The sequence below is a fragment of the Cupriavidus sp. KK10 genome (assembly GCF_018223725.1).
In the GTDB taxonomy this organism is placed as follows: Bacteria; Pseudomonadota; Gammaproteobacteria; order Burkholderiales; family Burkholderiaceae; genus Cupriavidus; species Cupriavidus necator.
The window spans coordinates 3,095,588-3,210,664 of record NZ_CP073677.1; the positions used below are offsets into that span (position 1 = coordinate 3,095,588).

At 66.1% G+C, this 115,077-nt stretch carries 97 protein-coding genes and 4 pseudogenes (2 of these 101 only partly in view); 45 read left to right on the plus strand and 56 right to left on the minus strand.

Going from position 1 to position 115,077, the window contains the following annotated elements; translation table 11 throughout:
- From KB879_RS14640 to KB879_RS14650, 3 genes are all read left to right on the plus strand, one after another.
- Positions 1-1,080 carry the 3' portion of a 3,4-dehydroadipyl-CoA semialdehyde dehydrogenase gene (locus KB879_RS14640; RefSeq protein ID WP_041228688.1) on the plus strand. The gene continues 468 nt to the left of window position 1, outside the view, so 1,080 of the gene's 1,548 nt are visible here — the last part of the coding sequence; its start codon lies beyond the left edge, outside the window; its stop codon occupies positions 1,078-1,080.
- 83 nt (positions 1,081-1,163) lie between these two features.
- Entirely contained in the window at positions 1,164-2,768 is a 1,605-nt protein-coding gene (locus KB879_RS14645) for a benzoate-CoA ligase family protein (protein ID WP_013953519.1), read from the plus strand.
- 47 nt (positions 2,769-2,815) lie between these two features.
- On the plus strand, positions 2,816-4,174 hold the full coding sequence (locus KB879_RS14650) for an MFS transporter (RefSeq protein ID WP_211981897.1): 1,359 nt from the start codon (positions 2,816-2,818) through the stop codon (positions 4,172-4,174).
- An 83-nt stretch (positions 4,175-4,257) separates the two neighbouring features.
- Here the strand turns inward: KB879_RS14650 and ycaC are convergent, their stop codons facing one another.
- Positions 4,258-4,884 (minus strand): isochorismate family cysteine hydrolase YcaC, encoded by a 627-nt coding sequence (gene ycaC, locus KB879_RS14655; protein WP_013953521.1) that lies wholly within the window; start codon positions 4,882-4,884, stop codon positions 4,258-4,260.
- 87 nt (positions 4,885-4,971) lie between these two features.
- On the minus strand, positions 4,972-5,649 hold the full coding sequence (locus KB879_RS14660) for an isochorismatase family protein (RefSeq protein WP_013953523.1): 678 nt from the start codon (positions 5,647-5,649) through the stop codon (positions 4,972-4,974).
- 151 nt (positions 5,650-5,800) lie between these two features.
- On the opposite strand from KB879_RS14660, the gene KB879_RS14665 reads away from it, so the two are divergent.
- The 4 genes from KB879_RS14665 to KB879_RS14680 all read left to right on the plus strand — a co-directional run bounded on the left by KB879_RS14665 (position 5,801) and on the right by KB879_RS14680 (position 8,020).
- A complete protein-coding gene (locus KB879_RS14665) occupies positions 5,801-6,709 on the plus strand; it encodes a LysR family transcriptional regulator (protein ID WP_211981898.1) in 909 nt (302 codons plus the stop codon).
- A gap of 425 nt (positions 6,710-7,134) precedes the next feature.
- On the plus strand, positions 7,135-7,359 hold the full coding sequence (locus KB879_RS14670) for a hypothetical protein (RefSeq protein WP_013953524.1): 225 nt from the start codon (positions 7,135-7,137) through the stop codon (positions 7,357-7,359).
- Positions 7,360-7,457: 98 nt separating this feature from the next.
- Positions 7,458-7,679, plus strand: a complete 222-nt coding sequence (infA, locus tag KB879_RS14675; protein ID WP_008646230.1) for a translation initiation factor IF-1 — start codon at positions 7,458-7,460, stop codon at positions 7,677-7,679.
- Positions 7,680-7,765: 86 nt separating this feature from the next.
- A complete protein-coding gene (locus KB879_RS14680; RefSeq protein WP_013953525.1) occupies positions 7,766-8,020 on the plus strand; it encodes a hypothetical protein in 255 nt (84 codons plus the stop codon).
- A 29-nt stretch (positions 8,021-8,049) separates the two neighbouring features.
- Here the strand turns inward: KB879_RS14680 and KB879_RS14685 are convergent, their stop codons facing one another.
- The 4 genes from KB879_RS14685 to KB879_RS14700 all read right to left on the minus strand — a co-directional run bounded on the left by KB879_RS14685 (position 8,050) and on the right by KB879_RS14700 (position 9,671).
- Entirely contained in the window at positions 8,050-8,424 is a 375-nt protein-coding gene (locus tag KB879_RS14685; RefSeq protein ID WP_013953526.1) for a hypothetical protein, read from the minus strand.
- A 93-nt stretch (positions 8,425-8,517) separates the two neighbouring features.
- Complete coding sequence (locus tag KB879_RS14690; RefSeq protein ID WP_041228690.1) at positions 8,518-8,844, minus strand: hypothetical protein; 327 nt, start codon at positions 8,842-8,844, stop codon at positions 8,518-8,520.
- A 142-nt stretch (positions 8,845-8,986) separates the two neighbouring features.
- Positions 8,987-9,289: a hypothetical protein gene (locus tag KB879_RS14695; RefSeq protein WP_013953528.1), complete on the minus strand. Its 303-nt coding sequence runs from the start codon at positions 9,287-9,289 to the stop codon at positions 8,987-8,989.
- Positions 9,290-9,467: 178 nt separating this feature from the next.
- Complete coding sequence (locus KB879_RS14700) at positions 9,468-9,671, minus strand: cold-shock protein (RefSeq protein ID WP_010812830.1); 204 nt, start codon at positions 9,669-9,671, stop codon at positions 9,468-9,470.
- A 325-nt stretch (positions 9,672-9,996) separates the two neighbouring features.
- Between KB879_RS14700 and KB879_RS14705 the strand changes: the two genes are divergently transcribed.
- Positions 9,997-10,224 (plus strand): hypothetical protein, encoded by a 228-nt coding sequence (locus KB879_RS14705; protein ID WP_018308943.1) that lies wholly within the window; start codon positions 9,997-9,999, stop codon positions 10,222-10,224.
- A gap of 84 nt (positions 10,225-10,308) precedes the next feature.
- Here the strand turns inward: KB879_RS14705 and KB879_RS14710 are convergent, their stop codons facing one another.
- On the minus strand, positions 10,309-12,546 hold the full coding sequence (locus KB879_RS14710; RefSeq protein WP_041228691.1) for an NADP-dependent isocitrate dehydrogenase: 2,238 nt from the start codon (positions 12,544-12,546) through the stop codon (positions 10,309-10,311).
- 338 nt (positions 12,547-12,884) lie between these two features.
- On the opposite strand from KB879_RS14710, the gene KB879_RS14715 reads away from it, so the two are divergent.
- The gene (locus KB879_RS14715; RefSeq protein WP_013953532.1) at positions 12,885-14,246 is read left to right on the plus strand and encodes an esterase-like activity of phytase family protein; all 1,362 of its coding nucleotides are present in this window, start codon (positions 12,885-12,887) and stop codon (positions 14,244-14,246) included.
- A gap of 70 nt (positions 14,247-14,316) precedes the next feature.
- Here KB879_RS14715 and KB879_RS14720 read toward each other — a convergent pair whose 3' ends face one another.
- Positions 14,317-15,858: a methyl-accepting chemotaxis protein gene (locus tag KB879_RS14720; protein WP_211981899.1), complete on the minus strand. Its 1,542-nt coding sequence runs from the start codon at positions 15,856-15,858 to the stop codon at positions 14,317-14,319.
- Between the two features lie 280 nt (positions 15,859-16,138).
- On the opposite strand from KB879_RS14720, the gene KB879_RS14725 reads away from it, so the two are divergent.
- A complete protein-coding gene (locus KB879_RS14725; protein ID WP_013953534.1) occupies positions 16,139-16,567 on the plus strand; it encodes a phasin family protein in 429 nt (142 codons plus the stop codon).
- Between the two features lie 245 nt (positions 16,568-16,812).
- Here the strand turns inward: KB879_RS14725 and KB879_RS14730 are convergent, their stop codons facing one another.
- Positions 16,813-17,742: a LysR family transcriptional regulator gene (locus tag KB879_RS14730; RefSeq protein WP_041228923.1), complete on the minus strand. Its 930-nt coding sequence runs from the start codon at positions 17,740-17,742 to the stop codon at positions 16,813-16,815.
- 187 nt (positions 17,743-17,929) lie between these two features.
- Between KB879_RS14730 and KB879_RS14735 the strand changes: the two are divergent.
- Positions 17,930-18,903 (plus strand): annotated as a pseudogene (locus KB879_RS14735) (tripartite tricarboxylate transporter substrate-binding protein).
- An 8-nt stretch (positions 18,904-18,911) separates the two neighbouring features.
- Here the strand turns inward: KB879_RS14735 and KB879_RS14740 are convergent.
- The 7 genes from KB879_RS14740 to gdhA all read right to left on the minus strand — a co-directional run bounded on the left by KB879_RS14740 (position 18,912) and on the right by gdhA (position 26,490).
- Complete coding sequence (locus KB879_RS14740) at positions 18,912-19,199, minus strand: XapX domain-containing protein (protein ID WP_013953538.1); 288 nt, start codon at positions 19,197-19,199, stop codon at positions 18,912-18,914.
- A 39-nt stretch (positions 19,200-19,238) separates the two neighbouring features.
- The gene (locus tag KB879_RS14745) at positions 19,239-20,699 is read right to left on the minus strand and encodes an aldehyde dehydrogenase family protein (protein ID WP_013953539.1); all 1,461 of its coding nucleotides are present in this window, start codon (positions 20,697-20,699) and stop codon (positions 19,239-19,241) included.
- Positions 20,700-20,817: 118 nt separating this feature from the next.
- Positions 20,818-21,258 carry a DoxX family protein gene (locus KB879_RS14750; RefSeq protein WP_013953540.1) on the minus strand — a complete coding sequence of 147 codons (441 nt, stop codon included), beginning with the start codon at positions 21,256-21,258 and terminating at the stop codon, positions 20,818-20,820.
- Positions 21,259-21,292: 34 nt separating this feature from the next.
- Positions 21,293-23,233 (minus strand): amidohydrolase, encoded by a 1,941-nt coding sequence (locus KB879_RS14755; RefSeq protein WP_013953541.1) that lies wholly within the window; start codon positions 23,231-23,233, stop codon positions 21,293-21,295.
- A 5-nt stretch (positions 23,234-23,238) separates the two neighbouring features.
- Positions 23,239-24,060, minus strand: a complete 822-nt coding sequence (locus tag KB879_RS14760; protein ID WP_211981900.1) for an alpha/beta fold hydrolase — start codon at positions 24,058-24,060, stop codon at positions 23,239-23,241.
- A gap of 59 nt (positions 24,061-24,119) precedes the next feature.
- Positions 24,120-24,806 carry a hydrolase gene (locus KB879_RS14765; protein WP_013953543.1) on the minus strand — a complete coding sequence of 229 codons (687 nt, stop codon included), beginning with the start codon at positions 24,804-24,806 and terminating at the stop codon, positions 24,120-24,122.
- A 340-nt stretch (positions 24,807-25,146) separates the two neighbouring features.
- A complete protein-coding gene (gdhA, locus tag KB879_RS14770) occupies positions 25,147-26,490 on the minus strand; it encodes an NADP-specific glutamate dehydrogenase (protein WP_041228692.1) in 1,344 nt (447 codons plus the stop codon).
- Positions 26,491-26,885: 395 nt separating this feature from the next.
- Between gdhA and KB879_RS14775 the strand changes: the two genes are divergently transcribed.
- The 3 genes from KB879_RS14775 (at position 26,886) to KB879_RS14785 (ending at position 28,697) form a co-directional block, all read left to right on the plus strand.
- The gene (locus KB879_RS14775; protein WP_249221310.1) at positions 26,886-27,650 is read left to right on the plus strand and encodes a PLP-dependent aminotransferase family protein; all 765 of its coding nucleotides are present in this window, start codon (positions 26,886-26,888) and stop codon (positions 27,648-27,650) included.
- 197 nt (positions 27,651-27,847) lie between these two features.
- On the plus strand, positions 27,848-28,114 hold the full coding sequence (locus KB879_RS40385) for a helix-turn-helix domain-containing protein (protein ID WP_371827406.1): 267 nt from the start codon (positions 27,848-27,850) through the stop codon (positions 28,112-28,114).
- 88 nt (positions 28,115-28,202) lie between these two features.
- Complete coding sequence (locus KB879_RS14785) at positions 28,203-28,697, plus strand: hypothetical protein (RefSeq protein WP_193351075.1); 495 nt, start codon at positions 28,203-28,205, stop codon at positions 28,695-28,697.
- Positions 28,698-28,734: 37 nt separating this feature from the next.
- Here KB879_RS14785 and KB879_RS14790 read toward each other — a convergent pair whose 3' ends face one another.
- From KB879_RS14790 to KB879_RS14805, 4 genes are all read right to left on the minus strand, one after another.
- Positions 28,735-29,490, minus strand: a complete 756-nt coding sequence (locus KB879_RS14790) for a DeoR/GlpR family DNA-binding transcription regulator (protein ID WP_013953548.1) — start codon at positions 29,488-29,490, stop codon at positions 28,735-28,737.
- A gap of 116 nt (positions 29,491-29,606) precedes the next feature.
- Entirely contained in the window at positions 29,607-31,070 is a 1,464-nt protein-coding gene (phnY, locus tag KB879_RS14795) for a phosphonoacetaldehyde dehydrogenase (RefSeq protein WP_013953549.1), read from the minus strand.
- A gap of 42 nt (positions 31,071-31,112) precedes the next feature.
- Complete coding sequence (phnA, locus tag KB879_RS14800; protein ID WP_013953550.1) at positions 31,113-32,375, minus strand: phosphonoacetate hydrolase; 1,263 nt, start codon at positions 32,373-32,375, stop codon at positions 31,113-31,115.
- Between the two features lie 60 nt (positions 32,376-32,435).
- Entirely contained in the window at positions 32,436-33,146 is a 711-nt protein-coding gene (locus KB879_RS14805; RefSeq protein WP_013953551.1) for a phosphonate utilization associated transcriptional regulator, read from the minus strand.
- A 264-nt stretch (positions 33,147-33,410) separates the two neighbouring features.
- Here KB879_RS14805 and KB879_RS14810 point away from each other — a divergent pair, with 264 nt between their 5' ends.
- From KB879_RS14810 to purU (KB879_RS14840), 7 genes are all read left to right on the plus strand, one after another.
- The gene (locus KB879_RS14810; RefSeq protein ID WP_013953552.1) at positions 33,411-34,445 is read left to right on the plus strand and encodes a putative 2-aminoethylphosphonate ABC transporter substrate-binding protein; all 1,035 of its coding nucleotides are present in this window, start codon (positions 33,411-33,413) and stop codon (positions 34,443-34,445) included.
- Between the two features lie 87 nt (positions 34,446-34,532).
- Complete coding sequence (locus KB879_RS14815; protein WP_013953553.1) at positions 34,533-35,645, plus strand: putative 2-aminoethylphosphonate ABC transporter ATP-binding protein; 1,113 nt, start codon at positions 34,533-34,535, stop codon at positions 35,643-35,645.
- Positions 35,636-37,462 (plus strand): putative 2-aminoethylphosphonate ABC transporter permease subunit, encoded by a 1,827-nt coding sequence (locus KB879_RS14820; RefSeq protein WP_013953554.1) that lies wholly within the window; start codon positions 35,636-35,638, stop codon positions 37,460-37,462. The genes KB879_RS14815 and KB879_RS14820 overlap by 10 nt, the downstream gene beginning before the upstream one ends.
- Positions 37,463-37,502: 40 nt before the next feature.
- Complete coding sequence (locus KB879_RS14825; RefSeq protein ID WP_211981901.1) at positions 37,503-38,636, plus strand: 2-aminoethylphosphonate--pyruvate transaminase; 1,134 nt, start codon at positions 37,503-37,505, stop codon at positions 38,634-38,636.
- 113 nt (positions 38,637-38,749) lie between these two features.
- The gene (locus tag KB879_RS14830) at positions 38,750-39,601 is read left to right on the plus strand and encodes an EamA family transporter (RefSeq protein WP_013953556.1); all 852 of its coding nucleotides are present in this window, start codon (positions 38,750-38,752) and stop codon (positions 39,599-39,601) included.
- A gap of 97 nt (positions 39,602-39,698) precedes the next feature.
- Entirely contained in the window at positions 39,699-42,194 is a 2,496-nt protein-coding gene (locus KB879_RS14835; RefSeq protein ID WP_211981902.1) for an FAD-dependent oxidoreductase, read from the plus strand.
- 30 nt (positions 42,195-42,224) lie between these two features.
- Positions 42,225-43,121: a formyltetrahydrofolate deformylase gene (purU, locus tag KB879_RS14840; protein ID WP_211981904.1), complete on the plus strand. Its 897-nt coding sequence runs from the start codon at positions 42,225-42,227 to the stop codon at positions 43,119-43,121.
- A 22-nt stretch (positions 43,122-43,143) separates the two neighbouring features.
- On the opposite strand, the gene KB879_RS14845 is transcribed toward purU (KB879_RS14840), so the two are convergent.
- Positions 43,144-44,469 carry a PLP-dependent aminotransferase family protein gene (locus tag KB879_RS14845; RefSeq protein ID WP_211981906.1) on the minus strand — a complete coding sequence of 442 codons (1,326 nt, stop codon included), beginning with the start codon at positions 44,467-44,469 and terminating at the stop codon, positions 43,144-43,146.
- Between the two features lie 84 nt (positions 44,470-44,553).
- Here KB879_RS14845 and KB879_RS14850 point away from each other — a divergent pair, with 84 nt between their 5' ends.
- The 6 genes and pseudogenes from KB879_RS14850 to KB879_RS14875 all read left to right on the plus strand — a co-directional run bounded on the left by KB879_RS14850 (position 44,554) and on the right by KB879_RS14875 (position 49,641).
- Positions 44,554-45,183 carry a LysE family translocator gene (locus KB879_RS14850; RefSeq protein ID WP_013953560.1) on the plus strand — a complete coding sequence of 210 codons (630 nt, stop codon included), beginning with the start codon at positions 44,554-44,556 and terminating at the stop codon, positions 45,181-45,183.
- Positions 45,184-45,208: 25 nt separating this feature from the next.
- On the plus strand, positions 45,209-45,547 hold the full coding sequence (locus tag KB879_RS14855) for an antibiotic biosynthesis monooxygenase (RefSeq protein ID WP_013953561.1): 339 nt from the start codon (positions 45,209-45,211) through the stop codon (positions 45,545-45,547).
- A gap of 66 nt (positions 45,548-45,613) precedes the next feature.
- Positions 45,614-46,069, plus strand: a pseudogene (locus KB879_RS14860) (cytochrome c); the annotation flags it as partial.
- A gap of 221 nt (positions 46,070-46,290) precedes the next feature.
- Positions 46,291-47,811, plus strand: coding sequence for an aldehyde dehydrogenase (gene adh, locus KB879_RS14865; protein ID WP_013953563.1), 1,521 nt, complete (start codon positions 46,291-46,293; stop codon positions 47,809-47,811).
- 2 nt (positions 47,812-47,813) lie between these two features.
- Positions 47,814-48,215 (plus strand): DUF779 domain-containing protein, encoded by a 402-nt coding sequence (locus KB879_RS14870; RefSeq protein WP_013953564.1) that lies wholly within the window; start codon positions 47,814-47,816, stop codon positions 48,213-48,215.
- 172 nt (positions 48,216-48,387) lie between these two features.
- The gene (locus tag KB879_RS14875) at positions 48,388-49,641 is read left to right on the plus strand and encodes an IS256 family transposase (protein WP_211982161.1); all 1,254 of its coding nucleotides are present in this window, start codon (positions 48,388-48,390) and stop codon (positions 49,639-49,641) included.
- Between the two features lie 54 nt (positions 49,642-49,695).
- Here KB879_RS14875 and KB879_RS14880 read toward each other — a convergent pair whose 3' ends face one another.
- The gene (locus KB879_RS14880; RefSeq protein WP_013953565.1) at positions 49,696-51,648 is read right to left on the minus strand and encodes a sigma-54-dependent Fis family transcriptional regulator; all 1,953 of its coding nucleotides are present in this window, start codon (positions 51,646-51,648) and stop codon (positions 49,696-49,698) included.
- A gap of 170 nt (positions 51,649-51,818) precedes the next feature.
- Positions 51,819-52,061: a hypothetical protein gene (locus KB879_RS14885; protein ID WP_018308883.1), complete on the minus strand. Its 243-nt coding sequence runs from the start codon at positions 52,059-52,061 to the stop codon at positions 51,819-51,821.
- Positions 52,062-52,251: 190 nt separating this feature from the next.
- Here KB879_RS14885 and KB879_RS14890 point away from each other — a divergent pair, with 190 nt between their 5' ends.
- From KB879_RS14890 to KB879_RS14900, 3 genes are read left to right on the plus strand one after another with little or no spacing between them, the layout of a single operon-like run.
- A complete protein-coding gene (locus tag KB879_RS14890; RefSeq protein WP_211981909.1) occupies positions 52,252-53,178 on the plus strand; it encodes an alpha/beta hydrolase in 927 nt (308 codons plus the stop codon).
- 30 nt (positions 53,179-53,208) lie between these two features.
- Positions 53,209-55,320 carry a penicillin-binding protein 1A gene (locus tag KB879_RS14895; protein ID WP_211981911.1) on the plus strand — a complete coding sequence of 704 codons (2,112 nt, stop codon included), beginning with the start codon at positions 53,209-53,211 and terminating at the stop codon, positions 55,318-55,320.
- 29 nt (positions 55,321-55,349) lie between these two features.
- Positions 55,350-56,603: an arsenic transporter gene (locus KB879_RS14900; RefSeq protein WP_211981913.1), complete on the plus strand. Its 1,254-nt coding sequence runs from the start codon at positions 55,350-55,352 to the stop codon at positions 56,601-56,603.
- A gap of 190 nt (positions 56,604-56,793) precedes the next feature.
- Here the strand turns inward: KB879_RS14900 and KB879_RS14905 are convergent, their stop codons facing one another.
- Positions 56,794-56,985: a hypothetical protein gene (locus KB879_RS14905; RefSeq protein ID WP_041228694.1), complete on the minus strand. Its 192-nt coding sequence runs from the start codon at positions 56,983-56,985 to the stop codon at positions 56,794-56,796.
- A gap of 298 nt (positions 56,986-57,283) precedes the next feature.
- Between KB879_RS14905 and folE the strand changes: the two genes are divergently transcribed.
- On the plus strand, positions 57,284-58,033 hold the full coding sequence (gene folE, locus KB879_RS14910) for a GTP cyclohydrolase I (RefSeq protein WP_211981914.1): 750 nt from the start codon (positions 57,284-57,286) through the stop codon (positions 58,031-58,033).
- A gap of 48 nt (positions 58,034-58,081) precedes the next feature.
- Positions 58,082-58,525, plus strand: coding sequence for a BLUF domain-containing protein (locus KB879_RS14915; protein ID WP_013953572.1), 444 nt, complete (start codon positions 58,082-58,084; stop codon positions 58,523-58,525).
- A gap of 41 nt (positions 58,526-58,566) precedes the next feature.
- On the opposite strand, the gene KB879_RS14920 is transcribed toward KB879_RS14915, so the two are convergent.
- A complete protein-coding gene (locus KB879_RS14920; protein ID WP_013953573.1) occupies positions 58,567-58,821 on the minus strand; it encodes a hypothetical protein in 255 nt (84 codons plus the stop codon).
- Positions 58,822-59,004: 183 nt separating this feature from the next.
- Positions 59,005-59,169 (minus strand): zinc ribbon domain-containing protein, encoded by a 165-nt coding sequence (locus tag KB879_RS14925; RefSeq protein WP_010812787.1) that lies wholly within the window; start codon positions 59,167-59,169, stop codon positions 59,005-59,007.
- 468 nt (positions 59,170-59,637) lie between these two features.
- On the opposite strand from KB879_RS14925, the gene KB879_RS14930 reads away from it, so the two are divergent.
- The 4 genes from KB879_RS14930 to KB879_RS14940 all read left to right on the plus strand — a co-directional run bounded on the left by KB879_RS14930 (position 59,638) and on the right by KB879_RS14940 (position 65,267).
- Positions 59,638-60,285, plus strand: coding sequence for a response regulator transcription factor (locus KB879_RS14930; protein WP_211981916.1), 648 nt, complete (start codon positions 59,638-59,640; stop codon positions 60,283-60,285).
- Between the two features lie 17 nt (positions 60,286-60,302).
- Positions 60,303-63,581 carry an ATP-binding protein gene (locus KB879_RS14935; RefSeq protein WP_249221311.1) on the plus strand — a complete coding sequence of 1,093 codons (3,279 nt, stop codon included), beginning with the start codon at positions 60,303-60,305 and terminating at the stop codon, positions 63,579-63,581.
- Complete coding sequence (locus KB879_RS39380; RefSeq protein ID WP_249221312.1) at positions 63,470-63,733, plus strand: Hpt domain-containing protein; 264 nt, start codon at positions 63,470-63,472, stop codon at positions 63,731-63,733. The genes KB879_RS14935 and KB879_RS39380 overlap by 112 nt, the downstream gene beginning before the upstream one ends.
- A gap of 142 nt (positions 63,734-63,875) precedes the next feature.
- Positions 63,876-65,267, plus strand: a complete 1,392-nt coding sequence (locus KB879_RS14940) for an MFS transporter (RefSeq protein ID WP_211981918.1) — start codon at positions 63,876-63,878, stop codon at positions 65,265-65,267.
- Positions 65,268-65,471: 204 nt separating this feature from the next.
- Here the strand turns inward: KB879_RS14940 and KB879_RS14945 are convergent, their stop codons facing one another.
- The 9 genes and pseudogenes from KB879_RS14945 to KB879_RS14985 all read right to left on the minus strand — a co-directional run.
- Positions 65,472-66,446 carry a tripartite tricarboxylate transporter substrate binding protein gene (locus tag KB879_RS14945; RefSeq protein ID WP_211981921.1) on the minus strand — a complete coding sequence of 325 codons (975 nt, stop codon included), beginning with the start codon at positions 66,444-66,446 and terminating at the stop codon, positions 65,472-65,474.
- Between the two features lie 96 nt (positions 66,447-66,542).
- Positions 66,543-67,355 (minus strand): SDR family oxidoreductase, encoded by an 813-nt coding sequence (locus tag KB879_RS14950; protein ID WP_211981923.1) that lies wholly within the window; start codon positions 67,353-67,355, stop codon positions 66,543-66,545.
- Positions 67,356-67,388: 33 nt separating this feature from the next.
- Positions 67,389-68,321, minus strand: coding sequence for an IclR family transcriptional regulator (locus KB879_RS14955; protein WP_211981925.1), 933 nt, complete (start codon positions 68,319-68,321; stop codon positions 67,389-67,391).
- Positions 68,322-68,650: 329 nt separating this feature from the next.
- Positions 68,651-69,799: a branched-chain amino acid ABC transporter substrate-binding protein gene (locus KB879_RS14960; RefSeq protein ID WP_211981927.1), complete on the minus strand. Its 1,149-nt coding sequence runs from the start codon at positions 69,797-69,799 to the stop codon at positions 68,651-68,653.
- A 114-nt stretch (positions 69,800-69,913) separates the two neighbouring features.
- Positions 69,914-70,804: a CoA ester lyase gene (locus KB879_RS14965; protein WP_211981929.1), complete on the minus strand. Its 891-nt coding sequence runs from the start codon at positions 70,802-70,804 to the stop codon at positions 69,914-69,916.
- Complete coding sequence (gcvT, locus tag KB879_RS14970; protein ID WP_211981931.1) at positions 70,797-71,954, minus strand: glycine cleavage system aminomethyltransferase GcvT; 1,158 nt, start codon at positions 71,952-71,954, stop codon at positions 70,797-70,799. Before gcvT ends, KB879_RS14965 begins: the two co-directional genes overlap by 8 nt.
- A 37-nt stretch (positions 71,955-71,991) precedes the next feature.
- Positions 71,992-72,990, minus strand: coding sequence for a GlxA family transcriptional regulator (locus KB879_RS14975; protein ID WP_189374532.1), 999 nt, complete (start codon positions 72,988-72,990; stop codon positions 71,992-71,994).
- Between the two features lie 32 nt (positions 72,991-73,022).
- Positions 73,023-73,919, minus strand: a complete 897-nt coding sequence (gene choW, locus KB879_RS14980; protein ID WP_211981933.1) for a choline ABC transporter permease subunit — start codon at positions 73,917-73,919, stop codon at positions 73,023-73,025.
- Positions 73,912-75,072, minus strand: a pseudogene (locus KB879_RS14985) (glycine betaine/L-proline ABC transporter ATP-binding protein); the annotation flags it as partial. The gene choW and the pseudogene KB879_RS14985, both read right to left, overlap by 8 nt.
- A 479-nt stretch (positions 75,073-75,551) precedes the next feature.
- Here KB879_RS14985 and purU (KB879_RS14990) point away from each other — a divergent pair.
- Positions 75,552-76,424 (plus strand): formyltetrahydrofolate deformylase, encoded by an 873-nt coding sequence (gene purU / locus KB879_RS14990; protein WP_211981935.1) that lies wholly within the window; start codon positions 75,552-75,554, stop codon positions 76,422-76,424.
- Positions 76,425-76,498: 74 nt separating this feature from the next.
- On the opposite strand, the gene KB879_RS14995 is transcribed toward purU (KB879_RS14990), so the two are convergent.
- The 10 genes from KB879_RS14995 to KB879_RS15040 all read right to left on the minus strand — a co-directional run bounded on the left by KB879_RS14995 (position 76,499) and on the right by KB879_RS15040 (position 88,889).
- Complete coding sequence (locus KB879_RS14995; RefSeq protein ID WP_211981937.1) at positions 76,499-77,362, minus strand: glycine betaine ABC transporter substrate-binding protein; 864 nt, start codon at positions 77,360-77,362, stop codon at positions 76,499-76,501.
- Between the two features lie 115 nt (positions 77,363-77,477).
- A complete protein-coding gene (locus tag KB879_RS15000; protein ID WP_211981939.1) occupies positions 77,478-78,620 on the minus strand; it encodes a hybrid-cluster NAD(P)-dependent oxidoreductase in 1,143 nt (380 codons plus the stop codon).
- 19 nt (positions 78,621-78,639) lie between these two features.
- Entirely contained in the window at positions 78,640-79,881 is a 1,242-nt protein-coding gene (locus tag KB879_RS15005) for an SRPBCC family protein (protein ID WP_211981941.1), read from the minus strand.
- A 55-nt stretch (positions 79,882-79,936) separates the two neighbouring features.
- A complete protein-coding gene (locus KB879_RS15010) occupies positions 79,937-80,722 on the minus strand; it encodes an electron transfer flavoprotein subunit beta/FixA family protein (protein ID WP_211981942.1) in 786 nt (261 codons plus the stop codon).
- A complete protein-coding gene (locus tag KB879_RS15015; protein ID WP_211981943.1) occupies positions 80,719-81,885 on the minus strand; it encodes an electron transfer flavoprotein subunit alpha/FixB family protein in 1,167 nt (388 codons plus the stop codon). Before KB879_RS15015 ends, KB879_RS15010 begins: the two co-directional genes overlap by 4 nt.
- Before the next feature lie 4 nt (positions 81,886-81,889).
- Positions 81,890-83,815, minus strand: a complete 1,926-nt coding sequence (locus KB879_RS15020) for a (Fe-S)-binding protein (RefSeq protein ID WP_211982207.1) — start codon at positions 83,813-83,815, stop codon at positions 81,890-81,892.
- A gap of 2 nt (positions 83,816-83,817) precedes the next feature.
- Positions 83,818-85,881, minus strand: a complete 2,064-nt coding sequence (locus tag KB879_RS15025; protein WP_211981944.1) for an NADH:flavin oxidoreductase — start codon at positions 85,879-85,881, stop codon at positions 83,818-83,820.
- 63 nt (positions 85,882-85,944) lie between these two features.
- Positions 85,945-86,478: a DUF5943 domain-containing protein gene (locus KB879_RS15030; protein WP_211981945.1), complete on the minus strand. Its 534-nt coding sequence runs from the start codon at positions 86,476-86,478 to the stop codon at positions 85,945-85,947.
- A 135-nt stretch (positions 86,479-86,613) separates the two neighbouring features.
- Complete coding sequence (locus KB879_RS15035) at positions 86,614-87,585, minus strand: dipeptidase (protein WP_211981946.1); 972 nt, start codon at positions 87,583-87,585, stop codon at positions 86,614-86,616.
- Between the two features lie 29 nt (positions 87,586-87,614).
- A complete protein-coding gene (locus KB879_RS15040) occupies positions 87,615-88,889 on the minus strand; it encodes a serine hydroxymethyltransferase (protein WP_211981947.1) in 1,275 nt (424 codons plus the stop codon).
- Between the two features lie 457 nt (positions 88,890-89,346).
- Between KB879_RS15040 and KB879_RS15045 the strand changes: the two genes are divergently transcribed.
- Positions 89,347-90,372, plus strand: coding sequence for a GlxA family transcriptional regulator (locus KB879_RS15045; protein ID WP_211981949.1), 1,026 nt, complete (start codon positions 89,347-89,349; stop codon positions 90,370-90,372).
- Between the two features lie 97 nt (positions 90,373-90,469).
- Here KB879_RS15045 and fdhA read toward each other — a convergent pair whose 3' ends face one another.
- Positions 90,470-91,669, minus strand: a complete 1,200-nt coding sequence (gene fdhA / locus KB879_RS15050; RefSeq protein WP_211982209.1) for a formaldehyde dehydrogenase, glutathione-independent — start codon at positions 91,667-91,669, stop codon at positions 90,470-90,472.
- Between the two features lie 332 nt (positions 91,670-92,001).
- Between fdhA and KB879_RS15055 the strand changes: the two genes are divergently transcribed.
- Positions 92,002-93,432: an MFS transporter gene (locus KB879_RS15055; RefSeq protein ID WP_211981951.1), complete on the plus strand. Its 1,431-nt coding sequence runs from the start codon at positions 92,002-92,004 to the stop codon at positions 93,430-93,432.
- Between the two features lie 65 nt (positions 93,433-93,497).
- On the opposite strand, the gene KB879_RS15060 is transcribed toward KB879_RS15055, so the two are convergent.
- From KB879_RS15060 to KB879_RS15090, 7 genes are all read right to left on the minus strand, one after another.
- Entirely contained in the window at positions 93,498-94,649 is a 1,152-nt protein-coding gene (locus KB879_RS15060) for a porin (protein ID WP_211981953.1), read from the minus strand.
- Positions 94,650-94,804: 155 nt separating this feature from the next.
- On the minus strand, positions 94,805-95,251 hold the full coding sequence (locus tag KB879_RS15065) for a dihydroneopterin aldolase (protein WP_211981955.1): 447 nt from the start codon (positions 95,249-95,251) through the stop codon (positions 94,805-94,807).
- Positions 95,248-95,901: a sarcosine oxidase subunit gamma gene (locus KB879_RS15070; RefSeq protein WP_211981957.1), complete on the minus strand. Its 654-nt coding sequence runs from the start codon at positions 95,899-95,901 to the stop codon at positions 95,248-95,250. Before KB879_RS15070 ends, KB879_RS15065 begins: the two co-directional genes overlap by 4 nt.
- Positions 95,891-98,902, minus strand: a complete 3,012-nt coding sequence (locus KB879_RS15075) for a sarcosine oxidase subunit alpha family protein (protein WP_211981959.1) — start codon at positions 98,900-98,902, stop codon at positions 95,891-95,893. The genes KB879_RS15070 and KB879_RS15075 overlap by 11 nt, the downstream gene beginning before the upstream one ends.
- On the minus strand, positions 98,899-99,195 hold the full coding sequence (locus KB879_RS15080; protein WP_211981961.1) for a sarcosine oxidase subunit delta: 297 nt from the start codon (positions 99,193-99,195) through the stop codon (positions 98,899-98,901). The genes KB879_RS15075 and KB879_RS15080 overlap by 4 nt, the downstream gene beginning before the upstream one ends.
- Before the next feature lie 19 nt (positions 99,196-99,214).
- Entirely contained in the window at positions 99,215-100,459 is a 1,245-nt protein-coding gene (locus tag KB879_RS15085; RefSeq protein WP_211981963.1) for a sarcosine oxidase subunit beta family protein, read from the minus strand.
- A gap of 16 nt (positions 100,460-100,475) precedes the next feature.
- Positions 100,476-101,864, minus strand: a complete 1,389-nt coding sequence (locus KB879_RS15090) for an L-serine ammonia-lyase (protein ID WP_211981965.1) — start codon at positions 101,862-101,864, stop codon at positions 100,476-100,478.
- 340 nt (positions 101,865-102,204) lie between these two features.
- Here KB879_RS15090 and KB879_RS15095 point away from each other — a divergent pair, with 340 nt between their 5' ends.
- The 3 genes from KB879_RS15095 to KB879_RS15105 all read left to right on the plus strand — a co-directional run bounded on the left by KB879_RS15095 (position 102,205) and on the right by KB879_RS15105 (position 108,196).
- Positions 102,205-103,317 (plus strand): GlxA family transcriptional regulator, encoded by a 1,113-nt coding sequence (locus KB879_RS15095; RefSeq protein ID WP_211981967.1) that lies wholly within the window; start codon positions 102,205-102,207, stop codon positions 103,315-103,317.
- Positions 103,318-103,359: 42 nt separating this feature from the next.
- Positions 103,360-104,466, plus strand: coding sequence for an S-(hydroxymethyl)glutathione dehydrogenase/class III alcohol dehydrogenase (locus KB879_RS15100; RefSeq protein WP_211981969.1), 1,107 nt, complete (start codon positions 103,360-103,362; stop codon positions 104,464-104,466).
- Between the two features lie 292 nt (positions 104,467-104,758).
- A complete protein-coding gene (locus tag KB879_RS15105; RefSeq protein ID WP_211981971.1) occupies positions 104,759-108,196 on the plus strand; it encodes an adenylate/guanylate cyclase domain-containing protein in 3,438 nt (1,145 codons plus the stop codon).
- A gap of 124 nt (positions 108,197-108,320) precedes the next feature.
- On the opposite strand, the gene KB879_RS15110 is transcribed toward KB879_RS15105, so the two are convergent.
- Complete coding sequence (locus KB879_RS15110) at positions 108,321-108,842, minus strand: flavin reductase family protein (protein ID WP_211981973.1); 522 nt, start codon at positions 108,840-108,842, stop codon at positions 108,321-108,323.
- Between the two features lie 103 nt (positions 108,843-108,945).
- Positions 108,946-109,815 (minus strand): annotated as a pseudogene (locus tag KB879_RS15115) (L-serine ammonia-lyase, iron-sulfur-dependent, subunit alpha); the annotation flags it as partial.
- Between the two features lie 254 nt (positions 109,816-110,069).
- Here KB879_RS15115 and KB879_RS15120 point away from each other — a divergent pair.
- Entirely contained in the window at positions 110,070-112,169 is a 2,100-nt protein-coding gene (locus KB879_RS15120) for a TonB-dependent siderophore receptor (protein WP_211981977.1), read from the plus strand.
- A 103-nt stretch (positions 112,170-112,272) separates the two neighbouring features.
- On the opposite strand, the gene KB879_RS15125 is transcribed toward KB879_RS15120, so the two are convergent.
- On the minus strand, positions 112,273-113,811 hold the full coding sequence (locus KB879_RS15125; protein WP_211981980.1) for a PLP-dependent aminotransferase family protein: 1,539 nt from the start codon (positions 113,809-113,811) through the stop codon (positions 112,273-112,275).
- A gap of 83 nt (positions 113,812-113,894) precedes the next feature.
- Between KB879_RS15125 and KB879_RS15130 the strand changes: the two genes are divergently transcribed.
- Positions 113,895-114,518, plus strand: coding sequence for an FMN-binding negative transcriptional regulator (locus KB879_RS15130; protein WP_013953582.1), 624 nt, complete (start codon positions 113,895-113,897; stop codon positions 114,516-114,518).
- Positions 114,519-114,571: 53 nt separating this feature from the next.
- On the plus strand, positions 114,572-115,077 hold the 5' portion of the coding sequence (locus KB879_RS15135) for a LysE family translocator (RefSeq protein ID WP_211981982.1). Its footprint extends 112 nt past the window's final position; 506 of the gene's 618 nt are visible here — the first part of the coding sequence; its start codon is at positions 114,572-114,574; the stop codon falls past the right edge of the window.

Here is a 115,077-nt window from a genome sequence, read left to right on the forward strand (position 1 = left end):
GCCTTCAACTTCCCGGGCTGGGGACTGTGGGAGAAGGCGGCGCCGGCATTGCTGGCCGGCGTGCCGGTGATCGTCAAACCCGCTACCGCCACCGCCTGGCTGACCCAGCGCATGGTGCGCGACGTGGTCGAGGCCGGAGTGCTGCCGGCCGGCGCATTGTCGGTGGTGTGCGGCAGCTCGGCCGGACTGCTCGACCAGTTGCAGCCGTTCGACGTGGTGTCGTTCACCGGTTCGGCCGATACGGCCGCGGTGATCCGTTCGCACCCGGCGATCGCGCAGCGCTCGGTGCGCGTGAATATCGAGGCGGACAGCATCAATTCCGCGGTGCTGTTGCCAGGCGACGGCCCGGACACCGAAGCCTTCGACCTGCTGGTCAAGGAATTGGTGCGGGAGATGACGGTCAAGTCAGGCCAGAAATGCACCGCGATCCGGCGCGTGTTCGTGCCCGGGGCGCTGTTCGCGCAAGCTGCCGAGGCCATCGGTGCGCGCCTGTCGAAAGTCACCGTGGGCAACCCGCGCAACGACGCCGTACGCATGGGCGCGCTGGTCAGCCGCGCACAGTTCAACGCCGTACAGGAAGGCCTTGCAAACCTGCGCAAGCATGCACAGGTGCTGCACGACGGCACGCAGCAGCCACTGGTCGATGCCGATCCCGCCGTAGCCTGCTGCATCGGCCCGATCTTGCTCGGCGTCAACGATGCGGACGCCGCCGCCGCGGTGCATGACACCGAAGTCTTCGGCCCCGTAGCCACCCTGCTGCCCTACCGCGATACCGCCCACGCGCTCACGCTGGTGCGCCGCGGCCAGGGCTCGCTGGTGACATCGCTCTATGGCAATGACGCTGCCGCGCTGGGCGCCGCCGCGGTGGAGCTGGCCGACAGCCACGGCCGCGTGCACGTGATCTCGCCCGACGTCGGGCAACTACACACCGGCCACGGCAACGTGATGCCGCAATCGCTGCACGGCGGCCCCGGCCGCGCCGGCGGCGGCGAGGAACTGGGCGGCCTGCGTGCGCTGAATTTCTACCACCGCCGCAGCGCCATCCAGGCCAGCACCGCGGTGCTCGACACCCTCGCCTGACAGTCAGCCATCCGGCTTTACCGCGCCGCCACGCCCGCGTGGCGGCGCGCAGCACACCGTACACCAGAAACGGGGAGACACGCATGACCGCCATCACAGCAGACGTCCCGGTCCAGCCGCCGGGCACGTCCTTCAACTTTGCGGCGCACCTGCTCGGCTGCAACGCGGGGCGCACCGGCAAGACCGCCTATATCGACGACGACGGCCAGCTTAGCTATGGCGAACTGGCGCAGCAGGTGCGCCGCCTGGCCGCCGCGCTGCTTGATGCCGGCATCCGCCGCGAGGAGCGCGTGCTGCTGCTGATGCACGACTGCACGGACTGGCCGGTGTGCTTCCTGGGCGCGATGTATGCCGGCATCGTGCCGGTTGCCGTCAATACGCTGCTGACCGCCGACGACTACGTCTACATGCTGCAGCACAGCCGCGCGCAGGCGGTACTGGTCTCGGCCGCGCTGCTGCCGCTGCTGCAGGAAGCGCTGGCGCGGCCCGGGCATGAAGTCGGCAAGGTGTTCGTGTCGCGGGCGCGCGGGCCGCTGCCGGACGGCATGGTGGCGCTCGATACCGTGCTCGCCACGCAAGCGCCGTTGTCCGCGCCTGCCGCGACCAGTCCCGACGATCCCGGCTTCTGGCTCTATTCGTCCGGCTCGACCGGGCAGCCCAAGGGCGTGGTGCACAGCCACGGAAATCCGTACTGGACAGTCAGCCTGTATGCGGGCCCCGTGCTCGGCCTGCAGGAACAGGACATCTGCTTCTCCGCGGCCAAGCTCTATTTCGCCTACGGGCTCGGCAATGGCCTCAGCTTCCCGCTCAGCGTGGGCGCGACGGTAGTGCTGATGGCCGAGCGGCCCACGCCCGAAGCCACCTTCCGCCGCTGGCGCGAGCAGAAGCCGACCGTATTCTTCGGCGCGCCCACGGGCTATGCCGGCATGCTCGCATCGCCGGCGCTGCCCGCGCGCGACGAGGTGGCGCTGCGGCTGTGCTCGTCCGCCGGCGAGGCGTTGCCCGCCGACATCGGCCAGCGCTTCACCGCGCATTTTGGCTGCGAGATCATCGACGGCATCGGCTCCACCGAGATGCTGCATATCTTCCTGTCGAACCGGCCCGGCCAGGTGCGCTACGGCACCACCGGGTGGCCGGTGCCGGGCTACACCATCGAACTGCGCGACGAGGAAGGCCGCCCGGTGCCCGACGGCGAAATCGGCGACCTCTATATCCAGGGCCCCAGCGCCGCCATGATGTACTGGGCCAACCGCGAGAAGTCGCGCGAGACCTTCCGCGGCGGCTGGACCAAGAGCGGCGACAAGTACGTGCGCAACCCCGACGGCACCTACAGCTACGCCGGGCGCAGCGACGACATGCTCAAGGTCAGCGGCATCTACGTATCGCCGTTCGAGGTCGAGGCCACGCTGGTGCAGCACCCGGCCGTGCTGGAAGCCGCGGTGATCGGCGTGCCCGACCAGGAAGGGCTGGTCAAGACCAAGGCCTTCGTGGTGCTGAAGGCGGGCGCGCAGCTTGGCGACGGCGAGCTGAAGGCCTTCGTCAAGGAACGGCTGGCCGCCTACAAATACCCGCGTGCGATCGAGTTTGTCGAGGCACTGCCCAAGACCGCCACGGGCAAGATCCAGCGTTTCGTATTGCGCGAGCGCGAACTGAAGGCCGCCGAAGAGCGCGCCGCCGCGGTGGCGTGACCGGCGACGCCGGCCGCCCCGCCATACCACCATACCGGAGACAAACCATGCGTCAGATCGATGTCCACAAGCTGGCCGACGAGGCCCGCTTCAACCGCTTCCACGCGCTTATCCTGTTCTGGTGCGCGATCATCATCATCTTCGACGGCTACGACCTGGCCGTCGCCGGTATCGCGCTGCCATCGATCATGAAGCAGATGGGCGTGACGGCCACCAGCGCGGGCTTCATGGTCAGCTCGGCGCTGTTCGGCATGATGTTCGGCGCGATCTTCCTTGGCACCGTGGCCGACCGCATCGGCCGCAGGCGCGCCATCGCCATCTGTATTGCGCTATTCAGCGTCTTCACCGCGGCGGCTGGCTTTACCAGCGACCCGGTAACGTTCAGCATCACGCGCTTTCTCGCAGGCCTGGGCATCGGCGGCGTGATGCCAAACGTGGTGGCGCAGATGACCGAGTACTCGCCGCGCAAGCTGCGCGGCACACTGGTGACGCTGATGTTTAGCGGCTATTCGGTCGGCGGCATGCTGGCCGCGCTGCTGGGCAAGGGGCTGATCGAGAGCTATGGCTGGCAGTCGGTTTTCCTCGCTGCCGGCCTGCCCGTGCTGCTGGTCCCGCTGGTGCTGCGCTCGCTGCCGGAGTCGATGCCCTACCTGCTCCGCACCGGCCAGACCAACGCTCTGCAATCCGTGGTATCGCGCCTGGTGCCGTCGCATCGCGCGCAAGCCGGCGACGTCTTCACGCTGGCTGCGGACGACAACGCCGGCAGCGCGCCGATCCGCCGCCTGTTCCAGGACGGCCGCGGCTTCAGCACGGTGATGTTCTGGGTGGCGTTCTTCATGTGCCTGTTTATGGTGTACGCGCTCAGCTCGTGGCTGACCAAGCTGATGGCGGGCGCGGGCTACAGCCTGGGCTCGGCGCTGACTTTCGTGCTGGTGCTGAACTTCGGCGCCATGCTCGGCGCGATCGGTGGCGGCTGGCTGGCCGACCGGCTGCCGATCAAGTACGTGCTGATCGCCATGTACTCGCTGGCCGCGGTGTCGATCACGCTGCTGGGCTACCCGATGCCCAGCGCAGCGCTGTTCGTCGTGGTGGGCCTGGCAGGTGCTTCCACCATCGGCACGCAGATCGTCACCTATGCCTATGCGGGCCAGTTCTATCCGATGGCAGTGCGCGGCACCGGCATCGGCTGGGCTTCAGGCGTGGGACGCAGCGGCGCCATCCTGGCACCGATCGTGATCGGCGTGCTGGTGGGGATGTCGTTGCCGCTGCAGCAGAACTTCCTGGCGATGGCGATCCCGGCAGTGATTGCGGTGGGGGCGGTGTCGATGATCAATCACCGGCGCTCGGCGTCGGCGCAGGCGGAAGTCGCTGCGCCGCCGGTGAGGGGGGCTGTGAAGGAAGCCTGAGGGACCTTGCTTGCCACTTGGGTGTTCCCCTCTCCCGCTTGCGGGAGAGGGGAACAAACCAGCGGCTCGCTGAAGGGCGTTGCTTACTTGCTGCCCTTCACTGCCGTGTACGCCGTAATCAAATTCCGATAGTCCGGAATATGGTTCGAGAACAGCGTGCCCAGACCCTCGATGTCGTTGCGCCAGTCGCGATGCAGTTCGCAAGCCACGCCGAACCACGACATCAGCTGCGCGCCAGCGTCAGACATCCGTTGCCAGGCCGAATCGCGCGTGATTTCGTTGAAGGTGCCAGAGGCATCGGTCACGACAAAGACTTCGAAACCCTCTTCGATCGCCGACAACGCCGGGAAGGCCACGCAAACCTCGGTGACCACGCCGGCGATCAGCAGTTGCTTCTTGCCGGTGGCACGCACCGCGGCCACGAAGTCCTCGTTATCCCAGGCGTTGATCTGGCCCGGGCGCGGAATGAACGGTGCGTTCGGGAACATGGCCTTGAGCTCGGGCACCATCGGTCCGTTGGGGCCATCCTCGAAGCTGGTGGTCAGGACGGTCGGCAGCTTGAAGTACTTGGCCAGGTCGGCCAGTGCCAGCACGTTGTTCTTGAACTTGTCGGGCTCGATATCCCGCACCAGCGACAGCAGGCCGGCCTGGTGATCGACCATCAGGACGGCGGCCTGGCTCTTGTCCAGGCGCTTGTAGGGCTTGCTCATGACGTTCTCCTGTGAACAGAAGGTGCGGACCCGCGGCGTTCGCCGAGGGTCCGCACCCGGGGTGTGCAGGCCGTTGCCAGCCTGGCGTCAGCGCTTGGAGTCCAGGACCTCGTGGTTCTTCTCCACGTCCTGGGCCTTGAGATAGCTTTCGATCAGCAGGCGGTAGGCCGGGAAGATCTGCGTGTAGACCTCGGCCCATTGCTGCGCGTCGGGGCGGTTCCAGCTCTGCTGCAGTTCAGAGGCCACGGCGGCGGTATCCATCGGCACCACGCCGGCCTGGACGATGCGCGCCAGGGTGATTTCCTGCGCCATCTTGGAATAGGTGCCCGAGGCATCCACCACGGCGAACACCTTGTAGCCGTCGGCCACCGCGCTGATCGACGGGAACGCCATGCACACGCTGGTGATGGTGCCGGCGATGATCAGGGTCTTCTTGCCCGTCTCACGCACCGCGGCGACAAAGTCGGGGTTGTCCCAGGCGTTGATCTCGCCCTTGCGCGCGACGTATTTGGCATGGGGGGCGTTTTCGTGGATTTCCGGAATCAACGGGCCGTTCGGGCCTTGCGGCACGGATGCCGTGGTGATCACTGGCAGCTTGCACAGCGTCGCCATCTTGGCCAGCGCGGCAGCACGGGCGCGCAGCTCAGGCATCGGCATATCACCAACGGTCTGGAACAGGCCGCTCTGGTGGTCGATCAGCAGCATGGCCGTATCGGCGGGATCCAGTACCGGACGCTTGCCGTTGAAATTCGCGGGTGTGGTCATGTGGCTTTCTCCTATGCGGTTGGCGAAACCGGCGACTCGGGGCAGTCCCAAGCCGACCGTGTGGGCAAAGCATAGGTCTTGGCAGATCGCACCGGTAGGACGGAAAATCTGCCCTCAGCGTCCTACTGGCAGGACGACAGGAGCCGCCCGCTTGCATCCCGACCTGAATGACCTGTATTACTTCGCGCAGGTAGTCGACCACCAGGGCTTTGCGCCCGCCGGGCGCGTGCTCGGCATACCCAAGTCCAAGCTGAGCCGGCGCGTGGCCATGCTGGAAGAGCGCCTCGGCGTGCGCCTGATCCAGCGCTCGACGCGGCGCTTCTCCGTGACAGAACTGGGACAGAGGTACTACACCCACTGCAAGGCCATGCTGGTGGAGGCCGAAGCGGCCGAGAGCGCGATCGTGCAAACCCGCGCCGAACCCAGCGGCCTGGTGCGCATGAGCTGCCCGGTGGCGCTGCTGCACGCGCGCGTGGGCGACATGATTGCGGATTTCATGGCGGCGAACCCCAAGGTCATCGTGCACCTGGAAGCCACCAACCGGCGCGTGGACGTGGTGGCAGAGGGGATCGACCTGGCCATCCGCGTGCGCGTGCCGCCACTGGAAGACAGCGACCTGGTGATGCGCGTGCTGGCCGAGCGCGCCTGGTGCTTCGTGGCCAGCCCGGCGCTGCTGGCCGGCCATGGGCCGCTGCTGGCGCCCGCGGACCTCAACGCGCTGCCAACGCTGGACCTGGGCCCGCCGCGCCCCTCGCACACCTGGTCGCTGTATGGCCCCGATGGCGCCAGCGCCGACCTGCACCACAAGCCCCGGCTGGTCACCGACGACATGATCATGCTGCGCACCGCGGCCGTGGCCGGTGCCGGCATCGTGCAGCTGCCGGTCATGATGATGACCGACGAGCTGCGCGATGGCCGGCTGGTGAAGGTCCTGCCGGACTGGTCGGTCAGGGGCGGCGTGATCCACGCCGTGTTCCCGTCACGGCGCGGGCTGCTGCCTTCGGTGCGTGAACTGATCGACTTCCTGTCGCAGCGCTTCGCGCAGATCAGCGAACACTGAGCACTACAAGGCGGCCGCACCAGGGGCACTGCCCGTCACGCGGGCAGGATTGGCCCGGAAGTGGTATCATTCGGCATTCTATGCACGGATCGGCAACGCCCGACATCCGTGCGCCAGCCGCAAGACAATCTCACAAAAGCATTCAGCGGCGGCATATCGGGCGTACACCCGATGCGTCTTTGGGCCGAACGGCCCACCACCCTTATCCGACCGGCGGCATGTCCGCTCCGCAACGATCGCCCCTGTACCCGGCGCATCGGCTTGCGCAGGCATGGTCCACTTCACGCCAGATTCAACGCCCGTGCTGCCGCGCGGGCCCGACGCTGGCACACAGCAACGGCGAACGGCCGCCACCGCGCGACGCTCAGCATCGGCAATCCGATGCACCGCGCCACCTGCGGCCGCGCCCATGAACAGGCATCACATTGAATCGAATCAACCCTACCCCTTACACCGTTTCCGTCTATCCCATCCAGCAGGAACCCGGCCTCTGGTTCGCGACCTACATGATTGCGGAATACCGCAATGGCGCCGAACGCATCGTCGCCAACGTGGCAATGCGCCACGACACGCACCGCTCTGAAGCCCGCGCGAGGCAGTCAGCCCGCCGTGCCGGCGAACGCGCCGCGGCACGCCTGCGCCAGCAGTAAGCCAGGCATAGCAAGCCCCATCCCATCGGCCAGTTGGTGTCCAGTTGGCCGTCACAACAGCTCGCGCACAAGCGGCGCGGCTACAGCAAGGAGCCTCCTTGGCAAAAGAAGAACTGGTCGAATTTGGCGGCAAGGTGTCGGAAGTCCTGCCCGACAACCGTTTCCGCGTGATCCTGGAAAACGGCTTCGAAGTCTGGGCGTACTCGTCCGGACGGCTGAAGAAGAACCGCATCCGCGTGCTGGCGGGCGACCGCGTCACGCTGGAGATGTCGCCCTACGACCTCACCAAGGGACGCATCAACTACCGGCACAAGTCGTAAAGCCAGCGTCCCCTCGCCATGGCATGCGCCGCGCCGGCGCGTGCCGTCCCGCTAACGATTCATCCCTCAATCAAGGAGAACCGATCATGTCCGTCATCGAAGAATGGGAAGCCGTGCACCTGACGCCCGAAGGCTGGCAGGCAGGCAGTTACCGGCATGCACCGTGGCAGGCGGTTGAAGTCGCACCGCCCGCGTCAGGCGTGCTGACCGTCAGGCGCCATGTGACGGCCACCTATTGCGGGCCGTCGCGCGCGGTGGAAGACCGTACTCCCGAGATCGCCGACATGGCGCTGATCGAGGCGCTGCTGGAGCGCCACGGCGACCCAGTATTCCAGATCTGACTGACCGGGCTTGACGATTGCGTGCGGCCTCAGCCAAGCACGCGCACATGCGGCCGGGCCGTCCTGAGCCCCGCGCCGACCGGCCTCAGCTCGCCGTCCCATGGTGAGGCGGCGAGGTCCAGAACCGAATCGCCCTCGCGTGCCTTGTCGTGCAACTGGTCGCGCACCACCTGGCCGATGGCCAGGCGGCACAGCGCCTCGCCGCTGGCGGCAAGCTGACCCTGCAGGGCCCCTTGCTCGGCCAGCACGCCGAACGACCGCCGCCCCACACCCACGAAGCTGGTGAACAGCACCCCAGTGGGACGCTCCGCATCGATAAAGCAGACTGCTACGTGATAGGTGATGCCTTTGCCCTCACCGGGCAACGTGCACAGAAAACCAGATGATCCCGAACGCATGTCCATGAACGGACTCCTTGCAGTCTGACGGATAGCGCCGCGCCTGTTTCCCCGCTCCGCAAACGGCCTGTATCAGGCCGCTGCGGAACCGGATAATACCTAGATCGACGTCACGGATTCGCCGGCGACCAGGCCATTGATGATATCTTCGCCGAACTGCAGCGCACCGCGGCGCGCCGAGCCGATGTTCTCCCAACGCGATTCACCCATGGGGTACACGCGCGCATGGTCGCTGCCAGGGCGATAGCCCTCGCGGCAAATCACGATCGACGCGAGGAAGCTGTTGTCGGGCTTGATGCGCGGCCAGGCCTGCTCAGGCCGATGGCGATAAACCAGGGGATACAGATCGAAACCCTTGTAGCTGGCAAAGGGCGTACTGCCGGGAACAGTGTTGCCGGGACTGCGGCTGGGACTGCTGTCGCTCACGACATCTCCATGCGGCATCGTGCCGCGCTGATAGGAAGGATTGCTGAACTCATGTGGATCACGCGCACGACATGAGCTATGGCCCTGCGCGGGCGTCAGTGGTAAAGAATGCACCACGGCGCCAGGGCCCGTCGTCGGACCTTCAGGACGCCATCGGCGCGCCGGCCGTTGTTACCGATACCCCCGGCACCGCGCCATTGATGATGGCCTCGGCATAGCGCAACGCACCGCGTCGCGCGCCACCGACGTTATCCCACGGTGCAGCGTCCAGGCGGAACGTGCGCGCCTGCATGCCTTCGGGCGACTCGCCTTCCAGGCAGATCACCACGGCAGCATCGAAGGAACGGTCGGGCCGCGGCTCGGGCCATATGCGCTCGGCGGCGTGCTTGTACACCAGGGGATAGAGGTCGTATCCCTTGTAAGTTGCAGCCGGATAGATATCCATGGCAGCCTCCGCCGTTTGGTGATCCTGCCCCCACTCTACGCTTGTTGCCGCGCCAGCAGTGGCTTTATTTCACCGTTGCGGGGAATAGCGGCAACGGAAATAAAAAAGCTCCGCGTTGGCGGAGCTTTTTTCATTGGACTGGCGCCTCGGCGCTCAGCTCAACTCAGGTCGGTGCGATTCAGATCGGCTCGATCTTGGTCGCGGCCGGGCCCTTTTGGCCGACGCCAGCGACGTAACGCACCTTCTGGCCTTCTTGCAGCGACTTGAAGCCGTTGCCCTGGATTTCGGAGAAGTGCGCGAACAGGTCGTTGCCGCCTGCATCAGGCGTAATGAAGCCAAAACCCTTCGAATCGTTAAACCACTTGACGGTACCGGTTTCCATGTTGGATTCCTCAATAAGTTTTTTCTCACCGGCAAAAGCGCCGGCAAGGCATGACGATCAAGGAAGACACAAGGAGAAAAAGTGGCGCCGTGTGGGCAAGCACCTGGACTTCTAGGTTGCTGCTTGAAAGATCCTGCACTCAACCTTATACAGGCCCCACTCAGGCATGTCAATGAACTTCGCCGGATCGGGTCCAAATCACATGGAAAGTGCCGGGTTGAGGGTCTCGCCGGGCGAAATCCCGTGTGCGCCGCATGTGCACGTCCACTTCCGGCCCCGAAGGCGCCGGCATGCTACAGTGGCCGATCGAACGGAACAGACACGGATGACACTCTGCACTGCCTGCCAGGCCATTGAACGCCACGTGCGCGGCGCCCCCGGGCACGCGGCACTGCGCATCACCGACACCCGACGCATAAAGCCCGCCGGTTCCGCCGCCATCACCATCAGCAGCTTCGTCTGCCAGGACTGCGGCGCGCTCTGGACGTACCGTGACCAGAAGAGCGGTCCGGAACAGGGGTGGGACATCCATATGGAAGCGCAGCAGCCATAGCGCCATCTGCGGCGCAAAAAGAAAAACCCCGGGCCAGGGCCCGGGGTTGCGACACCTGCCGGCCCGCCAGGCGGGCCAGTCCGGTCAGGCCGTCACGGTCGACAGCGCGGCGTTCAGCGTCTGGCTCGGGCGCATTGCGGCGCTGAGCTTGTCGGCTTCCGGCATGTAATAGCCGCCGATATCCACCGGCTTGCCCTGCACGGCGCCCAGTTCGCCAACGATCTTCTGCTCGTTGTCGGTCAGCGTCTTGGCCAGCGGCGCAAACTTGGTGGCCAGTTCCGCGTCGTCCGACTGGACGGCGAGTTCCTGCGCCCAGTACATCGCCAGGTAGAACTGGCTGCCGCGGTTGTCCAGCTGGCCGGTCTTGGGCGACGGGCTCTTGTTGTTGTCCAGCAGCTTGCCGGTAGCAGCATCCAGCGTCTTGGCCAGGATCTTGGCGCGCGCGTTGCCGGTCTTGATGCCCACGTCTTCCAGCGACACCGCCAGCGCCAGGAACTCGCCCAGCGAATCCCAGCGCAGGTGATTCTCTTCCACCAGCTGCTTGACGTGCTTCGGTGCCGAACCGCCGGCGCCGGTTTCATACATGCCGCCGCCGGCCATCAGCGGGACGATCGACAGCATCTTGGCGCTGGTGCCCAGTTCCATGATCGGGAACAGGTCGGTCAGGTAGTCGCGCAGGATGTTGCCAGTCACCGAGATGGTGTCCAGGCCGCGGATCACGCGCTCCAGCGTGTAGCGCATGGCGCGCACCTGCGACATGATCTGGATGTCCAGGCCGGTGGTGTCGTAGCCCTTCAGGTAGGCCTCGACCTTCTTGATCAGCTCGGCCTCGTGCGGACGGTACGGGTCCAGCCAGAACACGGCCGGCATGCCCGAGTTGCGCGCGCGCGTGACGGCCAGCTTGACCCAGTCGCGGATCGGCGCATCCTTGACTTGGCACATGCGCCAGATGTCGCCCTGCTCAACGTCCTGCGTCAGCAGCACTTCACCGGTGGCCAGGTCGACGATGTTGGCGACGCCGTCTTCGGCGATCTCGAAGGTCTTGTCGTGCGAGCCGTATTCTTCGGCCTTCTGCGCCATCAGGCCCACGTTGGGCACAGTGCCCATGGTGGTCGGGTCGAAGTTGCCGTTGGTCTTGCAGAAGTTGATGATCTCCTGGTAGATGCGGGCAAAGGTGCTTTCCGGGATCACGGCCTTGGTGTCCTTCGGACGGCCGTCGGCACCCCACATCTTGCCGCCGATGCGGATCATGGCCGGCATCGAGGCATCGACGATCACGTCGTTGGGCGCGTGCAGGTTGGAGATGCCCTTGGCCGAATCCACCATGGCCAGTTCCGGGCGATGCTCGTGGCAGGCGTGCAGGTCGCGGATGATCTCTTCGCGCTTGGAGCTGGGCAGCGCCTCGATCTTCTCGTACAGGTTGACCAGGCCGTTGTTGACGTTCACGCCCAGTTCATCGAACAGCGCGCCGTGCTTGGCAAAGGCTTCCTTGTAGAAGATCTTGACGGCGTGGCCGAACACGATCGGGTGCGACACCTTCATCATGGTCGCCTTGACGTGCAGCGACAGCATCACGCCGGTCTTGCGCGCGTCTTCGAACTGCTCTTCATAGAAGTCGCACAGCGCCTTCTTGCTCATGAACATGCTGTCGATGATCTCGCCATCCAGCAGCGAGACCTTGGGCTTGAGCACGATGGTCTTGCCGCTCTTGGTGACCAGTTCCATCTTGACGTCACGCGCCTTGTCCAGGGTCATGGACTTTTCGCCGTGGTAGAAGTCACCATGCTTCATGTGCGCCACGTGCGTGCGCGAAGCCATGCTCCACTCGCCCATGCTGTGCGGGTGCTTGCGCGCGAAGTTCTTGACCGCTGCCGGTGCGCGGCGGTCGGAGTTGCCCTCGCGCAGGACCGGGTTCACGGCGCTGCCCAGGCACTTGGAGTAGCGCTTCTGGATGGCCTTTTCTTCGTCGGTCTTCGGGTCTTCCGGATAGTCCGGCACCTTGTAGCCCTTGCCCTGCAGTTCACGGATGGCGCTCACCAGCTGGTGCACCGAGGCGCTGATGTTGGGCAGCTTGATGATGTTGGTGTCCGGCAGCTGCGTCAGCTTGCCCAGCTCGGCCAGGTTGTCCGGCACGCGCTGTGCTTCGGTCAGGAATTCGGGGAATTCGCCCAGGATACGGCCGGCCACCGAGATATCGCTGGTGGTCACGTTGATGCCGGCCGGCTTGGTGAAGGTCTGGATGATCGGGAGGAACGCACTGGTCGCCAGCAGCGGAGCTTCGTCGGTCAGCGTGTAGATGATGGTGGGTTGCTGGTTACTCATTGCTTCTCTCAGATCCTCGAACGGGTGGTGGGACATCCGCCTGCTGGGTCACAGCCGGCGGCAAACTAGGCGAAAAATAGAATTTTGCCTCAGTTTGCTTTCAGGGGCCTGAAATCCCACTGCTTTTTGCGCGGCTATCGGCAAAAATCCGGACGCCGGTGCCGCATTGGGCCGCCCGCGCAGCATGATTGTTCGCAGATTGCACCGGCACGGTGCCCGCATGGCGCCTACGCTGCGGCGCAACATGACCGGGCCGTGCGCCCCGCGGATCACAGTCCTGTCAAACTTGGCGTCGACAATGCAGGGTTTTGTCCTCTTCAACGCCAAGGAAAACCACAATGTCTCGTCATTTGCTGCTGGCCCAGGCGGCCATCGCACTGGGCTGCCTGGGGGTGGCGCAGGCCTGGGCGCAGGCCCCTGCTGCCTACCCCGCCACGCTGGCCGGCCACGCGGTGCTGCCGGCCCAGACCCTGCTTGCCGTGCCGAAGGACGCGCCCGCTGACCTGCAGGTCAGCGGCAAGTTCACCACCGCGCAGCGTGTGGACACGCCGGGCACGGTCGAAGGCAAGTCCAATGGCCGCCCCACCGGCGTGTCGCTGCCGTTCCGCGGCCAGCCGGCACAGGGGCATTCCGGCATCAAGCGCATGGCCGACGGCAGTTTCTGGGTGCTGACCGACAACGGCGCCGGCGCCAAGGCCAACTCGCCGGACTTCATGCTGTACCTGAACCACTACAAGGTGGACTTTGGCAGCGGCCGCCTGCAGCGCCTGAAGACCATCTTCCTGCACGACCCCGACAAGAAGGTGCCGTTCCGCATCGTCCACGAGGGCACCAGGCAGCGCTACCTGACGGGGTCGGATTTCGATACGGAGAGCTTCCAGTTCGCCGGCGGCGCGCTGTGGATCGGCGATGAATTCGGCCCGTTCCTGATCAAGGCGGACCTGGACGGCAAGGTACTGGCCGTGTTCGACACCATGGTCGACGGCAAGGTGGTGCGCTCGCCCGACCATCCCGCCGTCACCGCGCCCGGCGCGCCGGACGGCAGCGTGAAGTTCCAGGTGCGGCGCTCCAAGGGTTTCGAGGGCATGGCGTCCTCGCCCGACGGCAGCAAGCTGTACGCGCTGCTGGAAGGCGCGCTGTGGGACGAGGCCGCCAAGGGTTACGAGAACGAAGGCGGCAAGCCCTACCTGCGCGTGCTGGAGTTTGATGTCAGGCAGCAGGCCTGGACCGGCCGCCACTGGAAATACGTGCTGGAAGGCGCCAGCCATGCCATCGGCGACTTCAACATGATCGATGCCACCACCGGCCTTATCATCGAGCGCGACAACGGCGAAGGCACGCCGGACAAGGCCTGCCCGGCCGGGCAGAAGCGCCCGGACTGCTTTGACGACGTGGCCAAGTTCAAGCGCGTGTACAAGGTCGAACTGAGCGATGCCAACGCCGGCGGGCCGCTGCGCAAGATCGGCTATATCGACCTGCTGCGCATTGCCGATCCGGGCAAGCTTGCGCGCAAGCCGTTGACGGATGGCGTGCTGGCGTTCCCCTTTTTCACCATCGAGAACGTCGACGTGGTCGACGCCACGCATATCGTGGTGGGCAACGACAACAACCTGCCCTTCAGCAGCAGCCGCGAGCCGAACCAGGCGGATGACAATGAGCTGGTGTTGCTGGAGGTGGCGGATTTCTTGAAGGCGCGGTGAGCGTCTGCTGTGATGGGGGATTCTCCCCTCTCCCGCTTGCGGGAGAGGGGAGAAAACAAACAGGGTGCGCTTACGCCGCCAGCCTGAACGTCGACACTGCCTCTTTCAGCCGCTGTGCCTGCTCCTCCAGCGAGCCCGCTGCAGCGGCGGCCTCTTCCACCAGCGCCGCGTTCTGCTGCGTCACGGTATCCATTTGCGTCACCGCCTGGTTGACCTGCTCGATCCCCGCGCTCTGCTCGGCCGAGGCCGCGCTGATCTCGCCCATGATGTCGGTCACGCGCTTGACCGCGGCAACGATCTCCACCATGGTCTGGCCGGCCTGCGTCACCTGCATCGAACCCTTCTCGACGCGATCGACCGAATCCCCGATCAGCGCCTTGATTTCCTTGGCGGCAGAGGCGCTGCGCTGCGCGAGCGTGCGCACCTCGCCCGCGACCACGGCGAAGCCGCGGCCCTGTTCGCCGGCACGCGCCGCTTCCACCGCGGCATTGAGCGCCAGGATATTGGTCTGGAAAGCGATGCCTTCAATCACGGCGATGATGTCGACCACCTTCCTCGACGCGCCGTTGATCTCTTCCATGGTCTCGGCAACCTTGCCCGCCGCGTCGCCGCCCTTCTCGGCGATGTCCGAGGCATTGACCGCCAGCGTGCTGGCCTGTCGCGCGTTGTCCGCGTTCTGGCGCACGATGCTGGTCAGCTCTTCCATGCTGGCCGCGGTCTGCTGCAGCGACGAGGCCTGTTCTTCCGTGCGCTGCGACAGGTCGGTGTTGCCGGCCGCGATCTGGCTGGTGCCGGACACGATCGACTCCGTGCCCGCGCGCACCTGGCGCACGATGCGCAGGATATTGGCGTTCATGTCCGCCAGCGCCTGCAGCAGCTGTCCGGTTTCATCGCGGCTGTCGACGTCGATGCGGCTGGTCAGGTCGCCCGACGCCACGGTGCGCGCCACCGCCACGGCGCGATGCAGCGGCCGCGTGATGCCCGCCGTCAGCCATACCGAGAACGCGATGCCGATCGCCAGCACCACCACGCCCAGCCCGATCAGGCTATTGCGGGCGTTGACGTAGATGCCGTTGATATCGCGCGCGGTGGCGTCGATGCTGGCGCGCTGGGTGTCGAGCAGCTTCTGGATCTCGCCCAGGTAGGCGTCGCCGGCGGGAACGAAGTCTTTCTCCAGCACCTGGTTGGCCTCTTCGGTCAGCCCCTCTTGCTTGAGTTTGGTGATCTTGTCGCGGCCGTTGTTGTACGGGTCGCGCACACTCAGGATCTTCTGGAATGCGGCCTTCTCCTCGGCCGAGCTGAGCATCGGCTGGAGCTTGTCGCGCAGCGCGGCGATGCCTTCGATCGACGCCTTGGTCTCGGCCGCGAAGAATGCCCCGAGCGACGGGTCGGCACTGCGCGCCACCGCCGTGGTGCGGCGCACGCTGGTGTGCATGAGGCGGTACCAGTCGCTGACCAGCCGCTCCTTGGTCAGCGGCTGCTGCATCATTGCGTGCGTGCGCTCAGCCACCTGTTGCAGGCGCATCATGCCGAATACCGTCATGAGCGCAGAAAGCAGCAATACCACCCCAAAGCCGATGCCGAGGCGGACCCCGATGCCTAGATTCTTCATGTCTTCTACCTGATTAGCACTGGTTACGGCGAAGTGCCGGTCCGCGCCTGGGACCGGCGCGGCGTTCTTCGCTCTCATCGTCCGCGGACGGGCCCGGTCGGGCCGACGCACTTGCGGGCTATGGATGCCAACGGCATGGGGTCCGGAATCTTTAGGGTCTTCCTCGATTGACGGCCAGAAGTGTGCGGATACCGGCTATAGTGGACAGGAATCCGGCCGAAGGGAGCATGCCAACCCCGCCGCCGGCCACCCTGCCAGTCCTTCCAGAAGGAGACCCAGCATGGCCACGCCTCCCAATCCCTTTGCAGACTTCACCAAGATGATGGAACAGTTCCGCCTGCCGGGCGTGGACATGAGCGCGGTAATCGAAGCGCGCCGCAAGGACATCGAGGCCCTGACCGAGGCCAACAAGCTGGCCTATGAGGGTATCCAGGCCGTCGTGCAGAAGCAGCAGGAGATCTTCGCCCAGACCATGCAGCAGCTGCAGGCGGCCGCTCAGCAGTACAGCACCGCGGGCAATCCTGCCGAGGCCATGGCCAAGCACAGTGAATTCGTGCAGCAGCAGCTGCACCAGGCATTGGAGAACATGCGCGCGCTGGCCGAAACCGCGCAGAAGGCGCAGGCCGAGGCGCTTGCGGTGATCAGCAAGCGCGCCGAGCAGAATGTGAAGGAGGCTGGCGAGTTGCTCAAGCCGAAGACCAAAGGCTAGCGCAGACCACCGCTAGCGCTGCTCGGGCGGGCTGGGGCAATCGCCCCGGCAAAGCGGGCGTGCGCCTCGAGGTCCGCCGGCCGATGCTTCACCCTGGTACTGGCCGGGTCGTTGCCGAGGTAGTTGCTTCCTGTGTGGAGGAACGATTGGGGACCTACGCTATCGTAGCCGCAAGCCGTGCCACCGCCGCGGCAGGCGACGACCCTGGCACTACCGCCGCGGGTCCCGGCTCCCTGAAGGCGGCCTCACCGCACCCATCCCCGCTCCATCAACGGCACATCCCACGGCGGCTCGCCCTGCAGGCTTTCCGCCAGGTAGTCCACCAGCACCCGCACCTTCAGCGCCTGCCGCTGCGTGGCCGGATACACGGCGGCGAACTCGAACGATGACAGCGAATAGTCGTGCAGCACCGGCACCAGCCGGCCGGCCAGCAGGTCTTCGCTGGCGACCAGCGTGGGCAGGCAGACCACGGCGGCGCCGCTGACGGCGTAGTCACGCAACAGGTGGACGGAGTTGGTGCGCATGCGCGGGGCCAGGTCGATCTCGACCGATTCGGCATCGCGCGAGAAGGTCCACTTGTTGCGGGTCGGGTAGGCGGAATACAGCGCCACCTTGCTGCAGATCAGGTCCGCCGGCCGCTCCGGCTTGCCCCAGCGTTCGATGAACGCCGGGGCCACGCAGAAGATGCGGCGCAGCGTGAACAAGCGCCGCGCGATCAGCGAATCGTTCTGGGGCGCAAAGATCTGGAAGGCCACGTCGAAGCCTTCTTCGATCGGGTCGATGACGCGGTCGTTGACGACGATGTCCAGCTCGATATCCGGATACTGCTGGCTGAAGCCGGCCAGGATGTCGGCGAAGTGCCGGATGGCAAACCCGGGCAGCACCTGGATGCGCAGGCGCCCGGCCGGGGTGGCGCGCAGGTCGCGCATCTGGTCGGTCAGGTCGGTCAGGTTGGCGACCACGTCGGCGCATTGACGATAGTAGGTCTCGCCCACTTCCGACAGGCGCACGTGCCGCGTGCTGCGATGGAACAGCGGCGCGTTGATGTACTTCTCGAGCTGCTGCACGCGGTGGCTGACCACGGAATTGGTCACGCCGAGCTGGCGCGCGGCCTCGGCAAAGCTAAGCGTGTCCGCGACCCTGACAAAGGCTTCGATACTTAGAAAACGGTCCATGGCAAACCCGGCGGCGAAGGGATCGATGTTGACACGCGGCAGTGCTACCATCTGGCGCTCGCCGGGCCGATGGGAGCGCCCGGCAACTTGCCGCGCTTGGTTGCACAACGTTGACGCGCGGCGCCATTCCAGCCGCGATCAGAAGGCAGTTCGACGGCAATCATAGCGAACGAGGGGCAGATCCGTCATGCAGATCCGTGCATTGCATCGCCGCCGGCTGGTGCTGGGCGGCGCCGCGGCCGTGCTGCTGGCCGGCCGCGCCGGCGCACAGGCGCGCAGCAACGGCTCGCTGGTGCTGGTCGTGCCGTTTGCGCCAGGCGGCGTGGTCGACAAGACCGCGCGCGAAGTCCATGCGGGCCTCGGACGGCGGCTCGGCCAGAACGTGGTGATCGAGAACCACGACGGCGCCGGCGGCACCATCGGCACCAGCATCGTGGCGCGCAGCAAGGCCGATGGCCACACCATCGGCCTGGTCTATGACTCGTATGCAACCGAGCCGCTGGCCTACCCGAACCTGCCTTACCGCGCCGGGCGCGATCTCACCGGCGTGTCTTACATGGTGCGCGCGCCGATGGCGCTGGTGGTGCCGGCCGCGTCGCCGTGGCGCACGCTGCAGGCTATGTACGGGCGTGCCGGCAGTCGCGCGAGGTGTCTTATGCCTCCGTGGGTGTCGGCAGTTCCAACCACCTGACCGCCGAATGGTTCCACCAGGCCGCCGGCACCCATGGCCTGCACGTGCCGTTCCGCGGCGGCGCCCCGGCACTGAAAGACCTGCTGGGCGGCCATGTCGACTCGATGTTTGCCAGCCTGCCGCTGGTGCTGGCGCAACTGCAGGCCGGCAAGCTGCGGGCGCTGGCGGTCAGCGCTTCTGCGCGCAATCCGCATCTGCCGACGGTGCCCACGCTGGCCGACACCTGGCCGGGCCTGGTCAGCTACTCCTGGGTCGGCATGATCGCGCCGGCCGGTACGCCGGCCGCGCAACTCGACCGCCGGGCCGCCGCAGTCAGCCAGACGCTGCGCGAAACGGCCGTAACGCAGCGCCTTTACGACAATGGCTTCGAAGTCGTGGCCAGCGGACGTGAAGCGATGAATGCGCTAGTCGCTTCCGAAGCGGCGCGCTGGGCGGAGCTGACGCGGCAACGCACGCTGGCGCTGGGCTAGCGCAATGCCTAGTGCGCCTGCGGCTGGTCCCCGGCGTCCTGCGCTGCCGGGCGTGCCGCCGTCGGCGCCGCCGGTGCGCCGGTGATCTTCGGCACGCACTCGCCACGGAACCAGGCCACCGTGACCGGCTCGCCCGCCAGCAGGCGCTTGACGGGCGGCACCACTTGCTCGCCGATCAGCATGCCCAGCAAGCCGATCAGCGCCACCACCGGCGGCGCCGGCGAGCGCACCTGCAACAGTGCATAGATGATGCCGACCAGGATGCCGGCGGCCAGTGATACCAGATAGAGCTTCATTGCTTTTTCCCTGAAATGGTTGGTGGTGCCGCGCGGGCGTCAGCGCGCAAAGTGCGGCGCAATGCCGGCATCCACGTTGATCCACACCGAGCGCGACTCGGTGTAGCCGTGCATCGCCTCGAACCCCATGTCGCGCCCGTAGCCGGATTCGCCCACGCCGCCGAAGGGGCTGCCCGGATGGACGCGCTTGTAGCAGTTGACCCAGCACATGCCGCCGCGGATATCGCGTGCGAGGCGGTGCGCGCGGGCCAGGTCGCGCGTCCATAGCCCGTTGCCCAGCCCGTATTGCGTGGCGTTGGCGATGGCCAGCGCCTGCTCGTCGCTGGCAAAGCGCAGTACCGTGACGACCGGGCCGAAGACCTCTTCCTTGGCGATGCGGTCCTGCGGGCGCGCAGCGACCACGGTGGGATCGACATAGAAGCCCTGGCGCAGGCGGGGGTCGGCGGGCGCCTTGCCGCCGGCCAGCACGGTGCCGCCCTGGGCCCGTGCCATCTCCACAGACTCCAGCACGCGGTCGCGATGGGCGGCCGAGGTCAGCGGCCCCATCTCGGTGGCGGGGTCGGCCGGATCGCCCACGCGGATCGATTGCGCCAGCGCCACGAAGCGCGCGAGGAAGGCATCGGCGATGTCCTCATGCAGCAGCAGGCGTGAGCCGGCAATGCAGGCCTGGCCCTGGTTGTGGAAGCTGGCCCAGGCTGCGCCCGCCACGGCGGCATCCAGGTCGGCATCGGCGAAGACCATATTGGCGCCCTTGCCGCCCAGCTCAAGCTGGATGCGCTTGAGGTTGCCGCGCGAGGCCTCGACGATGCGCCGCCCGGTGGCGGTGGAGCCCGTGAAGGCGATCTTGTCCACGTCGGGATGGTTGGCCAGCCGCTGGCCGGCCACGTTGCCGAAGCCGGGCACGACGTTGATCACGCCCGGCGGGAAGCCAACGTCAGCCGCCAGCGCCGCCACGCGCAGCGCGGACAGCGGCGTCAGCTCCGACGGCTTGAGCACCACCGTGTTGCCCGCCGCCAGTGCCGGCCCCAGCTTCCAGCCGGTGAACATCAGCGGGAAGTTCCACGGCACGATCTGCCCCACCACGCCGACCGGGGCCCGTTGCACGTAGTTGAGAAAACCGGGTTCGACCGGCACCACAGTGCCTTCGATCTTGTCGGCCATGCCCGCGAAATAGCGGAAGCACGCCGCGGTGCGCGGCACGTCAAGGCCGCGCGCATCGCGGATGGGGTGGCCGGTGTCGGCGCTTTCAAGTTCGGCCAGCCCCGTGTCGGCGTCAATGGCGTCGGCCAGCCGCGCCAGCAGCCTGCCCCGTTCGCCGGCGGCGAGGCGCGACCATGCTGGAAAGGCGCGGCGCGCCGCGGCCACGGCGCGGTCGATATCGAGCTGCGCGCCCGCGGCCACGCGCGTGATCAGGCTGCCGTCGTGCGGATTGACGATGTCGAGGGTGTCCCCGTCGAGGGCATCGACGAAGCGGCCGTCGATAAACAGCTGGTTGTGCATGGGGGTCCTTGGGGACGGGGAATGCGTAGCACGGCGAAGGTGCCATGCGCCAGCGGCGCGAAGCTGCCGCCGGCGGGGGCGGCGGCGCCGGGGATCGGCGCGGGCTTGGCGGCCTGGCTCATGCCTGGCCCATGGCCGCGCGGCGTTGCCGCAGGTCTTCCCAGGCCACCAGGCAAAGGCCGCCGGCCAGCGCGATATGCTCGAAAAAAGCGTTGGCCTGCCCGAAGCGCGCATCCGGCGGCGCCTGCCAGAAGCAGTTGGCGACAAAAGTTGCCAGCACGGTGAACACGGCCAGCGCCAGCGCGCCCAGCCACCGCAGCCGCCCGCTCAGCATCAGCGCGGCCGCGCCCAGTTCCAGCACGATCACGGCCGCCGCCAGGAGTGCGGCCGGCGCCAGGCCGAAGTGCTGCATCTCGGCGATGGCGGCACCAAAGTCAGCCGCCTTGACCAGTCCACCCTGCAGGTAGGGCGCGGACAGTGCCAGCAGCGCCAGCCAGCGCAGCCAGGCCGAGGGCGTGGTCGCTGCGCCCGCCGCGGGGGGGAGGGGATGGGCAGTCATGGTCGGGTCTCCTCGCATCGGCAACGCAGCGGCTTCAGAACGCCCAGCATGAGCAACCCAGCGCGCCCCAGAACGTACTCTCGTCCGAGGCGGGCACGCCGGCCGTCCAGGCCCTGGCATGCGCATGGCCGTGCACGCCGCACGAACTGGCACAGCCGCAGGCCGTGTTCAAGGCCAGCTTTTGGGCTTGCGGGCGCGGCTGGTACTGGCTGCCGTGGCGGGCGGGCGACCAGTCCGGCATCGCGGGTGGGATCTGTGGCGAATGCTTGCCGAATTCCCTGTCTCCATAGACGATCTTGCCGCCGAGCACGGTCAGCACCGACGTGATGTCCTGGATGTCGTCGCCCGGCACCGCGAAGTAGTCGGCGGACAACACGGCCAGGTCGGCCAGCTGGCCCGCCTTGATCTGCCCCTTCTTGCCGGTTTCGGACGAGAACCACGTGTTGGCCTCGGTCCACAGGCGCAGCGCCGTTTCGCGATCGAGCAGGTTGGCCTGTGGATACATCGACATGCCGCCCACGGTCTTGCCCGTGGTCAGCCAGTACAGCGAGACCCACGGGTTGTACGAGGCTACGCGCGTGGCATCGGTGCCGGCGCCGACCTTCACGCCCTTCTCCAGCATCTTCTTGATCGGCGGCGTGGCTTCAGCGGCCTTGGCACCGTAGCGCTCGACAAAGTACTCGCCTTGGTAGGCCATGCGGTGCTGCACGGCGATGCCGCCGCCAAGCGCCGCGATGCGGTCGATGTTGCGGTCGGAGATGGTCTCGGCGTGATCGAAGAACCAGTTCAGGCCGTTGAACGGGATGTCCTTGGCGACCTTTTCATAGACGTCGAGCGCGCGCGTGATGGTCTGGTCATAGGTCGCATGCAGGCGCCACGGCCAGCGCTTTTCGGCCAGCAGGCGAATCACTGGCTCCAGGTCGGCTTCCATCGACGGCGCCATGTCGGGGCGCTCGACACGGAAGTCCTCGAAGTCGGCCGCGGTGTACACCAGCATTTCGCCGGCGCCATTGTGGCGATAGAGGTCATCGCCCTGGCCTGGCTTCACGGTCGACGTCCAGGTCTTGAAATCGCTGAGCTCTTCCTTGGGCTTCTGCGTGAACAGGTTGTAGGCCAGGCGCACCGTGAGCTGACCTTCCTTGTGCAGCTCCTCGATGATGCTGTAGTCCTCGGGATAGTTCTGGTAGCCGCCGCCCGCATCGATCACGCCGGTCACGCCCAGGCGGTTCACCTCGCGCATGAAGTGGCACGTCGAGTTCTTCTGGTACTCGGGCGGTAGCTTCGGGCCTTTGGCCAGCGTGGCGTAGAGGATGGTCGCATTGGGCTTGGCCAGCAGCAGCCCGGTGGGATTGCCGCGTGCATCGCGCACGATCTCGCCACCCGGAGGGTTCGGCGTGTCCTTGTTGTAGCCCACTGCGCGCAGCGCGGCGCCGTTCAGAATGGCGCGGTCGTAGAGGTGCAGGATGAATACCGGGGTATCGGGCGCCACGGCATTCAGTTCGTCGATGGTGGGCAGCCGCTTCTCGGCGAACTGGTGCTCGGTGAAGCCGCCCACCACCCGCACCCATTGCGGCGCTGGCGTGCGCGCGACCTGGTCCTTCAGCATGCGCATGGCATCGGCGAGCGAGCGCACGCCGTCCCAGCGCAATTCCATGTTGTAGTTCAGGCCACCGCGGATGATATGCATATGGCTGTCGATCAGCCCGGGAATGGCCCGCCGGCCATTCAGGTCGACCACCTTGGTCTGCGCGCCGGCCAGCTTCATGATGTCCTGGCGCGTGCCGACGGCGACGAAGCGTCCGTCACGGATCGCGACGGCGTCCGCCTGCGGCTTGGACTTGTCGAGCGTAGTGAACTTGCCATTGACGAGGATGAGGCTGGGTTGACTGCCAGGCGACATGGCGAAGGTCTCCGAAAAAGGCGCCGCGCCGAGCGCGGCGGCCGAAGCGATAAATTGCCGGCGGGTGACTGACATCTGGCTCAGGCCTTCAGGAAGGCCAGCAGGTCGGCGTTGACCTGGTCGGCATTGACCACGCACATGCCGTGCGAAGCGCCCGGATACACCTTGAGGGTCGCGCCCTTGACCAGTTCCGCCGACCGCTTCGCCGAAGCGTCGATGGGCACGATCTGGTCGTCATCGCCATGCAGGATCAGCGTGGGCACGTCGAACTTCTTCAGGTCCTCGGTGTAGTCGACTTCCGAGAATTCCCTGATACATGCGTACTGGCCCACGATGCCGCCGGCCATGCCCTGCGCCCAGAAGGCGTCGATGGTGCCTTGCGAGACCTTGGCGCCGGGGCGGTTGAAGCCGAAGAACGGCGTCGCCAGGTCCTGGTAGAACTGCGAGCGGTTGTCGGCCACGCCCTTGCGGATGCCGTCGAACACATCGATCGGCAGCCCGCCGGGGTTGGCCGCGGTCTTGAGCATGATCGGCGGCACCGCGCCGATCAGCACGGCCCTGGCGACACGGCCGGTGCCATGGCGGCCGATGTAGTGCGCCACCTCGCCGCCACCGGTGGAATGGCCCACCAGCGTGGCATCGCGCAGGTCCAGCGCGTCCAGCAGCGCCGCCAGGTCATCGGCATAGGTGTCCATGTCGTTGCCCTGCGCCGGCTGGTCCGAGCGGCCATGGCCGCGGCGGTCATGGGCGATCACCCGGAACCCCTGCCGCACCAGGAACAGCATCTGCGCATCCCACGCATCGGCATTGAGGGGCCAGCCGTGCGAGAAGACCACGGGCTGGCCACTGCCCCAGTCCTTGTAGAAGATCTGCGTGCCGTCCTGCGTCGTGATGATGCTCATGATGGGGCTCCTGGATGCATCAAGGGATCGGGTGAACTTGCGGCGGGTTCAGTGCCGGCTCAGCGGGCAGGCACGGCGGCCAGTGCCTCATGCGGCGTGGCGGTGCGCTGCGCAGCCTTGTGGACCATGGTGTAGGCGTAGTCCACTCCCATACCGTAGGCGCCCGAGTGCTCCTTGACCAGTTTCATCACCGCGTCGTACGTGTCGCGGTGGGCCCAGTCGCGCTGCCATTCCAGCAGCACCTGCTGCCAGGTCACTGGCACCACGCCCGCCTGGACCATGCGCTGCATGGCGTAGTCGTGGGCTTCCTTCGAGGTGCCGCCGGAGGCATCGGCCACCATGTAGATCTCATAGTTGCCTTCGAGCATCGCGCACAGCGCGAAGGTGGTGTTGCAGACCTCGGTCCACAGGCCGGCCACGACCACCTTGTTGCGGCCGTTGGCCTTGAGCGCATCGCGCACCTTCTGGTCGTCCCACGAGTTCATCGAGGTGCGCTCCAGCGTCTTCTGGTCCGGGAACACGTCGAGCAGTTCCGGATAGGTGAAGCCCGAGAACGACTCGCTCTCGACGGTGGTGATCGTCGTCGGGATATTGAAGATCTTTGCCGCCTTGGCCAGGCCGACGACGTTGTTCTTCATCGCCTGGCGGTCCATCGACTGGACGCCGAACGCCATCTGCGGTTGGTGGTCGATGAAGATCAGCTGGCTGTTTTGCGGGGTCAGGACTTCGAGCTTGGGGTTCGTCATGATGATCTCCGGTCAGGGGGCGTTAGGTAGGCTGGCTTGCAAGTTAGTAATTGCTACCGCTGCATTCATTCACCAGTGGCGTTCGCTTGGTGTGTGTGCATAGTAGGCAAGGCGCCATACACTGACTACGGGCCAAACTCCGAGGACAGTGTTCGCGGTTTGCGAATAATCGGGAGATGCAGCCGGGCGGCAGGCCGTGGCGGCGGATGACGGCATGGGGGGCGCTGCCCGGCGCTGCGGGATGGATACTGCCTGGGGAAATCGGGGGGAGATGCGCCAGACGGGTGCGTGCCTGCACCCGCCCGGCAGCGGCCGGCATTGCGCCGGCCGGAACTTCAGGTCAGATCACGCCTTGCGCCAGCATGGCGTCGGCCACCTTGACGAAGCCGGCGATGTTCGCGCCTTCCACGTAGTTGATATAGCCACCCGCCTTCTGGCCGTGGTGGATGCAGTTCTGGTGGATGTCCTTCATGATCGCGTGCAGCTTCTCGTCGACCTCGGCATGGTGCCAGGACAGGCGCATGGCGTTCTGCGACATTTCAAGTCCGGAAGTGGCAACGCCGCCGGCATTGCTGGCCTTGCCCGGGGCGTAGAGGATCTTCGCGTCGACAAAGCGGTCCACGGCTTCCAGCGTCGACGGCATGTTGGCGCCTTCGGCCACGCAGATCACGCCATTGCCGAGCAGGGTCTCGGCGTCGTTGCCGTCCAGCTCGTTCTGGGTGGCGCACGGCAGCGCCACGTCGGCGGGCACGTGCCACGGGGTGCGGCCGGCTTCGAAGGTCATGCCGTGGCGGGCGGCAAAGTCGGACAGGCGGCCGCGCTCTTCATTCTTGAAGGCCATCACTTCGGCCAGCTGCCCGGTGGTCATGCCTTGCGGGTAGTGCAGCACGCCGCCGGAATCGGACAGCGTCAGCACCGTGGCGCCGAGCTCGATCGCCTTCTCTGCTGCGTACTGGGCCACGTTGCCCGAGCCGGAGATCAGCACGCGCAGGCCGTCGAAGGCGCGCCCGCGACGGTGCAGCATCTCCTGCGCAAAGTAGACCGTGCCGTAGCCGGTCGCTTCCGGGCGCATCAGGCTGCCGCCGTAGGCCAGGCCCTTGCCGGTAAAGACACAGGCGGACTGGTTCGACAGCTTCTTCATCATGCCGGCCATAAAGCCGACTTCACGTGCGCCCACGCCGATGTCGCCGGCCGGGATGTCGGTATCCGGGCCCAGGTGGCGGAACAACTCGGTCACCAGCGCCTGGCAGAAGCGCATCACTTCGGCGTCGGACTTGCCCTTGGGATCAAAGTCCGAGCCGCCCTTGCCGCCGCCCATGGGCAGCGTGGTCAGCGCGTTCTTGAAGGTCTGCTCGAAGCCCAGGAACTTCAACACCGACAGGTTCACGGTCGGGTGGAAGCGCATGCCGCCTTTGAACGGGCCGATGGCCGAGCTGTGCTGCACGCGGAAGGCGCGGTTGACCTGCACGCGGTTCTGGTCGTCGGTCCAGGCCACGCGGAACTGGATCACGCGCTCAGGCTCCACCAGCCGCTCAAGCAGGGCCTGGTCGGCGTAGCGCGGATTGCGCTCGACAAAGGGCCAGAGCGTCATCATCACTTCCTTCACGGCCTGGAGGAATTCAGGTTGATTGGGGTCGCGGCGGGCAACCCCCGCCAGGAATGCGTCAAGGGAGGGAGAATTCACGGATGTCTCTGCTGTGCTGGAGTGGCTGGATCCGGCAGCCTTGCCGGCTTGGTACCGGTCTGTGGTGCCGTCTGGCGTTGCGCCGATGGAAGGTGGGTGGCCTCCGGTTGTCAGACATTCACGGCGGGCCGTGAATGTCTGACAACGCAGCACTTTAGCACCAGCGTGGGGCACACAACAGTCAAAACACCTGTGACAGCGGCGTGAAAGCCGCATTTTTGTGCGTGAGGCGGGGATTTCCGTGCGATCAGCGGACAGCCCTAAAGCCATTCTTAATTCTGCTCCCAGAAATAATCAGGGCAATAAAGCACAAAGGTGGTATTTCTGCACGCATGGCATTAGTCGCTGCTCCCTACACTCGTCTTGCCGGACGGCAACACCGAACCAGGGGATAGATGAACCAGACAACGACCGCACTGCAAGGCGGGAAAGAGGCATTTGCTACTCGCGTAGGCCGCGTGCAGAGCTCTGCAGTACGGGACCTGCTGAAGTACAGCAAGGCACCAGGCGTCATCTCGCTTGCCGGTGGCATCCCCGCACCGGATCTGTTCGATTCCGCAGGTCTTCGCGAAGCGCTGGCTGCAGTGCTTGACAGCGGCGATACCGCTGCGTTCCAGTACGGACTGACCGAAGGCGAGCCGGCGCTGCGCGATCAGATCGCGCAATTGCTCCGGCTGCGCGGCATCGTAGCGGATCCGACCAGCATCCTGGTCACGTCGGGTTCACAACAGGGCCTGGATCTGGCCGCGCGCGCTTTGCTCAACCCCGGTGACACGGTGCTCGTGGAACGGCCGTCCTACCTCGCAGCGCTGCAGACCTTCGGCCTCGCCGAGGCCAGTATTATCTCCGTGCCATCCGACGAAGCAGGCATCGATGTGGACTGGATCGAGTCCTACGCTTCGCGTCATCCGGTCAGGGCTATCTACGTCGTCCCGAACTTTGGCAACCCGAGCGGTCGCACGCTCTCCCTGACGCGACGCCGGCAGCTCGTCGACCTTGCCGGTCGCGCCGGCACCTACATCATCGAGGACGATCCCTATGGAGAGCTGCGCCTCTGCGGCAACCCAGTAGCCAGCATCCTGGCGCTCGCCACCGGCAGTGCCGCGCAGTCCCGCGTCCTCTACTTGTCGTCGTTCTCCACACGGCGCGCTGATCGGTGAGACGTATGCACGCCTGGTAGCGGCGCATATCGTGACCTGCTACGGCAAAGGGCCTCGCGGTGGCGGCCGAATGCCGGCGTTGACTGCCGTGCGCATGAAATGGCTGGATGAGTACATAGAAACGCACCTCACGCATCGGATCACGCTGGGGACCGTTGGCGCGGCAGGCGGGTCTCAGCCCCTACTATTTCACTCGCGTGTTCAAGGACGCCACTGGCCTGCCGCCCTCTCGATACGTCCTGCATAAGCGCATCGAATTTGCCTGCGCCGCCTTGCGCCGCGACGAGCTTTCGATTGAAAGTGTGGCGCTGGCCTGCGGCTTCAGCGACAGCGCGCAGTTCTCCAAGCAGTTCAGGAAGGTTGGCACACCGGCAAAGCGTGTAACGCCGAGCTCGTCGGCGACTTCCCGCAGCGTGCAGTCATCCAGCGTCATGAGGCACAGGCTGCCGAGCGGACGCACATAGCGCACGCTGTGGCCGCATCCGTTTGGCACATAAGCGGTGGAGCCGCGACGCTGCACTTCAGTCCTTTGCCCAGGCGCCGGACAACTTCGTGCTCAACGCCTTCGAGGCGCTCGACCGGGAACTGCGCAACGGCAATCCCCTGTGGGCGCGCTTCGCGCCGCAGGTGGATGCCGCGCAGGTGCTGCCGGCCGCGATCAAGGCCGGCGTGACCTTTGTGCCAGGCGCGGCATTCTTTGCCGATAACCCCGAACACAATACGCTGCGCCTGTCCTACTCGACCGTCGACGCCACATCCGCCGAAATGGGCGCCGCGCGGCTGGCCCAGGCGCTGCGCGCCAGCTGCAACGGCGTTCTGCCTTCGGCTACCGATGTACTGTTCCAGACCGGCGAGCACGCCATTGACGGGCACTACCTGATGGTCAAGCTCAATCCGCTCTCGATCGCGGAGCGCCGCATCGACGGCAGGCTACGTACAGATCTGCGGCGTACCGCCATCTGTCTATCGCATGGCGTGCAGGCGAGAGGAAATCGCGGGAATTGCATGAAACATGAGAAGCCCAACTCGCCTTCGCACAAGCGGTGAGGCGTGGATATCTCCAGAGCGCCAAGGCACCTGCGGCTCAAGCAATCAGCAGCTTCGTCCCGCGCTCCTTCAGCGCCGCCGCCAGTTCCGGCTCCGGCGCCATATCCGTAATCAGCCAGGCAGCCAGGTCGAAATGCTTGATGGTCACGCCGGTATTGCGCCCGAACTTGGTATGGTCAGCCACCACGCAGGCCACGTCGGCGGCCAGCAGCATGCGGCTGCGCAGCTCCGCCGCGGCGCGGGAGAAGTCGCAGATCTCGCCGCGCGGCGTGACGCCGCCGATGCCGACAAAGGCAAAGTCGGTGTGGTAGCGCGACAGCTGTTCGATGGTGTCCCAGCCGTGCGTGGCGTCTTCGTTGTCCTGCAGCTCCCCGCCCAGCACGATCACCCGGTTGCCGTTGCGCCGGCCCAGCAGCTGGGCGATGGCAAGGTCGTTGGTGTAGACCAGCAGGTTGTGGTGGCCATGCAGCGCCTGCGCCACCGCGTGGGTGGTGGTGCCGTAGTCGAGGATCAGGGAGGCGCCGTCGCGCACCAGCTCCGCCGCACGCACGCCAATAGCGCGCTTGCCTTCGGCATTGACCGCGGCGCGGGTCTGGGTATCGGGCTCGGTGCGGTCCGAGGCCAGCGCGCCGCCGTGGGTCAGCACCAGCAGGCCGCGCGCGGCCAGCGCGTTGAGGTCGCGCCGAATGGTCTCGCGCGAGACGTCGAGCTCGGTCACCAGTTCGCTGATGGCCAGCGCGCCGGTGGCGGACAGCTGGTCGAGGATGTATTTCTGCCGTTGTTCGGCGAGCACGGTGACTCCGGATTGGGGCGCGATGGGCGGGAAAGTACCTGTTGGGCGCCGATTCTAGCGCAATGCAGGCAAAAGCCGGCGCAGTGGCCGGCTTGCCAGGGATGCGCCGCCTTCCCTCACCCCCACGGCAACGTAATCGTCTTCAGGTTGGTAAAGCTCTTTGCCGCCTCCTGCACGCCTTCCTTGTAGCCCAGCCCCGAATCCTTGATCCCCCCGAACGGCGTCAGTTCAATACGGTAGCCGGGCACCTCCCACAGGTTGACCGTACCCACATGCAGAGAATTGGCGATCCTGGTGAAATCCTCGATGCGGTTGGTACAGACGCCAGAGGACAGCCCGAACGCGGTGCCGTTGGAAATCCGGATGGCATCGCCCACGTCGCGGAAGGTGATGATCGGCGAAACCGGCCCGAAGGTTTCCTCGCGCACCACGGTCATCGACGGGTCCACGCGGTCCAGCACCGTCGGCGAATAGCTGGCGCCGTTGCGCTGGTTGCCCACCAGCAGCCGCGCGCCCTGCGCCACTGCCTCATTGACGCGGGCCTCGAACAGCTGCGCGGCCTGCTCGTCGATCACGGTGCCCATGTCGACGCCGCGGTCCATCGGGTCGCCGTATTTCCACGCGCGGGTCTTCTCCACCACCAGTTCGGTAAAGCGCGCGGCCACGGCTTCATGCACCAGCATGCGCTTGACCGCAGTGCAGCGCTGGCCGGAGTTCTTGTACGAGCCCTGCACCGCCAGGTCCGAGGCGCGGTCCAGGTCGGCGTCGTCCAGCACGATCAGCGGGTCGTTGCCGCCCAGTTCCAGCACCACGCGCTTGTAGCCGGCCTTGCTGGCAATGTACTTGCCGATCGCCACGCCGCCGGTAAAGGTCACCAGGTCCACGGCGGGGTGCGTGATCAGCTCGTCGGCGATCTCGCGCGGGTCGCCGGTGATCACCTGCAGCATCTGCGGCGGCAGGCCGGCTTCATACAGCAGGTCGGCCAGGTAGAACGCCGACAATGGCACCTTTTCCGACGGCTTGAGCACCATGCGGTTGTTGGTGGCGATCGACGGCGCCACCTTGTGCGCCACCTGGTTCATCGGGTGGTTGAACGGCGTGATGGCACAGATCACGCCCAGCAGCGGCTCGCGCTGGGTCATCACGCGGCGCTTCTTGCCGTGCGGAGTCAGGTCGCACGAGAACAACTGGCCATCGTCGCGCAGCGCCTCGGTGGCGGCAAAGCCCAGTACGTCGGCGACACGGCCGATCTCATACAGCGAATCCTTCTTGGACAGGCCGGATTCCAGCGTGATCAGGTCCGACGCTTCCTCAGTGCGCTCGCGCAGCAGCGCGGCGGCGCGGTTCAGGATGGCGGCGCGCTCATAGCGGGTCAGCGTGGAGCGGTAGGCCTGGACCACTTCGAAGGCACGGCGCACATCGTCCAGCGTGGCCTTGGGCACGGTACCGACCAGCGTGCCGTCATACGGATTGCGCACTTCGATCACGCGCTCGCGCACGATCTTCTGGCCGTCGATGCGCAGGGCCTCGGCGCGGAAATGGGGGTTGACGGCACCAGCGGGGAATTGGGGGGCGTTCATGTGTCTCCTCCGGTCAATACAGTTCGGTACGGCTCAATGCACTCAGTGCAGATGGTTCAGCGCGACATCGAAGATGTCGAAGTTGCGCAGCAGGGCCTTGCCGGGAATGCCGGCCGTGGCACGGTTGAATACCAGCGGCACGGTCTGCTCCGACACGCCGCCGTGCGAGCGCAGCGGCGCGTCCAGCCCGGAAAGGTCGTGGCGGCTGCGGCTGGTGCCCAGCACCACATGCTTGTCGCTGGTCACCACCAGGTCGCCGACGCGGTCAGGCGGCAGCTCGAAGCGCGCGCAGGCCTCGGCATTGGTCAGCACGCTTTCCACGCCCTGCAGGTCGGACAGCCGGGCCTGGATCGCGGCCGGGTCCGCATCGTCGGGCAGATAGATGGTGGCGTAGGACCCGAGCGCGCCGTGGTGGACCACGTAGGGATCGGTGATCGGCAGGATCACGCGCGCGCCGCCGTCTTCCACGCCGCGGCCCAGCCATGCGTCCAGCTGGTCCTGCAGGTAGATCACGTTGGGCGCCTTGGTGGCGTCGTCGTGCTTGGCGTTCATGCCGTGGTCGGCGGTCAGCGCGACCACGCAGCCCTGCGCGTCCAGTTGCGCCAGGTATTTGTCCATCATGGCGTAGAAGGCGTTGGCACCGTCCGAGCCGGGTGCGAACTTGTGCTGGATATAGTCGGTGGTGGACAGGTACATCAGGTCCGGGCGGCGCGTTTCCATCAGGCGCACGCCGGCGGCGAAGACGAACTCCGACAACTCCGCGCTGTACACGTCAGGCACCGGCATGCCGACCAGTTCGACCACGCCGTCGATGCCGTTCTCTTCCACCGTGGCCTGGTCGGCCTTCTCCGACGAGAAGCAGATGCCCTGCATGCCGTGGCCCAGCAAGCGGCGCAGCTTGTCCTTGGCGGTCACCACGGCGACGCTGGCCCCGGCGTCGGCAAACGCGGCCAGGATGGTGCCGGCGCGCAGGTACTTGGGGTCGTTCATCATCACTTCCTCGCCGCGCCCGCCGTTGGCGCTGCGGTCAAAGAAGTAGTTGCCGCAGATGCCGTGCACCGCGGGCGGCGCGCCGCAGACGATGGACAGGTTGTTGGGGTTGGTGAAGGTGGGCACCACGCAGGCGCCGCGGAAGGCGGAGCCGGCTTCCAGCAGCTGCTTCAGGTAGGGCGCGCGGCCGCTGGCGGCGGCGGCTTCCAGGTAGTCGAACTCGCAGCCGTCGACGCAGACCACCACGACGGGCTGCTGCATCCAACGATAGGTACGCTGGTTGACGGTAATGGTGCGGGCATTGGTGTCAGGCATGTTGGGGTTCCTGTGCGTGGGCGCGATCGGGGTCGGTACTTTCCGTGGATGCGGTCGGATTCAGGCGGCAGCGCCTTTGTCGGCGCTGGCCGGGTCCACCGCGGCATGCATGCGGGCGCGGCCACGCTCGACGTGCTCGCGCATCAGGCGCGCGGCCAGTTCGCCGTCACGCGCGGCAATCGCCGAGACGATGGCGCGGTGCTCGCGGGTGGAGTCGGGCATGGCGGCGTGGCTGCCGGACAGCGCTTCGCGCCGGAACAGCGTCAGCTCCTTGACCAGGCGCCGGTAGGTATCCAGCAGCTTGCGGTTGCCGGCCAGTTCCACCATCCGGTCGTGGAACGCCAGGTTCAACCGCGTGTACTCATCGACATCGCGCGCCTGGCTGGCGGCGCCCAGTGATTCCACCAGCGCGCGCAGTTCGCGCAGGCTCTCGGGCGTGATGCGGGCGGCCAGCTGCCGGCCGATGAACTCATCCAGCACGGCGCGCAGCTCATAGATCTCATCGGCTTCTTCCACCGAGATGGCGCGCACGAACACGCCGCGGTTCTTCTCGGTGCGCAGCAGGCCGGCCTGCTCCAGCGCCCGGAAGGCTTCCCGCACCGGTCCGCGCGACACATTGAGCTGCCCTGCCACCTCGATCTCATTGAGCTTGGCGCCGGGGGGCAGGTCGCCCGACATGATCCGCAGTTCCAGTTCGCGCTGCACCAAGGTAGCCAGGGACTGGCTCTGCAGGATGGTGATTTCGCTTGCCAGCGGTGCTTGGCGTGACATGAAAACTCCCGTTTGTGACGGATTGCGCGATATCGAAAATCCTTATTGCCATTAAAGCAAGCGGTTTGTATATTGTCAACAATCAAGACATCGGTGTAGCGCAGTTGGTGTCGTACGGAGCGCGGAAAACCAGGTATATGTCTTACAAGTGTTGTAGCACAAGGGTTTCACGGTGATTCAATGTTGTGCGGCATGCCCCGCGGCAATGCAACATATTCACCAAATCGACACATATCTCCACCTACAATGCCAGAAGGAGTCCCCATGCAACCGTCCTTCACATCCACCCTGCGCACCGCCGCCGCCATGCTTGCGCTAGCCGCCTCCGGCACGGCGCTGGCCCAGAAGACCACCCTCACCGTCTACACAGCGTGGGAGATCGAGACCCTCAAGCCGTACGCCGAGGGCTTTGCCAAGGTAGCGCCCGATATCGAACTGAAGTACGTGCGCGACTCCACCGGCGTCATCACCGCCAAGGCGCTGGCCGAAAAAGGCAACCCGCAGGCCGACGTTATCGCCGGGCTGGCGGCGTCGAGCCTGGAACTGCTCAAGCAGGAAGGGATGCTGGCGCCCTACGCGCCCAAGGGCTTCGAGAAACTGACGCGCGACTACAGCGACAAGGCCACGCCGCCGTCGTGGGTGGGGCTGGACGTCTGGGGCGCCACCATCTGCTTCAACACCATCGAAGCCAAGAAGCGCAACCTGCCGCGCCCCGAGACCTGGAAGGACCTGGCCAAGCCCGTCTACAAGGGCACCATCGTGATGCCCAACCCGGCCTCTTCCGGTACCGGCTTCCTGGACGTGACCGCCTGGCTGCAGCTCTATGGCGAGCAGGATGGCTGGAAGTACATGGATGCTCTGCACGAGAACATCGCCCAGTACACCCATTCGGGATCCAAGCCATGCAAGCAGGCCGGCTCGGGTGAGTTCCCGATCGGCATCTCGTTCGAACTGCGCGCGCACAAGACCCTGGCCTCGGGCGCGCCGATCGAGATGATCTTCCCCAAGGAAGGCCTGGGCTACGACATCGAGGCTGCCGGCATCGTCAAGGGCACCAGGAAGATGGAGGCCGCGCAGCGCTATATGGACTGGCTGGCCAGCAAGGAGGCCAACCAGCTGTTTGCCAGGGACTGGGCCATCGTCGCCTACCCGGGCGTGGCGAGAAAGATCGAGACCATCCCGGCCAACTACGAGCAGATGCTGGTCAAGAACGACTTCAGCCATATCGCCAAGAACCGCGAGCGCGTGCTGACAGAGTGGCAGAAGCGCTATGCCAGCAAGTCGGAGAAGCAGCCCTGAGCGCCTGAGCGCCGTCCTGTACCGGCGCCCTCGCCCCGGGGCAGAGGACGCCGGGTCCCCCAACAGAACACACCGGGCCCACACGCCATGCAGACCTCCCCATCCACGGCCGAGACCTACCTCAGCCTGAAAGGCATCCACAAGCGCTTCGGCGGCAGCAGCGGCGCCTTCGTGGCACTCCAACATATCGACCTGGACGTGCGCCAGGGCGAGCTGCTGTGCTTCCTGGGCCCGTCGGGCTGCGGCAAGACCACGCTGCTGCGCATCATCGCCGGGCTGGAATCGCAGAGCGCCGGCACCATCCACCAGGGCGGGCGCGACATCTCCACGCTGCCGCCGATGGAGCGCGACTACGGCATCGTGTTCCAGTCCTACGCGCTGTTCCCCAACCTGACGGTGGCGGACAACGTGGCCTACGGCCTGGTCAACCGCCGCATGCCGCGTGACCAGCGCCGCGCCCGCGTGGATGAGCTGCTGACGCTGGTGGGGCTGCCCGAGCGCGGCAACCAGTACCCGGCGCAGCTTTCCGGCGGCCAGCAGCAGCGCGTGGCAATTGCGCGCGCGCTGGCCACCTCGCCCGGCCTACTGTTGTTGGATGAGCCGCTGTCAGCGCTCGATGCCCGCGTGCGGGTGCGGCTGCGCAGCGAGATCCGCGCGCTGCAGCAGCGGCTGAACATCACCACCATCCTGGTCACGCACGACCAGGAAGAGGCATTGTCGATGGCCGACCGCATCGTGGTGATGAACCAGGGCGCGATCGAGCAAGTAGGCACGCCGGCGCAGATCTACCAGCGCCCGGCCACGCCGTTCGCCGCGGACTTCGTCGGCAAGACCAATATGCTGGGCGCGCGCGTCTGCGGCGACGGCGAGCTGCACCTGGGCGGCGTGCGCATGCGCTGCGCCGCGCCCCAGGGCTGTTGCGCCGACGAGGACGTGCAGGTGTTCTTCCGCCCCGAAGACGTCTGCGTGCGCGGCATCGAACAGCATGGCCCCAACGTGCTGGAGGCCACCGTCGACAAGATCGAGTTCCTCGGCGCGTTCTCGCGGCTGACGCTGCGCCTGCCTGACGCAGCGTCCGGCGCACTGTACGCCGACCTCTCCCTCAATGACCTGCACGAGCTGCGCCCGAACACCGGCGACCTGCTGCGCCTGGCCATTCCCGCTGACCGTATCCGCATTTTCCGCCACGCATGCGCATGAGCCTCACTGCGGCGCCGGCCACCACGTCTGCCACTACGTCTGCCACCATGCCGGCCACCGATACCGTCCCCGCCCCCGCCACCAGCGGGCCGGCCGGGCCTGCCAACCCTGGCGCGCAGCCCGCGCCGCCGGCCCTGGTCGCCACCGCGGTGCGCGCACACTGGACCGACCGCCTCGCCCACGTGCTGCTGGCGCTGGCCGCGCTGGCGCTTGCATGCTTCGTGCTGGCGCCGATCGTGATGATCCTGGCCAAGAGCGTGCAGAACCGCGACGGCAGCCTGGCCGGCATCGCGCACTTCCGCGCGTATTTCGAGTCGCCGGCGCTGCTGCGCTCGGTGTGGAACAGCCTGTGGGTCTCTGCCCTGGCCACCTGCATCACGGTGCCGCTGGCGTTCAGCTTTGCCTATGCGCTGACGCGCAGCCGCATCGCCTGCAAGGGCCTGCTGCGCAACCTGGCGCTGATCCCGCTGCTGGCGCCATCGCTGCTGGCGGCGATCTCCTTCATCTTCTGGTTCGGCAACCAGGGGCTGTTCAAGCCGTGGATGGGCAGCACCCAGATCTACGGGCCGCTGGGCATCGTGGCGTCGCTGGTGTTCGCCACCTTCCCGCATGCGCTGATGATCCTGATCACCGCGCTGTCGCTGACCGACGCGCGGCTGTATGAGGCGGCCGATGCGCTGGGCACCTCGACCGTGCGCAAATTCTTCACCATCACCGTGCCGGGCGCGCGCTACGGCCTGGTCAGCGCGGCCATGGTGGTGTTCACCTATGCGATCTCGGACTTCGGCATCCCCAAGGTGATCGGCGGCAATTTCCATATGCTGGCCACCGACATCTACAAGCTGGTGATCGGCATGCAGGACTTCTCGCAGGGCGCGGTGGTATCGCTGATGCTGCTGGTGCCGGTGGCCGTCACCTACTACGTCGATGCGCGCGTGCAGCGCCGCCAGATGGCGCTGATGTCGGCACGCTCGGTGCCCTACGTGCCGCGCCGCAGTCGCCGCTTCGACCTGATCATGGCGGTGTTCTGCTGGCTGATGGCGGCGCTGATGCTGGCGGTGATGGGCATGGCGATCTACGCATCCTTCGTCAAGCTGTGGCCGTACAACTTCTCGCTGTCGCTGAACCACTACCGGGTGGGGCTGGTCGAGGGCGGCGTGGTCGATTCCTACCTGAACAGCCTGCGCATGGCGGGACTGGCCGCCGTGATCGGGCCGGTGTTCATCTTCGCCACCGCCTACCTGCTGGAGAAGACCCGCGGCATGGACTGGCTGCGCAGCTTCGTGCGGCTGATGGCGGTGCTGCCGATGGGCGTGCCGGGGCTGGTGCTGGGCCTGGGCTACATCTTCTTCTTCGTGCCGCAGGCCAACCCGATGCACGGGCTGTACCAGACGTTGGGGATCCTGGTGCTGGTGACCATCGTCCACTATTACGCCTCCTGCCACCTGACCGCCGTGACCGCGCTCAAGCAGCTCGACAGCGAGTTCGAGGCCGTGTCCGCGTCGCTCAAGGTGCCGTTCTACAAGACCTTCTTCAAGGTCACGGTGCCGGCCTGCCTGCCCGCCATCCTGGAGATCTCGCGCTACCTCTTCATCAATGCGATGACCACGGTCTCGGCAGTGGTGTTCCTGTACGGCGCCGACACCAAGCTGGCCTCGGTCGAGATCGTCAACCTGGATGAATCCGGCGACATCGGCCCCGCGGCGGCGATGGCGACGCTGGTGGTGCTGACCTCGGCCTTCGCCTGCCTGCTCTATTACCTGCTGCAACGCGTGCTCGATTGCAAGACCCAGGCCTGGCGCCAGGGCAACGACTGACCTTCTCCTATCTCCACTCCTTCCCAATCAGGAGCTCACCATGATTCGCGGCAACGACCCGATCCTTCTGACCCCCGGCCCCCTGACCACCTCGCTCGCCACCAAGCAGGCCATGCTGCGCGACTGGGGTTCGTGGGACACCGCCTTCAACACCATCACGCGCAGCCTGTGCGACGACCTGGTGCGCATCGTCCACGGCGAAGGCACCCATGTGTGCGTGCCGATGCAGGGTAGCGGCACCTTCTCGGTGGAAGCCGCCATTGCCAACGTGGTGCCGCGCGACGGCAAGGTGCTGGTGCCGCAGAACGGCGCCTACTGCCAGCGCATCCTCAAGATCTGCAAGGTGCTGGGCCGCGCCAGCGTGGAACTGCCGATCCCCGAAGACCAGCCCGCCACCGCCGCGGTGATCGAAGAGGCCATCCGGCGCGATCCGTCGATTACCCACGTGGCGCAGGTGCACTGCGAGACCGGCGCCGGCGTGCTCAACCCGCTGCAGGACATCGCCGCGCTGTGCCAGCGACTGGGCAAGGGGCTGATCGTCGACGCGATGAGCTCGTTCGGCGCGATCGAGATCGACGCCCGCACCATGCCGTTCGACGCGCTGGTGGCCGCCACCGGCAAGTGCATCGAGGGCGTGCCGGGCATGGGCTTCGTGCTGGTGAAGAAGGACGTGCTGGAAGCCAGCCAGGCCAACAGCCACTCGCTGGCGCTGGACCTGTATGACCAGTACGTCTACATGCAGAAGACCACGCAGTGGCGCTTCACGCCGCCCACGCACGTGGTGGCGGCCTTCCGCGCCGCGCTCGACCAGTTCCTGGAAGAAGGCGGCCAGCCGGTGCGCGGCGCGCGCTACCGCAGGAACTGCGACGCGCTGGTGCAGGGCATGGCCGCACTCGGTTTCCGCGCCTTCCTGCCGGCGGCGGTGCAGGCGCCGATCATCGTCACCTTCCATGCGCCGGCCGATGCGCGCTATGACTTCAAGACCTTCTATGCCAAGGTGCGCGAGCGCGGCTACATCCTGTATCCGGGCAAGCTGACGCAGATGGAGACCTTCCGCGTCGGGTGCATTGGTGCAATTGATGACAACGAGATGCGCAATGTCGTGACGGCAATCGGCGAGGTGCTGGGCGAGATGGGGATCAAGGCGCAGGCGCCGCTGGCGGAAGCGGCTTAAGGCGTTTTCCTCCAACACCCGGCAGCAGGCTCCTCTCTCCCGCTTGCGGGAGAGAGGAGCAAACCAGCGGACTTGCGAACGCATCAGAAGACCACAAGAACGACCCCTCCTTCATGTCCCTCCCCCCAGACTTTCACGGCCTCGCCTTTGCCGCCGTGATGCTGTCCGCGCTGATGCATGCGTCGTGGAACGCCATCGTCAAGATCGGCGGCGACCGGTTGTCGTCGATGGCGCTGATTGACACCTTCTGCCTGCTGGTGGCGCTGCCCTTCCTGTTCCTGGTGCCGCTGCCCGCGCCCCAGGTCTGGCCTTTCCTGCTGGCCACCGTGGCACTGGAGGTCGGCTACAAGCTGTCGCTGGTGGCCGCCTACAACCGCGGCGACTTCAGCCAGGCCTATCCGCTGATGCGCGGCTCGGCGCCGATGATGGTGGCGATCCTGCTGTTGCTGGCCGGCAGCGAACGGCTGGGGCCTGGCGGCTATGCCGGCATTGCACTGATCTGCTGCGGGCTGGTCAGCCTGGTGCGCTGGCGACGGCAAACGCCCGACCTGCTCGGCTTTGCGCTGCTGGCCGGGGCCTGCCTGGCGGGCGGCACCGTAATCGATGGCACCGCGGTCAAGCGCTACGGCGAGGTCTTCACTTACATCGTCTGGCTGCAGGCGATGTCGCACATCTTCATGCCGACCTACGCCTTCAGCCGGCGCGGCACCGCGCTGGTCACGCTGATGCGCACGGAATGGAAGCGCGCGTGGATCGGCGGCATCAACCGGGTGGGCTCGTATGCGCTGATGCTGTGGGCGATGACCATGGCGCCCGTGACCAAGCTGGCGGCGCTGCGTGAATCGAGCGTGATCTTTGCCGCGTTGCTGGGCCACTTCCTGCTGCGCGAGCCCTTCGACCGGCGGCGGCTGATTGCAACCGCGCTGGTCCTGGCGGGGATCCTGACACTGCAACTGGCGCGCTGATCCGCCGATGCATGTGGCATTTTGTGTTGTTGGTTGGCGTTTTTTTGCATAACATGGCAGGCAACGCCAACCACTTTCCTGCCGAGGTTTTCCCGCCATGTCCCCTGTCATCCCATCCCACTCCCGCGTCGTCATCATCGGCGGCGGCATCATCGGTTGCAGCGTCGCCTATCACCTGACCAAGCTCGGCTGGAAGGACGTGGTCCTGCTGGAACAGGGACAGCTGTCCTGCGGCACCACCTGGCACGCGGCCGGGCTGGTCGGGCAACTGCGCTCGCAGGAAAGCATGACGAAACTGATCCGCTACTCCACCCAGCTGTACAGCGAACTGGAAGCGGAAACGGGCCTCGGCACCGGCTGGAAGCAATGCGGCTCGCTGTCGGTCGCGCGCACTGCGGAACGCATGACGCAACTGCGCCGCACCGCGGCAGTGGCGCGGGCCTATGGCGTGGATTGCGAGGTGATCTCGCCCGCGCAGGCCGGCGAACTGTGGCCGGTGATGCGCACCGACGACCTGCTTGGGGCGGTCTGGCTGCCGGGCGACGGCAAGGCCAACCCGACCGACCTGACCCAGGCGCTGGCGCGCGGCGCGCGCAGCCGCGGCGCGGTCATCGCGCAGGATACGAAAATCACCGCGATCCATACCCGCGATGGCCGCGCCACCGGCGTGAGCTGGCGCAACAAGGCCGGCGACGAAGGCCGCATCGAGGCCGAGATCGTCGTCAACTGCGCCGGCCAGTGGGCGCGCAAGGTCGGCCAGATGTGCGGCGTGACCGTGCCGCTGCACTCGGCTGAGCACTATTACATCGTCACCGAGCGCATCGCCGGCGTGCACCCTGACCTGCCGGTGATGCGCGACCCGGACGGCTTCATCTACTTCAAGGAAGAAGTGGGCGGGCTGGTGATGGGCGGTTTCGAGCCCAATGCCAAGCCGTGGGGCATGCAGGGCATTCCCGAGCCGTTCGAGTTCCAGATGCTGCCTGATGACTGGGACCAGTTCGAGATCCTGATGGAGAACGCGCTGATCCGCGTTCCGGCACTGGAGTCGGCGCAGGTCAAGCAGTTCTACAACGGGCCCGAGTCCTTCACGCCGGACAACAACTTCATCCTCGGCGAAGCGCCCGAGCTTCGTAATTTCTACGTGGGCGCGGGCTTCAACTCAATGGGGATTGCGTCTGCCGGCGGCGCCGGCATGGCGCTGGCGGAATGGATCGTCGCAGGCGAGCCGACCATGGACCTGTGGCCGGTCGATATCCGCCGCTTTGCCGGCTTCAACGGCAACGAGAGCTGGCTGCACGACCGCGTCAAGGAAACGCTGGGCCTGCACTACGCGATGCCCTGGCCCAACCGGGAACTGGATACGGCGCGGCCGTTCCGGCGCTCGCCGCTCTATGCCCACCTGCACGCTGCCGGCGCCAATTTCGGTAGCAAGATGGGTTGGGAGCGGCCAAACTTCTTCGCGCCTGCCGGACAGTCGCCCGAGATCCGCTACTCGTTCGGGCAGCAGAACTGGCTGCCGTGGAGCGGCGCAGAACACCGCGCCTGCCGCGAGGCAGTGGCGCTGTTCGATATGAGTTCGTTCTCCAAGTACATCGTCAAGGGTGCCGATGCCGAGGCCGTGCTGCAATACGTGATGAGCAACGACGTGGCCGTGCCGCCGGGGCAGACCGTGTACACCGCCATGCTCAACGACCGCGGCACCTATGAATCCGACCTGACCGTGACGCGGCTGGCGCACGACCAGTACTTGCTGGTGACCGGCTCGGCGCAGACCACGCGCGACTTCAATTATATCGAGCGCCTGATTCCCGCCGACAAGCGCTGCGCGATTGTCGATGTCACCGGCCAGTTCGCCGTGCTGGCGGTGATGGGCCCGCGCTCGCGCGAGCTGCTGCAGAGCGTGTCGTGCACCGATTTTTCCAATCAGGCGTTCCCGTTCGGCACCTCGAAAGAGATTGATCTCGGCTATGCCACGGTGCGCGCGACACGCCTGACCTATGTGGGCGAACTGGGCTGGGAACTGTATGTCCCGGTGGAATTCGCCGTGGGCGTCCATGACACCCTGCACGAGGCCGGGAAACGCTTCGGACTGGTCAATGCCGGCTACTACGCCATCGAATCGCTGCGCATCGAAAAGGGCTACCGCGCCTGGAGCCGCGAACTGACCACCGACATTCATCCGTTCGAGGCCGGGCTGTCTTTTGCCTGCAAGCTGAACACGGGCATCCCGTTCCGCGGGCGCGAAGCGCTGCTCAAGCTGCGCGCTGCCGGCGGCACCGCGCAGGTGCGGCGCCGCGTTGCCGTGGTCACGCTGGACGGCGCCAGCGAGGCCATGCTCTGGGGCGGGGAGGCCATCCTGCGCACCGCCCAGGACGGCACCGTGCGCCCGGCCGGCTTCGTGACGTCGGCCGCGTTCGGCCACACCCTTGGCTGTCCGGTGGGCATGGGGCTTCTGGCACGCGCCGATGGTCCGGCCGACGCGGCATGGATCGAGGGCGGCAAGTATCACGTGGACCTGGCCGGGCAACTGCTGCCCGCGCGCATCCATCTGCGCGCGCCGTACGATCCGGCCAGCGAACGGACCAAGGCCTGAACATCGATGCAAGCGGATACCGGAGTGCCCATGCCAGTGATCCAGACCGAAAGCGCCAGCTACATCCTGACGCTGTCGTGCCCCGACCGTCCAGGCATTGTCCATGCCGTCTCGGCGCTGCTGGTGGAAGCCGGCGCCAATATCGTAGATTCCGCGCAGTTCGGCGATCGCGACAGCGCGCGGTTTTTCATGCGCGTGCACTTCCAGCGGCCGCTGCCAGAAGGCCAGGATGGCGGCGATGCGCTCGCTGCCCTGCGCAGCACGCTGGCGGGCGTGGCGGCCGCGCATGAAATGGACTGGTCCCTCCACGACGCCGCGCGCAAGCCGCGCGTGATGCTGATGGTGTCAAAGATCGGCCACTGCCTGAACGACCTGCTGTTCCGCTACCGCACCGGCCAGTTGCCCATCGAGATTCCGGCGATCGTCTCCAACCACAAGGACTTCTACCAGCTTGCGGCGAGCTACGACATCCCGTTCCATCACCTGCCCCTGCTCAATGCCACGCCGCAAGGCAAGGCCGCGCAGGAAGCGAGACTGTGGGACCTGGTCTGCGACTACAGTATCGACCTGGTCGTCCTGGCCCGCTATATGCAGGTCTTGTCCGACGATCTGTGCCGCCGCCTGGAGGGCCGCGCCATCAACATCCATCATTCCTTCCTGCCCAGCTTCAAGGGCGCGCGCCCCTACGCGCAGGCCTACGAGCGCGGCGTCAAGCTGATCGGCGCCACAGCGCACTACGTGACCGGCGACCTCGACGAAGGCCCCATCATCGAACAGGAAGTCGCACGCGTGGACCATGCCATGGATGCCGCGCAGCTGACCGCCATCGGACGCGATGTGGAATGCGTGGCGCTGGCGCGGGCGGTGAAATGGCATGCGGAACATCGGGTCCTGCGCAACGGCGGCAGGACGCTGGTGTTCCGCTGACGCGGCAGCCTTTGCCGCCGCTTCAGGCTGCCACCGCCCGCCGAACCTTGCGCAACGCCTGCTCCAGCGCATCCATCGAGATCGACCCGAGCGCCAGCCGCAGCGCATGCGGCACGCTCGCTCCGACCGCGAACGGCTCGGCCGTCGTCACCAGCACACCCTCTTGCTCCAGGGCAGCCGCGACCTGGTCGGCGCGCAGGTCCTCCTCGAGTTCAAGCCACAGGTAGTATGAAGACGGGTGCGCCGTGACGCGGCAGCCGCGCAGGATGCGCCGCGCCAGGCTCTGCCTGCGCCGGGCGTCCTTGCGCTTGCGCTCCTCCAGGTCATCGACGGTGCCGGCTTCGATCCAGAGGCAGCCTAACGCCACGGTCAGCGACGGCGTGTTCCAGGTTGACACGCGAATGGCGCGTTCCAGGGCCGGCACCAGCGGCCCGGGCGCCGCGACGAACCCCATCCTCAGGCCCGATGCCACGCTTTTCGACAAGCCCGAGACGTAGACGGTCCGCTCTGGCGCGAAGGTGAACACCGGCTTCGGCGCCGGTTCGGCAAGGAAGGCATAGGCACCGTCTTCAATGATCAGCAGATCATGCCGTTGCGCCAGGGCCGCAAGACGGCCACGGTCCGCCTCGCTCATGACATAGCCCAGCGGATTGTGCATGGTCGGCATGGTGTAGACCGCCCGCACCGGACGCCGCTTGCAGAGCGCGGCAAGCCGATCCAGGTCCAGGCCCGCGGCGGTCGCCGGCAATGGCTCCAGGTCGAGCCGGTACAGCTGCGCCAGCGCCTTCATGCCCGGATACGTCAGCGCGTCAACCGCCAAGACGTCGCCGGGATTGAGCAGTCCCATCACCGTCACCGCCAGGCCCTGCTGCGCGCCATTGACGATCAGCACCTGGCTGCCCGGCACCCGGATGCCGCGGTTGCGCAGGTGCCTGGCGACGGCCTGCCGTTCGTGCGGGCGCCCGCCCTGCGGCGCGGAGTGCAGCAGCGCGTCGAGATCGCCCGAGGCCGCGATGCTGCGCAAGCCATCGCGCAACAGTTCAACCTGCCCGGGCAGCGACGGATAGTTGAAGGTCAGGTCCACCGCGCCGGCGCGCACCGGATGCTGTTCCAGCCCCAGGCCGCGCGGCAGCGAGGTATCGCGCACGAACGTGCCCCTGCCGGTCTCGCCGACCACCAGCCCGACGGCCTCCAGCTCGACATAGACGCGTGCCGCGGTCGCCAGCGCCACGCCGTACTGCTTCATCAGCGCACGCACCGTCGGCAGTTGCGTGCCCGGAGGCAGCTCGCCGCAATGAATGCGCGCGGAAATCTCGTCAACAATGGTTTTGTAGCGCACGTGGGCCATGCTTTGTATCTAGAACAATGCTTTGCGTGTATCAGGCCAGAAGAATAGCCTGCATGCCTAGTCAACGCTAACCATTTCCTGCACATGATTGCCCTGACCACCCTGTCGATCTTCGCCGCGGCAGTGATGCTGCTGCTCCTGTCACCCGGCCCGAACATGGCATTCGTGATGGCACATGGCATCACCTATGGCCCTCGGGGCGGCGTTGCGACGGCACTGGGGATTGCCGTGGCCGACCTGGTCCTCACGGTCCTGACCGCCACCGGCATCACCGCCCTGGTAATGGCGTGGGCGCCGGCGTTCGACCTGATCCGCTATGCCGGCGCGGCCTATCTGCTGTGGATGGCGGTCAAGGCGCTCCGGCAGCCGCTTGCGCTGAAGGAGGCAGTGGTGACGCAAGCGTCCTTGCGCTCGGTGTTTGTGCGCGCCATGCTGAACAGCCTGCTCAATCCCAAGGCGCTGCTGTTCTTCATGGTCTTCCTGCCGCAGTTCGTCGATCCCGGCAAGGGCGGCGTAGCCCAGCAGCTGCTCATGCTTGGCCTGGTCCTGACAGTGATCGCCACCGTGTTTCACGCGTTGCTCGGCGCGGCTGGCGGTACCGTGCGCCGCTTCCTGTCACGCCACCCCAAGGCCGCGACACTGCAGTCGCGCGGCCTTGCGGCCGTGCTGGTGCTGCTGGCGCTGCGGCTGGCGCTGACCTCGCGCCCGGCCTGAAACCGTTCCTCACGCAGAGCCCTTGATGTATATCGCAGCCTTTATTTACCGGCCCGGCCAGGCCGATGACGAGTTCCACCGCCTTAGCGCCCTGATCGACGAGATCGCCGCCGGCATACCCGGCTTTGTCGGTGCCGAGTCCTGGCGCTCGCCAGATGGCCAGTTGTCCAACGCCAGCTACTACTGGCGCGACAAGGACTCCCTGCAGGCCTTCGCCACCCACCCGCGGCACCTGGACGCCAAGCGCCAGTACCGCAAGTGGTATGACGGCTATCACGTGGTGATATCCGAAGTGCAGCGCGCCTATGGCGACGGTTCGCTCCGGCATTTCGTGCCCGACAGCCGGCGCCAGCCGCAGGGCTAAACGCCTTCACCTATCCGGCCGATCTTTGGACGGCCGGCCGCCGGGATATGAATGATTCTGGCGGCGATCTATCTGAGCAGCCAGTACCTGAACAAGGGCGACCTGGCGGCGATGACGACCTACCTGCTCGGGGACAAGCCGCCCGCACCGCAGCCAGTCAAGCCCGTCAACGCCGATGCCGCGCAACTGGCACCGGGCCGCCGCCACTATGTGGCGGTCTGCGCCGGCTGCCACGGCCGCGAGGGCGAAGGCAAGCCGCACGTGGCGGTATCGATGGCCGGCAACTCGACCGTGCGCAACACCGATGCGCGCAACCTGATCGTGTCGATGCTCGACGGCATCGAGGCGCAGCGCTTCCCCGGCGCGGAGGCCATGCAGGACATGCCGGGCTTTGCCGCGCGCATGAGCGACGACGAGCTGGCGCTGCTGGCCAACTACCTGCGCGCCACCTGGGGCGGCCAGCCGGCCGACGTGACGCCCGCCGCGGTCAAGGCGCTGCGCGCCGCAGGCCCCGGGCACTGAAGCCCTGCCCCGGGTGTTCCATTCTGGAACACCCGGTGTCACGCGCTGGCACAGCCGTGCCGGCGTGTGACATATCCCACCCGTGCCACGCGCACGCGCCCCCCGCTTTTCCCCGTTCTTTCGTTCGATTCCCGCCCCGGCACAGCTCTTGCGATCTGCCTGTTGTGCGCATGGCCGGAATGCCGTGACGACACCACAGAAATCACTGAACGGAGCGAGACATGAACATGGCGGAAATCGCCCAGCTGGGCGTCAACAACCCCTACAAGCAGCAGTACGAGAACTACATCGGCGGCGCCTGGGTGCCGCCCGCCGGCGGCGAGTACTTCGAATCGATCACCCCGATCACCGGCAAGCCGTTCACGCGCGTGCCGCGCTCCGGCCAGCAGGATGTCGACGCAGCGCTGGACGCCGCGCATGCCGCCAAGGCCGCGTGGGCTCACACCTCCACCACCGAGCGCGCCAATATCCTGAACCGCATCGCCGACCGCATCGAGGCCAACCTGAAGCTGCTGGCAGTGGCCGAGAGCATCGACAACGGCAAGCCGGTGCGCGAAACCACCGCCGCCGACCTGCCGCTGGCGGTCGACCACTTCCGCTACTTTGCCGGCTGCATCCGTGCGCAGGAAGGCGGCATCTCCGAGATCGACGCCGACACCATTGCCTACCATTTCCATGAGCCGCTGGGCGTGGTCGGCCAGATCATCCCCTGGAACTTCCCGCTGCTGATGGCCACCTGGAAGCTGGCCCCGGCGCTGGCCGCCGGCAACTGCGTGGTGCTCAAGCCGGCGGAACAGACGCCGGCCTCGATCCTGGTGCTGATGGAAGTGATCGGCGACCTGCTGCCGCCGGGCGTGATCAATGTGATCAACGGCTTCGGGCTGGAAGCCGGCAAGCCGCTGGCATCAAGCCCGCGCATCAGCAAGGTGGCGTTCACCGGCGAGACCACCACCGGCCGGCTGATCATGCAGTACGCGTCGCAGAACCTGATCCCGGTGACGCTGGAGCTGGGCGGCAAGTCGCCCAACATCTTCTTCGAGGACGTGCTGGCCGCCGACGACGCCTTCTTCGACAAGGCGCTGGAAGGCTTTGCCATGTTCGCGCTGAACCAGGGCGAGGTCTGCACCTGCCCGTCGCGCGCGCTGATCCAGGAATCGATCTACGACCGCTTCATGGAGCGCGCGCTTAAGCGCGTGGCCGCGATCCGCCAGGGCCATCCGCTCGACACCGGCACCATGATCGGCGCGCAGGCGTCCGCCGAACAACTGGAGAAGATCCTGTCGTACATCGACCTGGGCCGCAAGGAAGGCGCGCAGTGCCTCACCGGCGGCGAGCGCAACGTGCTGGACGGCGACCTCGCGGGCGGCTACTACGTCAAGCCAACGGTGTTTGCCGGCCACAACAAGATGCGGATCTTCCAGGAAGAGATCTTCGGGCCGGTGGTGTCGGTGACCACCTTCAAGGACGAGGAAGAGGCGCTGGCCATCGCCAACGACACGCTCTACGGGCTCGGTGCGGGTGTCTGGACACGTGACGGCGCGCGCGCATTCCGCATGGGCCGCGGCATCCAGGCGGGGCGCGTGTGGACCAACTGCTACCACGCCTACCCCGCGCATGCCGCATTCGGGGGCTACAAGCAGTCCGGCATCGGCCGCGAGAACCATCGCATGATGCTCGACCACTACCAGCAGACCAAGAACCTGCTGGTGAGCTACAGCCCCAACGCGCTCGGGTTCTTCTGACCATGGCGGGCTCGACGTCCGCTCCCGCCACCGCGCCGGTCGCACGCGTGGTGGCAACCCCGGCCGCGCTCACGCTGATCGCGGAGCTGGCCGCGCGGCATGGCCCGCTGATGTTCCACCAGTCCGGCGGCTGCTGCGACGGCAGCGCGCCGATGTGCTACCCCGCCGGCGAACTACTGGTGGGGCAGGCCGATGTCTGCCTGGGCGAGATCGGCGGCGCGCAGTTCTATATGACGCGGGCGCAGTTCGAGTACTGGCAGCACACGCGGCTGGTGATCGATGTGGTGCCAGGGGCAGGCGGGATGTTCTCGCTGGAGGGACGGACGGGGAAGCGGTTCCTGACCCGGTCGGAGTTGTTCAGCGATGAAGAGGCTGCGTGGCTGGCGGCGCAGCCGGGGTTGTGAGGGTGATTGCTTGCTGATGTCGGTAGTTGCTTGCCGACGGAGTGCTCCCTCTCCCGCTTGCGGGAGAGGGAGCAAACAAGCGGTCGGCGGGACTGGAGCCTGTCAGATTTCTTGTGTGTTGAGGTCATGAGACGATATCGAAAGAAACGCCCTTATGACCGAAACAACAAGCATGACCAAGAAGAGCAAGAAATCGAGCGCGCCGAAGCTGTTTCCGGATGAGTTGATCGATCAACTACTGGCTCAGGTACAGAACAAGGACGCCGAGTCGATTCTCGGTGAATCAGGCTTGGCCGGCCTGCTCAAGAAGCAGTTGGCCGAGCGTATGCTTGCCGCCGAACTGACGCACCATCTGGCCAGCGAGGCCAAGCAAGGCAAGAGCGGCAATCACCGCAACGGCAGCAGTGCAAAGACCGTCATCACGCCCAACGGCGAGCTGGAACTGGACATTCCGCGCGACCGGCAAGCCACCTTCGAGCCGCAACTGGTCGCCAAGTACCAACGCCGGCTGTCCGGCTTCGACGACCACGTAATCAGCATGTATGCGCGCGGGATGAGCGTGCGTGAGATTCAGGGCCATTTGCAGGAACTGTATGGGCTGCAGGTCTCGCCTGACCTGATTTCCACCATCACCGACGAAGTGCTGGCCGAGGTCGAACAATGGCAGCAGCGTCCGCTGGAGGCGATGTACCCCATCGTCTACTTCGACGCGCTGCGCCTGAAGATCCGCGACGAAGGCACCGTCAGGAACAAGGCCGTCTACCTGGCCTTGGGTATCCGCGCCGACGGGCGCAAGGAGGTGCTCGGCCTGTGGATCGAGCAAACCGAGGGCGCCAAGTTCTGGCTCAAGGTCTTCAACGAGTTGAAGAACCGCGGCCTGGACGACATCCTGGTCGCCGTCGTCGACGGCCTGCGTGGCTTCCCCGAAGCGATCGAGGCCGTCTACCCCGGCGCGCAAATCCAGACCTGTATCGTCCACCTGATCCGCAACTCGCTGAACCTGGCGAGCTGGAAGGACCGCAAGGGCCTGGCGGCCGCGCTCAAGCCGATTTACCAGGCTGCCACGGCCGACGCCGCCGCCGGCGCGCTGCAGGCGTTCGCCGCCAGCGATTGGGGCCGCAAATTCCCCACGGTGACCGACATGTGGCGCCGCCAATGGGAGCAGGTCATCCCGTTCTTCGTCTACCCGCCCGAAGTGCGCAGGATCATCTACACGACCAACGCCATCGAAAGCATGCACATGCAGTTGCGCAAGATCGTCAAGAACCGAGGTCACTTCCCCAGCGACGAGGCGGCCAGCAAGCTGCTTTACCTGGCCTTGCGCAACATCGAGAAAGACTGGAAGATGCCGCCCATCACCTGGAAACAAGCGGCCAACCAGTTCGCCATTCTCTTCGGTGACCGCTTCACCAACGCCCTACGCTGAGATTTATTTAACCGACCTCAGCACACAGAATTCCTGACACCTCCCGGGACTGCCTCAGCGCTCCGATTCCGGCTCGCCTTCCAACCCCTCCCTCAACCTCCGATAGATCGTATTGCGCGACACCCCCAGCTCACGCGCCACGTGGCTGACATTGCCGCCGTGCCTGGCGAGCGCCTGCCGGATCAGGCCAGCTTCCCAGTCGCGCATCCGGCTGGCCTTTGAGGACGCCGGCGGCTGCGCAGAAGCCGCTGCATCACAGCGCTCCACCTCATCGCCACACTCCTGCTCAAACCCTTCCGGCAGGTGTTCCACCCCGATCTCCGCCTCCCCTTCCGCCAGGATCGCCGCCGTGCGCAGCACGTTGGCAAGCTGCCGGATATTGCCCGGCCACGGGTGCCGGCGCAGCAGCGCCAGCACCTGCGCGTCGACATGCACCGGGGACGGCAAGCCGGCGTCTTCGCCCTGCCGCTGCAGGATGCGATCGACCAGAAGCGGCAGGTCGCTGCGCTCGCATAGCGACGGCAGGGTCACGGCCAGCGCATTGATGCGGTAGTACAGGTCTTCGCGGAAGGCGCCATCGGCAATCATCGCGCGCAGGTCGCGGTGGGTGGCGCAGACCACGCGCACATCGACCGGCAGCGCGCGGGCGCTGCCCAGCGGGGTAACCGCACGCTCCTGCAGCACACGCATCAGCCGCACCTGCTGTGCCAGCGGCATGTCGCCGATCTCATCCAGGAACAGCGTGCCGCCGTGCGCCTGCACGACCTTGCCCTCGCTGCCGCGGCGGCGCGCGCCAGTGAAGGCGCCTTCTTCGTAGCCGAACAGTTCGGCCTCGATCAGCGATTCGGGGATGGCCGCGCAGTTGACCGCGACGAAAGGCCCGCCGGCGCGCGGCGAGGCGGCGTGGATGGCACGCGCCAGCCACTCCTTGCCGGTGCCGGTGCGGCCCTGGACCAGGATGGTGATATCGCGCCCGCTGACCTTGCGCACGCGGCGCAGCACTGCGGCCACGGCGGCGTCGCCGGTATCGAGCGCGGCAAGTGCCGGCGGCAGCGGATCTTCGGCGCTGGGCTGGCGCACCGCGATGGGCGTGGCCAGGTATTCGATGCGGGCAAACACCTGTACCCGGCTGGGCAGCGTCAGCGTCTGCAGTGATCCCGCCGCGCCGCTGCGCGCCTGCATCGCCGCGCGCACCGGCTGGCCGAACAGCCCGGCAAAGCCGGCTGCCGCCAGCGCGTGCGGGGCCAGCCCCAGCTGGAACAGGCCGCTGCGGTTGGCAGCCAGGAAAGCACCGTCGGGCGAGAACGCCGCCATGCCCTCGAACAGCGTGCCGACGAACTCGGGCCGCGCATGGAAGCGCACCAGCAGCGCGTCCGGGAAGTGGTTGGCAAACAGGTGGTTCTCGATCATCTGCGCCGACATCCGCACCAGCGCCATGGTGTGCCGGTGGAAGCCGCGATGATCGCCGCTGACATCGAGCGTGCCCAGGATGGCACCGGTCGGGCTGGCGATCGGCGCGCATGAGCAGGTCAGCTGGTGGTTGGACTCGAGGAAATGCTCGCTGGCGTGGATCAGGGTGGGGCGGGCCTCGGCCAGTGCGGTGCCGATGGCGTTGGTGCCCTTGCTCGGCTCCGACCACGACACCCCCGGCGCCAGCGCAACGCGCCGCGCCCGCGCAACGAAGTCGCCGTCGCCCAGGCTGTGCAGGATCACGCCGCTGCTGTCGGTCAGCAGCACCATGCTGTCGGTATTGGCGATCTGCGCGTGTAGGGTCTCCATCACCGGCAAGGCATGGCGGTACAGGTCGCAGCTGGCGTCCACCAGCTCACCCAGCGCGCGCGGGCTGACGGCATCGAAGCCGGGCGCATGGCGCGCATCCAGCCCGAAGCCGGCCGAGCGCGCATGCGCGCGGGCGATCAGGCCGGCGCGGTCGGCATCGGTCGGGTCGACATGGGCAGCCTGGGGGGCAACATCGGAAGGCGCAGCGGGATGGGCGGCACGGTGCATGACGGCGGGTCTCCTGTATCAGCAGGCGGCGCGCGTCGCGGCCGCTGCCCTGCCGTCCCGTGGCGCGTGCCGTGCAGTTCAGGTGCGGCGGCAGGCCGGGCGGCTGTATTCCGGCAACCTTATCACAGGCTCCCGGCCATGTATTGCCCCCGCGCCATGCCGGGCCGGGGTCAGCGTTTTTCGTCGAGCAGGTCGTTCAGGATCTCGTCGAAGGTGGCCTGGGCATCTTCCAGCGCCTGCAGCGCCGCATCGAACGTCTGCAGCGCAAGCTTGGATGGCTTGCCGCTGCCCTGCGGCGGATAGTGGGTCTGCAAGGCGGTGAAGGCCACCTGCACCTGCCGCGTCGCCGCGACCACGCGTTCCATCGCCTGCGCCTCTTCGGCGCGGTATTGCTCGTGTTTCTGCTCGCTCATGCCTGTTTGCTCCGTATGCGCGTCGTCTCGGGAGGGGGCGCGCGCGCGTGAATGAGGTATATCGTACAAGAACTGCGCCGGCCGGCTTGCGCTGCGCGCTTGCGCCAGACAAAAATGAGGTAGGCTGCGCGGCTGGGCGGCAAGGCCGGCGCTGGTGCGCCTCGCCTGGCAGCGACACTGAAGACTAGCCATGCCATTGATCACCCGCCGTACGCTGGCAGCCGCGCTGATGACTGCCAGCGGCTTCGCATGCTACTGGACCTACCTGACGCTCAACCAGGAGCGGCTGCTGTTCGATGCGCGCCGGCGTCCGCCGCGCGACCTGCCCGACGGCATCATTGGCTACTCGCACCTGATCCCCGGCGGCGTGGTGCGCGGCTACATCTACCATACCCCCGGCGACAACGTGCGCGACCTGCTGTTCTACCTGCCCGGGCGTGGCGAGGATGTGCTCGAAACGCTGCAGTACGCACGCTGGCTGCCCGCCGGCATGGCCTTCGCCACCTACGACTACCGCGGCCTGGGACACTCCGACGGCCTCCCGTCCGAGGGCGCCGCAGTGGCCGACGCCAGCCAGTTCCTGCTGCATGCGCGGCGTGTCTTCCCCGACACCCGTGTGCATGTGGTGGGGCGCAGCCTGGGCACCGGCGTCGCGATCCAGCTGGCGGACCTGCAGGACTTCGAGAGCCTGCAGCTGATCACGCCCTACGACTCACTGCTTGAACTGGTGCGCAAGCGCTTCCCGCTGGTGCCGCTGCGCCAGCTGATGCGCCACCATTTCGATTCGATCTCGCATTGCAAGAAGGTCGTGCAAAGCACCAAGGTGCTGCTGGCCGAGACCGATGAAGTGGTGCCCCATGAATGCTCGGAACGGCTCATGGCCGCCTGGCCCGGCCCGGTGGCGCTGCAGACCGTGCCAGCCACGGATCACTTCACCATTATCGAACGCGAGGAAACCTGGCTGGCGCTGGGCGAATTTGCCCGGCATCACGGGCAGGCCAGGCTGCGCGTGGCTACGGCCCAGCCCGTCCCGCCCGCCCCGCCGGCCCCCACCGGCACGCCGCCCGTCGACCATGACGAGCTCGGCAATCCGTTGCCGCTGGCGGCCAGGCGCTAGCACCAGTCAGCCAGCGGGTAAAATGCGCGCATGAAAAAAATCGCAGTCAAGGCAGGCGGCGCCGTACTGGCGCTGGCTGCAGCCGGTGCCTTGCTTGCCGGCTTTGCCGCGGTGGTAAGCCTGCGGCAGCTTCCCCCAGTCGACGCCCTGCGCGACTACCGGCCCGACGTGCCCCTGCGGATCTACACCAGCGACAACGTGCAGATCGGCGAGTTCGGCAGCGAGCACCGCGAGTTCATCCCCTTCGGGCAGATGCCGTCGCGCATGGTCCAGGCGCTGCTGGCAGCCGAGGACGACCAGTTCTACCAGCACGAGGGTGTCGACTTCCCCGGCGTGCTGCGCGCCGCGCTGGCCAACCTGGGCCAGGGCTATGCGCAGGGCGCCTCCACCATCACCATGCAGGTGGCGCGCAATTTCTACCTGTCGCGCGAAAAGACGCTCGCGCGCAAGTGGTATGAAATGCTGCTGGCCTGGCGCATCGACCAGACCCTGCCCAAGGACCGCATCCTTGAGCTGTATATGAACCAGGTCTACCTGGGCGAGCATGCCTACGGCTTCGGCAGCGCCGCGCATGCGTACTTCGGCAAACCGCTGGCGTCGTTGTCGCTGGCCGAGACGGCCATGCTGGCGGGGCTGCCCAAGGCCCCCTCGTCCATCAACCCGGTGATCAACTTCCCGCGCGCCAAGCGGCGCCAGGAATATGTGCTGGGCCGCATGCTGGCGCTGGGCATGATCAGCCAGGACGACTACCGCGAGGCCCGCGCCGCGCGCCTGGCGATCTCCGACGATAGCCCCGGCAGCTTTGCCGGGCATGCCGAGTACGTGGCCGAACTCGCGCGCCAGCTGGCGCGCGAGCGCTTTGGCGACGAGGCTTACACGCGCGGGCTGAACGTCTACACCACGGTGTCGTCGGTGCGCCAGACGCTGGCTTACGATGCAGTGCACGGCGGGCTGGAAGGCTACGCGCGGCGCCACCGCAAGTTCGTCAAGGACCTGTCGCAGGGTCCGCAAGCCGCGCTGGTATCGCTGGACGGCGCCACCGGCGCGATCGAGGCGATGGTGGGCGGCGCCGACTTTGCCACCAGCCGCTTCAACCATGCCACCCAGGCGCAGCGCCAGCCGGGCTCGACCTTCAAGCCCTTCGTCTATGCGGCGGCGCTGGAGCGCGGCGTGTCGCCCCGCACGCTGATCAACGACGCGCCGCTGCCCAATGGTTCGCGCTGGCAGCCGACCAATGACGACGGGCGCTTTGTCGGCCCCATCACCGTGCGCCAGGCGCTGGCCGAATCGCGCAACCTGCCGGCGATCCGCACGCTGCAGGCGATCGGCATCCCGTACGCGGTGGAGTTCGCCAGCCGCTTCGGCTTCGCGCCCAGACGGCTGCCGCGCTACCTGCCGCTGGCACTGGGCACCGGCACCACTTCGCCGCTGCGCCTGGCCGCGGCCTATGGAGTCTTTGCCAACGGCGGCCACCGCATCGAGCCCTACCTGATCGCGCGCATCACCGACAGCGAAGGCAAGGTGCTGTTCTCTGCCGAGCCGGGCAACGCCACGGACGGCCCGGCCCCGCCGCGCGTGATCAGCGCGCGCAACGCCTTCGTCATGGACAGCCTGCTGCGCAGCGTGGTCGACGACGGCACCGGTGCCGGCGTGCGCCGCTACCTGCGCCGCGACGACGTGGCCGGCAAGACCGGCACCACCAACGATTCGGTCGACGGCTGGTTCGCGGGCTACGCCGGCGGCGTCGTCACGGTGGCGTGGATGGGCTACGACGACAACCGCAGCCTGGGCGAGCATGAATTCGGCGCCACCACCGCGCTGCCGGTGTGGGCTGCCTATATGGAGGGCCGCCTCGCGGGCGTGCCCGTGCCTGCGGCCGAAGCGCCCGCCGGCGTGGTCCGCGTGAGCGACGACTGGATGTACGCCGAGTATGCCGATGGCAGCCACGGCATCGCTGCCATTGGCTTCCCGCCACCGGCACCCGCGGCGGCGCCGGCGGTCGATCCGGTCGCCAGCAACCTCGGCGGGCCCGCGGCCGCGGCACCGGCTGGCTCCGCACCGACGCCCGTCACCAGCGAGGCGATTGGCCTGCCGGCCCCCGGCGCTGCCACGCCGGCTGCCCCCGCAGGCGCCAGCCTGTAGACTTCGGGGTTTCCACTGTCCCGATCCCGATGTCCAGCCACACCCCGCTGCTGATCTGGTCGGTCGCCGCGCTGACCACGGCCGGCGTCCTGTTCCGCCCGTTCCGCCTGCCCGAAGCCTTCTGGGCCGCCGCCGGCGCCCTGCTGCTGTGCGTCACCGGCCTGATGGCGCTGCCCGACGCGCTGGCGGCGGTGCTGCGCGGCTACGACGTGTACCTGTTTCTCGCGGGCATGATGCTGATCTCCGAGCTGGCCCGCAAGACCGGGCTGTTCGACCATGTCGCCGCGGTCGCCGTGCGCCGGGCGCGCGGCTCGGCGCCGCGGCTGTTTCTGCTGGTGTACGGCTTCGGCACGCTGGTGACGGCATTCATGTCCAACGACGCCACCGCCGTGGTGCTGACGCCCGCGGTGCTGGCCGCCACCCGCGCCGCGCGGGTCCGGCATCCGCTGCCCTACCTGTACGCGTGCGCCTTCATCGCCAATGCCGCCAGCTTCGTGCTGCCGATCTCCAACCCGGCCAACCTGGTCATCTTCGGCACACGCATGCCGCCGCTGGCGGGCTGGCTGGCGAGCTTCGCGCTGCCGTCGCTGGTTGCGGTGCTGGCCACGCTTGCAGCGCTGTGGTGGACGCAGCGCGCGGCGCTGGCCGAGCCCATCGAACATGACGTGCCGGTGCCGCCGCTGTCGCCGCAGGCCCGGCTGACCGCGCTGGGCATCGTGCTGACCGGCCTGATCCTGCTGGTGGCCTCGCTGCGCGGCAACGACCTGGGCTGGCCGACCTGCGCGGCGGGCGTGGCCACGCTGCTGCTGGTCTGCGCCACCCGGCGCGACCTGCTGGTGCCGGCGCTGCGCGAGGTGTCATGGGGGGTGTTGCCGATGGTGGCGGGGCTGTTCGTGCTGGTAGCGGCGCTGGAGCAGACCGTGGTGATCGGCCACCTGGCCGATGCCGTCGCAGCGGCGTCGCGCGACGGCGGCGCGCTGGCCCTGCTGGGCGTGGGCGCGGTGGTGGCACTGGCGGGCAATATCGCCAACAACCTGCCGGCAGGCCTGATCGCCGCCTCGGCGCTGGCGGGCGGACATGCCTCGCACGCCGTGACCGGTGCAGTGCTGATCGGCATTGACCTTGGCCCCAACCTGTCCGTCACCGGCTCGCTGGCCACGTTGCTGTGGCTCACGGCGCTGCGGCGCGAAGGGCATATGGTCAGCGCCGGCCAGTTCCTGCGCGTGGGGGCCGTGATCATGCCGGCAGCGATGCTGCCAGCATTGGCGCTTTTGCTGCTTTAGAACCCGTTTCAGAATGAAAATGGGGACGCGTTCAAGCCAGGCGCGGCGCAGGCTAGGCGCGGGCCGCCGGCCTTGGTCATTCCAAGGTCAAGGCCCGTAACAACGCATGCGCCGCGCCTGGCTTGAACCCAAAGGGAAGGCTGCTGCCGGGCCCCTTTTTCATTCTGAAACGGGTTCTTAAGCCGCTGACTCAGCTGGTGGCGGCGTCGTTGGCCGCGGGGGTGCTGGCGGCCTGCAGCAGGGGCCGGCGCAGGCCGGTCGCGCCATGGCGCACGGCACTGGCGTGGTGTTCCGCCACGCCCGTTTCCACCGGCGTGGCCGGCAGCGGCACTGTGACCACATGGAGCAGCATGAGGCTGCTGCACGGAAAGGCAATCGGCATGATTACGTTTTTCCCGACAAAGAGTCTGGCCGCGCGCTGCAGCGGCCGGGTGCCGGCGGCTTTATGGCGGGCTGCCTGACACTTGCGTTGTGCAGACATTATGTGCGCTTGTCGGCGTTGTGCGGAGCGGGCTTTAGCGATGTCATGAACTATTCACGGAGCAACGCCGGCTTGTGGCGTAATCGGCTCACCGCGCCGCATCCTGCCACGCCCCGCGCGGGTTGTGAGGCCACGGCATCTGCCATATAGTGAATCCGGCACACCCGCTGCGCAGTCATCCATCCCACCACGCATAACCATGACCAGCAAGGACGCGGCGCACCGCGCGAAGGACAGCAACGCCGGCGAAGATGCCGGCCACCCCCACGGCCACAGCGCCTCGGGCCGCATCCGCGCACGGCTGGAGGCCGCGCAGGAGCGCTTCCACGCCAACGACAATATTGCGCACTACATCGAGCCGGGCGAGATGGAGCAGCTGCAGGCCGAAGTGCAGGCGCGCCTGGAAGACGTGCTGCGCGCGCTGGTGATCGACGTCGACAACGACCACAACACCCAGGAAACCGCGCGCCGCGTCGCCAAGATGTACCTGAAGGAGATCTTCGCCGGCCGCTACGCCAAGGCTCCGCCGGTGACGGAGTTCCCCAACGTCGGCCAGCTCAACGAATTGATGATCGTCGGCCCGCTGCGCGTGCGCAGTGCCTGCTCGCATCACCTGTGTCCGATCATCGGAAAGCTGTGGGTAGGGGTGATGCCGAACCAGCATTCCAACCTGATCGGCCTGTCCAAGTACGCGCGGCTGGCCGAATGGATCATGTGCCGGCCGCAGATCCAGGAAGAGGCGGTGGCACAGGTCGCCGACCTGCTGCAGGAAAAGATGAATCCCGACGGCCTGGCCATCGTGATGGAGGCCGAGCACTTCTGCATGCACTGGCGCGGCGTGCGCGACACCGATGCCAAGATGACCAACAGCGTGATGCGCGGCTCGTTCCTGAAGGACGACAGCCTGCGCCGCGAGTTCCTCACGCTGCTGAACCACAACCGCGGCTAGGCCGCACGCCCCGCCACCCACCAGCCGCCACAACCGAGCGCCACGACCATGCTAGTCCGCCTGCTCTATGCCAGCCGTGCCCGCCAGGCCATCGACGCCGCCCTGCTCGACGCCATCCTGGCCGCCAGCCTGGAACGCAATCCGCGCCACGGCATCACCGGGGTGCTGTGCCACGGCAACGGCATCTTCCTGCAGGCGCTCGAAGGCGACCGCCAGGACGTGTCACAACTGTTCCAGGCGATCGCACGCGACCCGCGCCACCACGACGTGACCCTGCTGCATTTCGAGGAAACCTGCACGCGCGACTTTGCCGGCTGGGCGATGGGCCAGGTCAATGCGGCGCGCATCAACACCGCCACCCTGCTCAAGTTCTCGGCGCGGGCCGAACTGGACCCGTACCGCACCTGCGGTGCGGCGTCGCTGGCATTGCTCAAGGAGCTGATCGCCGGCGCGTCAGTCGTGTCGCGCACCGGCGAACGCGGACGGCACTGAGCCGCGCCGCCAGGGCCTGCGGCGCGCTTCTGTCACCAGGGCTAGGCCGTCACCTGGCCGAACAGGCCGCACTCCAGGTCACTCTCGAATTCCTCGACCCAGACCGAATCGGGGCCGGCCTCATAGACACTGGTCTTGTCCGTGCCCACCCGGCGCACGCTGACGCGCCGCACCCCGGCCTCGCGGCTTTCCTCGAGAATCTCGAACATCTCGGCCGCCAGCCCGACATGCCTGCATACCTGCAGGACCTGTTGCTGCTCGTCGGCGGGAAATTCGGTGAACGGTCTCGTTGCCATGGCATCCTCCGTCAAGGTTGAGATCGCCGCTTGCGCGCAGCGCTAACGCGCGTGGTGCCCATGCACCACGCCTGGAAAAGACATGCCGCGGCCGTCAGCCGGCGGCACATCCGCGCGCCCGCCGCACTACGGGGCGGCGGGCCGCAAACCCTCCTGGGAGGTAGTTGTTCGGACTCGGCGGACTCAGCTCTTGCGCTGGGTCACTGCCACGAACGGGGCCGGTGCGTGCTGGACGGACTGGCTGCCGCAGTTCGGGCAGTTCGGATGGGCAGAGGCGTGTTCTGCGAGATGCTCGGTTTTCTCGAACATATGGCCGCACTTCTCGCAGCGGTATTGGTAGACGGGCATGGCGTTCCCCAACGCGGTGCACGCGCCGCGGGGCGCGTGTCAGCTTCATTCTAGGACAGCGGTCCGCGCCCCGATGCGTGAAAGTTCGCGCTGCCGGAGCCGGCGCGCTGCGCGCACGCGGCGATGTCACCGCGAATCCACTTTCTCTCGCCGCGCTCCTGCCGCCACTGCATGAATGCGTCTTCCGCCGCGCATTGACATCAGGCAAATAGCTGGTCGCGCTCGCCGCGGAACAAGCGCCGCAATGCTGCGCAAACCCAGGTCAAGCATCGCGGCATGGCGCCATTCAATTGGCAGGTCACGCATTTCCCGAACTGGCCGTGTCCATGCCCGCCTCAAGCAAGTTCCCTGAACTAGCAGAATTACGATTCAAGGGGTGGCGGAACATAGCCAGAATTTCGGATTTGTGGTGGCGCAATCGCCCAGTGCAACCGGCGTGGACCGGTTGCCACCCATCCGGAAATAGCTATGTACGACGGAGTCTTGCGTGTCGCCCTGGCGGACGACCACCCGCTGGTCGTGGCCGCCCTGCGCGACTGCCTGCAGCGCAGCGGCAGTGTCCAGATCAGCTGTGAATGCCGCAACGGCACCGAGTTGCTCGGCGCGCTGGACCAGCATCCCGCCGATATCGCCATCACCGATTTCTGCATGGGCCACGGCGATACCTCGCTGGACGGCTTCAACCTGCTGGGCCGCCTGGCGCGCCGCCATCCGCTGACGCGCGTGGTGGTGATCAGCGCCCAGTCCAATCCCGCCATCATCCGCCGCGCCATGAAGCTTGGGGCGCGCGCCTTGGCCAGCAAGGAAGACCACCTGGAGGAGGTCGTGCGCGCCTGCATCCACGTCGCATCCGGCGGCAGCTGCTTCTATTCGCCCGCGGTGCACGCCATCCTGCAACACTCCACGCTGGCCGGCGCACCGGCCACCGAACTGACGCAGCGCGAACTGGAAGTGATCCGGCTCTATGCGCAAGGCCTGCAGCTGACCGACATCGCCGGCAAGCTCGGCCGCTCGGTCAGCACCATCTCAAGCCAGAAGACCGTAGCCATGCGCAAACTGGGGGTGCAGACCAATACCGGGCTGATCCGCTACGCCTATGAAAACCGCCTGATCTGACACGGCCGGACCCGCCGATGCAGCAAACCGTCGACCGAACCCGTGAGACCCTGGCTAGCGCCTTCGATGCGCTTGCCCGCAACGCGCGCCGCCAGCAACACCTGTATTCGGTGACCATCGCGGTGCTGATCGCCATCGTGCTGTTCTCCGGCTTGCTGCTTGCCGGCCTGGCAACGGAACAGCACCTTGACTACCGCCGCAGCGACGTCTCGCGGTACGCCAGTTCGGTCTCGCAGTTGCTGCATAACGAGTCCTCGTTCCTGCGGCGCACCGTGCTGAGCATCCGCCACAACCTCGATGCGCCCGCACCGGAGCCGTCGCGCGATGCCGCCTTCGGGGCCTTCCGGCGCACCGGCACCGCGAGTCTCCACGTCGATGCCGTGCGCAAGGACTATCATCTGCTTGCCACCGAGGCAACGCGGCAGGGCTGGGGGGCCGGGCTGCCGGCGCAGTTCGTGCGGCTGCGGCAGATTGCCCTGGCTGCGGTGGCCACGCAGCAGGCGTTCGATCTCGACCACGGGGCCTACGCGGTCGCGCTGGACGAAGACAGCGCCGTGGTCATCAGCCAGCCCGAGGCCGGCGCGCGCGCATCGCTCGCGCTCGACCCGACGCTGATCCCGCGGCTGCGCACATGGCTGACCCAGGCGCTGCTGGAGCGCAGCGGCCACACCGTGCCGGCGCGCGACCAGCAGGTCTGGTTGGGTCCGCTGCGCCACCCGGTGGACGACGCCCCTGTCATGGTGCTGGCCGGCGCCGCCTATGCCGGCGACACGCCCACCATGCTGGTGGCCACCTGCGTGCCCCTCCAGGCGTTCCTGGCTGAATTGCAGCGCGCGGATGATCCGGCGCTGCTGGCGCTGCTCAATCCAGCCGGCGAGATCATCGATGTATCGCCACGCGACTGGCCGGCAGCCAGCGTCCACGATGTGGCGGCCGGCGCGCGCCTGCTCTCGCACGGCACGCTCGATGTCACGCCATCGGGTGTGCGGCTGGTGCAGGCGCTGCCGGCCGGCTTCGGGCGGCTGGTCTACCACCTGCCGTACCGCATGCTGGGTGCGGCGCTGGCAGCGGAGCTGGCCGTGATCGCCGGCGCCATGCTGCTGCTGACCGGCGCCATCGGGCTGGCCGCGCGCTACTGGAGCCGGCACCTGCTGCGGCGCACGCACGCCGAAGCCTCGCGCGCGCTGGAAAGCGAGCTGATGAACCACGTGCTGGTCAATGCCACGCCGGTCGGCCTGTGCATCGTGCGCCAGCACGACTACGCCGTCCTGACGTCGAACCCGCTGGCCGGCGTGCTGCTGCAGTGGCAGCCGCATGGGCGCCTGCCCGATGCGATAGCGGAGGCGTTCAAACGACACCCGTGCGGTGGCGACAGCGGGCACGCCTCCATTTCCAGCTTTACCGTCGCGGCACCGCCGTGCGCGCCGGCAGATGAGCCACCCGGCCCCGGCGACGCCGGACAGCGCTTCCTGCAAATCACCTACGCACCGGCGCGCTACCGCGAGGAAGCGGTGCTGTTCTGCGCCGTGCAGGACTGCACCGCGCAGCAGGCACTGCAAGAGCAGCTGCGCTCCGCCCAGCAGGCCACCGAGGCAATGATGCGCGCACGCTCGACCTTCTTCGCCGCGATGAGCCACGAGATCCGTACGCCGCTGAACGCATTGCTGGGCAACCTGGAACTGCTCGCGCGCGGCAGCGGCCTGGCAGCACACGCGCCCCGGCTCAGGGCGCTGGACACCGCCGCCGAGGCGCTGCGCCGGATCGTCAACGATGTGCTGGACTTTTCCAAGATCGATGCCGGCAAGCTCAGGCTGGTCAACGCGCCCTTCCGCCCCGTCGAGGCGCTGGAGAGCGTGGCGCTGACCCATGCGCCGATGGTGGCCGGCCGTCCCATCCGCTTTCACCTGCAGCTGTCGCCATCGCTGGATGCGGAGGTCACAGGCGACCGCATGCGCCTGGTGCAGGTGTTCAACAACCTGCTGAGCAACGCCTTCAAGTTCACCGTCAGCGGCCGCATCACCGTAAGCGGCGAGCTGCGCCAGGACCACCACGGCACGCAGCGGCTGGTCTGCCGCGTCAGCGATTCCGGCATCGGCATGCCGCCGTCGCTGGCGGCGCGCGTATTCCAGCCGTTCGCGCAGGGCGATGCCGCGACCGCCAGCCGCTATGGCGGCACTGGCCTGGGCTTGTCGATCTGCGCCCGGCTGTGCGAGCTGATGGGCGGCAGCATCAGCGTGGACAGCGTGCCGGACGTGGGCAGCGCGTTCACGGTCTCGGTGCCGCTTCCGCCGGCCGCTGGCACGCAGCGGCCGCTTGTCCCGGCCGCCGCGGCGCAGTGTGGCGACGTGATCGTGCTGTGCCAGGACCTGCGCACCGGCGAGGCCCTCGCTGCGTGGCTCACTACGGCAGGCTGGCGTGCCGATGTGCTGGCATCGCAGGCGGCCGCGCTGGCGTCCTTCCAGGTCAAGCTGCCACGCGTCATCGTCGCCACGGAAGAGCACCCCCTGGCGGCACTGGCCGGCCTGCGCGATGCGGCAAAGGTGCCGCTTGTGTGGGTGACGCCGGAGGGCCCGCATCGGCCACGCCAGTGCGCCCCCGGCATCCTCGAAGTCACGGCCTACAGCCACCGCGCGCTGATCGACTGCGTGGCCCAGGCGGCCGAGGGCGCCACGCCGGCGCTTGCGCCGGCCGACGGCAACACGCTGGCGGTGCAGGCACTCGCGGCACCGGCCGCGGCGCCGCTGACGATCCTTGTCGCCGAGGACAATCCGCTGAACCAGACCCTGATCGCCGAACAGCTGCAGGCACTTGGCTGCAACCCGATCGTTGCAGGCAACGGCAGGCAGGCATTGGCGGCACTGGAGAGCGCGCACATCGACGCGGTGCTGACCGATATCCATATGCCAGTCATGGACGGCCACGCGCTGCTGCGCGCGGTGCGCGCGCAGCAGCCCGACATGCCGGTACTGGCCTTCAGCGCATTCACTAGCAGCGAGCCGTCCGCAGACTGGCGCCTGCGCGGCTTTTCCGGCTTTGTCGCCAAGCCTGCGTCGTTGCAGGACCTGCAGGCGTGCTTGCATGGCTGCAACGACGCAGGCATGCCGCGGCCCCGCCCCCTGGCACCAATGACGATCCGGCTGCGGCTTCGCAGGCCGAAGCCGCTGATCGCCGCCGCTATGAAGCCATGCTGCGCCGGCAACTGCAGCAGGACTTGCCAGCGTTGGCGCACATCATTGCGCAGCAGGACCTGCCGGCATTGCGGCACTGGGTCCATGCCGCGGCCGGCGCCTTCATGATCGTGCGCCGCCAGCCCATCGTCGAGGCGTGCCTGGCACTGGAAACACTGTGTGACGCCGCGCAGGCGTGGACCCCGGCCGCCGCAGCCGCGGCCGAAGCCCTGCATGAGCGGCTGCGCGGCTACGTGCAGGCAGCCGCAGCCGCGGGATAGTGCGCCCCGCGCGCTGCGCCTTACCACAATTAGCGGATTTGCGAGCATCGCCACGCGGGACGATAATGGCAATGCTGCGCCGTGGCCGTCCTGGCCGTGCCTGACCGATGCTGGCGCGGCATTGTCTTCAATGTCTCTCCCCATGCAGCCAGAACAAGGCCTTCCCCAGCCACAGCGGATCTGGGCGATCCTCACTGTTTTCTTCGGCCTGATCATGGCCGTGCTCGATGGCTCGATCGCCAACATCGCCCTGCCGTCGATCTCGCGCGAGCTGCAGGCCGATCCGTCCAGCACGATCTGGGTGGTCAACGCTTACCAGCTGACAGTGACCGTGTGCCTGCTGCCGCTCTCGTCGCTGGGGGACATCCTTGGCTACAAGCGCGTGTACCGGGCGGGGCTGGCCACCTTCCTGCTGGGCTCGCTGCTGTGCGCGCTGGCGGTCAACCTGCCGATGCTGGTGGCCGCGCGCGTGCTGCAGGGCATCGGTGGCGCCGGCATCATGAGCGTCAATACGGCGCTGGTGCGCTTTATCTACCCGCCCACGCGCCTGGGCCGCGGCATCGGGCTGAACGCGCTGGTGGTCGGCGTGACCATCGCCGTGGGCCCGTCGCTGGGCGCGCTGATCCTGGCGGTCGCCAGCTGGCAATGGCTGTTCGCGGTCAACGTGCCGGTGGCCATCGTCGCGCTGGTGCTGAGCCGCACTTCGCTGCCGGCGACGCCGCCGCAGCCGCGCGAGTTCGACTACCCCAGCGCGCTGCTGTCGGCGCTGGTGTTCGGCATGTTCATCCTCAGCGTCGATGTCGTGGGCCATGCCGGATGGCGCATGGCAGGCGCTGCGGGCATGGGCGTGGCCGTGGTGCTGGGTTGGCTGCTGGTGCGGCGCCAGCACGGTCGCGCCGCGCCGCTGGTGCCGGTGGACCTGTTTGCCAGCCGCGCCTTCAGGCTGGCGGTGGGCACCTCGTTCTGCTCCTTCATGACGCAGATGCTGGCCTTTATCGCGCTGCCGTTCTATCTCGAATACCAGCTCGGCCGCTCCCTGCAGGAGACCGGCCTGCTGATCACGCCCTGGCCACTGATGGTGGCCGTGATGGCCACGGTGTCGGGCCGGCTGTCGGACCGCTATCCGGCCAGCATCCTGGCCGGCATCGGGCTGGCCATGCTGACGGGCGGACTGGTCGGGCTGGCCACGCTGGGCCCGAACGCCGGCAGCCTGGACATCGTCTGGCGCATGGCGATGTGCGGCACGGGCTTCGGCTTCTTCCAGTCCCCCAACAACCGCGCCATGATCGGCGCCACGCCGCCTGAGCGCAGCGGCGGCGCCAGCGGCGCGCAGGCGACCACACGGCTGCTGGGGCAGACCACCGGCACCGCGGTGGTGGCGCTGCTGTTCAGCCTGGCGCCGACCGGCGCGGCGCGTATTGCGCTGTATCTGGCGGCAGTGGTGGCGGCGCTGGGAGCCTTGATCAGCCTGAGCCGCTTGCGCGATGCCAGCGGCGCGGAGCCTGCGCGGGGGGCGGTGGAGCCGGACGCGTAAGTCTTTGCGCACCGATGACCGACTCGACCCCGACGGTTTGCTCCCCTCTCCCGCCTGCGGGAGAGGGGCAGGGGGTGAGGGCAGGCACAGGCATACCGACACAAAGCACTTCTTCGACACTCCCGGCCCTCACCCCAACCCTCTCCCGCAAGCGGGAGAGGGAGCACACCATCGGGATGCGAAAGCCCCACACCAACTCCGTCCTTACTCCGCCTTCGCCCCCGACTCCTTCACCACCCTCGCCCACTTCGCGATTTCCTGCCGCTGATAAGAAGCCAGTTTCTCCGGCGTGCCAAGGATCGGATCCAGCCCCAGCGTCTTCAGCTTCGCCTGCACATCGGGCAGCGTGAAGATGCGGTTGAGTTCGGTGTTGAGCCTGGCCACCACGTCCTTCGGCGTATTGGCCGGCGCGAACACGGCGAACCATGAATCGGCTTCAAAGCCCGGCAAGCCCTGCTCGGCCAGCGTCGGGATATCCGGTGCCGAGGCCGAGCGCTTCGCGCTGGTAATGCCCAGCGCGCGCAGCTTGCCCTCGCGCACCACGGGCAAGGCCGACGGCAGGTTGTCGAACATCATGGTGATATGGCCGCCAAGCAGGTCGGGGATGGCCATGGCGCGGCCTTTGTAGGGCACGTGCGTGATCTTGACCCCGGCCATCGAATTGAACATTTCCCCGGCCACGTGCGGCGAGGTACCGACGCCCGGAGTGCCGAAGGTCAGGCCGCCCGGCCTGGACTTTGCCAGCGCGATCAACTCGGCCACGCTTTTTGCCGGCACGCCGGGATTGACCACCAGCACGTTCGGCGTCGAGGCGATCAGGATCACGGGGGCGAAGTCCTTGACCATGTCGTACGGCATCTTGCTGTACAGCGCGCCGTTGATCGAGTGCGTGCCGACCGTGCCCAGCGCCAGCGTATAGCCGTCGGCCGGCGCGTGCGCCACAGCTTCGGCGCCGATATTGCCGCCCGCGCCCGGCTTGTTGTCCACCACCACCGGCTGGCCCCATGCGGGCGAGATCTTTTCCGAGACGATGCGCGCCAGCGTGTCGGGCGCGCCGCCGCTGGGGAAGCCGACCACAATCCGGATCGGCCTGGCGGGATAGCCTTGTGCCAGCGCGGGGGCCGCGCTCACCAGGGCGGATGCGGCGAGCACTGCCGCGGCAACGGTACCGAAACGCATGGATTCTCCTCCTGTTGCCGGCGGCTGCATGGCCGCCCGCATTGTGAAGACGGCGGCCAATGCCGCCGCCGGAACCTGCCAGGACTACTCGTGCCTTCAGACCGCGATGCCGCCGAACTCCTGCATCACCTTGTCATGCAGGCGGCGCATGCCGCGCAGCCAGCGGTCGTAGTCCTGGCCCTTGCGGCGATAGTACTCAAGCACCTCCGGGTGCGGCAAGATCAGGAAGCGCTCGTCGGCCACGCCTTCCAGCGTCACCGCGGCGACGTGCTCGGCGGTGACCGAGCCTTCCTGCAGGAAACCCTTGCGCTCGCCCTTCTCGCCGAACAGCATGTTGGTCTGCACGCCCTGCGGGCAGATGCAGCTGACCTTGATGCCGCGGTCGCCGTAGGTGATCGACAGCCACTCGGCAAAGCCGATGGCGGCGTGCTTGGTCACCGCATACGGCGCCGAGCCGATCTGCGACAGCAGGCCCGCGGCGGACACCGTATTGATGAAGTAGCCGTCGCCGCGCTCCAGCATCTGCGGCAGCACCGCCCTGGCCGCGTGGATATGCGCCATCACGTTGATTCCCCAGATGCGCTGCCAGTCGTCGGCGCTCGCCTCCAGCCCCTTGCGCAGGATGATGCCGGCGTTGGAACAGAAGATATCGACCTGGCCAAAGCGGCGCGTGGCCTCGTCGGCCAGGCCCTGCACCGCGGCGGCATCGGCCACGTCGACCGGCTGGGCGAACACCTCGCACGCAGGCGCCGCGGCCTGGACTTCGGCGGCAACTGCGGCGGCGCCCGCCGCGTTCAGGTCGGCCACGGCCACGCCGCGCGCGCCGGCCTGCGCAAAGGCCAGCGCCAGCGCGCGCCCGATGCCGGTGGCCGCGCCAGTCACCACGACGGTCTTGTTGCGTACTTCCATGGGTTGTCTCCTCGTTGAATTCGGATGCTTGCGTCAGCCGTTGGACGCGTCGGCCCGGGTGCATGGGCCAGGCTCAGGCTGCGCGGAGGCAAAGCGGGCGGTCGCACGCGCGCCGCCCGGCTGCCACAGCCGCGCCTGCAAGGTCTCTGCAAGGTCGCGCACGCGCGGGCCCAGGTTGCTTTCCAGGATCTCGGACGACAGCCGTGTCGCGGCCCCGCCGATATTCAGCGCCAGCACCTCGCTGCTGCCCGCCAGGCGCAGCGGCGCGGCGGCGCCGCTGACGGTGCGGTCCCACTCGGCGTGCGCCACGCAGAAGCCGCGCCGTGCGTGGTCGCGCAGCGCACGGTCGATGCCGGTGCGCACGCCGGGCCAGCGCGTGCCGTAGTGGCGCGCCAGTTCGGCCAGCGCGGCCTCGCGGTGATCGGCATCCAGCCCCGCCAGCCAGGCGCGGCCGATCGCCGAGGTGGCCATCGGCAGGCGCGCGCCCGGCGCCAGCCGGATCACCAGCGCCCCGCGCGGCTGGCAGCTTTCCAGGTAGACCATGGCGTGCCGGTCCGGCATGGCCAGTGCCACCGTGCAATCGGTGGTAAACGCCAGTGACTGCATCAGCGGCTGCGCGATCTCGCGGATGCCGGCGCCGCCTACATAGCGGTGGCCCAGCACCATCGCGCCCTGCCCCAACCGGTACTTCTCAGTGGCTTCGATGTAGGTGAGATAGCCGAGCGTGGCCAGCGTGTAGGTCAGCCGCGACACAGTCGGGCGCGGGATGCCGGTGCGCCGCGACAGCTCGGCATTGCCCAGGTAATCGTCCTGCGGCCCGAAGGCGCGCAACAGCTCCATGCCGCGTGCCAGCGCCGTGACGAAGTTGCGGTCGTCGGCGCAGGCATGGCCCGCCTGCGCGTCGGCCGGCACCAGGATATGTGCGGCATCGGGCGGCGGGGTTGGAATGGTGGTGGTGCGTTTCATGGGCAGGCGGCCGGGAAGAGAACATTGATAGCAGCAACGGGGCTGCCCAGGGGCCGCTATGTAGGGAAATCATGTGCGCGAGAGACGGCGTTTATGGATACGAATCAGCAGGCTAGCGCGACTTTTGCCGTCAACAACAGGAGCAAAGAACTGCAGACATGTCCCAATAGAATCAATAGGTTACCGAACGTTTTGAAGAGCAGAAGGATTGCACGCCGCTGCCCTTCTGATTTTGACTACGATGCCGCCCTGCCACTCTTACGGACCAGGCTGGCCGCCGATACTGTATATATATACAGTATCGGTAATATGACGCGTCAGTCGCAACGTCATTCGGCCCCAATCGTCGTTACCGGAACCCAGCGGCCACCCTTGACCTGATAGAGCGTCGAGGTCGGATGCTTCAAGTCGCCGTTCGCATCGAAGGCAATCCTCCCCGTGATGCCTTCGTATTGCGTTGCCTGGAGCGCCGACATGAACTCGACTGGCTTCGCGGACTTTGCCTGCTTCATCGCGTTGATAGCTACCCACGCGGCGTCGTATGCAAAGGGCGCATAGATGAGGCTGTCGGTGCGGAAGCGTTTCTTGAATTTCTGCATGAAGACCTTGCCTTGCGGCAGCGTTTCGATTGGGCGCCCATATTCCCAGGCCATCGCGCCCTCCGCGGCCGGACCAGCGACATTTAGAAAGATGCTGTCGGCGATGCCCCCGCTCCCGACGAACTGGGTGCGCATCCCGAGCTCCCTCATCCGCTTCGTGATGAGCGCCGCCTGGTTGTCCAGGCCGGCGAAGAACAGGAGGTCGGCGTTGGCGGCCCTGATATTCGTGAGCTGCGCGCTGAACTCGACCGCCTTGTCGTTGGTGTATTCAGCTATCGCGATTTTGCCGCCGGCAGCGGCGACGGCTTTCTTGAACTCGTCCACTGCCCCCTGGCCGAATGCGGTTCGGTCATCCATCACGGCAATGCGCTGCCCCTTCATGACTTTAACCGCGTACCTCCCAGCGTTACCGGAGTTTTGCGTATCGGTCGCAATGATGCGGAAGACGGTATTCAGCCCTTGATGCGTGATGGTCGGATTGGTCGCGGCCGGATGGATCACCGGGACGCCTGCCCTGGCGAAAATTGGCGCGGACGGGAGGGCGACGCCTGAGTTGTAATACCCGACAACTACGGTCACCCCGTCGTCGACAAGTTTCTGCGCGACCTGAACGCCGATGCGCGGGTCACTTTGGTCGTCCACCGAATCGAGCTCGAAGCGGACGTCCTGGCCGTCCAGCTTGATGCGCTGCGAATTGGCTTCCTCGACAGCGAGGCGAACACCGCTCTCCATATCCTTGCCATGGGCTGCATTGATTCCGGTAAGAGGGCTGGAAACGCCGATCTTGACAACCTGTTGCCCATAAGACTGGCTGCAAGCGACGCATAGCAACAAGGCGCTCAGGCCAGGAACGAGCAACCGTCGAGCAACACTGATCATTTGTTCAACTCCAGCGACCAGGTGAATCGGCGAGGCGCTTGTGCAGCGAACCTTGCACGAACCGAGCCCATCCAGTTTTGTGACAAGAGCCGCCCTCCCATGCTGTCCAATAGCTCAGTTCTCCTCAATGTGACACAGGATACGATGTGCCAGGCGAAGGTGGGGCCGATCTATCATTGCATTTCCTAACCTGGCCACACCCGAGGCGCCGACCCTTGAGAACGCCTCGACCACCTGGCTGGCCCAGCGTATCTCCTCTTCCTGCGGCAAGAACGCCTGATTGATGGCTTCAATATGAGAAGGATGCGCTGCAGCCTTGGCCGAAAATCCGTCTCGCTTCGCCTGCGCGGCTTCTTCTCCGATCTGCACCGGGTCGGTCAGGCGTGTGCTGACAGCATCGATGGCGTCGATACCCGCCTGGGCCGCCGCCATCAGGCACATGGTACGAGCCACGGAAAACGGCGCACTCAGCTCCTTGCCGATATGCGGTGAGAATGCGCCAAGGTCGGCCGCAAGGTCATCCACGCCCCACATCAGCGCACGCAGGCGCATGGGCGCATTGCGATACGACGACAGTCCGAACACACCTTCGGACGATTCGGTTGCCATCGCGATGATAGAGACCTTCCAGCCATCATCCAATAGCGCACATTCAAAAGCCGCGAGGAAGTCGCAGAGGCGGTGCACGTCATCGACACTACGGCACTTCGGCAGCACAATCGCGCTGGGCCGGTGCGGGATCACGGCCGCAAGGTCGCGCAGGATATGGCCGGACGCCAGACCATTGACACGCACCAGCAAAGCCGAGTGCATCGAGCTGCGGTGCTGTTCGAGGAAGCCGACCAGCCGGGACCGTGCGTCGTCCTTTCCTTGTTCGGGCACGGCATCCTCGAGGTCGAACACCAGGCCATCCGCAGTTGACTTCAGCGAGGCCGCAAGCTTCCGGTCACTGTCTACGGGAACGAAAAGGAGCGAGCGCAAGCGCTCTGGCAAGTTGTCATGCATGGTCGTGTTGCTGCACTGGACTCCCGTCCCGTACGAAAGGCGGACGGACTACTTTCGCAGAGATCCAGTTGTTGTAGACATCAACACTCACATACGAGCCGAACTTGATGTCGGGGGAAATCAGCGCCAAAGCGATGGCGAATCGAAGTGTCGGACTATACGTACCGCTGGTGACCTTCCCGATCACCTCTCCATGGTGATTCGTCACTGGGCTTTGCGTGCGGGCTACCGCGGCGCCCTCAAAGGCGAGTCCGACGAACTTCCGGGTCTGGCGGCGAGTGCATAGCGCTGCCTTGCCGACAAATTCGCGCTCCGACCCAAGATCGACACTCCAGCCTAAACCCGCATCGAAGGGCGAGGTCTGTGGATCCATGTCCCGCCCGTTCAGGTGCATGCCCGCCTCGAGCCGAAGGGTCTCCCATGCGTCCAGGCCTGTTGCATGGATGCCAGCCGACCTCAGCATGTCCCACACTTGAGCAGCATGCTTTGCCAGCATGATCAATTCGAAACCATCCTCGCCGGTTTTCCCCGTTCGCGCCAACATCAATTCGCCCACTGCAGCGTCGTGAACGGTGATGGAATTGAACGGCCTTACCTTTTCAGCGGGGTGCGTTGATGGAATCGCTCGAAACACCCTTTCCCGAGCATTGGGACCCTGCACTGCGATAATTGCCAGCGGCTCTGCATCGCCCGTAATCAGATCCTGGCGTCGCGGGACAAGAGTCACCGAGCTGTTCATGGCAACGATCTGCGAGCGGATCCATTGAATGTCGCCGCTTGCGGTGTGCGCGTTCAAGACGATGCGGAAGTACTCATCGTCCAGGTAGTAAACAACGAGGTCATCGATCACACCGCCTTCGTTGTTAAGCATGCACGAATAAAGTGCCTTGCCCTGCGTCTTAAGTTTGCCGATGTCGTTGGCAAGAAGCTTGCCAAGAAACATTCGAACATCCGTCCCGTGTATGTCGACCACACACATGTGCGAAAGGTCGAACATACCGGCATCCGCGCGTACGGTGTGGTGCTCTTCGATCTGAGAACCATAGGCGGTCGGCAGCTCCCAGCCACCAACATCGGCCATACGAGCATGGAAGAAACGGTGACGCTCATACAGTGGAGTGCGCAGCGTGGGCGAGATCGTCTGGCTCATCAGCATGTCGAAGTCAGTAGTTGGTGCATGCCGCCGGTCATCGTCCCGGCGGCCGGCGTTCGTGGCTGGGCGCATGACCAAACAGCGCGCGGTATGCCTTGCTGAAATGGCACGGCGAATGGAATCCGCACACGGTCGTCACACGGGCGATTGACGCGTTGGTCGTGCGCAGCAGGTCGCGCGCGCGCTTCAGGCGCAGGGTAAGGTAATAGTGCGTCGGCGACACATTCAGATAGAGCTTGAACATCCGCTGCAGATGCCGCTGCGACAGCCGCACGAGCCGCGCCAGTTCATCGAGCGATAGCGGTTCCTCAATATTCGCCTCCATCAGCCGCACCACCTCGATCAGCTCCGCGCGCGAGAGGCCAACCCGCGCATCGACGGGGATCGGCTGCGGATCGGTCGCGCTGCGGATCCGCTCGAGAATGAACTGTTCAGAGACCTGCGTGGCAAGCTGCCGGCCGAAGCGCAGACCGACGAGATTCAGCATCATGTCGATCGGCGCGGTGCCGCCCGTGCAGGTAAGCCGGTCGCGGTCGATGACGAACAGTTCGTCGGCGAAATGCACCAGCGGAAACTCGCCGTGCAGCGCGGACCGGTTCTCCCAATGCACGGCGCAGCGGTATCCGTCGAGCAGCCTGCTCGCCATCAGCGCATAGGCACCCGTGCAGATGCCGCCGAGCGGAATATCCTGCCCGGCGAGTCGGCCAAGCACCGCACGCGTGCCGTCGTCGAAAACGTCGCGGATGCGAATCCCGCCGCAGACGATCATCACGTCCGGCAGTCTCGTCCCATCCAATGCGCGCGTCGGCCGTACCACGATGCCGTTGCTCGCGTGCACCGGCGCGCCGTCTGGCGAATAGACCGACCACGTGTAATGCTCGGCGCGCCCGACATAGTTCGCCATGCGCAGCACTTCCACCGCGCTCGAGAACGCGATCATGGAGAACTCAGGCAGCGCCAGGAAGCCGAAATGCGCGAGGGACGACATTGAAGGTGAAGCGCTGTCAGCTGGTACGGCGGCAACGGACCTCACATGGCTCTCCTGGCGAACGGATGACCCCGGGATCAGGCTTGCGCTGTCGTGGCCTTGGCGCCGAAAACTTGCCTGAGCCCCCAGAACAGCGGCGCCTTCGCCGTGCCCGGCGCGCGGCCGAAGCTCTCGGTGATGCGGTCGAGGACAATTGCCAGCAGCACGACCGACAGGCCGCTTTCAAAGCCCAGGCCGATGTCCAGACGCTGGATGCTCGCCAGCACCTCGTTGCCCAGGCCGCCCGCGCCAACCATCGAGGCGATGATCACCATCGACAGCGCCATCATGATCGTCTGGTTGACGCCCTGCATGATCGACGGCAGCGCGTTCGGAAACTGCACCTTGTACAGAAGCTGCCACGGCGTGCAACCGAACGCCTGGCCGGCCTCGACGATCTCCATGTTCACCTGGCGGATGCCAAGGCTCGTCAGGCGCACCGCGGGCGGCATCGCAAAGATCACCGTCGACAGGATGCCCGGCACGCGCCCGAGACCGAACAGCATCGCGGCAGGAATCAGGTAGACGAACGCCGGCATGGTCTGCATCAGGTCCAGAATCGGACGCACGACGGCCGCGACCACCCTGCTCTTCGCCGCCCAGATGCCGAGCGGAATCCCGAGCAGCAGGCTGATGATGGTCGACGACAGCGTGAGGCCCAGCGTGATGACGGTCTGGTCCCAGAACCCTGTCGCGAAGATCACGAACAGCGACGCGGCCGTGAACAGCGCGAAGCGCCAGCCGACGCGCCAGAGGCCGATGCCGATGAAGATCGCCATCATCAGCCACATTGGCACCGCCTGCAGGCCGTGCTCGATCAGTGCGGCAAGCCCCTCGATCGCGCGCCCGATCGCGTCGAACGTCGCCGCGTCGTGATCGAGCAGGTAATGGACAGACTGGTCGACCCAGCGGCCGAGCGGAAGCATTTCAGACATGGTTACCTCGCGAGTGGTGCGTGATGGCCTTCAGGATGACGGCACGGTCGACCGAGCCGCAGTAGCAGCCGTCGTGGTCGACGACCGGCAGCGCGTTCGGGCTCGCAACGACGCGCTCGACGACGTGTTCAAGCGACGCATCGCGCCGGATGCTTTCGACGGGCCGCACGTCCGGTGCAGCGTCGCGCATGACGCAGCCACGGACCTTGCGCTGGGCATCGAGCACAAAGGCATAGCTGGCGTGGCCGTTCAGCGTCCTGGCGATGCTCGCCGCATCGGGCTTTGACACGATCGGCACGGCGTCGGTCTGCATCAGGTCGCCGGCGGTCAGGTAGCGGCTGGTGTCGATGCCGTCGAAGAACGTGCGGACGTAGTCGTCGGCCGGCCTCGCGATGATTTCCTGCGGCGTGCCGACCTGCACCAGGCGGCCGCCTTCCATGATCGCAATCCGGCTGCCGATGCGCAGCGCTTCTTCCAGGTCGTGCGACACGAACATGATCGTGCGCCGATGCTCCTTCTGCAGCTGCAGCAGCACGTTCTGCATTTCTTTGCGCTTGAGCGGATCGAGCGCGGAGAACGCCTCGTCCATGATCATCAGCGACGGGTTGACGGCAAGCGCGCGCGCCAGGCCGACACGTTGCTGCATGCCGCCCGACAACTCGCGGGGAAGCTTCTGCGCAAACGTCGCCAGGCCGACCTGCTCAAGCACATCCATGGCACGGCGCTCGCGCTCCTTCCTGCTCACGCCAGCCACCTCCAGGCCGAACGCGGCGTTCGAAAGCACGGTGCGCTGCGGCATCAGCGCGAACGACTGGAACACCATGCTCATGTCCGTGCGGCGCAGCGCGATCAGTTCCGAGCAGCTTACGGCCGCCACGTCGCGGCCACCGATCAGCACCTTGCCGGCGGTCGGTTCGACGAGCCGGTTCACCAGACGGATCAACGTCGACTTGCCGGAGCCTGACAGGCCCATCAGCACGAAAATTTCGCCTTCCTGCACCTCGAACGACACGTTGTGCACGCCGACGACCTGGCCGGTGCGCCTGAACACTTCGTCTTTCGTCGAACCGGATGCGAGCATATCGAGCGCCTGCTTCGGATTGCTTCCGAATACCTTGCACAGACCTTCGACCACGACCTTTGGACTATCCATCGAAATCTTCTCCTGATCCTGCGGGGACTCACACATCACATAGCAATGCCTTGCTGCGTTTCCCTCTCGTCCGGGGAGCGTTGCCGGCGTATTGCTACCTTTCTCCTGGAATGCCCTCGGCAAACCTGATCCGTCGCATCACAAGCGCAATTGCGCGATACCTACATAGTTGCCAGAAAATGCCCCCGCCTGCCGACGAATTCCGACAAGCGCTTGCAGAAATGCGACAACGGCAAACAACGGAAACTGATCTCTGGCACCGCATGTTCACAAACGACGCGGAATGGTTCTGAAGCGCCCCATGTCCCCTTCCGGTTCGTGACAACAGCATCCCGCACCGCAAGCTCCGGCATGACGGGCCGATACCATGCACGCGGCGCTTCGGTTCTATCCGGGCCGCCATTCCTCCTGCTCTACTTCGCGCATGGTATGCGTGCGCACGCTGCGCGCCGCGCCATTCAACCCAACAGAGGAATCGCATGGACGCGCTGTCTCGTTCACAACAATTCATCCTGACGCTGTCGTGCCCGAGCGCACCCGGCCAGGTCGCCGCCGTGGTCGGCCTGCTCGAGCGTCACCGCTGCTACATCGATGAACTGACCGTCTTCGACGACGACCTGAGCAACCGCTTCTTCCTGCGCTGCGTCTTCCATCCGACGCGCGAACAAGCGCTGCGCGTCGACGTGTTGCGCCAGGAATTCACGCCGATAGCTGAGGGTTTCGGCATGCAATGGGCGATCAACGACGCGTACGCGCGCCCTAAGGTGCTGATCATGGTGTCGAAGCTCGAGCATTGCCTCGCGGACCTGCTGTTCCGCTGGCGCATGGGCGAGTTGAAGATGGACATCGTCGGGATCGCTTCCAACCATCCCGACCTGGAGCCGCTCGCGCGGCAGCATGACCTGCCGTTCCGGCACTTTCCCATCACGCCCGAAACCAAGGCGCAGCAGGAAGCGCAATGGCTTGACCTGTTCGAGTCAAGCGGCGCGGAGCTGGTCATCCTTGCGCGCTACATGCAGGTGCTGTCGCCACAGACAAGCGCCAGGCTGGCCAATTGCGCGATCAACATCCACCACTCGTTCCTGCCCGGCTTCAAGGGCGCGAAGCCGTATCACCAGGCACATGCACGCGGCGTCAAGCTGATTGGCGCGACCGCGCATTTCGTCACCGACGATCTCGACGAAGGCCCGATCATCGAGCAGGTCGTCGAGCGTGTCGATCATTCGTACCGGCCGGACCAGCTGCTTGCCGTCGGGCGCGACGTTGAGTGCATCACGCTGGCCCGCGCCGTCAACGCGTTCATCGAACGACGGGTGCTCCTGAACGGGGACCGGACAGTCGTCTTTCAGTAAGCTCAATGCACACCGGCCACGATCGCGATGCAATCGTGGCCGGCGCATACCGTCTCCCTGGGTCGCGTGCCGAATTAATGCGCGCCCTCCACCCATGCATTCACGCGTTCCGCATTCGCGGCGATCCACGCATCGGCGGCCGCATCGGGCTTGGTGCCGCTCTGGATCGCCAGCATCACGCTATCGATCTCGCCCGGCTTCCACTGGAACTTCTTCAGGAATACGACAACCGGCTTGGCCTTCGTCTCCAGGCCCGGGTTCACGATGTTGTCGACATGCTCGGCATCGCCGAACACCTTCTTCGGATCCTCCAGGAAACGCAGCTTCCACTTCGCGAACATCCAGTGCGGCGCCCAGCCCGTGACGATCACCGGCTTGTTCGCGTTCATCGAGCGCGCCAGCTCGGCCGTCATCGCGCTGCCCGAGCTCGGCATCAGCGAATAACTGAGCCCATAACTCTTGATCGCCTCGGAAGCCTTGCGCATCACGCCGGCACCGGCATCGATGCCAACGATGCGGCCTTCGAACGCCGTCTTCTGCGCGTTCAGGTCATCGATGCTCTTCGCGCTCACCGACGCGGGAACGATCAGGCCGATCCTTGCCTCAGTGAAGTTCGGTCCGAGATTGACAACCTTGGCCTTGAACTGATCCCAGTACGCGCCCTGCGTCACCGGCAGCCAGGCGGACAGCGTCGCATCGAGATCGCCGCGCGCGACGCCCTGCCACATCACGCCCGCCGCGACCGGCACCAGCTGCACCGGGTACCCCAGTTTCTTCTCGATGATCCGTGCGGCGACATTCGTCGTCGCGACGCTGTCGTCCCAACCCTCGACGTAGCCTATCTTCAAGGTCGGCTTGGCATCCCCCAGCGCCAGCGCGCTCCATGTCATCATCACCGACGCTGCGCCGGCCCAAAACACCTTTGCAAAGAGCTTCATGGCATACCTCCAGTGGTCGGGGCGGTAGCGCCCCGTTTAGTTAGAATCGTCGTCACCCTGGCCAGGCATTGCGACGGACATCGTGCTGCGCCACCCGCCTGGCAGGCGTCCCGTCTTATTTATCGATCACGAGATCCGACAGCGGCTTGCTGCAGCACAGCAGCACCATGCCCTGGTCAATCTCGCGCTGGCGGATGCCGCCGTTGTGCTTCATCTCGACCTGCCCGGCAACCAGCCTGACCTTGCAGGTCCCGCACATCCCCTGCGTGCACGACGCCGGCAGCCGCACGCCTGACTGGCGCGCCGCGTCGAGCACATGCTGCCCCGCGCCGCAGAGGATCTCGCGTTGGCTCCTGGCGAAGCTGACATTGAACTGCGCCGACCCCGCCTCGTCGTTTGCCGCCTCGGCGGCATCGGCGACCGGCTCGCTGGCCTCTGCGGTCAGTGTCTCGAACGAGAAGCTCTCCTCGTGGTAGCGGCTGCGCTCGAAGCCCGCCTCGTCGAGCAGGCCGCGCACCGCCTTCATGTACGGCGCTGGCCCGCACGTGAAGATCTCGCGCTCCATGAAGTCCGGCGCGATCAGCTTGAGCAACGGCAGCGACAGGAAGCCGGTCACGCCCGGCCAGCTGGTGCGCGCGCCAACCCGCTCGCAGACAAAGGACGTGCGGAAGTTCGCATGGCTTGCCGCGATCAGATCGAGCTCGCGCGCGAAGATGATGTCGTCCGGCGTGCGCGCGCTGTGCACGAACACGATGTCCCGATCCTCGGCGAGATCGTGGTGCGCCCGGCTCATCGACATCAGTGGCGTGATGCCGGAGCCCGCGGACAGGAACAGGTACTTGCGCGCCGGATGGCGCGCACACGTGAACTCGCCGGCCGGGCCGAGCACGCGGATCGACGCCCCCGGCTTCAGGTGGTCATGCAGCCAGTTCGACACCTTGCCGCCCGGCACGCGCTTGACCGTGATCGAGATGGTGTGCGGCCGCGCCGGCGACGACGAGATCGTGTAGCAGCGATTGATCGTCTCGCCCTCGATATCCAGCTCGAGCGTGATGAACTGCCCCGGCTCGAACACAAACGCCCTTCCCTCCGGCGAGCGGAAGAAGAAACTCTTCACGTCGTGGGTTTCCTGCCGCACGTGGCAGCACACGAGCGTCTCCTCGACCTCGCTCGTCCAGCGCTCGGGGAGCGCGCTCCAGAACGCCGGGCGGGTCACCCGGCTGTCCGCTGGCTCGGTAAAGACCGCATCGCGCATCATGTCTGCCTCCGTGTTGCGCCTACGCGCCGATCTGCTCGGCCAGCCGGCCGATATACCAGGCCGAGAACTTCTCGACCAGGCCTTCGGTGAACGGCGAGTACGGGCCGGGCTCGTACGCGCTGCTGCCCGCGCCACACTGCGAGTACTCAACCAGCGCGCGATCCTGGTCGTTGGTCGCGTTCCACACCGCGGTCAGGTTCTTCACGTCGTAATCGACGCCCTCCTGCGCATCCTTGTGGACCAGCCACTTGGTGCGAACCAGCGTTTCGCCGGCCGACAGCGGGATCACCGAGAACGTGACGATGTGGTCGCTCATGAAGTGATGCCATGAGTTCGGCTGCGTCCAGAACGAGAGCCCGCCCAGGTCGGCTTGCTCGAACTTGCCTAGCAACTTCTTCGACGCTACCCTGGCGTCGAGCGTCTGCGATTCGCCGCTGCGGTCGAGCGGCAGGCGCTGGGTGCGGAAGCCGGTGGTGTCGAGCAGTTGCTCGATCTCCGCCGATGGCAGGCTCATCGCTTCCCATTCAGCGGCACGCTCGATGCAGGTGCGCTCGAACGCTTCCATGCCCTCGGCGTTGGCGGGCGAGCGCTGATAGCCGAAGCCGTACTCGTACAATGAAATGGTCAGCTCCGGATGGTTCGCCACGCAGTGATAGCACTCGCGGTTGTTCTCCATCGTGAGCTTCCAGTTGCCTTTCTCAAGCACATCGATCTGCGCGGCGACCTTGGTGTCCGCCAGGTTGTGCGGCAGCAGGTATGGCTCCATCGCGGCCCGCATCGCCGCGAAGTCGGCTGGCGGCTCGTCCGCGAGGCAGACGAAGATCAGGCCGGCAAGGTTCTCGACGTGAACGGACTTCAGGCTGTGCTTGCAGCGGTCGAACTTCTCGCCCATGTGCTCGGCGAACATCAGGTCGCCGTTCAGGTTGTAGGTCCAGCTGTGATACGGGCAGACGATGTTGCCGACCGTGCCCTTGTCCGCGTTGCACAGCCGCGCGCCGCGATGGCGGCAGACGTTGTGGAACGCGCGGACCTGCATGTCATCGTCGCGCACGATCAGGATCGAGTCGTGGCCGAGCTCGACCGTCACATAATCGCCCGGCTCTGGCAGGTCAGGCTCGACCGCCACCTGGATCCAGTGCTTGCGGAAAATCGCCTCCATGTCCAGCGCGAAAATCTCCTCGCTCAGGTAGAAAGGCGCCTCGAGGCTGTATCCCGCCTTGCGCCGCTCCACTAGCGCGCGAATGTCTGCCGATACTTTCATTGTTTGCTCCGGATTTCCTGCATTCCTGGTTGCTTGCCGACAGACCGGCAACGTGTCAGTAGTCGATGAGTTGATGCTCGCGCAAGTAGGCGAGGATCACTTGTGCTTTTTCGACCGAAGTCCCACCATTTACGACGTTCCCGCCGCGGCTCTCGGTCGTCGTCGCCGACAGCATCCGGGCATGCCCGGAGCGCTTCTCGGCGGCGGCCAGCCGGACCGGCTTGCGCTCGACGGTGCCGAGCGTCCATGCGGCGGCGGCGCCATCTTCACATCGCGCCGCCGGCACCGGCCGGATCGTGCCCGCGCGCAGCCGCGCATACGCATAGCGCGGCTGCGCGTTCGCGAGCGGATGTACGGCAACCACCGCGGGCAGCGTGGCATCGACGCGCCGGCGCAGGCCCTTGGGCAGGAACTGCCGCACGGCGACGCGACCACCGGCGATGTCGACGTCGACGGCCGATCCGACCAGCGGCCGGCCGAGCGCCGCGGCAACGCGGTAGGGCAACATCCCTGTGTCGTACGCGCCCTCGGCGCGGGTGCCGGTCAGCACGAGGTCATAGTCCTTCACGTGGGCGGCAAGCGCGCGCGCGGCGTCTTCGCCACCCGCGCAAGCAAGCACCTGGACTTCGCTCGCGCCGAGCGCCAGGTAGTCATTGAGCGCGCGATCGGCGGCATCGCCCGCGTGAATCACGGCGAGCTGCGCCCTATATTTCTCCGCGAGGCCGCGGCCGAGCTCGAGCGCGGCGGCGTCGTTGCGGCTGTAGCGCGGCGCGCCGCTGACCGGATGGCGGCCGACGGACACCAGCACCGCGATACGTTGCACTTGTGTGGGGGCGTTCATGCTGCGGCTCCTGCGGCTTCGCGGGGGCGGGCTGCGGCCGGCTGCTGTCCCCGTGCGGGACGCGCGGCCTGGACCTGCTCGAACAGTGCGGCGATCGTCGCCTGCGCGTCGCCGACGATGGTCAGGTTCGCGCGTTTGGCGATCGGCGCGCTGCCGTCCAGATTGACTGCGATCACGTGACGGCAGTCCTTGATGCCTTGCAGGTGCTGCACCGCGCCGGAGATGCCGAACGCAATGTAGACGCTGGCCTCGACCGTCTTGCCGGTCGCGCCGACCTGCTTGTCTCGCGTGAAATGCCCGTTGTCGACCGCGACGCGGCTGGCGGCGATCGCGGCGCCGAACGCGCCCGCGAGCCGCTCGAACGCGCCGATGTCGGTCACGCCGTTGCCGGCCGCCACGATAAAGTCCGCCTCCTCCAGCGCGACCTGGGCGGCATCGAGTTCGTCGACACCGAGGTCGCGATACAGTTGCATCCCTCCCCTGGCGTGCAGGAACTCGCCGGACAGGCGCTCGCCCGCGCCGGTGAACGGCAGCTTCGTGTCAACCGCCCCCGGCGCGAGCAAGATGACCTCGGGCAGCGCACGGGTCGCGAACGCACGCCTGGCGTGCGCATACACGCCGACATGCCGCGCGTCGATCTCGACCACTTCCGTCGCGACGCTGGCGCCCGCCGCAGCCGCGTATCGCCGGCCGAGATCACCGTCGCCGTTCGCGTTGTCGGGCAGGAAGACATGCCGGGGCGACAGCGCCGTCGCGCACGCCTGCAGTGCCCGCAGCTCGCTGTCTGGCGCGAACGTGCGCCGGTCGAACTCTGGCAGCGCGATAAGCTTGTCGACGCCGAGCTCCGCCGCGTCGTCCTTCAGTTCCCCGAACACCATCAGCACCACTTCTGTCTGCGCATCGGCGAGCAGCGCGGCCGCCGCGACTGCCTGGCGCGCATGCTCGTCCAGCGCGCCGCGTTCGCTTTGCGCGGCGACGAGCAGCACATGGCGCGGCTCCTTCACCATCCGCCGTGGCTTCGCCCCCTCGGCTGCGTGGCCGTGCGCGGGCCAGTGCGCGGCGCTTGCGTCCGCGCTGCCGGACTCGCCCAGCGTGATCCGCCTGAGGCCCGCCGCCGTGATGATGAACGGCCGGCGCGGGTCGATTCGTTTAGTCGTGTTCATCGATTCACTCCAGCGAGGCGGCGACGAGTTCAGCCACGTCGAGCACGTCAGGGCGCGGGCCGACGACGCCTTCCAGCATCGCCGTGCAGTTCGGGCATCCGACCGCGACCACGTCCGCGCCCACCGCGCGCGCGTCGGCGATGCGGATGTCGGGAATGCGCTGCTTGCCAGGAATATCCGTCAACGGTGCGCCACCCCCGCCACCGCAGCAGCGCCCGCGCATGCCGTTGCGTTCCATCTCGACCACCTGGATGCCGATTGTCTTCAGCAGCTTGCGCGGGGCTTCGGTTTCACCGTTGTAGCGGCCGAGATAGCAGGGATCGTGATAGGTCATGCGCTTGTCGCGCAGTACCTCGACTGCTTTCGGCGCGATCAGCCCGCTCGACGCGAGCTCAGCCATATAGGTGGTGTGATGCTTGACCTCGACACGCAGACCCAGCGCACGGTATTCGTTACGCAGGCTGTGCATCACGTGCGGATCGGCCGTCACGATCTGGCGGAACGACAGCGTGCCGAGCGTGCCGATCAGGTGCTTGGCCAGCTGCTGGAAGGTCGCCTCGTCGCCAAGACGGCGCGCGACATCGCCGGTGTCGGTTTCCACCTCGCCGAGCACCGCATAGTCGATGCCCGCCTGGTTCAGCACCTTGACGAAGGCGCGCAGCGTGCGCTGGTAGCGCATGTCGAACGCGCCTTCGCCGGCGACGATCAGCACGTCGACCGTCTTGCCCGGCTGCGCCACCGGGGCATTCAGGTCGACCGACCAGTCATAGCGCGCAGCGGTATCGTAGCCGCCCATCGTGCCGGTTTCGCGCAGGTTCGCGAGCACTTCGGCGCCCTTGCCCGGCACGGTGCCATGCTCAAGGGTCTGGTTGCGGCGCATGTCGACGATGGCATCGACGTGCTCGATCAGCATCGGGCACTCCTGCACGCAAGCGCGGCAGGTGGTGCACGACCACAATGTCTGCGCCTCGATCAGGCCGGATACGAGCGGGCCGTTCGGCTCGCCGCGATGCCGGCCGACGGGAATGCCGGGGGTCGGGCTGCCTGCGTACGCGGCATCGGTTCCGCCCGCCATCCCGACGACGAGATCCTGGATCAGCTTCTTCGGGTTCAGCGGCTGGCCCGAAGCGAACGCCGGACATGCGGCCTCGCACTTGCCGCACTGCACGCACGCGTCGAAGCTCAGCAGCTGGTTCCAGCGGAACTCGACCGGCTTCGCGACGCCATACTCCCGCTGCTCGATGTCGGGCAGCTTGAGCGCGGTCGGCGGCGTGGCGGTGCCGTTTCCGGTGTACGACTCGGGCGACGCCGCGAAGCGCTCCTGGCGCGGATGGAATGCAAGATGCAGCAGGCCCGCGATCGCATGCTTCATCGGCCCGCCTTGCGCTGCGCCGACCGTCATGGCCAGTGCACCGACGGCGATCAGCACCGCGCAGAACACGGCGAACGCGCCCGACATCAGACCGGCCGGTACCAGTGAGAACAGGGCCAGGCCAAGCGCGAAGGATCCGAGCAACCATGGCAGCGTATTCCACGGCCCCTTCGACAGGCGCGCGGGCACGTCCTTCGACCGGCGCCGGCGCCACACGAACACCGCACCGACCAGCATCACCAGCGCCGCGGCAAAGGTCAGCTTGTCGAGCCAGGGCGAGTAGATGGCGAGACCGTAGTTGACGAACACCAGCGCAAGCGCGCCGATCGCGCCGCCGGCCGTCGCGACGTGCGTCTTGGCGATATACGGGTCGCGCGCAACGACGTGGTGCAGGTCGACGAAATAGCGCTTTGGGATCGCGAACAGGTTTGCAATGCCGAGCGTGCCGGGCGCGCTCGCCCGCCCGAGCCGCCAGTACGACGCGCGCTTCAACACCGCGAAGGCGAGCCCCGCCACCGACAGCCAGAGCAGGACGGTAATCAGGTTGGACGGGTTCATCGTCAGAAATCCTTCACGAGCCGCAGCGCGTCGTAGATCGCGCCGTGGATGTTGTGCATCGAGATGCAGTCGCCAACCCGGAACAACAGGAAGCGGCCGTTGCCGAGCGTCTCCGACAGGCACGGCTGCGGCTCCGCCGCGAACAGCTTGTGCACGTCGACCTGGCCGCGGTTGACCGATTCCGGCTTCAGCTTCCAGTACAGCGCGTCGTTCGGCGTCGAACCGTTCTCGATCACGACCTGGTCGACCGCGCGCTCCTCGAGTTCTTCCGTGTACTCATTGCGCAGCACCGCGATCTTCTTGCCGTCCTCCTCGTAGACACGATCGAGCCAGTAGTTCGGGGTGTGGATCACGCCCTGCGCGTACAGGCGGCGATAGAAGATCGGGAACGTCGTGCCGCCGCAGTCGTCGGCAACCTTCACGTCCGGGGTGACGATCTCCACCTTGGCGCCGCGACTGGCCAGGTAGTCGGCCACGCCCGCGCCTGCGTGCGTGCTCACGCCGTCGTACACCAGCACGTTCTGCTTCGCTTCGACGCGCCCGGACAGCACATCCCACGAGCTGACCGCCAGCCCCTCGGCGACGCCCCACGCGGGCACCTGGTCGGAGAATGCGCGGCCGCCGGTCGCCAGCACGATGACGTCCGGCTTCTCCGCCATGATCATCTTCGCGTCGGCTTCGACGCCCAGGCGCCGGTCGACGCCGAGGCGCTTGGTCTCCATGTCGAACCAGCGCACGATGCCCGCCATCTGCTCGCGCTGGGGCGCCTTCGACGCCAGCATGATCTGCCCGCCCACTTCGGTATTCTTCTCGAACAGCACGACGTCATGTCCGCGCGAACGCGCGACGCGCGCCGCCTCCAGCCCCGCCGGGCCCGCGCCGACCACGACGACCTTGCGCTTCGGGCCGCGCGACTTCTCGATCAGGTGAGGCATGGTCGCCTCGCGCGAGGTCGCGGCGTTCTGCACGCACAACACGTCCAGGCCGTTGTACTGGCGGTCGATGCAGTAGTTCGCGCCGACGCATTGCTTGATCTCGTCCTCGCGCCCGTCGCGGATCTTGATGACCATATGCGGATCGGCCATCTGCGCGCGCGTCATGCCGACCAGGTCGACCATGCCGCTGGCGAGCAGGCGCTCGGCCTGGCCCGCGTCGCGGATGCTCTGTGCGTGCATCACCGGCACCCTGACCACCGCCTTGATGCCCGCGGCGAGATGCACGAACGGCTCGGGCGGCAGCGCCATCGGCGGCATGCAGTTGGCGAGCGTGTTGTGCGTGTCCGCGCCAGAGCCGATCACGCCTAGATAGTCGATCAGCCCCGATTCGGACATTGCCTGGGCGATCTCCTTGAGCTGCTCGTGATCGAGACCATCTTCATGGAACTCATCGCCGCACATGCGCAGGCCGACGCAGAAATCCTTGCCGACCGCCTCGCGCACCGCCTGCAGCACCTCGACGCCAAAGCGCAGGCGGTTCTGCAGGCTGCCGCCCCATTCGTCGGTACGGAAGTTGGTGCGGGGGCTCCAGAACTGGTCGATCAGGTGCTGGTGCGCGGCCGAGATTTCGATGCCGTCCATCCCCGCGTCCTTCACGCGCCTCGCGGCGGCGGCGAAGTCGGCGATGATCCGGCGGATCTCCTCGACCTCGATGATCTTGGCGTTGCCGCGGTGCACCGGCTCGCGCACGCCGGAAGGCGTCATCAGGTGTGGCCAGTGCTCGCCGTGGAACGCCGAGCGGCGTCCCATATGCGTCGCCTGGATCATGATCTTGGCGCCGTGGCGGTGCATCGTCTCCGCGAGACGCGACAGCGGATCGATGATCTGGTCGGTCGCCAGGTTCACCGACTTCCACCAGCCCTGGGGACTGTCGATGGAGACCGGGCTCGAGCCACCGCAGATCGCCAGGCCGACGCCGCCCTTCGCCTTCTCTTCGTAATAGCGAATGTAACGGTCGCCCGGCAGGCCGCCCGGCTCCGCATACACCTCGGCGTGCGCGGTGCTGACGATCCGGTTGCGCAGCGTCAGCTGGTTGAGCTGCAAAGGTTTGAACAAGTGGGGATAACGCATCGCGGACGACCTCTGGCGTTTGTATGGTTCGTAGTGCGGACGGGTTCGGTCAGTGGAAGTTGCTTAGTGGGCGACTGGCGACACTTCGAACACGCAATGATCGTGACCCTCGGCCGCGCACTGCACCTCCTTCGACTGCGCGCGCGGTGCGCCCTTGCCTGCTGGCGTCGTGTCATTGACCCAGTCCATCGCGCCAGCGAACCAGCCGGCGAACATGTAGCAAAGCTTGCCCTCCTTTTCCGGCTGGGCAAGTACGAACGACGAGTGCCGCAGCGCAATGCGCGCGCGCGCCGTCGCCGGATCGGCCTCCAGGATCGAGAACAGTCCCCAGCCGCGCTGCGACAGCCGCTTCAGGTAGTGCTCGAACACCGCCATCCCGCTGATCGCGTGCAGCTTCGCTTCCTTGTCGCACCAGTGATACGCGGACTTGTAGCCGGCCTTGTAGAGGATCTCCGCATAGGTATCGCGGCCCAGCGCCTCTTCGACGGCGACGTGGTTGTTGGTGAAGAAGTGGCGCGGCACATACAGCATGGGCAGCGCATCGGTGGTCCAGACACCGGTATCGGGATCGACGTTGATCGGCAGTTGCGGTTGCATCGTGGTGGCTCCGTGAGGAAGAATGGCCGTTCGCGTCATCGCGCAGGCGCGGCATCGCCCGCGTGCCCGCGCGTTTCGCGCAGGCACGTCCCGTGTTCTGTAATTGCGTGAAAGAGCTGGCGGCTTATGTGTGGATTACGGGCCCCAGACGTCCTTGAAGACGCGCACCCAGTTCTCACCCATGATCTTGCGGATGCGCGACGCCTTCCAGCCCGCGCGCTCCATCGCCGCGGTCAGGTTCGGGAACTCGCCGATGGTCCGGATGCCTTCCGGATTGATCACCTTGCCGAAGTTGGTCAGGCGGCGATAGCGGCCCTTGTCGTGCGTCAGCATGTCGAAGAACTCGGTGCTATAGCCCTGCGTGAAGTCCGTGCCGATACCGACCGCGTCCTCGCCGACCAGGTTCACGACGTAGTCGATCGCTTCGATGTAGTCGTCGACCGTCGCCTCGATGCCGCGCTTGAGGAACGGCGCGAACATCGTCACGCCGACGAAGCCGCCCGCATCGGCAATCTCCCGCAGCTGCGCATCGCTCTTGTTGCGCGGATGCTCCTTAAGACCGGACGGCAGGCAGTGTGAATAGCAGACCGGCTTCTTCGAGAACGCGATCGCTTCGGACGACGTGTTGCCACCCACGTGCGACAGATCGACCATGATCCCGACGCGGTTCATCTCGGTGATGACTTCGCGGCCGAAGTCGGACAGCCCGCCGTCGCGCTCGTAGCAGCCGGTGCCGACCAGGTTCTGCGTGTTGTAGCAGAGCTGCACCACGCGCACGCCCATGTCGGCGAACGCTTCGATATAGCCAAGGTTGTCCTCGAACGCGTGCGCGTTCTGGAAGCCGAGGATCACGCCGGTCTTGCCTTCCCGCTTCGCGCGCAGGATGTCGTCGGTGGTCCGCACCAGCGTCAGCAGTTCGGCGTTGTCGCGGATCTGCTTCTTCATCAGTGCGATGTTGTCGACCGTCTTGGTGAAGTTCTCCCACACCGACACCGTACAGTTCGCTGCGGTGATGCCGCCCTTGTGCATGTCTTCGAACACCGAACGCTCGAACTTGGAGATGTTCAGGCCGTCGATGATGATGCTGTCCTGATGCAGCGCGCTCATTGGTTGCTCCAGTCTTTTCGGTACGCGGTTCAGTAGATCGGGAAGCGTTCGCAAAGCGCGAAGATCTCGCGGCGCACGCGCTGTTCGGCAGCCTGGTCGCCTTCCGGGTTGGCGCGCAGCGCCTCGAACACGTCGAGGATCAGGCGGCCGATCTCGCGGAACTCCGTGACGCCGAAGCCGCGCGTTGTCGCGGCCGGGGCGCCGAGCCGGATGCCCGACGTGATGGTTGGCTTCTCGGTATCGAACGGGATACCGTTCTTGTTGCAGGTGATGCCGGCACGCTCGAGCGCCTGCTCGACCTGCGTGCCCTTCAGCCCCTTCGGCCGCAGGTCCACCAGCAGCAGATGGTTGTCGGTGCCGCCCGTGACCAGGTCGACGCCGCCCGCCTTCAGCACTTCGCCGAGCGCCGCTGCGTTGGCAAGCACGTTGTCGATGTAGGTCTTGAATTCCGGCTGCAGCGCCTCGCCGAAGGCGACCGCCTTGCCCGCGATCACATGCATCAACGGGCCGCCTTGCAGGCCCGGGAACACGGCCGAGTTGATCTTCTTCGCAATCTCTTCGTCGTTGGTCAGCACGAAGCCGCCGCGCGGGCCGCGCAGGGTCTTGTGCGTCGTCGACGTGACCACATGCGCGTGCTCGACCGGGTTCGGATGACGGCCTGCGGCAATCACGCCGGCGATGTGCGCCATGTCGACCATCAGCTTCGCGCCGACGCTATCGGCAATCGCGCGGAAGCGGGCGAAATCCAGCTTGCGCGGATAGGCGGAAAAGCCGGCGATGATCAGGCTCGGCTTGTGCTCATGCGCAAGCGCTTCGACCTGGTCGTAGTCGATCAGCATCGTGTCGCGGTTCACGCCGTACTGCACGGCATTGAACCACTTTCCCGACAGTGCGGGCTTCGCTCCATGGGTCAGGTGACCACCTGCGTCGAGCGACATGCCGAGCACGGTGTCGCCCGGCTTCGTTAGCGCGAGCATGACCGAGCCGTTAGCCTGCGCGCCGGAGTGCGGCTGGACGTTGGCAAAGCCGGCGTTGAAGAGCTGCTTCACGCGCTCGATCGCGAGCGACTCAACCTGGTCCGCGAACTCGCAGCCGCCGTAGTAGCGCTTGCCCGGGTATCCTTCCGCGTACTTGTTGGTCAGCACCGAGCCCTGCGCTTCGAGCACGGCGCGCGACACGATGTTTTCCGAAGCGATCAGCTCGACTTGCGACTGCTGCCGCTCGAGTTCTTTCAGGAGTGCGCTCCGCACCAGCGCGTCGCGCTCGGCCAAGGGCTGCGAGAAGAATGACTGGGTGTTCGACATAGAGCTTCCGTGGGGGATTGAGATGGCTGCCTGACAGGCGGGACAGGCCCTGGTTGCCGGGTCTTCCTGCCTCGTCGGCGCAGCGTTGCCGACGGGTCTATTCTTGTCGTTCGGGTATTGGGTCGATTGATGAATTCAGACGCGTTCTTTTCCTTTTCCGCCATTCGCGTCCGATTTGCACAAGTCGGCCATGGGACGCACACGGGCAAGCGCAAAAAGGCGGATTCCTATCCCGTCACTCCTGCATGCTGCATTGCACTACGGTAGTGCCGCGCGCGGCAGCGCGAGTGCGGCGTGTCACGCATCCGGTGCAACACCGCTCGTCCCAAACGAGCCCTGCCCCCCAAACGTAGGGTTTCGCCGTATGGCACGTTTGTTGCGCACGCTTTATCACTAAAGCCATAGACGGTAGCCAGGCTTCAGACCTGAACGCCATCAGAATTCAAGGAACGCCCCCATGTCGCCCGACCGAACCGCGTCGCTGTCCCACTTCGCCTTCATGCCGTTGCCCAACTTCACGATGATTGCGTTTACCAGCGCGATCGAGGTGCTGCGGATGGCGAACTACCTCAGTGGCCAGGAGCTGTACCGCTGGTCCATCATCAGCCCGGAAGGCGGCCCGGTTACGGCGAGCAACGGATTGGCAATCGACACCACCCGCGCCGACAGCATCGGGCGGCCGGACATCGTGTTCGTCTGCGGCGGCGTCGACGTGCAGCGCTCGACCACGGCGGACTACCTGTCGGCGCTGCGCCGCGCGGCGCGCGAGGGCATCGTGCTGGGCAGCCTGTGTACCGGCACCTACGCCCTAGCCAAGTCCGGGCTGCTCGCCGGCTACGCCTGCGCCATCCACTGGGAGAACATGTCGGCGCTGAAGGAAGAGTTTCCCGACACACGCTTCCTCAAGGAACTGTTCGTGATCGACCGCGACCGTATCACCTGCACGGGCGGCGTCGCGCCGCTCGACATGATGCTGAACCTGATCACCATCCGCGTCGGCAGCGCACGCGTCACGCAGATCGCCGAGCAGTTCATCGTCGAACATGTGCGCGACACGAGCGCGCAGCAAAAGATGCCGCTGGTGGCGCGCCTCGGCTCGGCGAACAAGTCGCTGTTCGAGGTGATCTCGCTGATGGAAAACAATATCGAGGAGCCGCTGTCGCGCGAAGAGCTCGCGCGTCTGGCGAGCATGTCGCAGCGGCAGCTGCAGCGCCTGTTCCGCGACCATCTCGGGATGACGCCGACGCATTACTACCTGACGCTGCGTCTGCGCCGCGCGCGCGAGCTACTGCTGCAGACCGACATGTCCATCATGCACATCACGATGGCGTGCGGATTCCAGTCCGCGTGCCATTTCAGCAAGAGCTACCGCGACGCGTTCGGCGTCGCGCCAACGCGCGAACGCAGGCAGCAGATCGCACCGCTCGCAACGTCGCCAGGGCCTGTCAGGTCGGCGCAGTATTCTCCGGTGATGCATGCGTGACTCACGCGGCGCGCGTGGCGATGTTCGACCCGCACGCCGCATCAATGAAGACGGGCGGCCCTTTATCGGCCGCCCGCTCCAGGTCACGAACGACTGATCACGCCGCTGCCAGCATCCCGTGCGGATCGATGACGAATTTCCGCGGCGCACCGCCATCAAACTGCTTGTAGCCTTCCGGCGCCTGCTCAAGCGAGATCACGGACACGTTGACGATCTCCGCGATCGGCAGACGACCGTGCAGGATCGCCTGCATCAGGTTGCGGTTGTACTTGAGCACTGGTGTCTGCCCGGTATGGAATGAGTGTGACTTCGCCCAGCCAAGGCCGAAGCGGATGCTCAGGCTGCCGTGCTGCGCCGCTGCATCCTTGGCGCCCGGATCGTCGGTTACGTAGAGCCCCGGAATCCCGATCGCCCCGGCGGGCCGCGTAATTTCCATCAGTGAATTCAGCACCGTCGCCGGCGCCTCCTCCGCATGGCCGGACGCGCCATGGCCGTGCGCCTCGAAACCGACGCAATCGACCGCGCAATCGATCTCCGGCGTGCCAAGGATCTCGGCGATCTGCTCGCCAAGTGTCGCGTCCTTGGACAGATCGACCACTTCGAAGCCCATTGCCTTCGCGTGGGCGAGGCGCGCCGGGTTCATGTCGCCGACGATGGTGCAGGCCGCGCCGAGCAGGCGCGCCGAAGCCGCCGCGGCCATGCCGACGGGACCCGCGCCGGCGATGTAGACGGTCGAGCCGGGCTTCACGCCCGCAGTCACGGCACCGTGATAGCCGGTCGGCAAGATGTCCGACAGGCAGGTGAGATCGCGGATCTTCGCCATCGCCTGGTCGCGGTCGGGGAACTTCAGCAGGTTGAAGTCGGCATACGGCACCATCACGTACTCCGCCTGGCCGCCGATCCATCCGCCCATGTCGACATACCCGTACGCCCCACCCGCACGCGCCGGGTTGACGCTCAGGCATACGCCGGTGTGCTGCTCCTTGCACATCGCACAGCGCCCGCACGCAACATTGAACGGCACCGACACCAGATCGCCGATCCTCAGCGTCTCGACGTCGCGGCCGACCTCGATCACCTCGCCGGTGATCTCGTGACCGAGCACAAGACCGGCCGGCGCGGTCGTGCGCCCGCGCACCATGTGCTGGTCCGACCCGCAGATGTTCGTGCTCACGACCTTGAGGATCACGCCGTGGCCGATCGCACGGCCGCTTGGATCGACCATTTTCGGATAGTCGATCTTCTGCACCTCGACCTTGCCCGGCTCAAGATATACGACACCTCGGTTGCTGCTCATCGCTTTGTCTCCATCAATCGTTGAAGCGTGCCGCGGCGCGCCAATCGGCGCGCGGCATGCGCGGCCGCGCCTTCGAGAGTAGTCCGGGACACCGGGGCGCCTGTGTGCAAAATCCGACGCGCGCTTGAACGTCGCCGACATCGGAGCCTGTGCCAGCTATACCGCGCTCGCCGCGCGCATCCTGAGCGGAGCCGCACCGCTCGGCCCCGATGACGGTTTCACACAAGCTGGCGACGGTTTTTCCCCAGATCGGCGGTCGATTACCGCGTCTACTTAAGATTCCGGGCCTTCAGGCAACCTGATTCGAGGCCCTTACTTTTTCCAAGGACGCCATGTCAATCCCATCCCCCATTTCCGCCCGCGCGAACGCCGCCGCGCGGCTCGAACGTCTGCCGTTTTCCGGCTACCACAAGCTGATCTTCATCATCATCGCCGTTGCGTTCTTCTTCGACTCGGTCGACCTTGCCACGATGACCTTCGTACTGGGTTCGATCAAGCAGGAGTTCGGGTTGTCCACCACGACGACCGGTCTGGTCGCCAGCGCCAGCTTCTTCGGGATGGTGCTCGGTGCGGCGCTCGCCGGCCTGCTCGCGGACCGCTTCGGGCGCCGGCCCGTGTTCCAGTGGAGCATCGTGCTGTGGGGCGTAGCGTCGTATCTGTGCTCGACGGCGCAAAGTGTCGAGGCGCTGATCGCCTGGCGCGTCCTGCTGGGGATCGGCATGGGCATGGAGTTCCCGGTCGCACAGACGCTGTTGTCAGAATTCGTGCCCACCGCGAACCGCGGGCGCCTGATCGCACTGATGGATGGCTTCTGGCCGCTGGGCTTCATCACGGCAGGCGTCGTTTCCTACTTCGTGCTGCCGCAGTTCGGCTGGCGCACCGTGTTCGCGCTGCTCGCGATCCCGGCTGTGTTCGTACTGATCGTGCGCCGCCTCGTGCCCGAATCGCCGCGCTGGCTCGAACATGCGGGCCGGCACGCCGAGGCCGACGCAGTGATGCGCGACATCGAAGCCAGGGTGATGCGCTCCGCCGGCGTCGCGACGCTGCCTCGGCCATCACAGCAACTGATGGCCGCGCCGGTGCGCGGGCGCGGCGCGTTGCGCGAGATCTGGAGCGGCGCATACCGCCACCGCACGACCATGGTGTGGCTGCTCTGGTTCTTTGCGCTGCTCGGCTTCTACGGCCTGACGTCCTGGCTCGGTGCGCTGCTTCAGCAGGCCGGTTTCGCGGTCACGCAATCGGTGTACTACACGGTGCTGATCTCGCTCGGCGGCATACCGGGCTTCCTGTGCGCCGCGTGGCTGGTCGAGCGCTGGGGCCGCAAGCCCACCTGCATCGCGTCGCTGCTCGGCGGCGGCACGATGGCCTACCTGTACGGGCAGAGTGCGATGCACGGCGGCAGTGTCACGCTGCTGGTCGGCACCGGCCTGGCGATGCAGTTCTTCCTGTTCGGCATGTGGGCGGTGCTGTACACGTACACGCCGGAACAGTATGGCACCGGCGCGCGCGCGACGGGATCCGGCTTCGCGTCGGCAATTGGTCGGATCGGCTCGCTGATCGGGCCCTATGTGGTTGGCGTGGTGTTGCCGGTGTTCGGCCAGGGCGGCGTGTTCACGCTCGGCGCGATCTCGTTCGCGGTAGCAGCACTCGCGGTGTGGGTGCTTGGCATCGAGACCCGTGGCGTCGCGCTGGAAGCGCTGGCGTCGGACGACGCGTCCGCTGAAACTGCCGGCTATCCCGCTGTAGCGGACAAGACTTCCTGACCTGCAGGCCCGGTTCTGCCGCGAGTCGCGACAGCGACCCGCGGCAGAACCGCAATGGATTGGACTCAGAACTTGTGACGAATCGCGGCACGGACCTGGAACTGCTTCGCCGTCGAGGAGGCGTTCGCCGCCCCGGGCAAGTCAGCCAGGTCCAGTGCGGTGCCGGTCTTGTCGCCGGCGACGCGCTGGTAGGCGGCCTGAAGATAGACGTCCGTGCGCTTCGAGAAGTTGTAATCCGCCATCAGGCCGAAGGAATGAACCTTCGGCTTCGCGTCACCGGAGGACGCGCGGAAGTTCTCCAGCGTGAGCGTATACATTGCACCGGCATAGAAGGCGGGCGTGAACTGGTACTTGAAATTCACTTCCAGGTTCTGGAACCGGAGCGAGTCCAGGGTACCGCTGGCCGGCAAGATCGACCCGGAGATGTACGAGGTGGACAGCGGCGCGGTCAGATTCGAATTGGAGTAGGCAAAGCCGGCCGTCGCCGCGCCGAACGTGTAGTTGATGCCGGCACCGAATATGCGCAAACGCTTGGCAAGGAAGTTCTGGTCGCCGCCGTTATTGATGGCGCCCCCTGACGTGGCCGACGGGTTGTCCGCCTGCAGATAGGCCGCCGCCAGCAACAAGCCTCCGTTCGCGTACTGCATCCCCGCGCCGTACTGGCGGTTGTTGGCAAAGCTGGTGTCGTTGCTGAAGCTGTAGGTGCCGCCGAACTGGAACCCGCCGAGGGAGGGGCTCGTGTACTTGACGGTATTGTTGACGCGGAACGAGTAGATCATGTTGTCGTTATCGTAGGGGTGGCCGAACATGGTTCCCCCCCAATTTCCGGCAACAGTCGTCGGCGCGAGATAGTCGATCACCGAATCATATTGGCGCCCGAGCGTGACGCTCCCCAGTTGATTGTCAGAAAGCCCGACGTAGGCTTGCCGACCGAACAGCAATCCGCCCTGTGCCGCCTTGCCAGTGCTCGCATTGAAGCCGTTCTCGAGCTGGAACAACGCCTTGAGGCCGCCGCCCAGGTCTTCCGTCCCCTTCAGGCCCCAACGGCTGCCTTGCGCAAAGCCGCTTGCCACCTCGGTCAGGCTGTGTCCGCCGACGTTATTCGTGTAGTTAATGCCTTCGTCGATCACACCGTACAGCGTGACGCCGCTTTGGGCAAAGGCAGACGCGGAAAACATCAGCGCCATGACCGGACCCGCAGTCGCTCCCTTTTTCATTGGATTTTCTCCTCGTATAAACATGACTCGCGCTGCCGCCACGCCGATCGGTGCGGCATGCGCGGCAGTATCTACGAGAGTAGTCCGGGAGGCCGGCAGACCTATGTCCAATACCGACACGCGTTTGCACGGCGCCGACACGGCCCGGGCAACGCTCAGGCCGCCTTCCCGCTGCGCCTGAGGTAATCGGCGCGTGTCCATTCCAGCGCGACGCCGACGCGTTGCGTGCCAGGCCGGATCTTCGGCTTGTGCACGGCAAGCGTCAAGGTGTCGAGCGCGGGCCATTCGCGAAACGACAGCTCGGCGATCTCCGCCACCAGGGTCTCGAGCAGGCGCGTATGCGGCTTGTGCGCAAGAAACGCGGCGAGGCGCGCGCAATAGCCGTCGTAGTCGATCCACTCGCCGTCCTCCCTCGGCTCGTGGCGATAACCCAGACGCGCGTCGATCACGATCGGCTGCGGTGCTTCATGCTCGTGCGGATGGATGCCGATCCGCACCGGCACCGCCAACGCATCGATAAACACACTCCAGCCCCGGCCCGGCAGCAGTGGCCCATCGAGCCCGGCGAGTGGTGCGGTGAACGCGTTGTCGACCGGCTTCATGATGTCAACGGCGCCGCGGCGTCGAGCATGATGCGGCAGAAATAATCGGCGAAGCTGCGGCGCAGGGCGACCTCGAAGCGGTCGACGCCGGTCGGCACCAGCACGATCGACGCCTTGAAGTAGTGGCTCTGCGCGCACTGGCCCGGCTTGAACACGCGCGGATGTAGGTCGAGCGGGCAGCCGCGCGCCAGTACGTCGCGTACGCGCCCGCCGCTGATCTCGACGACCGTGTAGCCGCTGCCGACGTCGACCGCCGCCGCGTATGCGCCGGCGATCGCCTGGGCGAGCTTAGGCTCGAGCACGCCCGCCGGCACCGGTTCGTTCGAGCGCACCAGCCACTCGTCGGGGCCGAGCCACAGCACGTCATACCCTGCGCCGCGCGTGACCGTGTTCGGTGCGGACGGCGGACAGCAGCCGACCACGCCCTCGAACGCGTTGGCGAACGCAGGGTCGGAGAGATCACCGCGCACGTTGACGAGATCAAGAAAGGCGCGCTCGCGCATCACGAAGTGTTTCGACGCACGCGCCTGGTGCGCGTTCAGCAGCTCGGCCGCGCCGACGAACGGCGACTCGAGCCGCACGCCGCGCTTGCGCGCGTCAGACGCCGGCAGGTCTGCCGCCGGCGTAGCAATATTCGTTTCATTCCACATTCTGGCGCACCCCTTCCGTATCGTAGAAAACCGGGCTCGAGATCTTCGCGTTCACGCGCCGGCCGTCGGCCAGCGGAATCGCCACGCTCTCGCCCATCTTGCCCAGGCCGCCCTTCACCACGGCCAGCGCGATCGAGCGCTTCAGGATCGGGCTGTAATAGCTCGACGTCACGTGGCCGAGCATCGGCGTCGGGTCGGTCGTCGACACCTGCGTGTCCGGCGCGATGATCTGCGCGCCCTCCGGCAGCACGAACTGCGCGTCGTCGGTCAGCAGGCCGACGAACTGCTTGCGGCCTTCCTTGGCGGTATCCGAACGCGTCAGCGAGCGCTTGCCGAGGAAGTCCTTCGACTTCGCCACGACTCCGCCCATGCCGAGGTCGTACGGCGTGATCGAACCGTCCGTGTCCTGGCCGACGATGATGTAGCCCTTCTCCGCGCGCAGCACGTGCATGGTTTCCGTGCCGTACGGGGTGATGTCGAACTCGGCCCCCGCGGCCATCAGCGCCTCCCACACCGCGCGGCCGGCGTTCGCGGGCACGTTCACTTCGTACGCCAGCTCGCCCGAGAAGCTGATCCGCATCACGCGCGCCTTCGCGCCGGCGACGGTGCCGTTCCGATAGCTCATGAACGGGAAGGCCTCGTTGCCGAAGTCGATGTCATCGCAGACCTTGCGCAGTACCTTGCGGCTCTTCGGGCCGACCACCGCGAAGGTTGCCCAGTGATCGGTCACCGACCCAAGCCGCACCTTCATGTCCGGCCACTCGGTCTGCAGCCAGCGCTCGAGCCAGGTCAGCACGCGTGCGGCGCCGCCGGTCGTGGTCGTCATCATGAAATGCTGCTCGCCGAGCCGCACCGTGACGCCGTCGTCGAACACCATGCCGTTCTCGTCGAGCATCAGGCCATAGCGGCACTTGCCGACTTCGAGCTTGCTCCACGGGTTGGTGTACATCCAGTTCAGCAGCGTCACCGCGTCCGGGCCCTGGATGTCGATCTTGCCGAGCGTCGATGCATCGAGGATGCCGACGCTGTTGCGCACCGCGAGGCATTCGCGCTTCACCGCCGCATGCAGGTCCTCGCCCTTCTTCGGGAAGTACCACGGCCGCTTCCAGTTGCCGACGTCCTCGAACAGCGCGCCGTGCTCGACGTGCCATTCATGGATGCAGGTTTTGCGCACCGGGTCGAGGAAGTCGCCGAGCTCGCGCCCCGCCAACGTGCCGAAAGTGACCGGCGTGTAGTTGGGGCGGAACGTCGTCGTGCCGGTGTCGGGAATCGACTTGCCGAGCACCTGCGCCAGGATCCCCATGCCGTTGATGTTGCCGAGCTTGCCCTGGTCGGTGCCGAAACCCATCGCGGTGTATCGCTTCACGTGTTCGACCGATTCGAAGCCCTCGCGCGCGGCGAGCAGGATGTCTGACGCGGCCACGTCGTTCTGGAAGTCGACGAACTGCTTCGGCCCGCGCGCGGCGGCCTCCTGGCTGCCGACGAGCCACAGCGGCAGCAGTGCGCCTTCGGCGACGGATGCGACCTTGGGCGCCGCGGGGCGCTTTGTGTGACTGAAGCCGGCGGCCGTGGCCGCGGCGGCACCCGCTTCGATCGCGAGCGGCAGCGCCTGCGCCAGGCTGAACTCGCCCGCCGCCGCGCCAACGCTCACTTCGGCCTGCATCGACTTGCCCGGCACGAAGCACACCTTCTCATCGTTCCACCGGGCCTTGCCGCCCGATTGCGCGAACAGGTGAAGGACCGGGCTGAGGCCGCCCGACATCGCGACCAGATCGCACGGGATCGTCGACACCTTGCGCCCGGTCTTGCCGTTTGCATAAGCCGCCACGTCGACTGACGAGACGTGCCGCTTGCCGGATGCGGCGGTCACCACCGCGCCATTCAGCACGGTCAGGCCCTGCCGCTTCGCGGCGGCCGGCAGCGCGCCATTGGTCGATGCACGCGCATCGATGACCGTCACCTTGGCGCCGCACGCCTTCAGGTCGAGCGCCGCCTGGTAGCCGCGATCGTTGTTGGTGAACACGACCGCCTCGCGTCCCGGCAGTACGCCGTAGCGATGGATGTAGGTCGATACCGCCGACGCGATCATCACGCCCGGCAGGTCGTTGTTGCCGAACACCAGCGAACGCTCGTGCGCGCCGGTTGCGAGAATCACCCGTCCTGCACGGACCTTCCACAGCAGCTCGCGCGTACCCTGGCGCTTCGACGCCGGCAGGTGGTCGGTGAGACGCTGCGTCACGGTCACGAGGTTGTGATCCTGATAGCCGAAGGCGGTGCTGCGCGACAGGACCGTCACGTCCGGCAGCTTGCGCAGTTCGGCCGCGATCTGCTCGACCCACTGCAGCGCAGGCTTGCCATTGATCTCGGTCCGCCCGGAAAGCAGGCTGCCGCCAAGCTCGCACTGATCGTCGACCAGGATCACGCGCGCGCCGGACACTGCCGCCGCATGCGCTGCCGCAAGGCCCGTCGGGCCGCCGCCAACCACCAGCACGTCGCAATGCGCGTAGCACTTGTCGTAGCGATCGGCGTCGCGCATGTCGGGCGCCTTGCCGAGACCGGCCGCGTGGCGGATCTTCTCTTCGTATTTCGGCCACATCTTGCGCGGCCACATGAAGGTCTTGTAGTAGAAGCCCGCGGGCATGAAGCGCGCAAACTTCTGGTTGACCGCCATGCGATCGCGTTCGAGATCGGGCTCCGCATTCACGCTGGTCGCGACGAGTCCGTGATACAACTCGACTTCCGTCGCGCGCGCGTTCGGCACCGTATACGCGCCGCGTTCGAGCTGCACCACGGCATTCGGCTCAGCGACGTCCGCCGTCACGATGCCACGGGGGCGGTGATACTTGAAGCTGCGCGCGACAAAGCGCACGCCGTTGGCGAGCAGCGCCGACGCGAGCGTGTCACCCTGGAACCCCTGATACGTGCGTCCGTTGAACGTGAAGGTCAGCGGAACCGCGCGATTGATGCGGCCACCGGTGCCGAGACGGTCTTTCTGGCTCATTTCTTGCCCCCTGCTTGCGGTGCGTTGGCGCCGGGCTGGCCGAAGGTCTCGTAGCCCTTGATGTCATAGGTGACCGTATCGCGCTCCGCCTTGAACCACCGGCGGCAGCCCTGGGCGTGGATCCATTGCTCGCGATGCGTGCCCCGGGTATTGGTGCGCATGAACAGGTAGTCTCCCCATTCGCGGTCAGACAGCTTCTCGGTCTCGAGCGGGCGCACGATGTCGGCCTCGCCACCGCACGAGAATTCGGATTCGGCGCGCGGGCCGCACCATGGACATTCGATCAGCAACATTTCTTTCTCCTGGTGGCGTTCAGTGCGCGACGGCGGCGGCGCCGTGCTCATCGATCAGGTGGCCGGTATAGAAGCGGTCGAGCGCAAACGGCGCGTTCAGCGGATGCGGCTGGTCGCGCGCGATGGTGTGCGCGAACACCCAGCCCGAGCCTGGCGTCGCCTTGAAGCCGCCCGTGCCCCAGCCGCAGTTGAAGTAGAGGCCCTTCACGTCAGTCTTGCTGATGATCGGGCAGGCATCAGGCGACACATCGACGATGCCGCCCCACTGGCGGTTCATACGCACCCGCGAGAACACCGGGAACATCTCGACGATCGCCTGCAGCGTCCCTTCAATGACCTGGAAGCTGCCGCGCTGGCCGTAGCCGGTGTACTGGTCGATGCCCGCGCCGATCACCAGGTCGCCCTTGTCGGATTGGCTGATATACGCGTGCACTGCATTCGACATGATCACCGAGTTGACGACCGGCTTGATCGGCTCCGACACCAGCGCCTGCAGCGGATGGCTCTCGATCGGCAGGCGCACGCCTGCCATGTCCGCGAGCGTGGTCGTGTTGCCGGCCGCGACCACCGCCACCTTCTTCGCCTTGATAAAGCCCTTCACCGTGTCGACACCGACGACCGCGCCGTGATCGCGCCGGATGCCGGTCACCTGGCAGTTCTGGATGATGTCCACACCGGCCCGATCGGCGCCCCGCGCGAAGCCCCACGCGACCGCGTCGTGCCGGGCGACGCCGGCGCGTCGCTGAATCGAGGCGCCAAGCACGGGGTAGCGGCTGTTCAGGTTGATCGTCGGTTCGATCTCCCTGATCTGCTGCGGCGTCAGGAACTCTGCGTCGACGCCGTTCAGGCGGTTGGCGTTCACCCGGCGCTCGGTGTCGCGCACGTCCTGCAGCGTGTGCGCCAGGTTCATCACGCCGCGCTGGCTGAACATCACGTTGTAGTTCAGGTCCTGCGACAGCCCTTCCCACAGCTTCATCGCCTTTTCGTAGAGCGCCGCGGATTCGTCCCACAGGTAGTTCGAGCGGACGATCGTCGTGTTGCGCGCGGTGTTGCCACCGCCGATCCAGCCCTTCTCGAGCACGGCGACGTTGGTGATCCCGTGCTCCTTCGCGAGGTAGTACGCGGTCGCGAGACCGTGCCCACCGCCGCCGACGATCACCACGTCATACTCGCGCTTGGGCTCCGGGCTCTTCCATTGCTTCTCCCAGTTCTCGTGATAAGACAGGCCGTTGCGGAACAGACTGAATATCGAATAGCGGCTCATTTTGCGGACCCCTTCCTTAGCATTCAATGACGTTCACGGCCAGACCACCGCGCGACGTCTCCTTGTACTTCGTCTTCATGTCGGCGCCGGTCTCCCGCATCGTCTTGATCACCGAATCGAGCGACACATAGTGCTGGCCGTCGCCCTTCAGCGCCATGCGCGATGCGTTGAGCGCCTTGATCGCTCCCATCGCGTTGCGCTCGATACATGGGATCTGCACCAGCCCACCTACCGGATCGCAGGTCATCCCGAGGTTGTGCTCCATGCCGATTTCGGCGGCATTCTCGACCTGGTCTGGCGTGCCGCCCATCACCGCAGCGAGCGCGGCCGCGGCCATCGAGCACGCAACGCCGACCTCGCCCTGGCAACCGACCTCTGCGCCCGAGATTGACGCCGTCTCCTTGTAGATCAACCCGATTGCGGCCGCTGTCAGCAGGAACTCGACAATACCGTCGTCATTCGAGCCGGGCACGAACTTCACGTAGTAATGGAGCACCGCAGGGATCACGCCGGCCGCACCGTTGGTCGGCGCCGTAACGACGCGGCCGCCCGCCGCGTTCTCTTCGTTGACGGCCATCGCGTACAGGTTGACCCAGTCAAGCATCGACAGCGGATCGCGCAGCGATTCCTCGGAACGCGCGCGCAACCGGTTGTAGAGCTCGGCCGCGCGGCGCTTCACGCGCATCGGGCCGGGCAGCACCCCCTCGACCTTGCAGCCACGCTCGACGCAGGCAGCCATCGTCTGCCAGATCGCCAGCAGCCCGGCGCGCACTGAATCGGCCGGGCGCAGCGCACATTCATTGCGAAAGATCAGTTCGGCGATCGACAGCCCGCTGTCGCGGCACGCCTGGATCAGGTCGGCGCCGGTGCGGAACGGATACGGCACGTCGGCCGCCGCTCGCGCACCATTCACGCGATCGCCATCGCGATTGACCACGAACCCACCGCCGATCGAGTAATACTCCTTCTCCACGAGCAACTGCCCCTGCTCGTCGAACGCCTGGAAGCGCATGCCGTTCGAATGCACGACGCTGCCTGTACTGCTCATCAGACGGCGAAAGAAGCCGATGTGCTCCTTCTCATCGAAGCCGATCTCATGCTTGCCAAGCAGCAACAAGCGCTTGTCCTTGCGGATCTGCGCGAGGCGCGGTTCAATAACGTCCGGGTCGATCCGGTCTGGCAAGCGCCCCTCAAGCCCAAGGAGCACCGCCTTGTCGGTGCCGTGGCCCTTGCCGGTTGCGCCGAGCGAACCGTACAGTTCCGCCCGCACGCGGCGCACGAAACCGAGCAGGTTCGCATCCTCAAGGTGCGATGCGAAGCGGCATGCGGCGATCATCGGGCCGACCGTGTGCGAACTCGATGGACCGATGCCGATTTTGAACAGGTCGAAAACGCTGACATTCATCTGGCTGCCTCTTTGCTATTGCCTGGTAGGTGTCGTTGGATGTCAGTAGATCAAAGCGCGGAATTTGCCGATAGAACAAAAGCGGCATCAACGTGGGACGCCGCCGCCAGGCGCGGGTCCAGACAGGCCGGAAGTTCGCTTTGGCGATGATTCGCGTCGGAAAAAGGCAAGTCCGCGGCATGCGGATCGGCGACGCTGGCTGTTATGGAGCCGCGTCGTGCAGGCAGGCGGCGAGGGCTGCAGGGATGCCGTACGCATCACCGGCGTTCGCTACCGATACGCCGCCGCCCCGCAACCCAGATCCGCCCGCTTGCGCGAGCCTGTCAAGATGGATGCAGCCATGACAACCGAGGTTCCCATTTCCCCTGTCGCCGAGCCGGCGCCACGGCGCGTCCGCTTCGGCATCGTGCTGCTGCCGAACTTCACGCTGACGGCGTTTTCGGGTTTCGTCGACATGCTGCGGCTGTCGGCGGACGATGGCGACTACAGCAAGCCGGTGCGCTGCGTCTGGAGCGTGATCGGAAACACACTCGCGCCGGTACGCGCGAGCTGCGGGATCCAGGTCGCGCCGTGGGAGACCTTCGACGACGCGGAGCCATTCGACTACGTGGTCGTGGTCGGCGGGCTACTGCACTCGGGACCACAGGCCGGACCTGAGACGCTTGACTTCATCCGTCGTGCGGCGGGCGGCGGCGCGACGATCGTCGGCATCTGCACCGGCGTATTTGCGCTGATGCGCGCGGGCGTGCTCGAGGGGCACCGCGCCTGCGTCAGCTGGTTCCACTACTGGGATTTTATAGAGCGCTTCCCGTCGGTGGATGCGGACCTGCTGATTGCCGACCGGCTGTTCGTGATCGATCGCCGGCGCATCACCTGCTCGGGCGGGCGCGCGTCGATCGACGTCGCCGCCGCCATCCTGCTGCGCCACTTCGACCACGCCACCGTGCAGAAGGCGCTGCGGATCCTGCTCGTCGGCGAGATGCAAAAGGGCAATGCGCCGCAGCCGCATCCCCCCGGCCTCGAGCCCGCGACGCACCCAAAGGTCAAGCGCGCGATTCTGCTGATGGAGCAGCACGTCGGCCGGGCGCTCCCGCTTGAGGCGCTCGCCTGCAAGCTCGATATGTCGCCACGCCAGCTCGAGCGCCTGTTCAAGGCGGAGACCGGCAAGAGCCCGCAGGCATTCGCCAAGCATGTGCGGCTACGGACCGCTGCGTGGTTGTTGACCAGCTCGGACCGCACAGTCGTCGACATCGCGTTGAGCTGCGGTTTTGCTGACGCATCACACCTCGGTCGTGAGTTTCGCAAACAGTTCGGCGTGCCGCCTGCAGCCTACCGCGACAAGGGTATGCATCCGGCAGAGTCTACGCTGCCCGATGGCGATGCCTGCGAAATTTCGGCGCCTACTGAAAACGAAAGCGAAAGCGAAAGCGAGTTGAACTTGCGCATGATGTAGTCATCATGATGATGAAAGTACTTATTTCGATAGAAGAGACCAATGAAAACACACGCAGCAGTTGCCTGGGGTGCGGGAAAACCGCTAACGATCGAAGACGTTGACCTGGAGGGCCCCCGTGCCGGTGAAGTGCTGGTGGAAATCAAGGCCACCGGCATCTGCCATACCGACTACTACACCCTGTCCGGCGCCGACCCGGAAGGCATCTTCCCGGCGATCCTGGGCCACGAGGGCGCAGGCATCGTCACCGACGTCGGCCCGGGCGTGACCTCGCTCAAGCCGGGCGACCACGTGATCCCGCTCTACACGCCGGAATGCCGCCAGTGCAAGTTCTGCCTGTCGCGCAAGACCAACCTGTGCCAGGCGATCCGCGCCACCCAAGGCAAGGGCCTAATGCCGGACGGCACCTCGCGCTTCTCGATCGACGGCAGGCCGATCTTCCACTACATGGGCACCTCGACCTTCGCCAACCACATCGTGGTGCCGGAGATCGCGCTGGCCAGGATCCGCCCGGATGCGCCCTTCGACAAGGTCTGCTACATCGGCTGCGGCGTCACTACCGGCGTGGGCGCGGTGCTGTTCACCGCCAAGGTGGAAGCCGGCGCCAATGTGGTCGTGTTCGGCCTGGGCGGCATCGGCCTGAACGTGATCCAGGCGGCGAAGATGGTGGGCGCCGACAAGATCATCGGCGTGGACCTGAACCCTGGCCGCGAAGCCATGGCACGCAAGTTCGGCATGACCCACTTCATCAACCCGAAGGACGTGGAGAACGTGGTCGACCACATCATCCAGCTGACCGACGGCGGTGCCGACTATTCGTTCGAATGCATCGGCAACACGCAGGTCATGCGCCAGGCGCTGGAGTGCTGCCACAAGGGCTGGGGCAAGTCGATCATCATCGGCGTGGCCGAGGCCGGCGCGGAGATCTCGACGCGCCCGTTCCAACTGGTGACGGGGCGCGAATGGAAGGGTTCGGCCTTTGGCGGCGCGCGCGGGCGCACTGACGTGCCGAAGATCGTCGACTGGTACATGGAAGGCAAGCTCAATATCGACGACCTGATCACGCACACCTTGCCGCTGGAGCGCATCAACGAGGGCTTCGACCTGATGAAGCGCGGCGAGTCGATCCGCTCCGTGGTGCTGTACTGAGGCCGCCGAGCACGGCCTGATGCTTTGCCGGTCCTGACCCACGTGGTGAACTAAGCACTGACCTCGACACGAGCCAGGTCGGAGAACACAGGACATCACTTCAGTCCGCCGTTTGGCCTGGCAAGCGCCGGGTGGGGGTTCCGCAACGCCCGGGCGGCCTGAAGAACTGAGCACGCTCCGACCAGGAGCGAGCGCCACGCGCAAGCGCACCGCATCTCGTTCGACGGGCCCTGCCCGCCTTGATAAGATCTAATCGTTGACCGTCGCTGGCCCCATCAGGGGGACAAGCCCCATGCGCTGCGCAAGGTGCGGGTTCGAGAATCCGGCAGGCGCCAAATTCTGTGAGGAATGTGGCGCCAAGCAGGTGCGCGTTTGCCCGGCCTGCGGGCAAGAGGCGGCTGCCAGCGCCAAGTTTTGCAGCGAATGCGGCGCGCCGCTGGGCGCTCCCGCTGCTTCAAGCGCGGCCCCCCGTGCCACGGCAACTGCGTCCGGCACCCCCATCGACTACACCCCTCCCTATCTGGCCGAGCGCATCCTGGCGGCGCAGGCAGAAATGGAAGCCCGCGGCCCGGCAGACGGCGAGCGCAAGCTGGTCACCGCGCTGTTCGCGGACATGGCCGGCTCGACCGCGCTGATCCACGACCTCGATCCCGAAGACGCCCGCCACCTGATCGACCCGGTGCTGGCGCTGATGATGGAGGCCGTGCATCACTATGAGGGCTATGTGGCCAAGTCGATGGGCGATGGCATCCTGGCGCTGTTCGGCGCGCCAATCGCGAACGAAGACCATCCGCAGCGGGCCTTGCTGGCGGCGCTGCGCATGCAGGAAGCCATGCGCCATTACGCCGACGGCGTACGCCTCACCCAGGGCATCGCGCTGCAGATCCGTGTCGGCATCAACTCCGGCGAAGTGGTGGTGCGGACGATCCGCATCAAGGATTTGCACACCGACTACGACCCGGTGGGCAATTCGATCCATATTGCTTCGCGCATGGAGAGCATCGCGGTGCCCGGCTCGATTGTCGCAAGCGAACACACCCGCAACCTGACCGAAGGCTATTTCGCGTTCAAGGCCCTCGGCGCGACGCCAATCAGGGGGCTGCCCGAGCCGCTCGAGGTCTTCGAAGTCATCGGCCTCGGCCCGCTGCGCACCCGGCTGCAGGTGTCGGCCAGCCGCGGGCTGGCGCGCTTTGTCGGCCGCGCTCGCGAGCTCGATCAGTTGCGCGAAGCGCGGGCGCGGGCGCAAGCCGGACACGGTCAGATCGTCGGCGTGGTCGGCGAGCCGGGGGTCGGCAAGTCGCGGCTATGTCTAGAGTTCAAGCAGTTCGCCCCGCGTCATTGCCTGGTGCTGGAAACCTTCTCGGTTTCACACGGCAAGGCCTATCCGTATCTGCCGCTGATCGAGCTGCTGCGGAACTACTGCGAGATCACGGCGCAGGACGATGAGCGCCGGCGGCGCGAGAAGCTGACCGGCAAGATCCTGACCCTGGATCGCGCGCTGGAAGACACCCTGCCCTATCTGTTCCACCTGCTTGGGGCCGCCGAGCCGAACTCGGCGCTAGTGCAGATGGACACCCAGATCCGCCAGCAGCGCACCTTCGAGGCGATCAAGCGGCTGCTGGTGCGCGAGAGTCTGGCACGGCCGCTGGAGCTGATCGTCGAAGATCTGCAGTGGCTCGACAGTGAGACCGAGGCCTTCCTTGGTTTCCTCGGCGAGAGCGTGGCCAGCGCCCGCATCCTGCTGCTGGTCAATTACCGGCCCGAGTACCGGCACGACTGGGGTCGCAAGAGCTATTACACCCAGCTACGCCTGGATCCCCTTGGCGAAGCCGAAGCTCGGGACCTGCTGCGCGCGCTGCTGGGCGATGCCACCGGACTTGCCCAGCTCGAGCAGTTGATCCTGGAGCAGACCGAAGGCAACCCCTTCTTTATCGAAGAAGTGGTGCAGGACCTGGTCGAGGGGCAGGTCCTGCGCGGCGAGCGCGGGCATTATCGTCTCGATCAAGTCCCGGGCAAGCTGCACATCCCTGCCACCGTGCAGGGGGTGCTCGCCGCCCGCATCGACCGCCTGCAGCCAGCCGAGAAAGCACTGCTGCAGACCCTGGCCGTGATCGGCAAGATATTCCCCTGGAGCCTGCTTGCACGCGTCGTCGAGCAGCCCGAGGACAAGACGAAAGGCCTGCTGGCCCGGCTGCAGGCAGGGGAGTTCATCTACGAGCAGCCGGCGTTCCCGGAGGTGGAGTACAGCTTCAAGCATGCGCTGACCCAGGAGGTGGCCTACGGCTCCCTGCTGAGCGAGCGGCGTAGTGCGTTGCATGAGCGCACCGCCCAGGCAATCGAGACCCTGTTCAGTGCTCAGCTCGAGGAGCACTGCAGCGAGCTGGCCTATCATTTCAGCCGCAGCGGCAACACGCTAAAGGCGGTGGAGCACCTGCACCGCGCCGGGCGCCAGGCCGTGCAGCGCTCGGCTGACGCCGAGGCGGTCACCCACCTCACCATGGCACTGACCTTGCTCGCCACGCTGCCTGATGCGCCCGAGCGCGCGCGGGAAGAACTCGCAGTCCAGCTCACCCTCGGCCCGGCCTGGATGGCCAACAAGGGCTTCGCTGCCCCGGAAGTGGAGGCAACCTACTCGCGGGCGCTCGCGCTGTGTCGGCAGCTCGGGGAGACGGTCCAGCTGTTCCCTGCCCTGCTCGGACTGCGCACCTATTACACGGTCCATGCCGAACTCCGGGCCGCGCGCGAGCTGGCGGGGCAACTGCTTGCGCTGGCCAAAGAGGCGCAGGACCCTGCGTTGCTGGTCCAGGCGCATCGGGCGTTAGGCGCCAATTTGTCCTATCTCGGCGAACTGGCTCCCGCCCGTGCACAGCTGGAGCAGGCCATGGCTCTCTATGATCCAACGCAGCACCGGTCGCATGGCTTCATTTATGGATTGGAACCCGGCGTACAGGGGCTGGCGCTGATTGCCATGGACCTGTGGTTGCTCGGCTATCCGGATCAAGCCTGGGCGCGTAGCCAGGAAGCGCTCGCCTTGACCCAAACCCCTGCCCATCCTTCGGACTCGGCCGATGCCCTGTTGGCCGCCGCCGAGGTCCGGCTGCTGCGCGGCGAAGTGCAGCCGGCACAGGATCTCGCACAGGCACTCATCGCTCTCGCAACCGATTACGGCCTTCCGTACGGGTTGGCTTGCGGAACCATCCTGTCGGGCAGTGCACTGGCTGCAAATGGACACGTGGAGGAAGGGATAGATCTCATTCAAAAAGGCCTGAGCGCATATCGCGCAACCGGGGCCGAACTTCTGCGAACCCATTTCCTGGCGCTGCTGGCCGAAGCCTGCGCCAGAGCGGGGCAAGTTGAGGCAGGGCTTGCGGCAGTGGCCGAGGCGCTGGCTACAGTGGAACGAACCGAAGAGCGGGTGCACGAAGCAGAATTGCATCGGCTCAAGGGAGAACTGACGCTGCTGGAAGCGGGCCGAGTGGGCGAAGCGAACGAAGGCGCCCGCGAAGCCGAAGCCTGCTTCCAGCGGGCGATCGAGATCGCTAGCAGGCAGGATGCCCGGTCGCCGGAGCTCCGCGCGGTAGTAGCGCTGAGCCGCCTGTGGCAGCAGCACGGCCGCCATGCCGAGGCCCGCTCCTTGCTGCACGAAACCTACGGCTGGTTCAGCGAAGGGTTCGATACGGTGGACTTGCGGGAGGCCCGCGCGTTGCTCGTCAAACTCGGGGAACAGTGAGCCCATCGCCCGCGGGATAGCTCGCGTTTGGGGGCGTGACCGATTTTCAAATCCAATGCCGCTCTGTCTTTTCGTGGATGCGGAGGCGATTGAAGCAGAATTGACACGCTGTAGAACACCATTCCTAGCTTTCCAAAGGGAGAACTGCACTCAGTTCATCGTGCTCATGGGCTCGTGCTACCAGGTAGCGTCCATCCCCGAAGACGAGCGGCCTGTGCTCGGACCGCTCCAGGCGGATAACTCGTCCGATATAAACGACATGATCGCCTTCAGGATGGGCGGAAACCTTCACGCATTCCAAGTTTGCAGCGCATGAACTAATGATGGGAACGCCTCCTAAACCGGATCGAAAGATGATATTGCGAAATTTGTCATCGCTAGCGGTCGAAAACTGCCTGGATATCTGAATTTGATGCTCTGAGAGGATATTTACCACGAACCGCTCGGCATCCCGAAACACGGTGTAGCTCCTTGATGAAAGAGATTGGCTCCACAGAATCAAGGGTGGATTCAGTGAGACAGAACTGAACGAATTGACGGTCATTCCAAACGCCCTTCCGGTGGCGTCCAATGTGGTCATCACAGTCACCCCTGTGGGGAAAGCACCCAACGCCTTGCGCAGAGCCAGGCCATCGATCTGTTTCATAACGTTTCCTTTTAGGGTGCACTGAGGCCCGACAGCGCAAGATTCGCCGGCCTTAATCCGTGCCGACACCGCACGATATCCAATTTCGATGCCGAATTTTACTGGTTGCGGATCCACGTAAAGCCATTCGTGCAGCGTTAATTGCCTTGATGGCCCTCAGGGAATTGCGTTCGATACAGGGATGCAGTGCAAACCCCTCCACCGGGTCGCAGGTTATGTCAAGGTTGTGCGAAAATGTGATCTCCACTGCGTTCTCGATCTGTTCGTTGCTACCGCCAAGCACCGCGGCCAGACCCGCAGCAGCCATCGAGCACGCCACCCCGACTTCATCCCGGCAACCGACTTCGGCCCCAGATAGCGAGGCGTTTTCCCTATAAATAATGCCTATGGCCGTGGCGGTTAACAGGAAATCCACCACACCATCCTCATTAGCTCCGGGTACGAAATCACGGTAGTACCGCAGCACAGCGGGAATTACGCCCTCAGCACCATTTGTCGGAGCGGTCACGATTCGGCCGGCCGCGGCATTTTCCTCGTTGACCGCGATCGGGTATAGGTTGACCCAGTCGGGCATCAACGGCGGGTCAGATAGAGACTCCTCACCGCGCCTGGATAGCTGCTGATACCGCTCGGCAGCACGGCGCCGCCCCCGAATCGGATCGGGCAATTCGCCTCCGATTGCACGGCCTCGCGCAATGGAAGCGCCCATGGCATCGGCAATTGCCAGTAGCCCGGCGCGAACGTCATAGGTGCTTCGCCTGCATTTCTCATTCTCGAGCACCAGGTCGGCAATGGTGCGACCTGACTCCTTGCACATCTGCAATAGCTCCTCGCCGCTCCGAAAGGGGTAAGGAATCGGGTGCTCGTCGACCGTCTGCACATTTAAGTGGCAAGCCGCGATCATGGGGCCCACGGTATGCGAACCAGAGGGCCTGATTCCAACTTTGAAGATATCAAATGTGCTGACGGACATACTGCCCTCGACCCATCCCTGCAGTACCAGTTCCGATCGCTCCGAAGGGAGCGCCGTCCGCCCTGGGGCGTGTCACTAGTACATCAGATCATGCAGGTTGGGAGATAGAACCTGTGCGTCGTCACATTAGGACATTCGCGCCAAGGCGGTCTTACGGGCCAGGCGCAATTTGTAAGCGTCGGACGAAATTCTTGTAAATACAAACCATTCTCATTTATGATGCGCCACTTACGTTGCTTTCGCCTTGGGCCGTCATGTTTGTCCGCCGTCTTGCCATACCCGCCGCCGTCAGTTGCCTGTTCCTGCCTCCCGTTGTTTCCCACGCCACCGAAGATCTCACCACGCTGCCATCCGTGACGGTCAGCGCCGCTGCCGATGGGCGAACTGACGTCGGCTTCACCACGCGGCGGGCGGCCGGAGTGACCAAGTCGGATCAATCAGCGGCCGACGCCGCGCAGTCGATCACTGTCATCACGCGCGACCTGCTCGACAGCCAGCAGGCGCAGAATCTCAGCGACGCGCTGCAGAACTCAGCCGGCGTGGTCACCAACGTCTATGGCAGGCGCGGCTGGGACGACTTCATCATCCGCGGCCAGCGTGCATCGGAATCGATCTTTGCCGACGGATTGCTCGTCGACAGCAACAACCGCGTGGCGCAGGAGCTGTTCGGCGTGGAACGCGTGGAAGTGCTCAAGGGACCGGCCTCGATCCTGTTCGGCGCGGTACAGCCGGGCGGCCTGGTCAACATGGTCAGCAAGCGCCCGCGTGCCGAACTGTTCGGTGAACTGGGCCTGACCGTCGGTAACTACGGCTTCCGGCAGGTGACGGTCGACGTAGGCACGCCGCTGGCCAAGGACAGCAAGGCCGCGTTCCGCCTGAACGCGCTGATGATGAACAGCGACGATCCGACCGACTACGTCTGGTATCGCAACCGCTGGATCGCGCCGTCGCTGACGCTCGACCTTGGCGCGCACACAGACTTCACGATCCTGACCAGCCACAACCAACGCAATTACGTGCGCCAGCAGGGCCTGCCCGTGAATGGCACCCTGGTGCCGAACCGCAATGGCGTGGTGCCGAGCAACCGCTTCATCGGCGAGCCGAATGCGCCGTCTTATGACGGCGAGCAGAACCGCATCGGCTACGCGCTGACGCACCGCTTCGACTCCGGCTGGACGTTGAACCAGAACCTGCGCTACCAGACGTCGTCGCTGACCGGCACGCTAGTGTCGGCCGGCACGATGGCCGTCAACAGCCAGGCGATGAACCGCAGTGGCACGCAGCAGAGCTTCTCGGGGGACTCGTTCGGTGTCGACACTAACGTGCAGCGGACTTTCGCGTTCACGGGGCATGCCCACAGCGTGACCTTCGGCATCGACTACCGCCATACGAAGGAAGACCGCTTGCAGAAAACGTGCCGCGTGGCAGCGCTGAACGTCTACAACCCGGTCTATGGCGCCAGCATCAACTGCCCGTCCGCCTATAGCCTGGACGCGACCGATACGCTAAACGCGGTTGGCCTCTATCTGCGCGATCAAATCCGTATCGCCGAGCGCTGGACTGTGACCGGCGGCGTGCGCTACGAATCCGCGCAAACGAGCACAACGGACCGGCTGGCGCGGTCACGTGCCGGCAACGACAACAACGCCGTCACCGGCAGCGCGGGCGTGATGTACGACCTGACGCACTGGGCGCGTCCGTACGTGAGCTTCGCCACTTCGTTCCTGCCGAACGCCGGCACCGACGTCAACGGCGCCACGTTCAAGCCCGAGAAGGGCCGCCAGTACGAAGTGGGCATCAAGTTCGACATGCCGGACAAGACCGGCCTGCTGACACTGGCCGCGTTCGACCTGACACGCACCAATGTGCTCAGTACCGATCCGGTTAACACTGGCTTCAGCGTGGCCGTCGGCGAACAGCGGTCGCGCGGGCTAGAAATGGAACTGACGCAGGATCTCGGCAATGGCTTCAGCGTTTCGGGGGCCTATGCCTACATCGCAGGCGAAGTCACCGGGGACACCACGGCTGCGAACGTCGGCAAGCCGCTCAACAGCGTGCCCCGGCACAGCTTCTCGGTCTGGAGCCAGTACCGCTTCCGCGGCGCGCTCGCCGGCTGGTACGTCGGTGCCGGCCTGCGCGGCGAGAGCGCCAAGCGCGGCTACAGCTTTAACTACACCGTGCCGGGCTACACGGTGGCCGATCTTGCCGTCGGCTACGTAGCATCGCACTGGCGCGCGGCGTTCAACGTCAAGAACGTGTTCGACAAGATGTACTACGCGGGCGGCCTGAACAACAACGTGCTACCAGTGGGCAATCCGCGGGTGGCCATGCTCAACGTGACGATGACCTATTGATGCGGCCCCCACCTGGAACCTCCAGACCAGTAATGAGGCGGCCACCAGGCTGCTGTGGTTCGAATCGAACCCATCGCGTATCGGCGGCCATAGCATCGAGTCGTCAGCCTACCTGAAATCCGTTGTCAGCCTGGCCCTGAGAACCCAGGCGGGAAACACCCCGCCCCATCACCGCAATCATCGACCCTAAAATCTGCATCCCCCGCTGAATCTGCTCCACCGTCAAACTCGCATAACCCAGCACCAATCCAGCCGCTCGACGCTGTCCATGCGGCCGAGCCCCTGCAAACAACGGAGATACCGGGTAGACCCCCACATCCTTGCTGCGCGCAGCGGCCACCAGCGCTGTCTCGTCCCGGGGCCGCAGCGACGGCAACCACAGCACCACATGCAACCCCGCCGCCGTACCGCAGACGTCCGCGTCCGCTGGCAGGTAGCGTGTGACGCCATCCAGCAAGGCTGCTCGCCGGCGCTCGTTTTCCCGGCGCATGCGCCGCACATGGCGTTCGTAGGCACCGCTTTCGATCAGCGCTGCCAGCACGCGCTGCTCCAGCACGGGCGCATGGCGGTCGGCCAGCCGCTTGGCCTGCCGGAACACCGGCACCAGTTCAGGCGGCAGCACCAGGTAGCCGAGCCGCAGGTGCGGCGACAGCGCCTTGGAGAAAGTGCCGACGTAGATCACGCGGCCGTCGGTGTCGATCGAGCGCAGGGTGTCGATCGGGCGCTGGCCGTAGCGGAACTCCCCGTCGTAGTCGTCCTCGATGATCCAGGCGTCGTGGCGCTGCGCCCATTGCAGCAGCTCCAGGCGCCGGCCGATCGGCAGCACACCCCCTAGTGGGAACTGGTGCGACGGTGTCACGTACACCAGGCGGACACGATCGTCCTGGGGAAGGCTGGCGGTATCCAGGCCATGCCCGTCCACTGGCGTGGCCTGGCACCTGGCGCCGGTGGCTTCGAAGCAGCGCCTTGCCATCAGGTAGCCAGGGTCTTCGAAGGCGAAGGCATCGCCGGCATCCAGCAGCAACCGTGCGCACAGATCGATGGCCTGCTGCGAGCCATGTACCACCAGAACCTGCTCGGCCTCGCAGGCCAGTCCCCGGGCACGCCGCAAATAGCCCTGGAGGGCGCGTCGCAGCGATGCCTCACCTTCGGGCGGGGCGTATGACAGGCTGTTTTGCTGACGCAGCAGTTCGGCCTGGTAGGCACGCCGCCAGGCCAGGGTTGGAAAGTCCCGGGAAGCCACCGCCCCATACAGGAAGTCGAAGCGAACCGGTTCAGCTTGCAGCGGTGCCGGCATGCCGAGTCCCGCCACGCGACGCCCGAATTCGGACAGGGTTGGGGCCGACCTGGAGTGCCGGCCTGCGGTCAGCCCGGCTGGTGCCGGTGCCGCCAACGGGCTGGCGATTCGGGCCACCCGCCCCACCGCGGTGACGAGGAAGCCCTCGGCCACAAGTTGTTCGTAGGCGGCGGTGACGGTGGTACGCGATACACCCAACTCGGACGCCAGCGCTCGCGTGGACGGCGCCCGGGCACCCGGCGGCAGTGAGCCGTCCGCGATCTGGGCGCGCAGAAGATCGTAGATGCGGCGTCCCGCGCCCGTGGCTCCGGCACGGTTACCGGCTGGCTGGCGTGACTGGCCCATAAAGAATCATGAAAACTGGACCTTCTGATTGTGCCAGTTGTCGGCGAGAGTATCGAGCATTCCATCCCTTCCGATTCCCCACCATGTACATTCCTGCTCACTTTGCTGAAAACCGGCCAGAGGAACTGAGCCGCATCATCCGCGAGCACCCGCTGGGGATGCTGGTTACGCAAGGCAGCGCCGGACTGGATGCCGACCACATCCCGTTCGAGTTCGATCCCGGCGAGGGAACCCACGGCGTGCTCACAGCCCACGTGGCCCGCGCGAATCCACTCTGGCAGCGTTGCCCCACGGGCTCGCCGGTCATGGTCGTCTTCCGCGGCGCCGAGGCCTATATCTCGCCCAACTGGTACCCGAGCAAGCATGAGGCGCACCGCCAGGTGCCGACCTGGAACTACGAGGTGGTACACGCGCACGGCACGATCACCGTGCATGATGACGAGCGTTTCGTTCGCCGCCTGGTTGCGCGCCTGACCCGGCGGCACGAGACAGCCGAAGCCAGGCCCTGGAAGATGGGGGACTCCGCGCCGGAGTACATCGACAGCATGCTGCGCAACATCGTGGGCATCGAGATCGCCGTCACTTCGCTGGTGGGCAAGGTCAAGCTCAGCCAGAACAGGGAGTTGCGGGATCGCCTCGGTGCCGCCGACACCCTAGAGGCGCGGGGGTATGGCGAACTTGCACAGTGCATGCGCAAGGCTGGTTGAATTGCCCCCGGACCCGCGCTCAGCTTTGCCTCACCATTGACGAACACCACATCATGTCACTCATCCCCTTCCGGATCGCTGCCATCGTTCTCGCCATCACCCCCGGCCCGGGCATCGCCTATGTCGTTGCACGAACGGTGGCTGGCGGCCGGTCCGAGGGCCTGGCTTCATGCTTCGGCACCGCCCTTGGTGGCTTGCTCCATGTGCTCGCGGCGGCCTTGGGCCTGTCGCTGGTCATTGCCCAGTCAGCCGTGGCGTTCAACCTGCTCAAGTATCTGGGTGCGGCTTATCTGGTGTACCTGGGGATTCGCATGTTGATGCGCAAGCAAGCGCCGGTCACGCTCGAAACCATGTCATCCAAAGGTGCGCGCCGCGCTCTGGTCGAGGGCATCATGGTCGAGGTCTTGAATGTCAAGACGGCGCTGTTCTTTCTGGCGTTCCTGCCGCAGTTTGTCTCGGCAAGCGAACCTCTGGTGCCGCAGTTGGTGCTGCTGGGCTGCATTTGCGTCGCGCTCAATACGCTGGTCGACGTTGTCGTCGTGTTTGCCGCGCATCGTCT

Bases quoted from the DNA above. Each gene is read 5' to 3' on its own strand.
- KB879_RS14645 (WP_013953519.1), top strand. From the start codon at position 1,164: ATGACCGCCATCACAGCAGACGTCCCGGTCCAGCCGCCGGGCACGTCC.
- KB879_RS14650 (WP_211981897.1), top strand. From the start codon at position 2,816: ATGCGTCAGATCGATGTCCACAAGCTGGCCGACGAGGCCCGCTTCAAC.
- ycaC (WP_013953521.1), bottom strand. From the start codon at position 4,884: ATGAGCAAGCCCTACAAGCGCCTGGACAAGAGCCAGGCCGCCGTCCTG.
- KB879_RS14660 (WP_013953523.1), bottom strand. From the start codon at position 5,649: ATGACCACACCCGCGAATTTCAACGGCAAGCGTCCGGTACTGGATCCC.
- KB879_RS14680 (WP_013953525.1), top strand. From the start codon at position 7,766: ATGTCCGTCATCGAAGAATGGGAAGCCGTGCACCTGACGCCCGAAGGC.
- KB879_RS14685 (WP_013953526.1), bottom strand. From the start codon at position 8,424: ATGGACATGCGTTCGGGATCATCTGGTTTTCTGTGCACGTTGCCCGGT.
- KB879_RS14695 (WP_013953528.1), bottom strand. From the start codon at position 9,289: ATGGATATCTATCCGGCTGCAACTTACAAGGGATACGACCTCTATCCC.
- KB879_RS14700 (WP_010812830.1), bottom strand. From the start codon at position 9,671: ATGGAAACCGGTACCGTCAAGTGGTTTAACGATTCGAAGGGTTTTGGC.
- KB879_RS14705 (WP_018308943.1), top strand. From the start codon at position 9,997: ATGACACTCTGCACTGCCTGCCAGGCCATTGAACGCCACGTGCGCGGC.
- KB879_RS14710 (WP_041228691.1), bottom strand. From the start codon at position 12,546: ATGAGTAACCAGCAACCCACCATCATCTACACGCTGACCGACGAAGCT.
- KB879_RS14715 (WP_013953532.1), top strand. From the start codon at position 12,885: ATGTCTCGTCATTTGCTGCTGGCCCAGGCGGCCATCGCACTGGGCTGC.
- KB879_RS14720 (WP_211981899.1), bottom strand. From the start codon at position 15,858: ATGAAGAATCTAGGCATCGGGGTCCGCCTCGGCATCGGCTTTGGGGTG.
- KB879_RS14725 (WP_013953534.1), top strand. From the start codon at position 16,139: ATGGCCACGCCTCCCAATCCCTTTGCAGACTTCACCAAGATGATGGAA.
- KB879_RS14730 (WP_041228923.1), bottom strand. From the start codon at position 17,742: ATGGACCGTTTTCTAAGTATCGAAGCCTTTGTCAGGGTCGCGGACACG.
- KB879_RS14740 (WP_013953538.1), bottom strand. From the start codon at position 19,199: ATGAAGCTCTATCTGGTATCACTGGCCGCCGGCATCCTGGTCGGCATC.
- KB879_RS14745 (WP_013953539.1), bottom strand. From the start codon at position 20,699: ATGCACAACCAGCTGTTTATCGACGGCCGCTTCGTCGATGCCCTCGAC.
- KB879_RS14750 (WP_013953540.1), bottom strand. From the start codon at position 21,258: ATGACTGCCCATCCCCTCCCCCCCGCGGCGGGCGCAGCGACCACGCCC.
- KB879_RS14755 (WP_013953541.1), bottom strand. From the start codon at position 23,233: ATGTCAGTCACCCGCCGGCAATTTATCGCTTCGGCCGCCGCGCTCGGC.
- KB879_RS14760 (WP_211981900.1), bottom strand. From the start codon at position 24,060: ATGAGCATCATCACGACGCAGGACGGCACGCAGATCTTCTACAAGGAC.
- KB879_RS14765 (WP_013953543.1), bottom strand. From the start codon at position 24,806: ATGACGAACCCCAAGCTCGAAGTCCTGACCCCGCAAAACAGCCAGCTG.
- KB879_RS14775 (WP_249221310.1), top strand. From the start codon at position 26,886: ATGAACCAGACAACGACCGCACTGCAAGGCGGGAAAGAGGCATTTGCT.
- phnY (WP_013953549.1), bottom strand. From the start codon at position 31,070: ATGAACGCCCCCCAATTCCCCGCTGGTGCCGTCAACCCCCATTTCCGC.
- phnA (WP_013953550.1), bottom strand. From the start codon at position 32,375: ATGCCTGACACCAATGCCCGCACCATTACCGTCAACCAGCGTACCTAT.
- KB879_RS14805 (WP_013953551.1), bottom strand. From the start codon at position 33,146: ATGTCACGCCAAGCACCGCTGGCAAGCGAAATCACCATCCTGCAGAGC.
- KB879_RS14810 (WP_013953552.1), top strand. From the start codon at position 33,411: ATGCAACCGTCCTTCACATCCACCCTGCGCACCGCCGCCGCCATGCTT.
- KB879_RS14815 (WP_013953553.1), top strand. From the start codon at position 34,533: ATGCAGACCTCCCCATCCACGGCCGAGACCTACCTCAGCCTGAAAGGC.
- KB879_RS14820 (WP_013953554.1), top strand. From the start codon at position 35,636: ATGCGCATGAGCCTCACTGCGGCGCCGGCCACCACGTCTGCCACTACG.
- KB879_RS14825 (WP_211981901.1), top strand. From the start codon at position 37,503: ATGATTCGCGGCAACGACCCGATCCTTCTGACCCCCGGCCCCCTGACC.
- KB879_RS14830 (WP_013953556.1), top strand. From the start codon at position 38,750: ATGTCCCTCCCCCCAGACTTTCACGGCCTCGCCTTTGCCGCCGTGATG.
- KB879_RS14835 (WP_211981902.1), top strand. From the start codon at position 39,699: ATGTCCCCTGTCATCCCATCCCACTCCCGCGTCGTCATCATCGGCGGC.
- purU (WP_211981904.1), top strand. From the start codon at position 42,225: ATGCCAGTGATCCAGACCGAAAGCGCCAGCTACATCCTGACGCTGTCG.
- KB879_RS14845 (WP_211981906.1), bottom strand. From the start codon at position 44,469: ATGGCCCACGTGCGCTACAAAACCATTGTTGACGAGATTTCCGCGCGC.
- KB879_RS14850 (WP_013953560.1), top strand. From the start codon at position 44,554: ATGATTGCCCTGACCACCCTGTCGATCTTCGCCGCGGCAGTGATGCTG.
- KB879_RS14855 (WP_013953561.1), top strand. From the start codon at position 45,209: ATGTATATCGCAGCCTTTATTTACCGGCCCGGCCAGGCCGATGACGAG.
- adh (WP_013953563.1), top strand. From the start codon at position 46,291: ATGAACATGGCGGAAATCGCCCAGCTGGGCGTCAACAACCCCTACAAG.
- KB879_RS14870 (WP_013953564.1), top strand. From the start codon at position 47,814: ATGGCGGGCTCGACGTCCGCTCCCGCCACCGCGCCGGTCGCACGCGTG.
- KB879_RS14875 (WP_211982161.1), top strand. From the start codon at position 48,388: ATGACCAAGAAGAGCAAGAAATCGAGCGCGCCGAAGCTGTTTCCGGAT.
- KB879_RS14880 (WP_013953565.1), bottom strand. From the start codon at position 51,648: ATGCACCGTGCCGCCCATCCCGCTGCGCCTTCCGATGTTGCCCCCCAG.
- KB879_RS14885 (WP_018308883.1), bottom strand. From the start codon at position 52,061: ATGAGCGAGCAGAAACACGAGCAATACCGCGCCGAAGAGGCGCAGGCG.
- KB879_RS14890 (WP_211981909.1), top strand. From the start codon at position 52,252: ATGCCATTGATCACCCGCCGTACGCTGGCAGCCGCGCTGATGACTGCC.
- KB879_RS14895 (WP_211981911.1), top strand. From the start codon at position 53,209: ATGAAAAAAATCGCAGTCAAGGCAGGCGGCGCCGTACTGGCGCTGGCT.
- KB879_RS14900 (WP_211981913.1), top strand. From the start codon at position 55,350: ATGTCCAGCCACACCCCGCTGCTGATCTGGTCGGTCGCCGCGCTGACC.
- KB879_RS14905 (WP_041228694.1), bottom strand. From the start codon at position 56,985: ATGCCGATTGCCTTTCCGTGCAGCAGCCTCATGCTGCTCCATGTGGTC.
- folE (WP_211981914.1), top strand. From the start codon at position 57,284: ATGACCAGCAAGGACGCGGCGCACCGCGCGAAGGACAGCAACGCCGGC.
- KB879_RS14915 (WP_013953572.1), top strand. From the start codon at position 58,082: ATGCTAGTCCGCCTGCTCTATGCCAGCCGTGCCCGCCAGGCCATCGAC.
- KB879_RS14920 (WP_013953573.1), bottom strand. From the start codon at position 58,821: ATGGCAACGAGACCGTTCACCGAATTTCCCGCCGACGAGCAGCAACAG.
- KB879_RS14925 (WP_010812787.1), bottom strand. From the start codon at position 59,169: ATGCCCGTCTACCAATACCGCTGCGAGAAGTGCGGCCATATGTTCGAG.
- KB879_RS14930 (WP_211981916.1), top strand. From the start codon at position 59,638: ATGTACGACGGAGTCTTGCGTGTCGCCCTGGCGGACGACCACCCGCTG.
- KB879_RS14935 (WP_249221311.1), top strand. From the start codon at position 60,303: ATGCAGCAAACCGTCGACCGAACCCGTGAGACCCTGGCTAGCGCCTTC.
- KB879_RS39380 (WP_249221312.1), top strand. From the start codon at position 63,470: ATGCTGCGCCGGCAACTGCAGCAGGACTTGCCAGCGTTGGCGCACATC.
- KB879_RS14940 (WP_211981918.1), top strand. From the start codon at position 63,876: ATGCAGCCAGAACAAGGCCTTCCCCAGCCACAGCGGATCTGGGCGATC.
- KB879_RS14945 (WP_211981921.1), bottom strand. From the start codon at position 66,446: ATGCGTTTCGGTACCGTTGCCGCGGCAGTGCTCGCCGCATCCGCCCTG.
- KB879_RS14950 (WP_211981923.1), bottom strand. From the start codon at position 67,355: ATGGAAGTACGCAACAAGACCGTCGTGGTGACTGGCGCGGCCACCGGC.
- KB879_RS14955 (WP_211981925.1), bottom strand. From the start codon at position 68,321: ATGAAACGCACCACCACCATTCCAACCCCGCCGCCCGATGCCGCACAT.
- KB879_RS14960 (WP_211981927.1), bottom strand. From the start codon at position 69,799: ATGATCAGTGTTGCTCGACGGTTGCTCGTTCCTGGCCTGAGCGCCTTG.
- KB879_RS14965 (WP_211981929.1), bottom strand. From the start codon at position 70,804: ATGCATGACAACTTGCCAGAGCGCTTGCGCTCGCTCCTTTTCGTTCCC.
- gcvT (WP_211981931.1), bottom strand. From the start codon at position 71,954: ATGAGCCAGACGATCTCGCCCACGCTGCGCACTCCACTGTATGAGCGT.
- choW (WP_211981933.1), bottom strand. From the start codon at position 73,919: ATGTCTGAAATGCTTCCGCTCGGCCGCTGGGTCGACCAGTCTGTCCAT.
- purU (WP_211981935.1), top strand. From the start codon at position 75,552: ATGGACGCGCTGTCTCGTTCACAACAATTCATCCTGACGCTGTCGTGC.
- KB879_RS14995 (WP_211981937.1), bottom strand. From the start codon at position 77,362: ATGAAGCTCTTTGCAAAGGTGTTTTGGGCCGGCGCAGCGTCGGTGATG.
- KB879_RS15000 (WP_211981939.1), bottom strand. From the start codon at position 78,620: ATGATGCGCGATGCGGTCTTTACCGAGCCAGCGGACAGCCGGGTGACC.
- KB879_RS15005 (WP_211981941.1), bottom strand. From the start codon at position 79,881: ATGAAAGTATCGGCAGACATTCGCGCGCTAGTGGAGCGGCGCAAGGCG.
- KB879_RS15010 (WP_211981942.1), bottom strand. From the start codon at position 80,722: ATGAACGCCCCCACACAAGTGCAACGTATCGCGGTGCTGGTGTCCGTC.
- KB879_RS15015 (WP_211981943.1), bottom strand. From the start codon at position 81,885: ATGAACACGACTAAACGAATCGACCCGCGCCGGCCGTTCATCATCACG.
- KB879_RS15020 (WP_211982207.1), bottom strand. From the start codon at position 83,815: ATGAACCCGTCCAACCTGATTACCGTCCTGCTCTGGCTGTCGGTGGCG.
- KB879_RS15025 (WP_211981944.1), bottom strand. From the start codon at position 85,881: ATGCGTTATCCCCACTTGTTCAAACCTTTGCAGCTCAACCAGCTGACG.
- KB879_RS15030 (WP_211981945.1), bottom strand. From the start codon at position 86,478: ATGCAACCGCAACTGCCGATCAACGTCGATCCCGATACCGGTGTCTGG.
- KB879_RS15035 (WP_211981946.1), bottom strand. From the start codon at position 87,585: ATGAGCGCGCTGCATCAGGACAGCATCATCATCGACGGCCTGAACATC.
- KB879_RS15040 (WP_211981947.1), bottom strand. From the start codon at position 88,889: ATGTCGAACACCCAGTCATTCTTCTCGCAGCCCTTGGCCGAGCGCGAC.
- KB879_RS15045 (WP_211981949.1), top strand. From the start codon at position 89,347: ATGTCGCCCGACCGAACCGCGTCGCTGTCCCACTTCGCCTTCATGCCG.
- fdhA (WP_211982209.1), bottom strand. From the start codon at position 91,669: ATGAGCAGCAACCGAGGTGTCGTATATCTTGAGCCGGGCAAGGTCGAG.
- KB879_RS15055 (WP_211981951.1), top strand. From the start codon at position 92,002: ATGTCAATCCCATCCCCCATTTCCGCCCGCGCGAACGCCGCCGCGCGG.
- KB879_RS15060 (WP_211981953.1), bottom strand. From the start codon at position 94,649: ATGAAAAAGGGAGCGACTGCGGGTCCGGTCATGGCGCTGATGTTTTCC.
- KB879_RS15065 (WP_211981955.1), bottom strand. From the start codon at position 95,251: ATGAAGCCGGTCGACAACGCGTTCACCGCACCACTCGCCGGGCTCGAT.
- KB879_RS15070 (WP_211981957.1), bottom strand. From the start codon at position 95,901: ATGTGGAATGAAACGAATATTGCTACGCCGGCGGCAGACCTGCCGGCG.
- KB879_RS15075 (WP_211981959.1), bottom strand. From the start codon at position 98,902: ATGAGCCAGAAAGACCGTCTCGGCACCGGTGGCCGCATCAATCGCGCG.
- KB879_RS15080 (WP_211981961.1), bottom strand. From the start codon at position 99,195: ATGTTGCTGATCGAATGTCCATGGTGCGGCCCGCGCGCCGAATCCGAA.
- KB879_RS15085 (WP_211981963.1), bottom strand. From the start codon at position 100,459: ATGAGCCGCTATTCGATATTCAGTCTGTTCCGCAACGGCCTGTCTTAT.
- KB879_RS15090 (WP_211981965.1), bottom strand. From the start codon at position 101,864: ATGAATGTCAGCGTTTTCGACCTGTTCAAAATCGGCATCGGTCCATCG.
- KB879_RS15095 (WP_211981967.1), top strand. From the start codon at position 102,205: ATGACAACCGAGGTTCCCATTTCCCCTGTCGCCGAGCCGGCGCCACGG.
- KB879_RS15100 (WP_211981969.1), top strand. From the start codon at position 103,360: ATGAAAACACACGCAGCAGTTGCCTGGGGTGCGGGAAAACCGCTAACG.
- KB879_RS15105 (WP_211981971.1), top strand. From the start codon at position 104,759: ATGCGCTGCGCAAGGTGCGGGTTCGAGAATCCGGCAGGCGCCAAATTC.
- KB879_RS15110 (WP_211981973.1), bottom strand. From the start codon at position 108,842: ATGAAACAGATCGATGGCCTGGCTCTGCGCAAGGCGTTGGGTGCTTTC.
- KB879_RS15120 (WP_211981977.1), top strand. From the start codon at position 110,070: ATGTTTGTCCGCCGTCTTGCCATACCCGCCGCCGTCAGTTGCCTGTTC.
- KB879_RS15125 (WP_211981980.1), bottom strand. From the start codon at position 113,811: ATGGGCCAGTCACGCCAGCCAGCCGGTAACCGTGCCGGAGCCACGGGC.
- KB879_RS15130 (WP_013953582.1), top strand. From the start codon at position 113,895: ATGTACATTCCTGCTCACTTTGCTGAAAACCGGCCAGAGGAACTGAGC.